The sequence below is a fragment of the Leucobacter komagatae genome (assembly GCF_006716085.1).
In the GTDB taxonomy this organism is placed as follows: domain Bacteria; phylum Actinomycetota; class Actinomycetes; order Actinomycetales; family Microbacteriaceae; genus Leucobacter; species Leucobacter komagatae.
This window is the reverse complement of the sequence record NZ_VFON01000002.1, coordinates 228161-343503: the sequence shown is the minus strand read 5'-3', so window position 1 is coordinate 343503 and position 115343 is coordinate 228161. Positions and strand designations below refer to the sequence as shown.

Here is a 115343-nt window from a genome sequence, read left to right as displayed (position 1 = left end):
TGGTGTCGGCATTCTCACGGGCGGCGTCATCGCCACCATCGTCGGGCCGCCCGGGGCCGCCGCCTGGGCGTTCCCCGTCGGACTGGTCGCAGCGGTGCTTTCGGGTGTCCTCGTGCTCGTAGGGAGGTCGCTGCGCGGCCTCTCGATGCCGTCGAACGAACAGGTGCAGACCGCGCTCTCGGCGGGGAGGGTCGGGCTTGCCCGGGTGGATGAGCTCACGCAGACCGGTACCCAGATCAACGAGCAGCCGGTGTGCGACATCGACCTGACGGTGCGTCCTGTGAGGGGCGGCGTGTACCGCACGCGGGTGCGGCGCATCGTGCAGCTCACGCAGATTCCCCGATTCCAGCCCGGGACGAGGCACGTCGTCGCGATCCTCGCCGAGGGCGAGCCTGACGTCGCGCTGACCGATGAAGACGCTACGGCTGAGATCTGGGCCGACACCGAGTTCCCGCCCGCCGCCATCGCGGGGGAGATGCGCCTGGGGTCAGCGGGCACGGGCGGCCTTCCCGGCGCGCGCAGGCCGCTCATCGGCACGGGAAAGAAGTCGCGGCCGATCCGGATCACGGTGTTTGTGCTCGCCGCGTTGCTCGCGGGCGCCGCCGTCGTGTTCCCGTACCGCGCGGGCCTCGCGGAGACCCTCACCGCGATCCCTGACGGGCGGCTGCACGCCGACCTCCGTGAGGCGCCGGCGCTTGACCGGGCGTTTACGGCGCTCGCCACCGAGATCGGGCACGATCGCGTGGTGAGCGTGACGGTCTCGGAAGACCTCGTCACCGTGAATGCGCCGCTCACTCCGGAGAGCCTCAACGTTGACCGGTGGACCTACCGAAAGGGCTCGGTCGCGCACGGCGGCCCGGGTGCCCCGCAGCCGGACACGCTCAGCGAGCAGTTCGCGCTCACGGAGATCGACGCCGGCGCGATCCTCCGCGAGATTGAACGCGCGGCCGGGGAAGTCGGGGTGAAGAACCTCGATGGTGTGATGTACAACGCAGACAGGGCGCTGGCGCAGACCGAGGAGGATCCTTGGAACACCGAACGCTCAGGCCCCGTCAGCGTCTCGTTCGTGATCAACGACGGTTACCGCAGCGCATCGTTCCGGGTTGCGGCCGACGGCAGCGGCCTTGAACGCACGGACTAGCTGTAGTGTCCAGGGTCGTTGTTTGATCTGGACTCCGTGACAGAGACGAGAACCTCCGGGCAGAGTGGAGCTGCTACCACTACAGCTCTACACCGGAGGTTCTCGTGTCCCACGCTAACGCAGCCCTGACCCCACGCCAACGACTCCGCATCGCCCGCCTCATCATCGATGAAGGATGGACAGTCGCGCACGCCGCTGACTATTTCCACGTCGCCTGGCCGACCGCTCAGAAATGGGCTCGCCGCTACGCCGAGCATGGGATCGCCGGCATGACCGACCGATCCTCTCGCCCGCACGCCCACCCGAACCAGACCCCGCGCCCGATCGTGCGGAAGATCAAGCACCTGCGGATCACGCGCCGACTCGGCCCGGTCGAGATCGGCGGTCTCCTGCAGCTTCCACCCTCCACGGTTCACGCAGTCTTGGTGCGGGAACGGTTGAACCGGCTCTCCCACATCGACCGGAAGACCGGGGAACCAGCCCGCAGGTACGAACACCCGCATCCGGGTTCCCTGATCCATGTCGATGTGAAGAAGCTCGGCAACATTCCTGACGGAGGAGGCTGGCGCACGGTCGGACGAGTCCAGGGTGGGAAGAACCGGGCTGCGACTCCCGGGAAGGAACGGAGCCGTAGGCGTGACGTGCTGATGCGGCACGCCTACGTGCACACCGTGATCGATGACCACTCCCGAGTCGCGTATGCCGAGATCCACGATGACGAGCGGGCCGAGACCGCGATCGGAGTACTCCAGCGGGCCGTGTCCTGGTTCCAAGATCGCGGGGTGCGGGTCGAGCGGGTGCTCTCGGACAACGGATCCGCGTACCGCTCTCACGCCTGGCGTGATGCCTGCAGCGGCTTGGGAATCACACCGAAGTGGACACGCCCGTACCGGCCGCAGACCAACGGGAAAATCGAGCGGTTCCATCGCACCCTCGCGGACGGGTGGGCGTACAGTCGGCACTACTCTTCAGAGCAGGCGAGACGGAAAGCACTTCCCGCGTGGCTGCACTACTACAATCAGCACAGGCCCCACTCGGCCATCGGGCAGCTCCCGCCAGTCGCACGACTATCGAGCAACCTCCCCGGGCAGTACAACTAGCGCGGGGTTCTAGGCCTCCGGGCCCGTGCATATCGAACGGGGAACCTCACCGCCAAATTCTGGGTTTCACCTGTAGCCTTGGCCCACCCAGGCGGGTTCGCGCCTTACGAGTTGAACCGTATGTTTGCAATAGTTACGCTCCGCGAGCAAGAGATACTGGAGGCTTGGCGTGACCATTTCACCAACTGACGAGATCGTTGACGAGATCAGCGTCACTGATCGTGACATACGCGTAAAGCTTCACGGTGGGCGTAGCGTTGCGCTCCCGTTCACTGCGGTAACCACGTTGGCCGCCGCGCTGCCAGCTCAACGTGCGAACTGGCGGGTGATCGGCCGAAATCAGGGAGTGCACTGGCCCGACCTTGACGAAGACATCTCGGTGGCTGGAATTCTGCGAAGCGACGCTACTGGTTAATGCGCGGTGCGGGGTAGTGCTGAACGGCGACGGCTCGGGCCTAGGCAGTGCCGAGACGCCGACTCCTTGGGGTGCCCGAGCCTTACGCTTGTGGCCCCGTGGACGTGGCGCCGAGCTTGCCGCCGACGACGCTCACGCGGAGCTCCGTGCCGCCTGGAGCGTCGGCGGGGTCGCGCAGCACGCCGCCACTCGGCAGCTGTACGATCGCGTAGCCGCGCTCGAGTGTCGCCTGCGGTGACAGGGCGGTGAGCCGGGCGCGGGTCTCGGCGAGCGCGCTCGCGCGGTCGACGATCGCGCGGTCGGCGAGCTCCGAGCCGCGCGCGACCCAGCGTACGAGCTCCTCGGCGCGGTCGTCGACGATCCTGTCGGGGCTGGCGAGCACTGGCCGCTGCCGAAGCTGCGCGATTCTGTCCGTCTCGTGAGCGAACAACTGGCTGAGCCTGCCCGACATCCGGCTGCGCGCCTGGTCGATCCCGGCGAGCTCCTCACCGACGTCGGGAACGACGCGCTTGGCGGCGTCGGTCGGCGTCGACGCGCGCAGATCGGCAACCTCGTCGAGCAGCGGGCGGTCCGCCTCGTGCCCGATGGCGCTGACGATCGGGGTGCTGGCCTCGGCTGCCGCGCGCACGACGGCCTCGTCCGAGAACGGGAGCAAGTTTTGGAAGTCGCCGCCGCCGCGCGCGACGATGATGACGTCGACCTCCGCGTCGGCGTCGAGCGCGCGGATGCCCGCGGTCACCTCGGCGGCGGCCCGGTCACCCTGCACCGCTGCGTAGTGGATCTTGAACTGCACGCCAGGCCACCGAAGCGTCGCGTTGCGCACGACATCCTTCTCCGCGTCGGAGTCGCGGCCCGTCACGAGCCCGATCTTGCCGGGCAGGAACGGCAGGCGCTGCTTACGACCCTCGTCGAAGAGTCCCTCGGACTGCAGCTGCCTCCGCAGCCGCTCGAGCCGTTCGAGCAGCTCGCCGAGGCCGACGTGCGACAGGTCGAACACCTGCATGGTGAGCGAGCCGCCCTTGACCCAGAAGTTCGGCTTCACGAGCGCGATCACCCGGTCGCCCTGCTTGAACTCTGCGGTGAGGCGCTGCGCGACTGAGCGCCAGACGGTGAAGCTCACGGTCGCATCCTGCGTGAGGTCGCGAAGCTTGCCGTAGACGTGCCCGCCGCGCACCTGCCACTGCGTGACCTCGCCCTCGACCCAGACCTGGCCGAGCCTGTCGATCCAGCCGGCGACCTTCTCGCTCATGAGGGCGACGGGCCACGGGGCCTCGCGGGTTGCGGGTGCGTCTGCTGCCATGACGTCGAGCCTAGTCGGCGACCAGCGTCCAGATCATGTGCTCAGCGTTCCAGCGTAGACTTGTGCGCATGACAGAGCAGGGTTCGGTTGTTGATCAGCGCACGGTTGGTGCACCGGTTGTGAGCCTGGCGATGCCGCGCATGCGTCGCCTTGGCGGCCGACTGAAAAACGAGCCGGTGGACGGCGACAAACGCGTGCTGCTCGCCGCCCCGCGCGGCTACTGCGCCGGCGTCGACCGCGCGGTCGTTGCCGTCGAGAAGGCGCTCGATCGCTTCGGCGCGCCCGTCTACGTTCGCAAGCAGATCGTGCACAACGTGCACGTCGTGCAGACACTCGAGAAGATGGGCGCCATCTTCGTCGAGGAGGTCGAGGAGGTGCCCGAGGGCGCGAACGTCGTGTTCTCGGCCCACGGCGTCTCTCCCGCGGTCGTGCAGGCGGCTGAAGATCGGCACCTGCACGCGATCGACGCGACCTGCCCGCTCGTGACGAAGGTGCACCGCGAGGCGGTGCGCTTCGCGAAGCAAGACATGGAGATCTTGCTCATCGGCCACACCGGCCACGAAGAGGTCGAGGGCACCGCGGGTGAGGCTCCCGATCACATCACGATCGTGAACTCGCCTGACGATGTCGATGACCTTGTGGTGCGTGATCCTGATCGCCTCGTGTGGCTCTCGCAGACGACCCTCTCGGTCGACGAGACGATGGAGACCGTGCGGCGGCTGCGCGAGCGGTTCCCGAACCTGCAGGACCCGCCGTCGGACGACATTTGCTACGCCACGCAGAACCGCCAGGTCGCGATTAAGAAGATCGCGCCCGAGGCCGACCTCGTGCTCGTCGTCGGGTCGACGAACTCGTCGAACTCGGTGCGCCTCGTCGAGGTCGCGCTCGAGTACGGCGCGAAGGCCGCCTACCTCGTTGATTTCGCCGAAGAGGTCAAGCAGGAGTGGCTCGAAGGCGTGAAAACGATCGGCATCTCGAGCGGCGCGTCGGTGCCCGAGGTGCTCGTGCAGGAGCTGCTCGACGACCTCGGCGAGGCCGGTTACTCAGACGTCAGCGCGGTCGTGACCGCCGAGGAGGATCTCGTGTTCTCGCTGCCGAAGGAGCTCCGCCAGGACGCCTCGGGTAAGCGCGACGCGCGTGCCCTCGGCGGGCGGGTTCGGTAGCGGCTGCCCGGGGCGTACCGCCTGGGGTTCACGGGCGGCCCATCCGGTGTTGACGTGCGTCCTCCGCTGACGCGTAGATCTCGCCCCAGGCGAGTACCCGAGGTTCTGCCTCGAACTCAGGCGCGCAAATATAGACGAACACCGGAAAGCTGAACTTTCGCCACGGGTCGTCTCCGGCGAATCGGTTGGCGAGCACGACGGACTCAAGCCCGAGCGGGTAACCAAACTCACTTGCCTCAACTGGCGGGGAACATGCTGCGTGTATCGCGTGACGCCCCTGGCCTAACGTGACGAGAGCTAGCGTCTCGCACTCGTAGACCCCCGCGAAGCGGGCGCTCTCCATGGATGAGAGAAAGAAGCTCGTGTTCTGGCTCATGTTGCTCTCTCCTCGTCGTTCTCCGTGGCGCTTGCGTGGTCCTGACCCTACCGGGGCGTGTTGTGGTGGGCATGGCAGTTCTTCGAGTGGTGACGTATTTAAGTCGAATCTGGTTCAAGAACGAGAACGCATCTTCCCGCAGCGGATCATGCCGGTTGTTCAGCTCGGGGCTGCAGGGTCCCCTTCATAAGTACAGTGTCGTTGAAGCTACTCATCCCAGCAAACACGCAAAGACTGGGCTGGGCAGCTGCTCGGCGTTCGCGATTGAATCCGGCGTTCTGCAGCTGATTTCATTCGGTCTCCCACTGAGCGGCTTGTTCCTGGTTTTGGGCAGGGGACGTAAAGATGCAGGCCCTGTGGCGACGGAGCTGACGATCACCGGGAACCCCGAGAAGCCCTAGCCCTTTCCCAGCCAAGCCTCGTGATGGCGGAGGAAACTTTGGGGCGACACTCAACGCAATCGCTACGGGCGCTATCGAGATCGGATGCGTGAGCCTGAACCGGTTGGCGTTGTTGGGGGTTGCTCAGCCGCTCTGTTCTTGCCATCAGTGAGCACCCACGAGGTGCTTGCCCGGCGCATGGAACGTGCAGGTTCCGGAGACGAATCTCCGCTGGACGGCGCTTGTTTCTCCGAAAGGGGCGTACTCCCACTCGGTTGCGGCAAAGGGCCCAAGCACAAGTGCCCCTTCCTTGAGTGCTGCGCTGAACGGAGACTCGACCGTCAAACGAGATGAGTGCTCAAACAGGATGACCAGGCTCCCGCTCTCAGCTATGCTCACGTCCACCACGGTGAGGAGATTGTCGTAGGGGCGCCCAAACCACCCGTCGGGCAGTTCCAACCAGATCGCCGGAGAGCCCTCGAAGAAGTCGGCGATCAACTGAAAGCTCGGGTCAACGAACGTCATGGTGCAGGGCGGTCGAGATCGACGGTTCGCATGCGCACTCCTGTCTGTCCGGTGAGATCAATCCTCGCATGGCCAGCTCACAACGCAAGGGCCCGCAGGTGCGTCACACATTGATGAGTACTGGCCTCAGCCCACGTTCGCACACGTATGCGCTTTCGGCGCTTGGTTTTGTGCCCCCTTACAGCTCAGCGGAGTAGGCGCGAGCTTTCAACCCAGGTGCGGACTTCGGCCCGGCTTGGCATCGAAATGACTCCTAGGGGAGCCAAATGGCAAGCTCCCCTCCGGCCAAAGCTATGACCCTTGTTTCAGGCGATTCGGGGCCAGAGTAGCTCCACGACTCAAGTTCTGGATCTGGTCGGGCTTCTGTGGTGGTTCCGTTGGAGAAGCTGAGATGCAAGGTTCCCTCAGCGATGAATGCCGCATCTACGACTTCATTGTGGAGACGCAGAACTGGTACTAGTTCAGAGCGATCTCCGTCCATCGAGATGACTTTCTCGCTGCATCCGGGCTCCCTAATGGTGAAGTCGGACTCAAACTGAACTGTCGCGTTGGTGGAGAACCGCAGCGTTACGAAGTAACTAGTGCTTATGATGTCAACTGTGCCCCCCACTAGGCGAAGGTTCACCTTCGACAACGACCCGTCTACCTTGGCCAGGGGCGATACTCTTCTAGGCAAGCTGGTCAACGCTCTTCCTCTCTGGACGAAGAGGTGTTCAGCGCGATTTCAACCAGCGAAGTGAATGCTTCCCCCCGCATGCGATCAAGCTGGTCGTTCAGCTCTTGGACAGCGTTATTCCCATTCATGATGACCAGATCATTGAAACTATTCATTCCAGCGAATAGGGCAAGTCCCCGCTGTGCGGCTTCTCTCCGACCATTGTGCGAAGCTGCCCCCAATATAGCTTCTCTGACCCTTGCGAAGTAGTTTGAGAGGTATGTCTCACCAAATGCTTTGAGAAAATCGCTTAGTTCTAGAAGGGAGTCTTCGGTCTCGCTCATTGGATTCCCCAACTATCTAGAACCTCCACACCCGGGACGTTCCAGGGCTTCTGAACGACGATTTGTTCGGTGCCCCACCGTAAGGGGTGACCGAAACCAGCTCCGCCTCGTTGGTGCTCGCGCAGCCAGCCACGGCGTCTTCAAGTGACGCCGCGGTGACGACTGACACGTCGACGTTGGCGCTTTGATACATCTTTTGTTTGTTCGACCAGGTGACTGCTTCGTAGCCCGCGGGAATATCTGCAATCGGGTCGGGCTCGCCCGGGAACATGATGGAGTAGGTAGAGGCCTCGAACAGGTATCCGTCTTCAACCGTGACGTTGTTGTCGGCCTCTATGAACGCGATTGGAATGAGTATCTTTCCGATGACGAGACCAGCGGAGATGCCGAGTATTGAAAGCACGGTCTTCAACGCCCGCTTCTTCTTCGATGGCGGCGGGTCTGCTGCCTCTGGTACCGGTGCCTGGGTTTGTACCTGGGGCTGCTCGTGAGCGGACGGCATGCTTTGATCGGGGGCGGGGTGCGTCATGTGTTTGTCGTTTCTGTGCTGGGAAGGGGGAGTAGGGGGCCGGTCGCGGCGTCAGTCAAGGAGGCCGGCTGCTTTGAAAAAGCCCCAAGCGAAGTAGCCTTGACCAAAGACAAAGATGGCTGACATCGTGGTAACCACGACATAGCCAAACGGAATCTCCCAAGCTGGGAATCCTTTGTCCAACAGCTTCTCGCGCTCGCGCTTCTCGCCACGAGTGACTTTCACAACTGTGATTGTCATAACAATCACGAACATTGGCATGACGAACCAGACGGGAAGGTTCTGCCTCGGGCGGCCCCGTGTTGAGATCGCGAGGGTGGTGTCCCACGGAACGCAGACGATGGCGACTACGGCTATGATCAGTATGAGGACGAACGCCGCCCACATCACGAAGTGGTTGTACTTGTCAGCCCGAATGGCTCGGGGGTCGTCGATGGCAACCATCCGCACTTGGGGCGTTTTAGGTTCAGCTGGTCCAGTAGCGCTGGGTCTCGGCTGAGGGTCGTGGTCTGGATCGCGAGAATCTGAACTCATCATTAACGTGCCCCCAAGACGCTATCGACAGCGATTTTCAAACTGTCACCGCCCCAATCAGCCATTTGGGACGCTGCCGCGACCCCGATGTGGTCGGCCAGGCTGGGCGCAACGTTCGGCGGAGCTTCATGGATTCGAAGGCCCCTCCGGCGTGAACGCCTTCCTGTAACCTTTCGCCTCAACCTGATAGAACGGCCAGGCAGCCGCCGCGCTCTGTTGTGAGAGTATCCCCAACTTGAACTCGAACACAGCTCCCCTCGTGAATGAAGCAGCAACCGCGTCTCGATTTTTCTCTGAGATTCCCCAAGTGTATGTAATTCGGTGGCAGTTTGTGGTCTCAATTACCACCGCTGGTACCGAGCCTGAGGAACCTCGAAGCCCCATCCCCCCAGTTGTCGTCCCCTCTGCGGACTTGACCACACAGGGAACCCACTGAAGGTTCTTCGTATCCACGGTCGGAGCGGCAAATACTGCTCCAAGAATGAACACGGATATCACGATTTGGGTGACAACAAGTCGCCGAAGCCATGGACGATGCCTCTTTGGCATAGGGGCGGTTGCTGTTGCGTGCTGTGCGTCGAGGGCCGCCATCAGATTCCTCTCGCATGGATGCCGGAGGAAGGACCACTCCCGGACTCAACTAGTCCTTGAAGCCCCGCCCACCTTGCGTCATAGGACAGGATAGAATCCCCAGTTGTTAGCGCTTGATTGACTGCACCGGCGACTCCGCCCGCGAGTCGGTCTGCGATCTCGCCGCCGATACGACTTGAGAGTTGTCCGCCGCCAAGCGCCATCAGTGACCCGCCGGCGCTGGTTGCGAGTCCAGTCAGCCCCGCCTGCAGAGTTCCAAGGGGGGTCGGGTCTTTCGTTTCTAGTCTGTATTGAGCGATGTTTGCTGAGGAGCCGCCTGCGCCTGCCGAGATGAGGTTTCGCGCAGCCGAGCTTCTCATGGTGGTGTATGCGAGCCCAGTCAAGTTCTGCGACCCGTTCGCCAGAGGCACCTTAAGAGTAAGAGCTCGAGCCCCGAAGGCAAGCCCTCCAGCGACCGCCCCGCTCACTCCACCGCCGACAGCGCCAACGAAAGCATCAACGCCAACCTTTCCCCAACTGACCTCACCAGTTCGAGCTTTTTGTGCAGCCACAGAGAACCCACCCGAAACCAAAGCCCCGCTAGCAGCTCCGACGAGCGCCATGCCGACGGGACCGCCCACTCCGGTGCACATGAGTGCAATACCGCCGGCAATCATGGCTCCAGCAGCCACGTACTCCCAGTTCTCCTTGAACCAGTGCCCGACCGCGCCCGCGGCCCGTGCGAGGGGGCCCTGCTGGCTGTCAGCGTAGGCCTTGAGCTCCGCATCACTGATGGGGGAGAGCCCGAGCGGGTCCACCGCGTGGAGCGGGTCGTTGCCCGCGTACGAGTACGGGTTGCCTGCCCAGCCGACACCCGCCGGCGCCTCGAGTGGGTCGACCGAGAGGAAGCCGCGTGCCGCGGGGTCGTAGGCTCGCGCGCCCAACCACTCGAGGCCGGCAACCTGAAGGGCGCCGCTCGCGGTGAGGGAGAGGCCCGCCGGGAGCGTGCCCGCGCTGAAACCCGCAAGCGTCGCCCACGGGTCGTCTGCCGCAGCCCGCGCCGTGCGCCACCCTGAGGTAGCCCACGAACCCCGGGCACCAGGTCCATCGTCGATGCCGGTAGCGGCCGCGGTGAACCCACCGGGCCCGGCGAAAACGTCGTGGCCGCCGATGCTGATCGGTGCCGGGGCGTAGCTCGCCGTATCCCAGTGGATCCGTGCCCCATCAACGTCTGCGAGTTCACCGAGCGCGTCAACCCAGAGCTCGGTGCTGCGCAGAGCGGCACCCCCACGCTCCGTGATCTCGGTGAGCCACCCCCGCGCATCCCACGCGTACGCGGTGGCGCCTTCGGGGGAGCGCTCGGTCACGCGTCGGCCAAGCCCGTCGTACTCGTACTCGGTGATAGCTCCGTCTGAGCCCTCGATCGAGAGGAGCTGCCCAGCAGCGTCGTAGGAGTACCGCAGCGACTGGTTATCGCGGGTCTCTGCGACGAGCCTTCCGGCCGGGTCGTACTCCCAGGAGGCCGCCGCAGCGCCGTCGATGCGCAGCGCAGTAATCTGGCTGGCGTCGTCGGCGGCGTACTCTGCGACCGAGTCGGGGCCATCGATACGGGTGATCCGGCCGATCTCGTCACGGTCGATGCGGGTGACGGCGATGCCGCCATCGGCGCCTACGCGCGTGTGCGCTGCGGGGAACCCGTTCGCGTACTCCCACTGCTGAATCTGCCCGACCGCGGGCCCGGCGTCGGGTCCAACCGAACGCCCACCCGCAGGCCCACCAGCAGGGTCGACTCCTGCGAACGTTCGGGCCTCGAGGAGCCTGCCGTCGGCGTCTCGCGTGAGCGAAATCTCGCCGAATGCGGAGTGCACGACGCGCGAAACGCGGCCCGCGTGGTCGCGGGTGTACTCGACTGTCGCCCCGTCGGGCGAGACAAGCGCCACCCGGGCTCCGTCGGCGTCATACTCCCACCGCGTGACGGCGGGCCGAGCGGCGGGCTCGGCCCCCGCGCCGACAGAATCCGCGCCGACAGAATCCGCGCCAACGGTGACCCGCTCGGCGAGCTGCCCGTTCCGCGTGAATCGCAGGGTGTGCGTGGTCGGCGCCTGAGGCCGGGTGTCGTCAGTGATCGTGACCGTGCGCGAGCGCGCGTCGCGGCTGGCGTGCGACAAACGGCGCCCGTCTACGCGCACCTCGGTCTCAAGCCCGGCATCGTCAAACACCCACTCGAGCGTTGTGCCGTCGGGCGCGGTTTGCGAGAGCTGCCTGCCAGCGCCGTCGTAGGTCGCGGTGGTGGTGCGCCCCAGCGGGTCCGTAGACGACGCGACCCTGTCGAGCTCGGTGTAGCTGCGGGTGGTGACCCCGCCCGCGGGGTCGATGATCCTGGTAACTCGCCCGCGCCGGTCGTACTCGTAGCGGGTGACGCCGCCGACCCCGTTGGTAGCGGTGGTGAGCTGCCCGGCAGCATCATATCCAAAGCGCCGGATCCCGGTACGCCAGTCGTGCGAGAACACGAGGCGGCCGGCGGCGTCGTACCGATACCTGCCGACGCCGATGCCGGGTACGGCCTCGCGCACGATCCTGCCCATCGCGTCGTATTCGATCTCGGTGACGTCGCCAGCGGGCGAGGTGCGCGTGACGACGCGGGAATCGGCGTCGTAGGCGAGCGAGGTGCGCCCGCCCGCGGCGTCGGTCGAGAACACCGGCCGGCCGCACGCGTCGTATTCGTAGCGGGTCACGCGCCCCGCGGGGGTCGTGACCCGTGTGACCCGGCCGGCCCGGTCGCGCTCGATGCGCGTGAGGCCGCCATCAGCGTCGAGTAGCTCGACCGGGTTCCCTGCCGCGTCGTACGTCATCAGCTCGGCTGAGCCATCCTCGCGCTCAACCCTGACGGGCCTGCCGAACTCGTCCCGCTGCACGGCCTCCTGCGCGAACGCGTTCTGCACCCGGCTCATGCCTGACCCGCGGGACTGCGTGAACGCGACGTGCACTCCGGTCGGGTCGGTCGTGCCGGTGAGCTCGCCGTTCGGCGCGTATTCCCTCGACCAGGTGCCGCCCGCGGGGTCGGTAATCTCCCGGAGGCGTGCGAGGGCGTCGTGGGCGAACACCCACTCCGCTCCGTCGGCGAGCGTGACGGACTCGACGTTTTCCAGTTCGTCGTAGGAGCGGCTGATCGTGCGACCCAGCGGGTCCGTCGTGCCGACGATGTGCCCGTGGGGGCCGTACTCAAACTCAGTGCGGGCACCCAGCGGGTCGACCTGCGCGGTCATCCGGCCGCCGGCGCCGCGCTCGAACCGCCAGGTGCCGCCGTCGGGGTCGGTGCGGGCGATAAGCAGCCCGGCCTCGTCGTAGTCGTACCGGGTCGACGCGCCAGACGGCGAGATCGTCTCGCGCACGCGGCCCGCCGCATCGCGCACAATCCGGGCGATGTCGCCGGCCGCGTTGCGAGTGCTGGTCTGCTCACCGAACTCGTCGTATCCCAGCGCCAGCGTCACGCCGACGGGGTCGGTGACGTGGGTGAGGAGCCCGGCTTCCCAGGTGAGCTCCGTGCGCCCGCCGAGCGGATCGAGTACGACCGACGGGTTCCGGTCGTACTCGGTCGCGTACTCGTATGACACCGTCGCCCCGGAAGCGGTGACCACGGTCGTGACCCTGTCGAGCTCGTCGTAGCCGTACGTGATGTCGGCGCCCTCGGGGGTGACGGTGCGTGTCTTTCGGCCGCGGTCGTCGTACGCGTGAACCGTGACTTGCCCGTCGCGTTCGGTCGCGGAGACGAGGTTTCCGGCCGGGTCGTAGGCCATCGACTGACGGTGGCCCTCGGCGTCGATGATGCCGACGACGCGGCCCTTCCTATCCGAGATCCAGGTGTTCGTATTGGTTCCGTCGACGTTCGAGACCGACGTCACCCGACCGGGCAGGTACGCGAATCGAACCGTTCGCCCGTACGGGGTGAGCTGTTCAGTGACGCGGCCCTTCGCGTCGTAGGTGTTTTCGCACTCGACCACTCCGGTCGCCGCCGTCACCCTGTCGATGAGGCCAGCGCTGTTCCACCGGTAGCGCCTCGTGCCGACGGCGTCGGAGACGCCGATGAGCCGGCGATCCGCGTCGTAAAGGTACTCGACGCGCCTGCCGTCAGACACCTGCGCATACGCGACGCGGTCGCCCGCGTACTCGATGCTGATGGCGCGCCCGTGCTCGTGGGCGAGGCGGGTAACGAGCCCGTCGGCGCAGCGATGCACGCTGACCACGGTTCCGGATCCCGTCCCGCTTCCCACCCACACGCCCGCGGTGGTGAAGGCCCACCAGCCCCCGGCGTTGTCGCGTACGACCAGGCGGTCGCCCTGCAGCGGTCCCGGCGTACCCTCGCCCGAGTGCGATTCGGCACCGAGCCAGAAGTTCTCGCCGATGCCGCGCGCCCACGCGCTGCCGCTTCGGGGGAAGTGGATCTGTCGGCCGTCGGCCGTCGTGAACGCGGCCCCCTCGTCAGTGAACTCGAGGCGCACGTCGAGCGCTGAAGACCAGCCGGGCCCGAACGCCCCCACGCGGGAGTCGAGCGAGTTGTACATGCGGGTGAACTCGAGCGCCTTCGCGGGGCCGGTAAACGGCACGTCGGTTTCGGGCTCGAGAAAGTTGCCGGTTGCCGTGTTCACGGGGTCGTCAGCGAACCCGTTGGTCGGGGGAGTTCCCATCGCCGAGAACTCGGGAATCTCAAAGTCATCGCGGAAGACGTCAATGCCGGCTGCCGCGAGCGCGGCGGAGATCGAGGCGTCTGACAGCGTCACAACCCCCGTCCCGCTTCCAGCGGACTCGAACAGCGCGGCGATGGTGCCGGCCCACTCAGCGTCCTTGCGATTCGCGGTGGTCCACCTGTCGAGCGAGGTCACCAGCTCGGCGGCGTTGAGGGTGCCCCACTTCGTGTTGCACTTCGCCGAGTAGTCATCGAGCGCGGTGGCAAAGGTCGAGATGGGGGTGGCGAGTTGATCGTCGAGTTCGTTGCTGCCCGACTGGAATGTGCGCAGCGTCGCCGGGTCTGCGGAAGAGACGCTCGAGTAGCCACCGGGCTGCGGGATGCTTCGGCCAGGGACTTCTACAGCCCCGCTCTTCAGCTGCGGTGCTGGCTTGGCCTTGGGAGGCTTCGGGTCGTCTTTCTCGACGAAGCCTAAGAACGTGCCGATCTCGTACCCGGTCCCTACGAACCAGTTTGCTTCGCGCTCAAGCCGCCGCTCTTCCCACTCGCGGGCCTTCTCGCGCCGCTCGTCTTCTTCCTTTGCGGCCTGCTCGAGCTCGGTCACAAAGCTCGCGACCTGGCGCAGGGCCTCGCTGAGCTTTGTGGCGCTCGTCTGACCGATCTCGACGTTGCGCTCAAAGACTTCCGCGAAAAAGCCCTGGAAGTCAACTTTGGCCTCGCGCGCATACGTAGCGCGCGAGTCTTGTTTCGAAGCGATTAACCGAGCGAGGGATCTCGCCGCAGACCGCAGTTCTGCCGCTGCCGGGTACGAGTAGCCTGTCGGCTTGTTGCCGTGAATCTCGGTCATGCTGAAGTGTGTTCCTCGCTGCTATGGACGCCCGTCGGCGCGCGGTTGAAGGGAGCGTGGCGCCCGGGGTCTCCCGGGCGCCACACTGGCCGAGCTAGGCGCCGCCGCCTGCGGTGAAGATGTCCTGCGAGATCTTGTCGAGCTGGGTGCGGAGCTCTTCGAGCTGCTGCTTCGCCTTGTCGAGCGCAGTCTTGGTCTCGGGCCAGGTTGAGCCGCGGAACGTCGCAGCGAGCGGGCCGTCCCACGTGTTTGGATCAGACAGGACGCGGCCCTGCGCGTCGAGCTGGGTGATCTGATCGGTGAAGCCGCCGGCGATAATCGACTGGATCTGACGGATCGCCGTCTTGGCTTCTTCGGTAGAGAGTACGCGTGACATGTGTGACGCCCTTCGGAATTGGGGGAATGAGTGGTCCCGGGGCTCCGGGTCTCATGGGACACGCTACGCGAAAGTCGCGAATATTTAAAACAAACGCTCAATCTTTTGGGGGTAAGTTTCGAATATGACAACTCGGACTTGCGCGCGGGTGGGGCCTAGAAGGTTGTACGCTGAGACCCGCAGCGCACCTGGGCCAGGGGTGCCGCGCGCCCCTCTGGTGCTGCGCGAGTGTTGAGCGAATGACCCGGTTGGGAGACTGAGAACAGATGGCAACCTTGAAGCCCGGAGCCGCGCTAGGTGCGTCGTACCGACTTGTCGAGCTGTTGGGATCCGGCGCAGCCGGTGATGTCTGGCTGGCCGAGACTGCTGGCGGCGGTGAGCAGGTCGCGGCCAAGATCCTGAAAGCCGAGCACGCGAGCGACCCGGCGCTCGTCGAGCGCTTCATTCGCGAGCGTTCGGTGCTGATCGGGCTGCGCCATCCCAACATCGTGGCGGTGCGCGATCTTGTCGTTGAGGGTGAGACCATCGCCATCGTCATGGACCTCATCCCCGGTGGTTCGCTCAGGGAGCTGCTCGAAGAGAGGCAGACGCTGAAGCCGAGCGAGGCGTTGACGCTTGTCGCGCAGGTGTTCCGCGCGCTCGGTGAGGCGCACGGCCGGTCGGTGACGCACCGCGACATTAAGCCCGACAACGTGTTGCTCACGGAGCAGTGGACGGGGCCCTCCGACGGCACCGTTCGCGTGGCCGACTTCGGCATCGCCGCCGTTGTGAGCGAGCGGAATCGGCAGACCACCGGCATTCTCGGCACCCCGCAGTACATGGCGCCCGAACTCATCAGCCACGGCCGCACGACGCCCGCGGCCGACGTGTACTCGACCGGGGTGATGCTCTACGAGCTGCTCGCGGGGCGGACGCCGTTTGCCGGGCCCGGAACCGACTTCACGATCGCGTACCGCCACGTGACGTCGCAGCCGCCCCGGCTCGATCTGCCGGCCCCGCTCGCGGACTGGGTGGCGCGCCTGCTCGCGAAGGATCCGGGGGAGCGGCCGGGGGCAGTCGAGGCCGCGGCCGAGGCCGCGCGGCTCGCCAAGCGTTTCGAATCGACAGCGCCACTTGAGCGAGCGGCCGCGCCAGCGGAGTTTGAAGAGATCGAGCGGCCGGCGACGATGCTGCGGAGCGACCTGCTACAGCCCAGCGAGGTCGGTGGCCCTGACCTCTACGCGCGGGTGCTGAGCGAGGATGCCCCCGAGCTCGGAGACGCTGGGCAGCAGACCACCGTGCGGCCGATGCCGCGCCTACAGGCGCCGGTGCGGGAGCCGGAGGCAGGCCTGGATGAGGGCGGGAAGTCTCGGCCCGCCTGGCTCAACCGGAAGAACGTGCTGCTCGGCGCCGTCGGGGTGGTCTCGCTGGGGGTGCTCGTCGGCGGCATGATGTGGGTGTTTGGCGGCGGCAAAGAAGAGGCCGCGCCGGTTGCCGACGAGGCGCTTGAGGTATCGCAGCAAGACCAGCAGCTGCCCACGGGGCTCTCGGTTGCGCGCTCGGCCACCTACGACCCCGACGAGCGGCGGGTCTCGCTTGAGGTGACCTACTCCGCGCAGAAGGCGCCGCTGTCGGGCTCGTTCCTGGAGGTCGTTCCCGCGGCCGGGGACGGCGCCGCCTGCCCTCCGGTGGTGTGGGAGGGAGCGAGCGCCGCGAAGCACCAGGCCGCGACGGGGCTCGATGCGAAGTGTGGGTGGCGGCTCGACGGGGTCGAGATTCCCGCCGACGGGCGCGTCACCGTCCAGGGGTCGCTTCCGCTCGAGGTTGCGGACGAAGCAGGGCTGCGCGAGTGGCTTGAGCTCGTGTCGACCGAGACCCAGGCAGCGCTACTTGACCCCGAGTCGCGGTCTACCGCCTACCCGGTGCAGCGGCTCGTCGATGTGTCGGTGGTCGTGCCGGCTCGCACGGTCGGGCAGTCGGCCCTGCCGATCACCCTGCTCCCGATCTGGCCCGGCGGCGTGGATGAAGTGAACCCGCTGTATCAGAGTCCATCGACGGGGGCCACGACCCGCATGCTCGCCGAGGTGGCTGGGGGCGAAGCAGGGGTTCGCTTCTCAGACAGCTGCTCTGGTGCGGTCGCCGTGTCGTCGGATGGACTAGCGGTGACAACGCTCGCCCCGACCTCGGAGTGCAGGATCAGGGCGGTCGTCGGCAACTTCACGAATCTCGAAAGCGCACCGCTGAGCATCACGACAAGGGAATGAGTCGCGCCGCCCTGTGTAAGGTTCGTATGTTCGTTTGGTTTTGTGCGTAGAATGTGCCGAGTAACTATTTGCGGTTTCTGAACCAGGGGCGGGGGGCCGGTTCATAACCGCTTGGTTGTGTACAGCAACGAAAGAGGAGCCCGCCGATGTACCCGTCCCCGCCCAAACCCCGCCGTGTCGCGCGGGCGCTATCCGTTGTGACCGCCGCGGCGATTATCGCCACCACCGGGTGCTCAGCTCTCGGTGGTGGGTCTGAAGACACGACTCGGGTGCTGCAGTCGGTCGCGGTGAAGGTTGGCGGCAACGGGGCGATCTCCGGGGTTGACAGCTCAGCGGTGTTTCTTGACGAGACGACCGGGCTCTCACGCAGCGAAACCATCGTGTACGAGACCCGCGACGTTGTCGCTGACCTCCCGGTGCGCGTCTCGACGAGCTACCGGACCGACGAGGGCGTCGGCCAGGACCTCGCCGACCTCGACGGGTACGACGGTCGCGTCGAGATCCGTGTCGAGCTCGAAAACCTGACGGTCGCGCCGATGGAGCTGCAGTACGACGCGGCAGGTCAGTCGCGAACCTCGCCGGCGCTCGTCGGCACGCCGCTCAGCATCGCCGCCTCGACCGCGCTCGCTGACGTCGCCCCAGAGAACCTGACGTTTGGCGATGGCGAAGCCTCAACGAGCGGCGTCGTGAGCGTGAACGAGACGGGCGAGACCGTCGTGCAGTGGGCGACGGTGCTCGCGCCGCCGCAGTCGCGCGCGACGACGGCGTTCACGCTCGCCGCAGACGTCACAGATTTCACCGTCCCCGCGATCGATATCGCGGTGCAGGCCGGGCTGCACACCGACCTGTCGTTCGAGGGCACCGTCGTCTCGGCGCTCGACGCGAGCGGAACGTCCGAACTTGGTATGCAGCAGCGCGCCATCAGCCTGGTGACCGAGGTCAACGGTGTGCTCAGCCGCGCTGGCGGCACGATTACCGAGGTGCGGAAAGACCTGGGGGAGACCTCGAAGACGCTGGGCGTGCGGGCAGCGAAGCGCCTCGCCGACAGCACCGAAGCGCTGGGTGCCGAGATGCAGACGCTGGGGGCGCAGCTCGGCAGCCTGCAGAAGGACCTCGGTAGCACCGTGACGAGCACGCACTCGGCGATGGACTCGCAGCTCACGCAGATCGTCGGCTCGATGAACGGCCTGCTCGGTGATACCCGTGGCACCCCGCCGCGTCTCGTCACCGGGAACGGCTGCGTGGCGAAGGTCGAGCCGGGTACTGGCAGCGGCTCCCTCTACTCCACGTTCCTCCAGCTCGCGGGCCAGCTCAACGGCTACGCTGACGCGACGGAACAGTGCAAGGGTGAAATCCTCGCCGAGATTACCGCCACCCTCGGCCCGGATGCCCCTGACGCGGCCGTCTGCGCCGCCGAGACCGACACGTCGATGACTTGCTCGCTGTTCGGGGCGAAGCAACACGTGCTCACCTCGATGGCAGACCTCGTGCAGCAAGGCGACACCATTGTTGCGAACCTCAGCACGCCCGCCCTTCTCAACGCTCAGGCCGCGCACGGGGCGCTCGCCGCTGACCTCACGCAGCTGGACACGCTGCTCGGGAAGCTCGAAAATGAAGTAGGCGATGGGGCCACGTGGAGCGCTCTGTCAACGCTTCTGGCGAACGCCGTGGCGTCGGCGAATCCGCTTGATGACGCCCACACGGCCGCGCAGGCCGCGCTCGCTGACCTGCAGAAAACGCCGGGGGCGTTGGGCTCGCTTCCCCAGACCCTCGCCGGCCGAGTGTGTGACCTTAACGATGGCTCCAACGTCATCGATCAGGCGCAGCTCGAGATGCTCCGCGGCGAGCTCGTCGGCACCCAGTGTGACGGTGTGACGCCGCAGGCCTCCACGCCCGTCGGCGGCACGCTCGAGTCGCGGCTCGACGCGCAGCGCGTGCTTTGGGAGAAGGTGGCCACGTTGACCGATCCGACGAAGCCGCAGTCGGCGCTCTCCGAGCTGAAGGCCACGCTCGCTGAGCTGCAGAAGCGAGTGGCCTTGGAACAGAGTCAGACCAGCGGGGGCACGAGCGCTGCCCAGAAGACCATTGCCGAGCTTCGGGCGCTCAATGACACGGCGCTCGGCCACAACACCGCTCTTAGCACAGCCCTCACCGACCTCGCGACACGGGAACTGGGCCTCGGCGCAGACATCGAGAACGCATTTGACACCGTGGCCAGCAATGCAGAGCAGGCGGTCTCGGCCGACGTGGACCAGCAGGTGCGAACGATCACGGAGCGCGTCGGGCGCGGGCGTGATGCGATCGAGGACTCGTATACCGAGACTGTCGACGGGCTGCGCTCGACCTCCGACACGATGTTGCGCGACGCCAAGACGCACATCGACGCGCAGAAGTCCGCGCTCGACAGCGGGTACGCCAAAACTGTGGCTGCGCTCGATGAGCGCACCGGGCAGGCCCTCGAACGGATCGACGGCTCAACGGCTGCCTCGACGCGCGACGTCGAAGCGGCGTCGAAGATGCTCTCAGACAGCCTGAACAGGGTCATCCTCGACCTCGGTGACCCCGCAGTGCGCGGCTCCGGAATTCTGGGTGCGATGTCGGCGTCCGCGGCGAAGTCGAGCACGGCCGACTTCCAGCTCGCCCTCGCGTCGCAGCAGGCCTCCGGTTTCGCCAACGTGCGAGCGGAAGACATCGCAGCGATCATGCTGCGGCAGGCCCAGTTTGAGGCGGCGCTCGAGTCCGCGGCGACGCTCCCGGCCTTCCACCTCGACGTTCCAGGCGGCGCGAGCTCGCAGACCATCTACGCATTCCACATCGGCGGAGGCACGAAGTGAGCCGGGGCACGACAGCGGAAGACCTCACTGAGATGTCAGACGACGCGGGCGAAGCCAAGCGCTTCTCGTGGCGCTCGCGCCGCGGCCTCATCGTCGCCATCTGCGTCGTCGTGGTGCTCGCGGTCGCCGCGGCCGTGGTATTCGGCGTGATCCGGGGGAACCGCACGGTGGAGCAAGACCCGGTGGCGGTGACCGTGCCCGTGCCGATCCGGGGTGTTGACGTTCCCGCGCAGACCAAGGTCGGCGTCATCGTCACGACGGGCTCCGGCAGCGCCGAGGCCTCAGACTGGGCCCAGGCTGCCGATGGGGCGGTCGTCGCACGTGAGCGGCTCGCCCTTGGAGGGAGCGAGATCGAGCTTGTCGTGGAGAACGACAAGGGCACGGCGAACGGCTCCGCGGAGGCGATGACGGCGCTCGTTGAGCAGGGCGTTGTCGGCGTCGTCTACGCGAGTAGTGGGAGCCACATTGAGGCGGGTATCGACGTCGCCTCGGAGCACGGCCTCGCCGTCGTGCTGCCCTTCGAGCAGGTGCCAGAGTCCTCGAAGGGGGTGTGGACGCTTGCGCCCGAGAGCGCCGACCTCGAAGAGCAGTTCGCACGCGTGCTCGCGAGCTACGAGCGCCCACTCCACGTGAACGCTGGCCGCGGGCTCCCCGAGGGGGTGAAGATTGCCGACGAGCTCGTCTACCGGAGCGGCTCGGGGCCCGAAGGGCTTGCCATGCAGGCCGCAGAGATGACCGGCAGCGACCCCCTCGCCCACGGCGGTTACGCGGGCGGCACCGACGACGAGGAAGATGGGGCTGAGGAGGCGAAGCCCGCCCCGCAGAAGCGCGTCGACGCTATCGTGCTGAGCGGCCCCGCGCTGCTGCAGGCCAACATCACGCAGGAGCTGCAGTCTCGAAACGTCACCGTGCCGATCCTCCTCACCCCGGCAGCGACGAGCCCGAACTTCGAAGCCATGCTCGCTCTGAACGGGGCATCGGTCTCGCCGACGCTCCGCACGATCGGGTACGACTGGGACGACGCGGTGGCGCTCGGAAACGACGGGCGCGGCCGTTCATCGTCAGCGTTCCTTGCGGCGATCCGCCTGCTCAGCGCAGACGGCAAGACCATGAACCTTACCGAGGACGCCTCGTTCGCTGAGGTGAGTGGCGCGGCCGACGGCCGAGCACACGATGCCGTCCTCGCGCTCGCGCGAGCGGCCGCTGACGCTGGCAGCACCGAACCCGCGCGGGTGAGCGCGGCGTTGGCGGGGCTCAGCCTTGTCGCCGGCGACTCGATTACCGGCCCCGAGATGGACTTCGCGAGCCCGCAAGTGGTCTCAGCCAAGGCCGTCGAACTCTACGCAACCGGGCAACAGCTCGGCCTCAGGCCGGAGTCGGAGAAGAGCACCGACGTGCTGGTCTGGTTCACCGAGCCAGCCGCCCAGTAAACAGCACGGTGTGACGCGGGGACGCTGCGTCGCACCGCCTCACTTCCCCGGACGAAAGGGAGCACTCAGAGGTGCGTATTCTGATTGATCTTGACGGAGCACGCGAGGTTGTCGACCTCGTGGCATGGCAGCAGCAGGCGACGCTCGCAGAGTTTCTCGAAAGCACGGGTCTGACCGCGATCGGGCCAGACCCGATCATGCTCGATGGGCAGGCCGTCGCACCAGACACTCTGATGGACGAGCTGACGTTTCTCGAGGGGTCGGTGCTGACGCGCGACCAGGGCGCGCCGGTCGGAGTGATCTCGGGGTGGAACGTCGCGGTCGGCGCCGGGACCGAGACCCGCCCGGCCGTGCCCGTCCCTGAGCGGCGGAAGCTCGTTGTCGGGCGCTCGCCGCAGGCCGACATCGTGCTCCCCACCGAGTCCGCATCCTGGGAACACTGCACCGTTGAACTTGAAGACGACGGGGTGCGGCTGCGCGACTCGGGCTCCACGAACGGAACCTACGTTGACGGGACTCGCGTTGATGAGGATGGGGTGCTCATCACGTCCGTGCGCACTGTCGTTGTGGGTGGCGCCGCGCTCAACATTCGACCGTCGCTCTCGGAGCCGATCGCTCCGGCTCCCGGCTCACTGCACAACCTCACGCCGGCCGCGACCGCGCCGTTCAACCGCCCGCCCCGGCCCGGCCGGCCGCAGGCGCCCGAACCGATCGAGCCACCGGCGCCAAAAGAGGTGCCGCCGGCGAGCAAGTTCAACGTCATCACCGTTGTGGCGCCGCTCATCATGGCGGTCGTGCTTGTCATCGTGCTCGGTGACATGAGGTTCGCGATGTTCGCGATGCTCAGCCCGGTCATGGCCGTGGGCATGTACTTCGAGCAGAAGCGCCGACGCAAGAAGAACCTGCAGGAAGAAGAGGAACGGTTTGCGGAGGCGCTCACCGTCTTCGCGGAGGAGGCCACGCAGGCGGCGGCGGAGGAGAGCGCGAGGCGCCAAGACACGATCCCCGACCCCGCAGCCGTTATCCGCAGGCCCGCCCTCCCGTCGACGCTCATGTGGCAGCGCCGCCCCGGCGCCCACGACTTCCTGAGCCTGCACGTCGGCGTTGGCGATGTGCTTTGGAAGCCCGCGCTCGACACCCGTGCCTCGTCTCGGCTCGACGAGCGAGTCAAGACCACGCTTGAGTCCACGCGAATGTCGGCGGCCCCCGTGCTCGCAGACCTGAACAACGCAGGCGTCATCGGCATTGTGGGCGACCGAGACGGCGCGCTTGCGCTCGCCCGAAGCCTCGTCACTCAGGCGGCGACTCACTGCGGCCCGGCCGACCTCACCATTGGCGTCTTTTGCGACGGCGGCCGAGAGCACGACTGGGATTGGGCCTCATGGCTCCCGCACACCAGGCAGGCAGGCGCTTCTGCCGGCGCGCGCTGGATGTCGAACCAGCGCGAGACGAGCACGTCGATGCTGCGCACGCTCCAGGAAAACATTGAAGGGTTACCGACGCCCACGATGCTCACGGTGCTCGACTCCGAGGTGCTCACGGAGGGGCGCGAGTCGCCCGCGCGCGAGATGCTCGGCTACGGACGAAAGACTCCCGGAAGCGTTGAGCGGGTGGGGGAGCGCGCCCGATTGGTCAGCGGCATCGTCATTGCGGCGACGGCCGATCAGCTTCCCGCGGCCTGCACCGTCGTGGTTGACGTCGCCGCCGACGCCGCTGCGACCGTCCACCACCCCGAAGAGCTCACTCAGGTTGACGACGTCATCCTTGCAGGGCTGAGCGAGGAGCAGGCCGCGGAGACTGCGCGAAACCTCGCGCGGTTCGAAGACCCCGAGCTCATTGTGCCGGGGGCCTCCCTGCCTCCGCTCGTGCGGCTCCCAGACCTGCTCGACGTCGAGACGCTGAACGCCCAAACCGTTCGTGAGCTGTGGGCGACTTCGCCCGGCCTCTCAACTCCCATCGGGCTCGGCGAGAACGGCCCGCTGAGCCTCGACATCGTGAAGGACGGCCCGCACGGCCTCGTCGGCGGCACCACCGGATCCGGCAAATCCGAGTTCCTCCGCTCCTTCGTTGCCGGGCTCGCCGCCAGGAACGATCCGACTGAGCTGAACTTCATCCTCATCGACTTCAAGGGCGGGGCGGCGTTCAAAGCATGTGAGCGGCTCCCGCACACCATCGGAACGATCAGCAACCTCGACGAGCAGCTCGCCGACAGGGCGCTGCGTGCGCTGGAGGCCGAGATGGAGCGGCGGCAGCGCCTCTTCGCCGAGGCTGGCGAGGACGTCGACAACCTCCCCGCGTATCTCGCGACGAACCCGGCAGAGCCGCTGCCCCGGCTACTGCTCGTCATCGACGAGTTCGCAATGCTCGCGAAAGACTTCCCAGACGTGCTCGCCTCGCTCGTGAGCGTGGGCGCCGTCGGGCGTACGCTCGGGGTCCACATGATCCTCGCCACGCAGCGCCCGGCCGGCGTCGTCAATGACGACATCCTCGCGAACACGAACCTGCGCGTCGCCCTGCGGGTGCAGAGCCGCGAGGATTCTGCGAATGTGATCGGGGTGCCGTCAGCGGCGAGCATTGGCCGCGCCCAGATGGGGCGCGCCTACGTGAAGCTCGGCCAAGACGACATCACCCCCGTGCAGACGGCGCTCGTCACCGGCCGCGCCCAAGAGGCGATCGCGGAGCGGGTGCAGCTGCAGGATGTCGGTCTGTTCGGGGCACTCACGCCGCGGACGGCGCCTGCTCCGTCGAAGTCGAGCGACGCGAACGACCTTGACCTGCTCATCGACGCCGTCGTCGCGGCGAACGAGCAGGCCGGGTTTGCGCCGCCGCGTCAGGTCTGGCCAGAGGCGCTGGGCGAGCGCGTCTCGCTTGCTGGGTTTGCGACCGCTCTGACCGAGTCTCCTGCCGACCCGATGGCGCGCCCCGTCCCCGAAGTTGGCGGCGTCGTTGCAGACACCGTTGTTGTCGCCCTTGCTGACGAGCCCGACCAGCAACGGCAGACCCCGCGGGGCTGGAATATGGCCGAGGGGAACCTCCTGCTCATGGGGATCCCGGGAAGCGGCACCACCACGACCCTCGCGAGTATCGCCCTCGCGCTCGCGAGCTCGACCGACCCGGCAGACCTCGACATTCTGACGCTCGACATGGGGTCGCGCGGCCTCGCCGCCGTCGACGGACTGCCGCACTCGGTGGCCTACGTTGGCGCCGGGACCGGGGCGAGTGAGCGCCAGGTGCGCTTCCTGCGGCACCTGAAGACCGAGTTCAACCGGCGCAGGGAGTCGCACGCGGCCGGGCGCCGCGCGGTCGTGCTCATCGACGGCCTCGCCGCCCTTCGCGACGAATTCCAAGACTACGAGGGGCAGGAGCTGCTCGACGACTTCTACCGCATCTACGCCGACGGGCCGGCCGTCGGCATGCACTTCGCAGTGTCGACCACGCGCTCGAAGGCCGTGCCTTCAGCGATCGACGAGGTGACGACGCAGCGGTGGGTCTACCGCCTCGCCGACGCGTACGACTACTCTGCCCTCGGCGTAAAGGGAAAGACAGTCCCCGCGGCGGTGCCCGGTCGGTGCGTCGACACGGAGACGCTGCTGCAGATGCACATCGCGACCCCCGACCGCGGGTTCGAGAGCGCCGTCGCCGAGGCCACCGCGCGATGGGGTGCGGCGACGCCGAAGCCTGACGTCATCGGCGTGCTGCCCGATCACGTGCCGGCCCAGAGCATTGCGGCGCACATGCGGCTCAGCGGCGAACCCACCCTGGTCCCCGTCGGCATCCGCGAGGATACGCTGGAGCCCGCCTTGCTCGAGCTGTACGAGGGCGAGCACGCGGTGATCGCCGGGCCCGCTCGCTCCGGGAAGTCGTCGCTGCTGCTCGCGATCGCCGAGACCGCGCTCGCGCTGCCCGAGCCGGAACGGCCCGCCGTGTGGGGCATCTACGATAGGCGCTCACCGCTCGGTGGCCTCGTCCTTGCGAGGTCGGCCGAGAGCGACGAAGAGATCCCTGCGCTGCTCGCGGCCTTGCGGCTCGAGACCGGGCCCGTGCTCCTGCTCATCGACGACGCCGAGCGCGTTGCCGATGGCGAGCAGGCGCTCGCGGGGCTCATCTCCGGGCCGCCTACACGGGTCACGGTCGTCGCCGCTGGCCGCGCCGCCGACCTGCGCAGCCTCTACGGGCACTGGACCAAGGCGCTGCAAAAGTCGCGTTGCGGTGTCGCGTTGCAGCCCGATACCGACTACGACGGCGAGCTGTTCGGCGTGAAGCTCCCGCGTACCTCGCCGGTGGCGATGAGCCCGGGCCGCGGCTACGCGGTCTCCGGTGGCGGCGTCGCGCTCATTCACGCGGCCTCGCCGGGCGGACGAGGCTAAGCGTCGGTGTCTGAGATAGCGGCGACCGAGTAGCGCAGCGCGGTGAGCACGCGGTCCCGGTGGTCGGGATCGAGGTGCTCTCGCAGCGCGCCGGCGAGCACGGCCTCCATGCGGGAGAGCAGGTTCGCGTGCTGGCCGATCGTCTCGGCGAGGGTGTAGGTGCCAACGAAGCCCGAGACGATCGTCCACGCGATCTCATCCGCGTTCGCATCTGACGTGAGCTCCCCGGCCTCGCGTGCGTCGACGAGGACCGCGGCGACCGAGGCGAGCCACTGCTCAGCGAAGCTGGTGTTTGGGGTGGGAAGCGTGCCTGGCTCAAATGTCATCCGGAACCCCGCGCGAACGATGCGGTCTTTGTGAAGGCGCTGCATCTGGCGGAGGGTCATCGAGATGAGCATCCCGAGGGGCGAATCCTCTGGCGCGCGCTCGGGGACGACCGACCAGCGGGCCTCGAACTCGTCGAGCACCGCCTGCGCGATGTCTTCCTTGGAGTCAAAGTAGTGGTACATGCCACCGGGCGTGATCTTCGCGGCGCGAGAGATCGCTGAGATTACCGCGCTGCGGTACCCGACCTCGTTGAAGACCGTTGCCGCGCCCTCGATCACCGCGGTTCGCGTCGCGCGAGCCTTGTCCGCATGCCACTGCGTTGACCTGCCGCTGATATGGCTTTTCGGTACCAAAACGTTTCCCCCAAAACTCGCATCAGAGTCTTGAGAAGCTGTTGCCGCCCCAAGACTCTCATGAACTCGTGAATCTCGCGATCACACCGAGCGTCCCTCCCTGCGCTGAACACAGGATCGCAGAGCGCCCCGTATTCAGCAGTATGAACACATCATAGCGAGTGAGCGTCCGGAATAGGTGTGCGCAACTCGGGAAGCGCGAAGACCGGCGGCTCGCGCGGGGGGCCGGAGCCTAGGGCTCGCTCACGCGCGCGAGGAGCTCCGTGAGGATAGCCTCGGCGACGGGCGCCGGGAGGTGCTCGGCGAGCGCCATAAGCGGCGCGAGTTTGCCGGGCAATGAGGATCCTGATCCGCCGGCTCCCGCGATCTTGAGGATGCGCCAGGCCATGTCTGGCGAGGGAACTCGGTAGCTGCCGCCCTCGCGCTTCGGCGCGTAGCCGAGGGCCTGCAGGCCTAGCATTTCGAGCCGCGGAGTCGCCCGCGGGCGGCCGCGCACGCTGTCGGCCGCGGTGCGGAGGCCTGCGACGAGTTCGGGCAGGGTCCGCTCAGTGACCGGGGTGATCGTCAGGTGCGCGGTGTGCGGAAGCCGCACCCCGTTCCGCTGCGTAAACCCGGGCTGGTGCTGGATGCGAAAGCCGAGGGTCGCGAGCTCGTCTGCCAGGTGGTGCGGGTCGACCCGTTCGTCCTCGGGCACCGAGTCGTCGGTCATCAGCGCGATCGACGGGCCGGAGGGGGCACCCCACACGCTGAGCCCGCGGATAATCGATGCCTCGCGCACAATGGTCTCGGCCGAGCGAACACACGACGCGGTGAGCGCCGCGTAGCCGTCGGAGCCGAGGCGCTTCGTGATTGCCCAGGCGGCGGCGAGGGGCGAAGCGGGCTTCGACCCAAGCAGCGTCGGGTTCACGACCGGGTAACCGGGCCAGCTCGTCGTCGCGAAGAACTGGGCGCGGTGACGCCTGCGGCCCCGATGCAGCAGCACGGAGACGCCCTTCGGCGCGTACCCAAACTTGTGCAGGTCGGCTGAGATGCTCGTGACGCCGGGTACGCGGAAGTCCCACGGGGCGAGCCCCGGCCACCAGGGGAGCGCGAGGCCCCCGAAACACGCGTCAACGTGGCACGAGAGTTCAAACGCCTTCGCCAGCCCGGCGACCTCGGCGATCGGGTCGATCGCGCCGTTCGGGTAGGCGGGGGCCGAGACGACCACGAGCGCGACGTCGGCGCCAAGCTTGGCCTCGAAGCCCGCGGCCCGCACCGAACCGTCAGGCTCGCAGTCCACGGGATCCCACTCGAGATCGAACATGCGGGCGGCCTTCTGAAATGCGGCGTGCACCGTCGCCGCGGTGACGAGCCGGGGCTTCTTGCCCGCACGGGCGAGCTTCGCGGCGAGCTCCGGGTGCTCCGCACGCCAGAGGTCGCGCGCCGTCTTGACCGCGAGTAGGCAGCTCTCCGTGCCGCCGCTCGTGACGCTCCCGACGACGGGGCCGGCCCCAAAGCGCGAGGTCGAGCCGTGGAGCGCGCGCCGCATGAACGCGATGAGTTCGCGCTCCATGACCGCGATCGACGGGAAGGTCGTCGGGTCCAGTGCGTTGAGCGGGCGCGTGAGCTCCGCGGCGTCGCGCGCGAGTTCGTCGAGCTCAGCGACGCCCGAGTCGTACACGTAGGAGAGCACGCGGCCGCCCTGGGTCGGGGCGTCGCGCGATCGGAGATCCGCAAGCTCGGCGAGGATCGCGGAAGCGGAGGGCCCCGTGAGCTCGGGCCCGGTGCCCTGCGCCCCGGCCGCGCCCTCGCGCGCCGTCACGACTGCGCCCCGGCCGCGCCCTCGATGTCGCGCTCGGTGAGCCGGTACCCGCGCAGTGTCGCGAGGCTCGCGAGCATGAGGAGCGCGGGGAAGAGGCTGAACGCGAGCGCGATGCCTGAGATCGCGGTCGCGGGCTGCGTCACGGTGACCGCGGCGACCGACTCGACATACCCGGTGGCCCAGAGCACGAGCGCGAGCACTGTCGAGCCGAGCGCCATGCCCGCGGTCTCGCCAGCCGTCCAGACGCCACCGAACACGCCGGCGCGCCCGTCGGGGTCGCCCGAGGTCGCGGCGTCGTGGCTCATGACGTCGGGAAGCATCGCCATCGGCATCGTCTGCATCCCGGCGTATGCCGCGCCGGCGATGCCGACGGGGGCGAGGATCCACATCCCCGGGAAGAGCAGCATCCCGACGAGCGCGACGGTCGCGACGAGGAACAGCAGGCTCGCGATTCGGAAGGTGCGGACCTTGCCAATGCGGTCCGCGATCCACCGCCATACGGGGGCGAAGAGCAGCGCGGGCGCGATGAGCGAGGCGAAGAGGATTGTGACCGCGCCCTGGTCGTGCAGCACCCAGGTCGCGACGTACTGTGCGCCGGCGAGCATCAGGCCGGTGGCCAGGCCCTGCAGCATGAACGTCGCGAGCAACGCGCGGAAGGGTTGGCTGTCGCGCAGCGCCCGCAACCCCTCGCGGTAGTGGGTCGCCGAGAACGCCCTGTGGCCCGCATCCGCCGAGATCGTCGGCGAGCCCTGCGGGGCGACCTGCGACGCGACCCAGAGGCTCAGGCCGAGCAGAGCTGCGGCCGCGATCGCCATGATGAGGTAACCGAGCAACTGGTTGTCGGGGAACAGGTCGCGAATCTCCGGGCCACCGGCGCCGAACAGCAGGATCGCGATCGTCAGGACGACGACGCGCCACGTGAGCAGCCGCGTGCGCTCCTTGTACCCCGACGTGAGTTCGGCGGGGAGCGCGATATACGGGATCTGGAACATACTGAAGAACGTCGCCGCCGCGATGAATGCGACGAGCACCCAGGTCGCCGAGACCGCCGGGGCGAGGCCGGAGGGCACGGCGAACATCAGCACGAACGCGAGGGGTAGCCCGATCGCCCCGATGAGCATCGGCCCGCGCCTTGTGCCGGTGCGGGCGAGCGATCGGTCGCTGAGTCCACCGATGATCGGGTCGATCACGACGTCCCAGATCTTCGCGAGCGTGACGATGAGGCCCGCTGCGAGGGCCGTGACACCGAGCGAATCGGTGAGGTAGTACACGAGCACGAGGCCCGGAAGGGTTGCGAACCCGCCTGTCGCGAGCGATCCGGCCGCATAGCGGGCGATCGTGCCCGCGGGCAGTTTGGCGGCGGGCGGTGTGGTTCCGGTCGCGGGTATCCCGGGCATCGGAACTGACTCAGAACTCGACGGTGAACTCATGAGCTTAGCGTAGCCGAACCCGGGCCGGCGACGCGCCGTTCTGGGCTCCTCCGGGCATGCAAAACGCCCCCGCTGCCGTGTCCGTGAAGACCCGATCGCGGGGGCGTCTCAGCCGAATCTGGTGGCTAGTTCGAGGGGAACCCCTGGAGGTAGTCAAGCATCTGCCGAGAGGCATCGGGGTCGCGCAAGACCTCCACGAGCTCTGGCGTCTGCATCATTGCGGCGGCAACGACCGCCATGACGACGATGAACGCGACGACGCCGGCAACGAGCGGCGCCCAGAAGGTGATCTTGCCCGCACGCATGCGCCGGATCGAGAATACGAGCACGAGGCCGTAGAGCACGAGCAATGCGAGGCCGACGGCCTTGCCCGTCAGGTCGGCCCAGGCCGGTGGCGTGATCTCGCTGATGCCCGGGGCGCCCTCCATGACATTGAACATGGTGCTCAGGCCCATCATCACGAACGCCGACTGCAGCGCGCCGAAGCCGCCAAACACGAGCAGCAGGATCGTGACGATCCGGTCGCCCATGTTCGTGGGTTTCACGTAACCCGGCGTGCCGGGGGCTGCGCCCTGGAACTGGCGGGCCTGCTGCGGCCCGGGCTGCTGCCCCGGAGCCTGGCTCTGTGAGGGGCCGCGGTACGGGGCCCCGGCGCCGCCCTGGGTCTGGGCGGGGGCTTGCGCGGGCGCCTGCCGCGACGGTCGTGCGATGCCGGCGCCGAGGTTGTGCGGCACACCCTGCACAGTTGGCGGGGTAGTCGAACCCTGGCCTCCGGCCTGGCCGACCACAGGCTGGCGGGTGGCAGCGGCAGCTGAACCAGCAGCCTGCTCGGCGCCCTCAGGCTTCCACTCCCAACCCTCGGGCGCGTACTCGCCGAACTCGGGCTTCGGCCGCGTGTCGCGGGCGGGCGGCGCCGGTGGTGTCGGGGGCGCCGCGGGAGCCTGAGAGGTCTCAGGCGCTTGCGGCGCTGGGGCTGCCTGCGGCTCCTGGGGTGCTACCTGCGATTCCTGGGGTGCTACGGGAGCCTGCTGGCCGTGCTCGCCCGACTCTTCGGGGGTGCCTGACACTATGCGCTCACCGACTTGCCTGCCGAGCCCAGCTGCTCGGCGGCGAGGGCGATGCGAGCGGCCATGCCGTTCTCTGCCGCCTTGCCCCATGCGCGGGGGTCGTAGGTCTTCTTGTTGCCGACCTCGCCGTCGATTTTCAGCAGACCGTCGTAGTTCTTGAACATGTAGTCGACGACGGGGCGCGTGAACGCGTACTGCGTGTCAGTGTCGATGTTCATCTTGATGACGCCGTTGCGCACCGCTTCTGCGATTTCTTCTGCCGACGAGCCCGAGCCGCCGTGGAAGACGAGGTCGAGAGGGTTCTTGCCGGTGCCGTACTTCGCCTGCAGGCCGTCCTGAATCTCGGCGAGCAGCTCCGGGCGGAGGCGTACGCCGCCCGGCTTGTAGACGCCGTGCACGTTGCCGAAGGTGAGCGCGGTGAGGTAGCGGCCGCGGTCGCCGAGGCCGAGCGCCTCAACCGTCGCGATGCCATCCTCAAGCGTGCTGTAGAGGCTGTCGTTGATCTCGTGGCTGATGCCGTCTTCCTCGCCACCGACGATGCCGATCTCGACCTCGAGGATGACGTTGATCGCCGCGAGGCGGGGGAGCAGCTCCTTGGCGATCTCAAGGTTCTCAGCGAGCGGAACCGCCGAGCCGTCCCACATGTGCGACTGGAAGTATGGCAGGCCGCCCTCCTTCACCCGCTCTTCGCTTGCGGCAACGAGCGGCAGCACGAAGCTCTCGAGGTGCTGCTTCGGGCAGTGGTCGGTGTGCAGCGCAACTGTCACGTCGTACGCCTTCGCAACCTCTTCGGCGTACTTCGCGAATGCGATCGCACCGCCCGCGCGGTTCTGCACCGTGTGCCCTGCGAGGTAGTCGGCACCGCCGAAGCTCACCTGCAGAATGCCGTCGGAGCCCGCCTCCGCGAAACCCTGGATAGCCGAGTTGATGGTCTGCGAGCTCGAGACGTTGACCGCGGGGAAGGCGAATCCGCCTGTCTTTGCGGCATCAAGCATCGCGGCGTACTGTTCCGGAGTTGCGACGGGCATATGTGCTCCTTGGCTTCTGGCGGTTGCCTACCAGGGGAGGGCAACACACGATGAGTCTTGGCGGCGCGGAAGCCGTGTCACGAGGATCGCCACCGGGCCGCACTGCGACCTCCAGTCTACGCGGTAGTCTTATGTGTATGACTGATCCTCTTTCGCTCGACGAATGGCAGCCCGACCGGAACCTCGCGATGGAGCTCGTCCGCGCGACTGAGGCCGCAGCGATGCGCTCCACCCCGTGGATTGGCCGCGGTGATAAGAACGCGGCCGACGGCGCAGCGGTCGACGCGATGCGTCGATTCCTCGCGACCGTGAACATGAACGGCACCGTCGTGATCGGTGAGGGCGAGAAGGACGACGCCCCGTGGCTGTACAACGGCGAGGTCGTCGGTAACGGGCACGGCGCGGAGTGCGACGTCGCAGTTGACCCGATCGATGGCACCCGCCTGACCGCTGAGGGCCGCCCCGGTGCGCTCTCGGTCATCGCCGTGGCTGATCGCGGCAGCATGTACGACCCGTCGGCGGTCTTCTACATGGACAAGCTCGTCGCGGGCCCCGAGGGTGTCGGCGTCGTCGACATTCGCAAGCCCATCGGCGAGAACATTCGCGCGCTCGCGAAGGTCAAGGGCGTCGACGTCTCCGACATCCGCGTCGCAGTGCTTGACCGCCCGCGCCACGATCAGCTCATCACCGACATTCGCGAAGCAGGCGCCGGCACGCGCCTCATCATGGACGGCGACGTCGCCGGCGGCGTGAACGCTGCCCGCTGGGACTCGAGCATCGACCTCTGCGTCGGCATCGGCGGCACCCCCGAGGGCATCATCACCGCGTGCGCGGTGAAGGCACTCGGTGGCGTGATCCAGGGCCGGCTGTGGCCGAAGGATGACGACGAGCGCCAGAAGGCGATCGACGCTGGCCACGATCTCGACCGCGTGCTCGAGGCGAACGACCTCGTCGCGAGCGACAACTGCTACTTCGTCGCAACCGGCATCACCGACGCCGAGTTCGTCGAGGGCGTGCAGCGCCGCGGGCCGTTCGTGCGCGCGGAAAGCATCGTCATGCGGTCACACTCGGGCACCATCCGCCACATCATCAGCGATATGGACCCGAACCGCTGGGAGTAATCCCGGCGGTGGCCGCGGCGCAGCGATAACCACCTGAAGTTCACACAGCGAGGAGTTCCACATGGGTTTCATTACACGAACGGCACGTCTCGTGGCGTGGACTGGGCTGACCGCGGCAGGAGCGGTCCACGCAGTGTGGGCCTCGGGCTCGTCGTGGCCCGAGCGCAACCACAAGCGCCTCGGCGAGGCTGTTGTCGGTAACGGCAAGCAGCAGCCTGATGCGCAGGCAACGATGGTGGTCTCTGGCATCGCCTTCGCGGGTGGGGCTGTTGCCGCCGGCGGCCTTGGCGAGGGCAAGCTCATCGTCGGGGTGCGCCGCGTCGCGGGTCTCGCGCTCATCGCGCGTGCAGCGTTTGGGGGCGCCGCGGCGCTCAAAGTGCTCGGGCTTGATGAGCCGGGCAAGCGGTTCGAGGAGCTCGACCGGCGCTACTACCGGCCGGCCTTCGGAATCCTCGGGGCCGCCCTGCTGCTCGGCGCGAAGGACTCGAAGAAGCGCGCCGCGAAGCTCGCCCTGAAGAACGCAGCGCGGTAGCGCTCCGGGCCCCGCAGCTTTCTCTGCAGCAACTTTCTCTACGCCAACTTGCTCTACGAATTGACGTAGTTGGGGTGGCTGAACTACGTCAATCCGAAGACAAAGTCTTGGGGGCATGCGGGCGCGCAGGCGGGCTTTTGCTGGGCACGGGCGCTCGTGAGCGTGCGACCTGCATGGGTATGTGATCTACCGGCCGCCGCCCCAGAGCGTGGGCTGTTCAGCTTCGCTCGAGTCGCTCCGCTCGCTCGGGGCGTCGCGTTTCGGCTCCGGCGCGGGCCCCTGTTCTGAGTCCGCGGGCTGGTCAAGCGTCGACGCGAGTTCGGGTGCCGTCAGCGGCCGCACCGCGTCCTCAAGCTGCACGGGCTCGTCGATCGCGGCGCCATTGAGTGCACTGATCTTGCGGGCAGTCGGGAGTACCTGACGTTCGAGCGAGCCGACGTACGCGTTGTACCCCTGCACCCCGCGCGAGAGCGTGCGCCCGAGCTTGTCGAGGTGGGTCGCGCTCACGCCGAGCCGCTTGTGCAGCTCGCGACCGAGCTCGAAGAGTGTGCGCGCCTCGCTCGTGAGCGACTCCTGCCGCCAGCTGAACGCGACGGACTTCAGAATCGCCCAGAGGCTGACGGGTGATGCGAGCGCGACCCGGCGCTCGAACGCGAACTCGAGCAGCACGGGGTCGGTGTCGAGCGCGGCCGACAAGAGCGACTCACTCGGCACGAACGCGATGACAAACTCGGGGGAGTCGCCGAGGGCTGACGCGTAGTCGCGACCGCTGAGCTCAATCACGTGATCGCGCAGCGCGCGGGCGTGCCTGGCGAGGAGGGTCTCCTGCCGCGCCGCCCGCTCCGCAGCATCACCACCGCGCTCTGCGCCGAGGTGCTGTGCTTCGAGGTACGCGTCGAACGGCACCTTTGCGTCGATAGCGATCGACTTGCCGCCGGGAAGCTTCACCACCATGTCGGGCCGCAACGCCCCGCGTTCGGTCTTGATGTGCTGCTGCACCTCGAAGTCGACGTGCTCGAGCATGCCCGAGGCCTCGATGATGCGGCGCAGCTGCGTCTCGCCCCAGAGCCCGCGCGTGTTGTTTGAGCGCAGGGCAGACGCGAGGCCCTCGGCGGTGCCGCGCAGCTTCTCTTCGGCGCGCGCGGCCTGCCTGAGCTGTTCGGCGAGCTCGCCGTGTTGCACGGCGCGCTGCTGCTCGATGCCGACGACGGTGCGCTCGAGTTTGCCGAGTGAGTCTCGCAGCGGCATGAGGTGTTGCAGCACGCGCTGCTCCTCGCGATCCAGTTCGATGCGGCGTTCCGTGTTCGCGTGCGCGTCGCGCAGCCGCTCGTTGAGGCCCTGCACCCGCGTCTCAGCGACCGCGAGCTGCTCACGCCAATGACGGGCACGGTATATTGCGGCGAAGTACCCGGCCGCGCCGGCAACGCCGATAGCGGCGAGTGCGAGCACGGTGAGAACCACTGGCGAAACTGTCATGAGTTCATCGTTTCATGTGCCTCTGACATTCTCGAGAGGCCGTGCTCGCTACACTCAAGCCATGGAAATTCAACGATTTCTCGCGGGACGCACTGGTAGCCACTCACTACCCGACGGTGAACCCGCCTCGTTCGTCGTGCACGACATCGGTTGGCTCAAGCTCTCCTCTGGACGGCTCGCGATTGGAGAAACGAGTAGTTTGGGCAATCCCGTCGTGGTGAACGTGCCGCCCGGGGAATATCGGGTTGAGGTCACCAGCGCAGAAGTCGACGAGTACTACGACATCAGGGAGAGCCGGTTCGCCTATGTGAGTGTGCTGCTCTCGGAGAACAAGCCCGTCTCTGTCGAGCCCGCACTGGTCGAACCGGAGACTGTGCGGTGGCGCTCCGAGCCGGCGGGCGGGGTCGCGGGTATCGCCGGGCTTCACGGCATCACGATGTCGCAGGTGTCTTGTCTCGCGCTCGCCGATGCTGCCGCGTTGCCCGAGGGGATGCCGGGCGCACCCGACACCTGGTACAGCACCGTCTTCGATACGCCGGCTGGTGGGATGTTTGAGCGGATGGACAGCGACGAGGCGCGGCCGCGCGGCACCCTCAACGCTGCGCTTCCCGAGACGAAGAACGACGACCGCCTCATCCTGGTCATCGCGCGTGAACTGCAGTACCCGATTCTGGCGACGAAGGATCAGAACGGTGAGCTCACCGGAATACACATCGACATGCTCGTCGTCGGTGAGCTTTCAGAAGCGCTTGAAGCGTTTGAAGGGCAAACGGCTGCGGCGAAGTACATACTCGAAGACGCGATGCGAGCCGAAGTGTTGGCGGAGGAGGCCGCGGAGCGACGCAACCGTGGGCTGACCGGACTCCTGCGGCGAGTGTTCGGCGATACGTAGGGCGTGCTGGCCGTCCCAGGCAGGCGAGGCCGCTGCTGCTCCGTAGCAGTTACAGCTTGAGCGGGATCGCCTTGAGCTGGTGCAGCTTCACGCCGGCGATCTTGGCAAGCGAAGGCACGTCCGTGGCCTCGTGTCGCCTCGCCGAGTCAATAATGATGGAGGCGCACGCCTCTGCGTCGGCGAGGGCTTCGTGGTGCGCAAACTCGCCGTAACCAGCGGCGGCTGCCGCGAGCGGGAGCCGGTGCGACGGGATGTCATAGGTCTTGCGCGAGACCTGCACGCTGCAGAGGTATTTGAGGCGCGGGGTGGGGAGCACGGCGTCGGCGCACGCTGCTCTGATCACGCCCATGTCGAACGAGGCGTTGTGGGCGACCGCGACGTCGTCGCCAATGAACGACAGGAGATCGTCGAACTGCTCGCCCCAGGTCGGAGCGTCGACGACCATGTCGGGCGTGATGTTGTGGATCTTCACGTTGAACGACTGGAACTGCGGGTGGCTCGCCGGCGGCTTGATGAGCCAGTACGCGCGGTCTACGACGACACCGTCTCGCACTCGCGCGAGCCCAACCGAGCATGCGGAGGCGGGGTTCCCGTTTGCGGTCTCGAAATCGATCGCGGTGAAGTCAACTGGCACCCTTTGATCCTCCCACACGGGTCTGACAGTCGCGGCGGGTGAGGGTTCCGCTTCTGATCCTCACCGTGTGACAATATTCTCCCCACCGGGGCCGCACAGGCCCCGACCATAGCGCGAATGGAGTTCGCCATGATCCCTGAGATTAACTACTGGGCGGTGCTCATCGCGACCGCGTCGACAATGGTGGTCGGCTCAGTCTGGTACACGCCGAAGGTCTTCGGCACGATCTGGATGCGGCTCGCGAACGTCACCCCGAGTGGCAATGCGAAAGATGCCGTCGGGCCAATCATCACGACGGTCATCGTGAGCTTCATCACCGCGTGGGTATTCGCGGGGGCGATTTGGATCGCGCACGCCTTCTACGGCGGATCGTTCCTCTCGTCGGCCCTCATTACCGGACTGCTGCTCTGGGCGGGATTCACGGCCGCGAGATTCGTGACCCACGACGCGTTCGAGGGGCGACCGGTGAAGCTCACGATGCTGAACATCGCCCACGAACTCGTGACCGTCGTTGTGATGGCCGTGATCCTCGGCGCGTGGCCGCCCGCAATGTAAGTGGGATCGCGGGCGCGCGCACGCGACTTGCCGGGTAGACTTGACCCCCGTGGCTCTAACTATTGGAATCGTCGGTCTCCCGAACGTCGGCAAGTCGACCCTGTTCAACGCTCTCACGCACAACGATGCTCTCGCAGCGAACTACCCGTTCGCGACGATCGAGCCCAACGTTGGCGTCGTCAACCTGCCCGACCCCCGGCTGAACAAGCTCGCGGAGATCTTCGGCAGCGAGCGGATCCTGCCCGCCCCCGTCAGCTTCGTTGACATCGCGGGCATCGTCCGTGGCGCGAGCGAGGGCGAGGGGCTCGGCAACCAGTTCCTCGCGAACATTCGTGAGTCTGACGCCATCGCACAGGTCGTGCGCGGCTTCTCCGACCCCGACGTGATCCACGTCGACGGCGACGTGAACCCGGCGAGCGACATGGAGACGATCAACACCGAGCTGATCCTCGCCGACATGCAGACCCTCGACAAGGCGCTGCCGCGCTACGAGAAGGAGCTCAAGGGCAAGAAGATCGACGCGTCGGTCGTCGACGCTGCGAAGGCCGCACTCGCCGCACTGAACGACGGCACGCCGCTGTCGCTCGCGGGTGTGGATCTCGAGCCGATCCGCGAACTCGGGCTGCTCACCGCGAAGCCCTTCCTCTACGTCTTCAACGTCGACGAGGGCGTGCTGCAGGACAAGGCGAAGCTCGCCGAGCTTGCAGACCTCGTGGCGCCCGCGAAGGCGATCTTCCTCGACGCGAAGCTCGAGAGCGAGCTCATCGAACTCGACGAGGAAGACGCGGCTGAGCTGCTCGCCTCGATCGGCCAGGAGGAGAGCGGGCTCGACCAGCTCGCCCGCATCGGCTTCGAGACCCTCGGCCTGCAGACCTACCTCACGGCGGGGCCGAAGGAGGCTCGCGCCTGGACGATTCCGAAGGGTGCGACGGCGCCGCAGGCCGCCGGCGTCATCCACGGCGACTTCGAGAAGGGCTTCATCAAGGGCGAGATCATCTCGTTCGAAGACCTCGTCGAGACCGGCTCGGTCGCTGAAGCTCGCGCGAAGGGCAAGGCCCGCATGGAGGGCAAGGAATACGTCATGCAGGACGGCGACGTCTGCGAATGGCGCTTTAACGTCTAACGTTGCGACGCGTTTCGATCTAGATCGCTGCTGTGACTTCTATCTCGGGCACCCCATCTGAGGGGACTTCGCCAGTGGACGTCGCGTTCGCCCGACTTCCTGCGATCCCTATCTCGGATATTCGTGCGCTTCTGAACGAGCCCCGCAACGGGCGACATATGCCCCTGGCGCGGGACTTTTCTGCTGCGGAAACCGCTGCTTGGGTCCTGGGGAAGGACCGGCAGTGGGAGGAGCATGGGTACGGTCCGTGGGCGGTACTCATTGGCGGTGTGTTCGCGGGATGGGGCGGATTCGAAGCCGAGGCTGACTCAGCGGACTTTGCCCTCGTGCTCTTCCCCGCGTATTGGGGCTACGGTGCCCGCGTGACCATCGCAGCGCTCGACGAGGGGTTCTGCTCCCTCGGTATTGAAACAGTGACGATCGCACTACCCCTCACGAGAAACCCCGCAAAGGCAGTCTCGAGGTACGGCTTCGAACCTGATGGCTCGGTGACCCACGGTCAAGCGGTGTTTCGACGTTTCAGGCTCACACGCGAGCGCTGGGCCCGGGCCCACAAATTCAATACGATGTGAGGGATGCCCGGGAAGACGTCGGGCTGAGCGATGGGCAAGCAGGGGCGAGCGTGAGCGCAAGACAAGACGGGTTCTGGCGGAGCTTCGCCCTGCCGTGGCGATCCGTGCTGTTCGCGGTCGCCGCGGTTGCAGCGGCCGTGCTGGTGCTCGGCGCGAGCCGGGTGTGGATCGGCCCGAACACGACGCACGCTGGCTTCCTGACGATGCTGCTGTTGCTCGGCATCGCCCGGGTCCCGAGCTGGAGCTCACGCCTCATCGCAGCGGCGTGGGCGTTCGCCGTTGCGATGCTCGGTTTCTTCGTCGGGCCGCTCGGCCTGTGGGCGACGCTCGCAGCCGTGGTCGCGGTGTCGCTCGTACAGGGCCTGCTGAAGCTCGGCGAGATCGCGATCCTCACCCGCTCGCCCGTCAACCTCCTCGCCTTCGCCGCGGTGGGGGAGGGCGGCGGCGAGCTGTGGCAGGTGCTGCTCGGGACGGTGCTCGGCACCGGGCTCGTGCTCGCGGCCGCCGCGTTCGCGCCCATCAAGACGCGCGAGGCAGACCACGCTGCGAGCGTGCGCGACCGCCTCGACTACGGCGTCGCGACGGCCGTCGGTGCCGTGCTCATCGTGCTGTTCGCCGAGGTCACGGGCTTCGACTACGCGGGCTGGATGATGCTGTCGTTCTGCGTGATTCTCGCAGTGAGCTTCGACGCGCAGTTCGCGCGGGCGGCCGACCGCGTGGCGGGATCCCTCGCCGGCGTCGCCGCCACGGTGCTGTTCGCGCTACTGCCCGCGCCCATCCCGGTCGTCGTAGCCGTGCTGTGCCTCGTCGCAAGCGTGGCATATATTCAGGCCGGGAAGTACCGGCAGTTCGTGCTGTTCCTCACGCCTGGGATCCTGCTCAGCACAAGCTCGGAGCTGCCAGTGTGGGTGCTCGGCATCTACCGGATCGAGGCGGTGCTCGTCGCCGCAGCATTCGCCGTGCTGTGCAGCCTCGGGTTGCAGCTTCTGCAGCGGCGCAGGCTTCGAGCGGTCGGGGCCGCCGCGCCACTCACAGGTCAACGAGGAGAGGTTTCGTAGTGGGAAGAAAGAAGACGCCCGAAGAACGGGCGGATGAGGACCGGCGCTACACCCTCGCGCTCGGTGCGCACACCGACGCCGAGTTTGAACCGTTCTACACTGACCCCAATCAGTCGATCCGAAACGCCGCGGCGCTGAACCCCGACGCGAGCGAGGCGGTGCTCGCGCGGTTCGCGAAGGATCGGTTCTGGAGCGTTCGGATCGCTGTCGCCGAGCACCCGAATACCGCGCGCGCCACGCTGCTGTCAATGCTCGAACCGAAGCCCCCGAAGCGCGGTGTCGTGCACCATGCGGCCCGCGAGCGGCTTGAGCGGGACGGCGTCGAGTTCGGCGAGGACGGCATGCCGGTCGACGAGAACGTCTGAGGCCCGCCGCGCTGCGCTGCGGCGCGGCGCGACTCGTGGCTCACCCCGCGCACTCGATATGGTGTGAGGTACAACACTTCATATCGCGGGGAACGAGTTGAGTGGGGGAGACGATGACGGCTGAAGGCCTTGACCGCAGCGCGACCGAAACATTCGACGAGATCGCCGCAGACCTGCAGACCCTGCGGGAGCAGGCCGGGCCTGTGTCGTACGCGGAAATTGTTCGGCGCGTGACCGAGCTGCGCCTCGCGCGGGGTGTGCACGAGGCCGCCGCCGCTCCGCCCCGCTCCACGGTGTACAACGCGTTCAGCGAGGGCAGGGCGCGACTCGATACCGAGCTCGTCCGAGACATCGTTGTTGCCCTCGGCGCCGACGAGGCCGAGGCGGATGCGTGGGTCGCTCGCTGCCGCAGAGCAAGGCGAGTCCCGGCTGGCGGTGTGCGGGAGCGCATTGACACGGGCCTCACGCAGGTGGTCGCGACGGTGCAGCGGGTGCCGCTTGGCGCGACACTGATGGTGCTCGTATTGTGTCTCGCGGGCAACCTGCTCGGCAGCGTGATCGTGCACGTTCTCGGGCTTCCGATCTTCCTCGACATGGCGGGTACTGCGATCGCTGCCATCGCGCTTGGGCCGTGGAGCGGAGTTGCGGTCGCGATTGCGACGAGTGCCTTCGGGGTTATCGTCGACCAGCACGACTACCTATTCGCCCTCGCGGGTATCGCTGGGGCCCTGATCTGGGGCTACGGGGTTCGGAAATTTCGGATGGGCGACACGTTCGTGCGCTTCTTCCTGCTCGGCCTCATTGTTGCTGCCGTGTGCTCGCTGATTGCGGTGCCGATCTTGCTCTTGCGCCACGGCGGCAGCTTCGGAGCGGGGCAGACGGGCGCAACGAACACCCTGCTGGGCTACGGACTTCCGCTCGTGTGGGCCGTGACCATTGTGAACGTCATCACCTCGCTGATCGACAAGCTCCTCACGAGCTACATTGCACTCGTATCGCTCCCGCTTGCCAGGTACTGGTTCAGCATGCCGATCGACCACGTACCGCTCGTTGGACGGATCTTCCCCGCACGGCCGGAGGGAGCGCCCGGTGACGGAGCGCCCGGTGACGGGGCCGGGGGCGGGGCCGACTCGGACTGAGCCCTGGGGCTTGCTCGCAAAGTTCTTGGCAGCTCGCTCGCAGGACCGCGCCCGCGCACATCAAGTTCTTGTAAACACAGCTTTATCGGGGCGAATAACATGTCGTCTCGAGAGAACGGTGTGGTGGGAGAGGGCGCGCCGTCGTTGGGCGGGCCCGGCTCGGGCTGAGCCCCGGCGGGCGACCCCGCTCGCTACACCAGCTGAGCCTGGCGTGCCCGCGAGACCGCCTCGTTGAGAAGCGTGAGCGCAAGCCGATGCTCTTCCGCAGGAACGGATGGGGCGGCGCCCTGAGCGCCAACGGCGACGTCGTCGATGTGGGGGAGGTACACGACCTCGTACCCCAGCGGCTCGAAGTGCGTGCGGATGGGAGCTTCAGAAGCGCGCCCACGGCAGGCCAACACGGGCCGGGCCCCTCCCGCGACGATGGCCAGCTCTTCGTGGAGCAGTTCGATCATCACCTCAAGCACGAGCGGCCCGAGAACCTCGCCAGCGCGTTCGTCGAGCCCTCGACGGGTCGTGGAGCTGAGCCCCTTGTAAAGCTCGGTGCGGTAGCTACCCGAGAGGTACTCCGGCGCGAACGGGGCGCCGTCTACTGCCGGCACAAGCGGCGAAGACACCGCGCCGCCGTCTACCTCAATCACGATGAAGTCTGCGTGCAGGGCGTCGCCTGACACAGGGGTGAGCGCCGCCGACGCGATCGTCAGATCAGCGACGGATTCCGGCGCCACTCCGAGGTCGGCCTGAAGGTCGGCGACCATTGCGTGGATACGGGCCGCGGCTGACTGCCGAGTACCGGCCGGGAGCCGGCAGATGAGCCGCTCAGCGATTGCGAGGCGGGTCGAACGAAGCTCATCGAATGCCTCCGCAGGGATACGGTTCGACGGGATATCTGAGAGTGCCTGGGTGCTCATGCGTTCTTCGGGGCTCCTTCGAAACGGCGCGTGCAGCGCGTCTTGAGCAGAATCCTCTCAGAGCAGAGGCATTCGGGCACCTGTTTCGAGCATCCTGGCGGATGTCTGGACAAAGCTGGACAGGATCGGGAGCTTCTCGGTCAGGCCGCAATCGGCTCACGGCGGCGCCGGACTATTGAGGCTCGTTGAGCTGCTTGATTGATCTGAGCTCGTCAGCCCAAAACTGCGCAACCGACTGGCGACGCTTCGAGTCATCGCGCAATACGTCGGCGAGCCCAAGGCCGCGCGATAGGTCGAGTGTCGTTTGGATCAGCCGGTGAGTGCGACTATCGCTTGTATCTGCGTTGAGCACGACAACGACTCGGTCGTAGACAGCACGGGCAAGCTTGTCGCCGTGCATCTGTAGCTGCTCACTGAACTCGGCATCGCCGATCGCCGCGGTCCACATTTGCAGCGCAGCTTTGAAGTGATCGGAGGCGTAGTAGTCAAGCACCTGCTCGGAAATGTATTCGAACCGGTCAACGCCCTCTGGCACCTCCGCGGAAATAGAGAACTCGCTCGTATTCCGGCCCTCGTACATGTACTCGAGCACACCCCGCATGAGCGCTTCCTTCGTCGGGAAGTGATGCTGGATTGCACCTCGACTGACGCCGCTATCCGCAGCTACAACCGACGTTGTCGTCGCGTTCCACCCAATCCGCGCGAGCGCGCGGAGCGTGGTCTCAAGGATGAGATCGCGGGTCTCGCGGCTACGGTCCTGCTGCGGTGCACGCGCGTTCTCAGTCAGTGTCATGCCGATCGATTCAAAGGAAGGTGGGGGCTAGGCGTTCAGCTCCCACGGTGGTGCGGTGCGCTGTAGGAAGGATTGTATCCCGGCCTGCCCCTCAGAGCTCGAGAATGCGCTCGTCGAGAGCTGCACCATCTCATCGGTCTCGCGGTCCATCCGGGCTATGAGAGAACGATTCACGAGTCGTTTCGAGGCCGCAAGTGCGGCGGGAGCGCCCCTCCTGAGATCGGCGAGAATCTCGGCAACCGCGTCGTCAACGGTTGTGCTCTCGCCGTCAACCGCGCGCGTTACGAATCCGGCGGCGGCCGCCTCGGAAGCGGACACTGCGCCACCGCGGAGTAGCCAGTCGCTCGCGAAACGGTCGCCGATGCGGCTCAGCACGGGCGCCGAGATGATTGCCGCGACGACGCCGATGCGTACCTCGCTTAGTCCGAACGTTGCGCGGGGGCCGGCGATGACGAAGTCAGAGCTGGCGACGAAGCCCATCCCGCCTGCACGTACATGGCCGTGGATCGCGGCGATGATCGGGCGCGGGCTCTCCGCCAGCAGGCGGTATACCGCGGCAGCCTGTTCGCCGCTGCGTCTGATGCGCTCGAGCGGGGACTCGCTGCCACCCGAGACGGGCCCGGTCAGGTCGGCGCCCGCGCAGAAGGTATTTCCGGTGTGCGTCAGCACGATCGAGCGCACGTCAGGGTCGACTTCTGCGGCGCGCACGCCCGCGGAAATCTCGGCCAAGAGCTCCTCGGTGATCGCATTACGTTTCTCGGGGTTGTCAAGGGTGATGGTCGCCGTCGAGCCATGCAGCTCGTATCGCGCCGAGCTCATTCGGCCACCGCCTTTCCTGTGCCCGAACCGGTAGCCTCATCGCTTGCTTCCGCGATCACTGCGAGGAGCATGCCGACGTCGACCTGGTCACCGACGCTCACGCGTAGCGCCTCGACGACCCCGGCAGCGTCCGAACTGATGGTGTGCATCATCTTCATTGCCTCCAACCAAATAATGCCCTGACCTGCTTCGACCGCTTCGCCGACCGAGGCTTCGACCCGCACGACGGTTCCTGGCATCGGGGCAAGCAGGCTGCCGGGGGCGGTTAGGGCGCTCGGATCTGTGTACCGGGGGAGCTCCTTGAGTGCTACCGTGCCGCGTGCGGACGCGACGATGAGGCTTGTGCCGCGCCTGGTCACGCTGAATCGCCGCTCGACGCCGTCGATCTCGAGCCTCACGAGGGTGGGTGTTGCCTGGACGACCGTAACCGCGGGGCCATCGGCGAGGGTTTCCGGCGAGAACTCCCAGCCTGCTCGCGTGTGTCGGTACTTCACGGGGAGTTCGACCTGACCGGCAGCGAAGCTGCGGGATCGGTAGTCCGGGTGGAAGAGCCGCCAGCCACCAACGTTTGGGCGCGGGTTGCCGCTGGCGATGCTCACCGCGAGCGCATCCTCTGCCGAAGTGATTGCGTTGGTGACGATCATTCCGTCGGGGCCCGCGGGGCAGCCGTTCTCGGCTGCGGTCGCTGTGGCGACCGCAGCCGCGACAGCTGCGATTCGCAGCTCGAAGGCTGCGACCGCGGGGGCGAACACCTCCGGATGCTCATCGAAGTATGCGGTCGTCGTGTTGCCCGCGAGAAAGCCGGGTTCACGGAGCACGTGCGTGAGTAGGGCGGCGTTCGTCACCGGACCGTCCCAACTCATGCCCTCGATTGCGGCGGCGAGGGTGCGCGCGGCCGTCGCCCTGTCGGGCCCGACACCGATGATCTTCGCGATCATCGGATCGTAAAACGTCGAGATTGTGGACCCCGCGCCCACGCCTGCGTCGAGCCTCACGGCTGTGTCGTCGCGTGGGATCGTGAACGCGGAGTGTGCGCCGGGCACGTCGAAGGTATGCACGGCGCCCGACTGGGGCGCCCAGTTCTCCTGCGGATCTTCCGCGTACAGTCGCACCTCGATGGCGTGTCCGGCCGCGCGCGGGGGTTCGCCAATGAGCGCCGCACCTGCCGCGATGTCGAGCTGGAGCCCGACAAGGTCGAGCCCGGTTGTGCACTCGGTTACCGGATGTTCAACCTGCAGGCGCGTGTTCATTTCGAGAAAGAAAAAGTCTCCGCGATCATTCGCGAGGAACTCAACAGTCCCGGCGCCGATGTAGTTGATTTGGGAGGCCGCTGCGCGCGCGGCGGCGTAGAGCCTGTCGCGCATCGCCGCACCGTGACGCTCGACGAGAGGTGCGGGTGCCTCCTCGACAACCTTTTGATGGCGGCGCTGGATCGAGCACTCGCGCTCTCCGAGTGCCCACACGGTGCCATGCCGGTCGCCGAACACCTGCACCTCGATGTGGTGGCCGTCGGGGATGTATCGCTCACAGAAGACTGTTGGGTCGCCAAACGCACTCGCTGCCTCGAGCCCGGCGGTGTGGATCGTCTCATCGAGATCCTCGAGCCGCTCGACGACGCGCATTCCGCGCCCACCGCCACCCTCTGATGCTTTCACAAGTATGGGGAGCTGATCTGCCGTAATGGCCCGCGGGTTGAGCTCGCTCAGCACGGGAACGCCCGCAGCTTCCATAAGTCGTTTGGATTCGACCTTTGAGCCCATCTGGTCAATGTTCTCCGGGTCCGGGCCGATCCACGTGAGGCCTGCGGCGATCACCTGGCGCGCGAACGCCGCGTTCTCGCTGAGAAATCCGTAGCCCGGGTGGATCGCGTCAGCGCCCGCTCGGGCAGCGGCCTCGACGATGAGGTCGCCCCGCAGGTAGGTGTCTGCCGGGGCGGTGCCCGGCAGCCGGACGGCCGCGTCCGCTTCGACGACGAACTCGGCGTTCTCGTCGGCGTCGGAGAAGACGGCGATGGTTTCGATACCGCGAGCCCTGCAGGTTGCGAACACGCGACGGGCGATCTCGCCGCGGTTTGCGACGAGCACTCTCGTAATTGGGCGAGGAAGGGGTGAAATTGTCATTTGAGTCACATCCTGAAGATTCCGAAGGTCCTGTCGGACTCGATTGGCGCGGAAGACACCGCGGAGAGTGCGAGCCCGACAACCGTTCTCGTGTCGCGGGGATCGATGATGCCGTCGTCGTACCCCAGACCCGAAAGGAACAAAGGCAGGGATTCGGCCTCGATCTGGCGCTCGATCGCCAGACGGCGCAACTCGTTTGCGTCGTCGTCGAACGGCAGCCCTCGTGCTGCGGCGGAGGCCTTCGCGACCGAGGTGACGACGTCGGCGAGCTGGGTCCCGCCCATCACCGCCGACTTCGAAGACGGCCAGGCGAACAGGAAGCGCGGGTCGAAAGCGCGACCGCACATGCCGTAGTGGCCGGCCCCGTAGGACGCCCCAATAAGCACTGAGATGTGCGGCACCGTTGAAGTGGAGACGGCGTTCACCATCATCGAACCGTGCTTGATGATGCCGCCCTCCTCATACTTCTTGCCGACCATGTAGCCCGTCGTATTGTGCAGGAAGAGCAGGGGAGTCGCCCGCTGGTTCGCGATTTGGATGAACTGGGTGACCTTCTGGGCTTCCTGGCTGAAGATCACGCCCTTGGAGTTTGCGATGATGCCGACAGGGTAACCGTGGATGCGTGCCCACCCGGTGACCATTCCCGAGCCGTAGAGCGGCTTGAACTCGTCGAAGTCTGAGCCATCGACGACGCGAGCGATCACCGCACGAGGATCGAATGGGATCTTCAAATCGGAGGGCACGATGCCGATGAGCTCCTCCTCGCCGTAAAGGGGAGGGATCGCGGCTGCGGGGGCTGGGCCCTGCTTTGTGTGGCCTAAGCGAGCAACAACTCTACGGCCGATCCTGATTCCATCCTGCTCGTCGCGCGCAAAATAGTCCGCTAACCCGCTGGTGCGTGCATGCATTTCGGCGCCACCGAGCGACTCCTCATCGCTCACTTCCCCAGTCGCGGCTTTCACGAGGGGAGGGCCGCCGAGAAACACCATCGATTGTTTCTCGATCATGATGATGTGGTCGCTCATGCCTGGAACGTACGCGCCGCCGGCCGTCGAGTTTCCGAAGACGATTGCGACAGTGGGAATCCCTGCTTTCGAGAGTTCCGCGAGCCGCCGAAAGGTCTCACCGCCCGGGATGAAGATCTCGCTTTGAGTGGGGAGGTTCGCGCCACCTGACTCGACGAGCGAGATCAGAGGCAACCGGTTCTTGAGCGCGATTTCCATGATGCGCAATTGCTTCTTGAGCGTCACTGGGTTCGAAGTGCCTCCAGCGATCGTTGGGTCGTTCGCGAGCACAACGCACTCCACACCCGACACAACTCCAATTCCACCGACCACGCTGCCGCCGACCGGGAACTCGGAGCCCCAACCGGCGAACGCGCCAAGCTCGAGAAACGCAGTGTCGCGATCGAGCAGCAGCTCGATCCGGTCTCGGGCCGTAAGCTTGCCGCGGCCCCGGTGCCGGGCGACAGCCTTTTCGCCGCCCGCGGCCGCGAGCTCGGCATACACGGTATCGAGCTCAGCGAGTTTCTCCCGCATAGAGTTGGCTGCGTCGCGGAACTCTTGCGACCCCGCATCGAAGGCCGACGTGATGACAGTCATTGTGGGTTCTCCGCGTCTCGTGATGTGAATGGTGATCGTGGGGTGGGGAAGGGCGTCGGTTGCTGGCCTCGCTCCGCCGCGAGAGCCGACGGCACGGAGACATTCCGGGCACGGAGCCACTCGCCGAGTCCCTTAGCCTGGGGGTCGAACCTCGCGCCGAATGCGACGCCCTCGCCTAGCAGGCCGTCGATGACGAAATTCACAGCGCGTAGGCCCGCAAGCTCGACCCGCGTAATGTCGTGCGCTGCCGCCTCAGGAAGCAGCTCGCGAAGCCGGTCGGCGGTGAGTTCAGAGCGGAGCCAGTCCCACCCCGCGTCACTGCGTGCCCACACGCCGATGTTCGCGGTGCCGCCCTTGTCGCCGCTGCGGGCGCCGAAGAGTTCACCGAGTGCGACAGTGGTCTCGCCGGCTCGCGCCCGCTGGGGGCACGCCCGATCACCATTGCCCCAGCCGATGCTGCGGGAATCGAGGGCTGTCTCATCAAGGGCACGGAACTCTGCTGGGGGCACGATCGCCGCGCTATCGCCGTCGTGGAAATGCACTGTGTGGGGCGGCGTCTGCTGTGGCACGAAAGCCGGCCTGAACCTGCCGTAGACGCTCGCATCACCTGGCGGGCCGTCAGTGAAGAAACCGGGGATCGATCCCAGCGCGAACTCCACGGCGATGTTCGCGAACGCGCGCCCGACCACCCGGGGGTCTGTGTCGCGCGCGATGAGGGTGAGTCGGGCCGACGCCGCCTCCTCGCTGTCAGCACCGGGGTGGTCGGTGCGCGCGAGGGTCCATTCGAGCGAGGCCGGCCGGCGGAGCTCTGACTGTTCGAGGCCGTACTCGAACTGCCGAGTGATGAGCTCTGCTTTCTCAGGGATGTGGAGCCCAACGAGCGGGAACGTGATCTGCTGCCGATACCCGCCGATCTCGGTCACTGAGACCTTGAGGTCTGGTGGGGGAGCCTCGCCGCGCGCACCCGCGATGCGCACCCTGTCGGCCCCCGCGTCTGCGAGCCGAAGCGAGTCGAGACGGAGCGTCGCGTCGGGCCCCGGATAGCGTGCACCGGCAACTTCATACAGCAGCTGCGAGAGCACCGTTTCGACGGTGACGGCACCGCCGGTGCCAGGGGGCTTGGTGATGACACTGTCGCCGTTCTGATCGATCTCCGCGATTGGAAACCCGGGCCTTCGCATGTCAGAAAGCTCGGTGAAGAATGAGAAGTTGCCGCCTGTGGCCTGCATGCCGCACTCAATGACGTGCCCGGCTGCCATAGCGCCGGCGAGCTTGTCGTAGTCAGCCCGACCCCAGCCGTGGAACCAGGCTGCGGAGCCGGTGATCACAGCCGCGTCCGTGACTCGTCCGGTGACGACTACCTGCGCGCCGCGTCGCAACGCCTCGGTGATCCCCCAGCCGCCAAGGTATGCGTTCGCGGCGAGCGGGTTGCCAAGGCCCAGTTCATCCGCGCGGTCGGTCAGATCGTCGCCGTCAACGTAGGCGATTGGGATCTCGAGATCCCTGCTAGCTGCGAGCTCGCGGAGCGCGGCGGCGAGCCCACCGGGGTTCATCCCACCGGCGTTCACGACCACACGGGTGCCAGCGGCCGCGATCTGCTCGAGCGACCCAGAGAGCTGCGTGATGAAAGTCTTCGCGTACCCCGCTGCCGGATCGTTCGCTTTCTGCCTGGCGAGGATAAGCATCGTGAGCTCTGCAAGGTAGTCACCAGTGATGACATCGACGCCGGCGGCGACCATTTCATCGAAGCCACTGAGCCGATCACCGTAGAAACCCGAGGCGTTTCCGATTCGAACGGTTCGCTCACCCTGCGTCGGCTGTGGTGCGCTCAGTGTCGGAACCAGTGTCGTTCCGTCGCGGTCTGCTCCGGGATTCATGGTCGCTGCGCCCTCCTTGGCTCGTCGAATGTGACTGTGGTGGATCACTCTTCCACAGAGTTCACCAATAAACAATCAAGCATGAATGATTTTTTTTGAAAAACCCGCTAGTGTGACTGCAAGCTCACGCGGCACCCGGCCGAGTAGAGCACTTCGCGAAGGAGCGACACACCACCATGAAGAGTGAAATTGACCAGTTCCGGGAGATGGTTCGCGCGGTCGTCAGCACCGAGATCGTGCCCCACATCGACGCATGGGAAGCCGCCGGGGTATTCCCCGCTCACGAGCTCTTCCCAAAGCTCGCGGCACACGGTCTCCTGGGGCTCGGCTTCGCGCCCGAAGATGGCGGGGAAGGGGCGCCCCTGGAGTATCAGATGGTGCTTTCTGAAGAGCTTGGGCGCGGAAACGCCGCCGGTGTTTCGATGGCAATCAACGTGCAGATGCACATGGCGACGCCCTCACTCGCGAAGTACGGCAGTGCAGAGCTCAAGGAACGGTATCTTCAGCCCGCGCTCCGTGGCGAGCACGTCGCGGCGATCGCAGTCACGGAACCCGACGCCGGCTCTGACGTTGCCGGGATCACCACGCGGGCAGTGCGGGACGGCGATGATTGGCTCATTTCGGGGTCGAAGACTTTTATCACCAACGCCACACAGGCTGACTGGTTCTGCATGCTTGTGCGTACGAGCGATGAGGGCGGCTACCGTGGGATGTCGCAAATCATCGTGCCGGCCAGTACCCCGGGCTTCGAGGTTGTACGGAAGCTCGACAAGCTTGGCAACCGCTCGAGCGACACGGCGGAGCTGCGGCTTGATAACGCGAGGGTACCTGTGACGAACACGATTGGCGAGGTCGGGCGCGGGTTCCAACAGCAGATGGGGCAGTTCATCATCGAGCGGCTCTCTGCCTGCTTCTCAATTGTTGGCAGCACGGAATGGGCGCTCGAGAAGACCCGCGAGTACCTGAAGGTTCGCGAGGTGTTCGGTGAGCCGCTCGCCAATCGCCAGTACCCAGTGTTCATGCTCACCGAGCTCTCAGCTGATGTCGAGCTACTGAAAGCCATGAACGAGAAAATGTGCCGGATGCTCAACGCCGGCGAAGACATTACGCGCGAGGCAACCGTCGGTAAACTCCACGCTGGCCGCACCTTTCGCCGGGTCGCCGACGCCGCGATGCAGTTCCACGGTGGCCTTGGCTACATGGAGGAGAGCTGGACAGCGAGGTTCTATCGCGATGCCCGGCTGAGCTCAATCGGTGGCGGTGCTGACGAGGTCATGCTCCAGGTGCTCGCCCGGATGGATGGCTACACAACGTAACACCAAGCTCCGGCCCGACTGCAGCTGGAGCGCAACAATATCCCAGTCAAAGGAGACACGGACCATGAGACCAGCTACCAACACAGTCGACCCGTTTGACCTCAACATAGCTACCCGAAACACGGTCGGCGACATGCTGACTCGTGCCGCTGATGTTTCGGCGCAGCGAACCGCTATCATCGACGGTGAGCGCCGCATCAGCTACGGGGAGTTCGAGCAGGATGCAGAGGCAATCGCCCGCGGCTTGATCGAACTCGATGGTGCGCCCGAGCAGGGCCACCCGATCGCCGTCTTCATGCCCAATTGCTACGAATTTCTCGCCACGTACTTCGGGATAGCGAAGTCTGGGAGGGTCGTTCTGCCGATCAACTACGGCCAGTCGCCGCAAGAAATTGCTTGGATTCTTGCCGATGCCGAGGCCAGGCACGCTGTCGTGCACGAGGCGCTGTTGCCAATTGTGCAGGCAGCGCTCGCCGCCGGAGCAGAACTCGACACGATCGTGGTGCATCGAGTGTCGACTGACACGATCTCAATTCCCGGTGTGCGTGTGCGAGACCTCTCAGAATTGATCGCAACTGAAGCCGCTGCCGAATTGCGACTCATCATCCATAGCGATGATGCAGTTCAATGCCTGTATACGTCGGGCACCACTGCCGCTCCGAAGAGCGCGATTGCGACGCACAACGCAGTCGTCATCGGAGTCATGACGAATGCACTCACTGTAGGAGAATCCTGGGTACGGAGACCCCCTACGGTGCTCGTGGTACTCCCGCTGTTTCATGTCACTGCGCTTAACGCCGTCACGAAGCCGGTGCTTGCCGTGGGTGGCACGGTCGTTCTTCACAACGGGTTCAATCCGTCTGCGGTGCTTGACACGATGGAACAGGAGAAAGTCACAATGTTCACGGGCCTCCCCATGATGTGGGGAGCAATGATTGCGGAGCACACGCGCCAGCCGCGTGACCTCAGCAGCATTGAAACAGCGATGTATGCGATGGCTCAGATGCCGGAGCGCGTGCTTGCGGGCATGGACCAAATGATGCCGAACGCGCTCAAACTTCTTGGTTCGGGACAGACAGAGGTGATCCCTGCCACCACTTACCAACGACCGGAGCATCGCCACACCAAAAACGCCTCGTGGGGCATGCCGGCCACCACCGTACGCACGAGGATCATGGACGAAGACGGCAACATTCTTCCGCCTGGTCAGACCGGTGAGATTGTCTACCGTGGCCCACACGTCACAGCGGGATATTGGAAACGAGCCGACGCCAATGCAGACGCCTTCCGTCACGGTTGGTTCCATAGTGGGGACATTGGCCACGTCGACGAAGAGGGTGTCGTGTGGTTTACGGACAGGTCAAAGGACATCATCAAGACCGGAGGGGAAAACGTGTCCTCTGTGAAAGTGGAACGTGCCATGTCCGACGCACCAGGAATCATCGAGTGTTGCGTCGTGGGGACTCCCCATGAGCGCTGGGGAGAGGCGGTGACCTTGGTCGCTGTGACGGATGCGTTGCCACAAACTGAGGGTGGTGGGCACGACGCCTCATCGCCCCAGCGGGATGCATTTGAAGCTGAGCTCATTGCCCATGCTAAGCAGCGTCTCGGGACGTTCGAGGTACCCAAACGATTCGTCTTCCTTGCGGAGCTGCCAAAGACGACGACGGGAAAAGTGAAGAAGAACATCGTTCGAGACATGATCGAGGGCTAGGAAAGATCTGTCCCGGGGCTCGGGTTCCGGCCGTGGCCTAGGCTGGTCGGAGCCCACCCCCGGCAAGATCGGAGCATACATGTCTGAGCAGGTCGCAACCCACGAGCCCGAAACGCCCCCGTGCCCCGAGTGCGGCGGCGAGTTCTCCTACGAACTCGGGGCCCTGCTCGCCTGCCCGATGTGCGGGCACGAGTGGGCGCCCGGCGATGACGCGGCAGACGGAGAGAGCGGAGGATCGGCCGACGCCGGCTCAGGCATCCGCGACGCCGTCGGCAACCTGCTCTCCGACGGCGACACCGTCACGCTTGTGAAGACTGTGAAGGTCTCTGGCGGTGGCGGCGGCACGATCAAGGTCGGCACCAAGGTCACGGGTATTCGCCTGGTGCCGGGCGGTGCCGGCGGGCACGACATCGACGCGAAGGTCCCCGGTTTCGGGAAGATGCAGCTGAAGTCGAGCGTCGTGAAGCGCGCCTAGAACTACCGGTCGGCCGAGCCCAACGCGATCCTGCCCCGCGGGAAGGGGCCGCTACTCGGCCGCCTGGAGTTGCGTGAGCTGCGTGAGCTGGGCGAGTTTGCCGCGCATCCGGGCGAGCGCGCGCCCACGCTCGCGCAGCACCTCGGCGGGCCAGGCCGACTTCCGCAGCGTAAACGGGTTCGACACCCACGCGGCGGCGATGAAGAGCAGCGCGTAGAGCACCGGAACGAAGACTGGCCGAATCTCGGCGAGCACGAACCAGAGGTTGTACGCGACGAGGCAGGCGACGCCGACAGCGAGAATGACCCCGCCGACGAGTTCGAGCTTGCTGCGCACCTCGTGGCCCGCGAGCTTCGACAGCCGCGCCTCGATGAGCTCGCGCTGGATGAGGGAGACGACGAGGAAGACGAGCGCGCCCATCGCCGCAACATAGCCCGCCTCGAGGAGAGCCGTCGAGATGGGTTCGCGGTGCAGCAGCCAGAACGCGAGAAACACGACAACGGCGACGCTGCCCTGCACGATGAGGGGTCGCCGCCACGGCGACCGCTGGGTGTGCGAGGCGACGCGAGCATCGCCGTAGAACAGGCTGGCGTTCTCGAGGTGCTCGTACTCCCGCTCTGACCGCGCGATGGCTTGGCGGAGGAGCTCCGCTCGACGGGCTGCGGGGCGGAAATCGAGTCGACCGAGCACGAGCGCGAGCACGACAGACACGGGGGTGATGAACAATAGCCCCCACAGCTGCTGGCCGCCCTCACTCGTCGCGGTCGGCGCGTGTGTCGAGAGCACGACCACGGCGAGTACGGTCCACGCGAGCATGAAACCGCCGATGAGCGCAGCGACATAGGGGAGGGGGCGCAGCACTGACTGGCTGTCGAGGTCGGCGTTCGGCGTGACCAGGAAGCCGAGGCCGACGAGCAGCGCGAGCAGGGAAGGCGCGACCCAGCCGACGTAGCTGCCCGAGATCGCGACGACCTCAATGGTTTCCCGCCACGCGGCGCCATAGTGGGGCTTTTGCGACTCTTCGGCGGCGAGCATTGCGGCGCGGGCGAAGAACGCAAGGAAAAACACCAGCGGCCACAAGAGCGACCCGGCGCCGAACAGCACCGCAGACGCGCCCCAGCTGTCGGACATGGCTTGGGTACTGGTGGCCGCGGCCGGTGCCTCCGCCGCGGCGGGCTCGGTTTCTGCGAGGGGTGTCTGGTCGGTGTGTGTCATAGCTCTCTGCTGCGATAGTACCGAGAGAACGCGCGGAGGGAAGCGGTCGTTCGCCGCGGGAGCGGGATCCTGCGACCTACGACGCCAGGTTGCTCTCGCGGCAGAGGCAGAACAGGTGGCCGGCTGGGTCCACGAAGACGATGAACGAGCCGCTCTGGCTCGGCTGCACGGCGTGCTTTCGCGCGCCCGCTGCGAGGGCTGACGCTGTCGCAACCTCGAGGTCGGGAACGTAGAAATCGAGGTGCGCCTGCTGCGGCACGGAACCCTCAGGCCACTCCGGGGCCACGTAGTGAGGGACCTGTTGGAACGCCAGGAAGTGGGAGCCCGCCGCGCCGCCGCGCGGATGCACCTCGACCCACTCGTCATCGTCGCCTTTGACGACGTCCCAGCCCAGCAGCGCGCCGTAGAACTCGGCGAGCGCGGCCGCGTCGGGGCAGTCGAGCGCGAACGTTGTGCGGGTGAGTGCGAGCGGTGCGTGCATGCGAAAAGTGTAGGCGCGGCACCGTGCGCTGTCCACGGCGCGCGGCGCGGCGCGCGCAAAGAATTCACGTGCGGTGTGCGCCAAACAGGGGGATACTGAGGGGGATCCCGTCACCGTCGAAGGAACCGCTCATGGCACACATGCTCGCAACCTACATTGCACTGCCCGGAACGACCGCTGAAGCGATGGAACACTGGCAGGGCGTCTTCGGGGGTGACCTCGAGATCATCCGCTACGGGGAGGCGCAGCTCAAGGACCTCCCGTTCGACCCGCCACCGAACGCGGTCGCCCACGCCTCCCTCACGCTTCCCGCCGGCATCATCACGGGCGGCGACGTGATGGATCACAGCACCGAGTACCCGCTGCGGGGCACGGCCTACTCGCTGCTCTACACGACCGACACCCCTGAGGAAGCGCAGACGTACATCGACAGGCTGATCGCGGGCGGCGGTTCGCTCGGAATGCCGTTCGAGCAGGCGCCCTGGGGCGACTGGTACGGCCAGGTGTTTGACCGGTACGGGGTCATGTGGGCGTTCTCCTGCGCCGTGATCTGATCGGAGCGCATCGCCGTGTCATTCGCTGACTCCTACCTGGGGAAGCTGCGCCAACGCGTTGGGAGCGCCGAGATGCTCGTGCCCGGTGCGCAGGTGCTGCTGCTCGTCGACGATGAGCACGCAATCTTTCAGCGTCGCGCGGATTCGGGAAAGTGGGAGATTCCCGCCGGGAGCGCCGAGCCCGGGCAGAGCTTCGCGGATACCGCTGTCGCGGAAGTCTTGGAAGAGCTTGGCCTGCGGGTCGAACCCGACGCCCTCACCGCGTTCGCTTCGTTTTCCGACCCCGTCGAGCACCGACTCGTGTACCCGAACGGCGACATCGTGCACGCGTTCGCACTCTGCTTCTTCGCGACCGAGTGGAGCGGCGAGATCGCCCCAGACCCCGGAGAGGTGCGTGAGTGGGGCGTCTTCCCGCTGGCCGCGCCACCCGAGGGGCTGCAACGTGCGACGCGACTGGTACTCGAACTGTTCCACCGCTACCGTACGACCGGGGCGTTCCAAGCCGGGTGATACCGGTAACGTGGCCCGGCTGCAGCAGTGTCGGACCCCCGTGCTACCGTCAGATTCCGCACCACAACACCAGAGGAGGCGCCGTGACCGAGCAGGTGAAGGGCCCCAAATCGTATTTCCCCTCAATCGAGGCGAAGTACGGCAAGAGCATCGACGAATGGTTCGAGCTGCTGCGCCCGCACGCGGGTGAAAAGCATATGGAACAGGTTGCCTTCCTCAAAGAACTCGGCATGGGGCACGGTCACGCGAACGCGCTCGTGCACGTGTTCCGGGCAGAGCAGGGCGGCGTGTAGTGGCGGCGAAGGAGCCAGCGATGTCGCCATCGGCAATGCCCGTCGCCGAGGTGCTCGACCGGGTCGTCGGCTCGCGCCGTGAAGAGGCCGATGAGCTTCTCGCCCTGCACCGCGAGGTGAGCGGTTCAGACCCCGTCGTCTGGGCCGGGCGCATCATCGGGTTTGGCGAGCACGAGTACACCTACGAGAGTGGCCGCGGCGGCAGGGTGCCCGAGCTCGGCTTCGCAACAGGCGCCCAGCGACACACGATCTACCTCACGCCAGACTTCGCCGACCGGTGGCCAGACCTCGTAGACGCACTTGGCCCGCACAAGGCGAGCAAGGTGTGCCTGTACCTCACGAGGCTCACGAAAATCGACATGTCCGTGCTGCGGGAGTTCCTTGAGCGCGCGCTCTTGGAGACCCGCAGCGGCGAGCAGATCCACAGCTGATTCAGAGAGGTCGGGTTTAGCCTCAGATCATGAGTAACACCGCTCCACTACCGCGAGTTCCGGGCGCCACCGTTGGCGACGAAATCACGATTTCGCCGAGCGAGCTACACAGCCTCGGGGGCGAGCTCCAGCGGTTCATGCTTGAGTATCGCTTCGCGATGCAGGAGATCGAGACGAAGCTCGCCATCCTGCGCGAGGAGTTCGTGCACATGCACGAGTACAACCCCATCGAGCACGTCTCGAGCCGCGTGAAGAGCGCCGAGAGCCTGCTCTCGAAGGTGCAGCGCAGAGGCGTCGACCCCGAGATCGAGTCGATCCGGCGCGAGATTCGAGACATCGCCGGCGTTCGGGTGACCTGCGCGTTCATCCGCGACGTGTACCGCCTCTTCGGGCTGCTGACTCAGCAGGACGACATTACGGTGCTCGAGGTCGAGGATTACATCGAGAATCCGAAGCCGAACGGCTACAAAAGCCTCCACGCGATCCTCTCGGTACCCGTCTACCTGTCGAGCGGGCGCGTTGACGTGCCCGTCGAGGTGCAGTTCCGCACCATCGCGATGGACTTCTGGGCGAGCCTCGAACACAAGATCTACTACAAGTATCAGCGGCAGGTGCCCGAGGAGATGATGGCCGAGCTGAAGCAGGCCGCCGACTCCGCGGCCGAGCTCGATACCCGGATGCAGCGGCTCCACGTGCAGATGCACGGCGAACCGGCGCCGACATCGCCAATCAACCTGCGGGAGATTCGCGAGGTTCGTGAGCGGATGCGCAGGGTCTAGCACGCGCCTGCGTGCCCAGCGGGTCGCGGGAGCCGGAAACCCCTAGGCTCGAACCGTGGAACGAAGCGAAGAGAGCGAACACCTCCCGGGCGGCTCCGGCGGAGTCTGGCGCGTGCGCGCAGCCGACGGTGAGACGCGAGTACACCGGCCAACGGGGCCGTGGACGCCGGCCGTGCACGAACTGCTACGGCATCTCGCGGAACGCGGGCTCGACGGCATCCCGGCGGTCATCGGGATCGACGACGAGGGCCGCGAGGTGCTGAGCTACCTCCCGGGCGAGACGCTCGACCCCGAGACCGAACAACCGAGTGAGGCTGCGCTCGCCGCAGCGGCCCGATGGTTGAAGCGTTTTCACGTCGCGGTCGCAGACTTCACGCCGACGTCCGATCACTGGCGGCAGGGGATGCAGCCGCTCGACCGCTCACGCGGGGAGATTATCTGCCACAACGATCCCGGTCTCTACAACTGGGTCGTCGTCGAGGGTGAGTTCGCGGGCATGATCGACTGGGACCGGGCCGGCCCCGGGCTTCCACTCGATGACCTCGCGTTTCTAGTGTGGTCGGGGGTGCCGCTACTTCGGGAGATCCCGATCGGAGAGGCCGCTTCCCGGATCCGGGCCGCGGCTGCCGCGTATGGCGGAGTCGATGGCTCCGAGCTCCTTGACGCGGTGACGCATCGAATGGGGCTCATCGCATCTCGATGGAAGGCCGGTATCGACCGCGGAGACCCCGGCACCCTCGCCCTCCGTGACTCGGGAATCATGGCGAGGCACGAGGCTCGCGTCGCCGGATTCGCTGAGCGTAGGGAAGCGTTGCGCGCGCTCCTCTGAGCCTCACGAAGCGTGAGAAACAGGGGGACTCAGCCATCGTCGTTTAGGCTGTTCTTGTGAGCAGAGACCCTTTGGAAGAACTCTTTGGACCGCTTGACTCGGATGACACCGAGACCGGCGCCCTCGAAACTTCGGCGAACCCGACGGCGGACAGCGTCGACACCTCGGCCGCCACACGAGCCTTTGAACCAGCGCCGGCCGTACGCCCCCGGGCGGACCGCGGCCCAGCACCGCGCTCCGCGGTAAACCCTGACGCGCAGACCGCGCCCTTCGCGCCCGCCCCCGTGCGCGGTCGCACGAACCGCGAGGCTCGGCAAGAGCTGCCGACTCGGCCCGTTCCGGCTGAGGGCAAGCGCTCGAACGCGGCCCTACCGTGGATTATCGTCGCTGGTGTGGCCGTGCTCGCGCTTGTCGGGGCGCTGCTCGTCGTGAACGCCCTGCGCGGCGGCGGTGAGGAGAAGCCCGCACCGACAACCGAGGCCCCCGCGCCGACGACCACGACGCCGGAAACCACCGAGACTGAGACAGCCCCGCCCACGCCGGAGGAGCCCGAGGTTGAAGAGGCGCCGAAGGTCGACGTAGGCCCGAACCCGATCTCGATGGACATCTCGTACGCGGGCATCTCCGTGCAGTCCTCGCAGAAGCTCACGAACCCGCAGTGGTTCTATCACGCTGGGCCGCCCGAGCGTGTGATGTTCGAATCAGGCCTCATGAACTCGTTCCCCGACTCGTGCTCCGCGATGCGCAGCCCGGAGGGGAAGAGCCCCTGGGGTATCGAGAAGGGCGAAGGGAACACCTGGACGGTTGTGCGCCCTGAGGGAACCTGCGAGGCCGACACCAAGCTGTACGACGAGGTCTGGGGCCTCATGCAGGCTGTGGCCGACAGCGCGAAGCCGCTCTAGCAGGTACGCCGGGGCTGGGCCCGGCCCTGATCCACCACTTTGTCTGCGTTTTGACGTAGTTGCGACCCCGTAACTACGTCAAAACGCAGACAAAGCTGTTTGTCGGGCGTTCCTGTGGGCTTTTGTGGGGCGTTCCTGTGGGCCATGGGATGGGGTGTCAGCGGTGGCTGTTGCGTGTCGTTGGGGTGTTACCCGAACAGCGCGGGCCACAGCGCGAGCGCGAGCGGGTACCCCACGAAGCTCACGATGTCGAGCAGCAGGTGCGCAACGATGAGCGGCAGCGAGCGACCCCAGCGCTGGTACGCCCATCCGAAGACGAGCCCCATCACGACATTGCCGATGAAGCCGCCGAAGCCCTGGTAGAGGTGGTAGCTGCCGCGCAGCAGTGCGCTCGTGATGACCGTCGCCCATACGCTGACTCCCAGCCGCTTGAGCCGGTCGAAGAGGTAGGCGACGACGATGAGTTCTTCGCTGATTGCGGCCCGCGCGGCCTGGAGCACGAGAATCGGCACTGTCCACCAGTACGCGTCGAGCGCCGTCGGGACGACAGTGGTGTTGATGCCGATCCACTTTGCGAAGACGTAGAAGACGAGCCCCGGGATGCCGATCGCGGCCGCGAGCAGAAACCCGTAGCCCGATTCGCGAAGCCACGGCCAACCGCCGCGGCCGCTCGCGAGCTGAGCGAAGCTCATGCCCCCGGGAGCTCCGGTGAGTGTGAGCGGGCGTGAACCGAGCCCGAGATCACCGAGGTGCGGCGCGCGCTCCCGCCAGAGCAAGAATACGACGAGTGCGACAGGGGCGAGACCGCCGACGATGCCGAGGAGCTGGTAGGCGAGGTCGAAGTACTGCTGGCCCGACATCGGCCTGTTGATCGTGGCCGTCTGATTCGCGAGGGCCGTGTCTTGGGCCATGCGCTCGACGATCGTGATGATGGCCCGGGCCCCCGCGTACCCGAACGACAGCGCGAGGACGATCGCGAGCTCCCACCGCAGCCGCGCGCGCTGCGCCCGGGGGACGGGAAGACGGTGATGTTGGGCCACCTGCCCAGGCTACCGGGGGAGCGGGAAATCCGGGCTGAGAGATTTTGCGCGAGCACGGCGGATCACGTCAGCTACCTAGGCTATATGGAGGCCAGAAGCTCAGGTATGCCGAAGAAATTGCATGATTTACACAAGTTTCCGGCACATGTTGGCGATTGCTTTGGCGGAGGCTCGCGCCACGGTTACGAGTAAGTCACGAGGGGTCACAAGATTCGCATAGGCAGATCGCGGTGGCCTAAACTGCGAAGCGGAAATACCTACATACTCTGGACCCATTTTCCGGTGTGCACCGCACGTCACTTCGGTACGGGTCGAGAGTCAATACAAGGAGGAAACCAGTGAAGCGTTCACGCATCGGGCTGGGCATTGTTGCCCTCGCCGCAGCGGGCTCCCTGGCACTTACCGGTTGCTCGACCGGCGGAGGCGACAAGGGTGGAGACAAGGGCAGCGGCAGCGCCTTTGTTACGACGAACGGCTCGGAGCCGGAAAGCGGCCTGATCCCTAGCGACACCAACGAAGTTGGCGGCGGCAAGATTCTTGACGTGATGTTCGCCGGCCTCGTGTCGTACAGCGCAGACGGCACCCCGGCAAACGAACTCGCTGAGTCGATCGAGGCAAACGCTGACTCGACCGAGTTCACCATCAAGATCAAGGGTGGCACGAAGTTCACCAACGGTGACCCCGTCACCGCTGAGTCCTTCACCAAGGCGTGGAACGATGCAGCACAGGCATCGAACGCTCGTAAGAACCAGTCGTGGTTCGCGAACATCCAGGGCTTCAACGAGACCGAGGACTCGGAGCTCACCGGCCTTGAGGTCGTCGACGACACGACCTTCGTCGTGAAGCTCAACACTCCCCAGGCTGACTTCCCGCTGCAGCTCGGCTACTCGTCGTTCTACCCGCTCCCCGCAGTGGCGTTTGACGACAAGGGTGCCGTCACCAAGGAGTTCGGTGAGGCACCTGTCGGCAACGGCATGTACAAGCTCGCTGACGAGAAGGCTTGGCAGCACGACGTGCAGATCGAGCTCGTCAAGAACGAGGACTACGCCGGCCCGCGCAAGGTTGAGAACGATGGCCTGACCATCATCTTCTACGCTTCGCAGGACGCTGCGTACGTTGACCTCCAGGACGGCAAGCTCGACGTGCTCGACGCTGTCCCCGAGTCGGCATTCGCAAGCTACGAGACCGATCTCGACGGCCGCACCGTGAACCAGCCTGCCGCTATCGTGCAGACCTTCACCATCCCCGAGACCTTCGAGCACTTCAGCGGCGAAGAGGGCAAGCTCCGCCGCCAGGCAATCTCGATGTCGTTCGACCGTGAAGAGATCACCGACGTGATCTTCGACGGCACCCGCACCCCCGCTGTTGACTTCACCTCGCCGGTGATCAACGGCTGGAGCGACGACCTCAAGAACGTCGCAAGCGTGAAGTACGACCCCGAGCAGGCGAAGAAGCTGTGGGCTGAGGCCGACGCAATCGCACCGTGGTCGGGCTCGCTCGAGATCGCGTACAACGGTGACGGTGGACACCAGGGCTGGGTTGACGCTGTCACCAACAGCGTGAAGAACACCCTCGGCATCGAGGCGTCGGGCAAGCCCTACGCAACGTTCCAGGAGATCCGCACCGAGGTCACCAGCCGCAGCATCAAGACCGCGTTCCGCACCGGTTGGCAGGCTGACTACCCGGGTCTCTACAACTTCCTCGCACCGCTCTACCAGACCGGCGCATCGTCGAACGACGGCGACTACTCGAACCCCGAGTTCGACAAGCTCCTCGCAGAGGGCCTTGCTGAGAGCGACGTCGATGCAGCGAACGCGAAGTTTGAGGCTGCACAGGAGATCCTGCTGCAGGACCTCCCCGCGATCCCGCTGTGGTACTCCAACGTTGTTGGTGGCTTCGGCACGGACGTTGACAATGTCACGTTCGGCTGGAACTCTGTACCCCTGTACAACGAGATCACCAAGAAGTAACGCACTTCAACACCGAAGCCCCGGACTGCGTGTCCGGGGCTTCGGCCCGTTCGGGCTCGGCCAGAGTTTGAATAGGAATTAATCTTGCGAACGAGAAAACACCGGAGTTTTCGTTTCGCTTCGCGCCACAACTGCGAGAGACTACGCAACATGTTTACCCACATTCAGCAGCGAGGGGGAGTGACGTGCTGAGATACATCCTTTTCCGTATCCTGCAGGTGATCCCTGTGCTCTTGGGCACCACCTTCCTCATCTACTTCATGGTGTTCGCCATGCCCGGCGACCCCATCCTCGCCATGTTCGGCGACAAGACCCCGAGCGCAGCGCAGCTTGAGCGGCTGCACGCGCAATATAACCTCGACAAGCCCTTCATCGTGCAGTACCTCCTGTACCTCAAGGGTGTGTTCGTCGGCGACTTCGGCACGAGCTTCTCGGGCCAGCCGGTGAGCGAGATCCTTGCGAGGACCTTCCCGATCACCGCGACGCTCGCGATCATGGCGATCGCCATCGAGCTCGTGCTCGCGGTCGTCATTGGCCTGTTCTCGGGCCTGCGCAAGGGCAAGCTCTTCGACAACGTCAACCTCATCATCGGCCTGATCTTCATGAGTGTGCCGATCTTCGTCGTCGCGTTCATCGCGCAGTACACCCTCGGGTTGAACCTCAAATGGTTCCCCGCGACTGTTGGCTCCGACACCTCGATCAAGGCGCTGCTGCTGCCCGCCATTGTGCTCGGCATCAGCCTGTATGCGACCTCGATGCGTCTGACCCGCTCCTCGGTGATCGACACCCTGAACCAGGACTTCGTGCGTACCGCTTACGCCAAGGGCCTGTCGCGTTCGCGCGTCGTACCCGTGCACGTGCTGCGTAACTCCCTGATCCCAACGATCACGAACAGCGCCGCCAACTTCGGCGTGCTGCTCGTCGGCGCGACAGTTACCGAGGGCATCTTCAATGTGCCCGGTGTCGGTAACACGCTCTACCAGGCCATCACTCGCGGAGAGAACGCGACCGTCGTCTCGTTTGTGACGGTGATGGTGCTTGTCTACCTGGGCGTGAACCTGATCGTCGATCTGCTCTACGCCGTGCTCGACCCGAGGATTCGCTATGCCTGAGCCTAAGAACAACGAACATAACCCCCGCCTCGAGCACTTCGTTGCTCCCGTCGACGAGACCCCCGTTGTCGCCGTCGACGCCGTGAAGGTCGACAGCAAGAAGGCGACGCTCTGGAGCGACGCTTGGCGCGACATGCGCAAGCGCCCGATGTTCTGGATCTCGGCTGCGATCATCCTGCTCGTGCTTGTCGTGTCGCTTTTCCCGACACTCTTCACTCAGATCGATCCCCGCTCCTGCAAGCTTGCGTTCTCGAACCAGGATGCGATTGCGGGCCACCCGCTCGGCTTTGACAAGCAGGGCTGCGACATCTATTCGCGCGTCATCCACGGCACCTCGACGTCGGTGTCCGTTGGCATCGCCGTGATCGTGCTCACCTTTGTGGTCGGAACGATCATGGGCGCACTCGCCGGCTTCTTCGGCGGCTGGGTCGACACCGTCCTCTCGCGCCTCGGCGACGTGTTCTTCTCGATCCCTTACATCCTCGCTGCCGTTGTCGTGATGAGCGTGCTTTCCGCGCACCGCAACATCTTCGTGATCGCGCTCGCGATCGGCGCCTTCTCGTGGCCGGTTACGGCGCGTATCTTGCGTGCCGAGATCCTGCGCGTGAAGAACAGCGACTTCGTGATGGCGTCGGAGGCACTCGGCCTCTCGCGCTTCAAGACCCTTGTGAAGCACGTGCTGCCGAACTCGATCGCTCCGGTGATCGTGGTGACCACGCTGTCGCTCTCCGCGGCGATCGTTGCTGAGGCGACCCTGTCGTTCCTGGGCGTCGGGCTGCCTCCCGGGCAGTTCCTGAGCTGGGGCAACGACATCTCGGCCGCCCAGACGCAGCTCCGCACGCGTCCGCAGAACCTTATTTACCCGTCCATCGCGCTCACCATCACGGTGCTCGGCTTCATCATGCTTGGTGAGGTCGTGCGAGACGCGCTTGATCCGAAGGCGAGGGCTCGCCGATGAGCGATCAGACGACTAATCAGCAGCAGAGTGCAGCAGCGATGAACGAGCCACTGCTCAGCGTTCGCGATCTCCGCGTTGCGTTCGGCACGAAGAAGGAGCCGAACGAGGTCATCCACGGCATCAACTTCGATGTCTTCCCGGGTGAGACCGTCGCCATTGTTGGCGAGTCGGGCTCGGGCAAGTCGACAACGATGCACGCCGTGATCAACCTCCTTCCGGGCACCGGCCGCGTCACCGATGGCTCAGTGCAGTGGAACGGGCGCGAGCTCGTTGGTATCGGGCGCCGTGACATGGAGACCATTCGCGGCCGCGAGATCGGTCTCGTGCCGCAGGATCCGATGTCGAACCTCAACCCGGTGTGGTCCGTCGGCTTCCAGGTGGAGGAGGCGATCCGTGCGAACGGACTCGCCAAGACCAAGAAGGAAGCCAAGGCCCGCGCGATCGAGGTGCTCGAACAGGCCGGTTTGCAGGACGCAGAGCGTCGCATGCGCCAGTACCCGCACCAGTTCTCTGGCGGTATGAAGCAGCGCGCCCTCATCGGCATCGGCCTCTCCGCGAGCCCGCAGCTGCTCATCGCTGACGAGCCGACGAGCGCACTCGACGTGACTGTGCAGCGCGTGGTGCTCGACCACCTCGCGAAGCTCACGAGCGAGCTGGGTACCGCCGTTGTCTTCATTACGCACGACCTCGGCCTCGCCGCCGAGCGGGCCGAGAAGCTCATCGTCATGTACAAGGGCAACATCGTCGAGTCGGGGCCGAGCAAGGAGATTCTCCAGCGCCCGCAGCACCCGTACACGAAGCGGCTCGTGGCTGCGGCGCCGAGCCTCGCATCGCGCAGGATCGGTGCGGAGGCAACCATGCCCGCCGCTCCGACAAGCACGTTTGACGTCGCTGCGCTTGCCGAGGCAGAAGGGCACGGCAGCAAGCCGGGCGAGCCCGTCATCGAGGTCGAGAACCTGCGCAAGGTCTACAAGCTGCGCAAGGGGAACTTTGGCAGCGAAGACTTTGTGGCCGTAGACGGTGCTACCTTCACGATCCGCAAGGGGGAGACCCTCGCGCTCGTGGGCGAGTCGGGCTCTGGCAAGTCGACGATCGCGAAGATGGTGCTGCAGCTCGAAGAGCCGAGCGGTGGCTCGGTGCGGATCGCTGGCAAGGAAACGGCCGGCATGAGCTCGAGCGAGCTGTTCGAGCTCCGCTCCAAGCTGCAGCCGGTCTTCCAGGACCCGTACGGCTCGCTCGACCCCCTCCGCAACATCGGCAACACGATCATGGAGCCGCTGAACATCCACAACGTGGGTGATCGCGAGAGCCGGAAGCAGCGCGTGCTTGAGCTGCTCGACCAGGTATCGCTGCCGCGAGAGCTCGCGACGCGCTACCCGAACGAGCTCTCTGGCGGTCAGCGCCAGCGCGTGGCAGTCGCGCGCGGCCTTGCGCTCAAGCCCGAGATCCTCGTCCTTGACGAGGCTGTCTCCGCGCTTGACGTGCTCGTGCAGGCGCAGATCCTTGATCTGCTTGCCGAGCTGCAGCGCGACCTGGGGCTCACCTACCTCTTCATCACGCACGACCTCGCGGTCGTGCGCCTGATCGCTGACCGCGTGTGCGTGATGCAGCAGGGCAAGATCGTTGAGCAGGCGACGACCGAGGAAGTGTTCGAGAACCCGCAGCAGGAGTACACGAAGAACCTCCTCGCCGCGATCCCGGGCGCCTCGATCGAGCTCGGCATTGTCGAAGCCGGAGACCACGTACCGCACACTCCTGTCGCTGGAAGCGGCTCTGCGCCGTTCGCCGGCGGCGGTCAGGCTGGTGCGCAGGCGTAGCCAAAACTAGGGCGCGGCGACACCGAGCGCCTTCCCTAGGTCACAATTCGTGGGCCATTGTTACAAGCGGTTTATCGCTTGGGGCAATGGCCCACTAGTGTGTGAAGTGATCTGAAACGCAATTAGTACGGGCATTGATGCTCGTATGAGTTTCCAATGGAGGAAGAATTGAAGAAGACGCTTTTTACTTCTGTCGCACTCGCGGGCGCGGCGGCGCTGCTCTTGAGCTCGTGCGCGTCTGGCGGCGACAACGCCGGCGGTAACGGTGGGGGATCGGGCGGGGGCTCGATCACCGTCGGTACGACAGATGTCGTGACGGCACTCGACCCGGCAGGCTCGTACGACAACGGCTCGTTCGCCGTCATGACGAACGTCTACCCGTTCCTGCTCAACCACGAGATTGGCTCGAGCGACGTCGCCCCCGACATCGCTGAGTCGGCCGAGTTCACGAGCCCCACCGAGTACACGGTGAAGCTCAAGGCCGGCCTGAAGTTCGCGAACGGCAACGACCTCACGAGCTCCGACGTGAAGCACTCGTTCGATCGCCAGGTCGCGATTGCCGACCCGAGCGGCCCGTCGAGCCTCCTCGCGAACCTCGACAAGGTCGAGGCCGTCGACGACACGACCGTCGTCTTCCACCTGAAGGACGGCAACGACCAGACCTTCCCGCAGGTGCTGTCGACCCCCGTCGCGCCGATCGTCGATGAGGATGTGTTCCCCGCCGACAAGCTCGCGACCGACGAGGAGATCGTCAAGGGCAAGGCGTTCGCAGGTCAGTACACGCTCGAGAACTTCAAGAAGAACGACCTCGCCTCGTACAAGGCGTACGACGGCTATCAGGGCCAGTGGGGCGCGGCGAAGACCGCCGACGTCAACGTGAAGTACTTCGCCAACGAGACGAACCTCTCGCAGGCGATGGAGACGAAGGCGATCGACGTTGCGTTCCGCAGCCTGTCGGCGACGGACACCGAGAAGCTCGGGAAGACCGACGGGCTGAAGCTCGTTGACGGCCCCGGCGGCGCAATCCGTTACATCGTCTTCAACTTCGATACGCAGCCGTTCGGCGCGAAGACCCCCGATGCTGACCCGGCGAAGGCGCTCGCTGTGCGCCAGGCGGCCGCAGACCTCATCGATCGCCAGAAGATCGCGACGCAGGTCTACAAAGACACGTTCACGCCGCTCTACAGCCCGGTTGCGCAGGGCTTCACCGGCGCAACCGACGCGTTCCAGGAGCTCTACGGTGACAAGCAGGGCGGCCCCGACGCTGCCGCGGCGAAGGCCCGCCTCGAGGCGGCAGGCATTACCGAGCCCGTCACCCTGCAGCTGCAGTACAACCCCGACCATTACGGCGACGCCTCAGCTGAGGAGTACGCGCTCGTGAAGCAGCAGCTCGAGGCTGACGGCGTCTTCAAGGTCGACCTGCAGTCGACCGAGTGGGGCCAGTACTCGGAGGACTTCCCGAAGGACGCGTACCCGATGTACCAGCTCGGCTGGTTCCCCGACTTCTCGGACGCGGATAACTTCCTCACCCCGTTCTTCGAGAACGGTGGCTTCTTCAACAACCACTACAACTCGGCCACCACGAACGAGCTCATCGCGAAGGAGCGCGTCGAAACCGACGCCGACGCTCGCACGAAGCTCATCGAGGACACGCAGGCTGAGGTCGCGAAGGATGTTCCGATGATCCCGCTGCTCCAGGGCACGCAGGTCGCGGTCACGACCGACGCGATCGACGGCGTCGTGCTCGACGGTTCGTTCAAGTTCCGCCTCGGAACGATCACGAAGAACTAAGGCACACACGGCTGTGACAGGGAGGGGGCCCACGGGTTCCCTCCCTGTCCAGTGTGAGCATCATGACATCTCTTGCTACTTCAGGGGTGGCTTCACCGCCGAAGGCACCCAAACGCCCCTCGGGCGGTGGGCTCTGGCGCTACATTCTGTGGCGGGCCGTGCTCATCATCCCGACAGTCTTCATCCTCGTCACGATGGTGTTCCTGCTGATGCGCACCATCGGCGACCCGATCACTGCCTCCGTCGGCGGCAAACTGCCGCCCGACGAGCTCGCGAAGCGCATCCACGACGCCGGCTACGACCGGCCCGTGCTCACCCAGTACTTCGAGTACCTCGGCCAGGTCTTCACCGGCAACTTTGGCACGACGATCAGCGACCACCGGCCCGTCACCGAGGTGATCGTCACGTTCGGCTCGGCGACGCTCGAGCTCGCGTTCTTCACGCTCATCGTTGCCTTCGCCGTCGGCATCCCGCTCGGCATGCTCGCCGCGTACTACCGCGACCGCGGCCCGGATGCGACGCTGCGCGTCTTCGCGATCCTCACCTACGCGACGCCCGTGTTCTTCTCGGGCCTGCTCATGAAACTCATCTTCGGCGTCTGGCTCGGCTGGCTGCCCGTGTCGGGCCGCGCCTCGATCGGCACCGAGCTGCAGATCCAAATGCTCGATAGCCCGTCGGGTTTCTACCTCATCGACGCGTTCCGCACCGGCAACATGGCGAACGTTGGCGACGTGCTTGTGCACGCGATCCTCCCCGCGCTCACGCTCGGTCTCATGACCGCTGGCGTGTTCCTCCGGCTCGTGCGCACGAACATGATCGGCACGCTCGGGCGCGAGTACATCGACTCCGGTCGCTCGCGCGGTGTGAAGGAGTTCAGGCTCGTCACGAAGCACGCGTACCGGCCCGCGCTGATCCCGATCATCACCGTGATCGGCATGCAGATCGCGATGCTGCTCGCCGGCGCCGTGCTCACCGAGACGACGTTCGAGTGGAAGGGCCTCGGCTTCCAGCTCGCCCACTACCTTGCCGCCCGCGACTTCATCGCGGTGCAGGGGATCGTGGCGCTGCTCGCCGTTATCGTCGCGCTGTCGAACTTCGTCGTCGACGTGATTGCGGCGCTCATTGACCCGAGAGTGAGGTACTGACGTGTCAGATACGACATCGATTATTCTCTCCGCGGGTGCGTCGCGCGAGCGCGGCTGGCACTCGTGGCCGCTCATCAAGCAGCTGCGCCAGTCGGTCGGGCTGCAGCGCGGCATGCTCATCGCGGGCCTCTCGCTCATCGCGCTGTTCGTCGTGCTCGCCGTGTTTGCGCCGCTGATCGCGCCGTACAGCTTCCACGCGCTGTCAGGCCCGAATGGCGACTTCGGCTCGCGCATGCCCCCGTCGGCCGAGCACCCGTTCGGCACGACGATCGCCGGCTACGACGTGCTCTCCCGCGTCATTTGGGGGTCGCGCACCGCGCTCATCACGATCGTGATCGCGGTACTTTCGTCGATCTTCGCGGGCTCCCTGCTCGGCCTCGTCTCCGGCTACATCGGCGGCGCGCTCGACCGGGTGCTCGTAATGATCACCGACGCGATCTACGCGTTCCCGTCGCTCTTGCTCGCGATCGTGATGTCGATCGTCATCTCGGGCGGCCAGTCGAGCCTGTGGGGCGGCATCTGGTCGGCCGCGCTGTCGATCACCGTCGTGTTCATCCCGCAATACTTCCGAGTCGTACGCTCGGAGGTTGTGCGGGTGAAGGCCGAGGCGTTCGTCGAGTCGGCGCGCGTCATCGGCGCGAGCCGGTCGCGCATCATGTTCAAACACGTGTTCCGCAACTCGACGCGGTCGCTGCCGCTCGTGTTCACTCTGAATGCGTCTGAGTCGATCCTGACGCTCGCGGGCCTCGGCTTCCTCGGGTTCGGCATCGAACCAAACTCGGCCGCGGAGTGGGGCTACGACCTCAACAAGGCCGTCGGCGACGTCACGAACGGCGTGTGGTGGACGAGCCTCTGGCCCGGCGTCGCGATCGTGCTCATCGTCATGGGCCTCACGCTCACGGGCGAGAGCCTGAACGACCTCGCCGACCCGCGGCTGCGGAGCCGCAGGAAGGCGAAGGCGGGCAGCGGCGTCGTCGCGAGCACCGCGATGACCACAACCGAGAAGGGGGAGCGCGATGAGTAATGTGCTCGATATTCGCGACCTCGAGGTCACGTTCGCGACCGACCACGGTGACGTCAAGGCCGTTGCGGGGGTCTCGCTCGCGGTGCAGCCGGGCCGCGTGCTCGCGGTCGTCGGCGAATCAGGATCGGGCAAGACCGTTTCTGCGCGCACCGTGCTCGGGCTGCTGCCCGAGACCGCGGTCGCCCGGGGCTCCGTGGTGCTCGCCGCCCGTGACGGGAGCGGCACGAGCGACGTGCTGCAGCTGTCTGCCGACGCGCTGCGCGCGGTGCGGGGGAGGGACGTCGCGATGGTGTTCCAGGAGCCCTCGACTGCCCTGAATCCCGTCTACCCGATCGGCTGGCAGATCGCTGAGGGGCTGCGCGCGCACGAAAAGCTCTCGAAGAAAGAGCTGCGAGCGCGGGCAATCGAAATGCTCACGCTCGTCGGGCTCCCCGACCCCGAGGAGCGCGTCGACTACTTCCCGCACCAGCTTTCGGGCGGGCAGAAGCAGCGCGTCATGATCGCGATGGCGCTCGCGCTGAAGCCCGGGCTCATCGTCGCTGACGAGCCGACGACGGCGCTCGACGTGACCGTGCAGGCCGAGATCCTCGACCTCCTGCGGAAGCTGAGGGACGACCTCGGCACCGCGATCCTGCTCATCACGCACAACATGGGCGTCGTCGCCGACCTCGCCGACGATGTCGCCGTGATGTACCAGGGCAAGGTCGTCGAGCAGGCGCCCGTCGCGGAGGTGTTCGTGAACCCCCGCGAGGACTACACGAAGCAGCTGCTCGGCGCAGTGCTCAAGCTCGGCGACGGCCGGATCCGCGCCGCGGATCGGCCCGCGGCTGACCCTGCGCCCGCCTCGGGTCTCGCGTCTGCGGGGAAGGATGCACCGACGCTCGTCGCCGCGCGCGGGCTCGAGATTCAGTACCCCGGCAGGCTCGGGCGGCCCGGCTTCAAGGCCGTGCGCGGCGTTGATTTCGAGATCAGGGCGGGCGAGGTCTACGGCCTCGTCGGCGAATCGGGATCGGGCAAGTCGACGATCGGGCGCGCGATCGCCGGCCTCACCGACGCGACCGGGGGCTCGCTCACGGTGCTCGGCCACGAGATGGTGGGCTTCAAGGAGCGGGGGTTTAAGCCGCTCCGCAAGAGCATCGGCTTCGTGTTCCAGGACCCGGCATCGAGCTTCAACCCGCTGCTCACGATCGCCGAGAACGTCGCCGAACCGCTCATCGTGCACCGCGTTTCCCGCTCGCTGCAGGAGGCGGGGCCGCGCGTCGACGCGCTGCTCGAGTCAGTGCAGCTGCCGCGCGCGTACGGCGATCGGTACCCGCACGAGCTTTCGGGCGGGCAGCGCCAGCGCGCCTCGCTCGCGCGCGGCCTCGCGCTCGACCCGAAGCTGCTCATCGCAGACGAGCCGACGAGCGCGCTCGACGTCTCGGTGCAGGCGCGAGTGCTCGAGCTGTTCACCGAGCTGCAGGCCGAGCTCGGGTTCGCGTCGCTCTTCATCACGCACGACCTCGCCGTCGTCGACGCGCTCGCCGACCGCGTCGGCGTGCTGTACCGCGGCGAGCTCGTCGAGAGCGGCTCGACCTCCGAGGTGCTCCGAGCGCCGCGGGAAGCGTACACGCAGCGACTGCTCGCGTCGCTTCCCGTGCCCGACCCGGCCGAGCAGGCGGAGCGCAGGGCGCTGGCGCGCGCGCTCCGAGAGGCTGAGGAGGGGCACTAGGCGCCGGATCCTTCGCGTGCCGCGCGGGCTGCTCCGCGCAAGGTGACAGTGTCGCCGCCCCGCTCTTTCCCGAGCGGGGCGGCGACCTACTACGCTAGAGGGGCACCCGCGCCGGGGGTTAGCGGCGCGGAGTCCAGGGGCAGCCGTCGCTCCGAGGCCCGTCACGGGCCGCTTCGCAACTCGCGCATTTCCCGCGCGGGTCGCGAGTTGCGCCGTGAACGGGTATGATAGAACGTTCGCTATTTTTTGATCGTGAGGATCCACCCCTATGGCTCTTGCCACACGCGAAGACCTTCGTAACGTCGCCATCGTCGCACACGTCGACCACGGCAAGACCACGCTCGTTGACGCCATGCTGCGTCAGACGAACTCGTTCGACGCGCACGCCGACGTCGATGACCGCGTCATGGACTCCAACGACCTCGAGCGCGAGAAGGGCATCACCATTCTCGCGAAGAACACCGCCATCAGCTACGAGGGCGAGCACGCGAAGAACGGTCCGATCACCATCAACGTGGTCGACACCCCGGGCCACGCCGACTTCGGCGGCGAGGTCGAGCGCGCACTCTCGATGGTTGACGGCGTCGTGCTGCTCGTCGACTCGTCCGAGGGCCCGCTGCCTCAGACCCGCTTCGTGCTGCGCAAGGCGCTCGAGGCGAAGCACCCCGTGATCCTCGCGGTCAACAAGACCGACCGCCCCGACGCTCGTATCCCCGAGGTCGTCGGCGAGGCGCAGGACCTGCTGCTCGGCCTGGCTTCGGACATCGCTGAAGAGCACCCCGACATCGACGTTGACGCGATCCTCGACGTGCCCGTCGTGTACCTCTCGGGCCGCGCTGGCGCATCGAGCCTGAACGAGCCCGCCAACGGCACGCTCCCCGACGGCGACACCCTTGAGGCGCTCTTCGGCGTGATCCTCGAGCAGGTTCCCGCGCCCACGTACGATGACGAGCACCCGCTGCAGGCGCACGTCACGAACCTCGACTCCTCGCCGTTCCTCGGCCGTATCGCGCTGCTGCGCGTGCACAACGGCTGGATCCACAAGGGCGAGTCCGTCGCCTGGGTCAAGAGCGACGGCACCCAGCAGAACGTGCGCATCACGGAGCTCATGCTCACCAAGGCGCTCACCCGCTACCCGGCTGAGAAGGCGGGCCCCGGCGACATCGTCGCGATCGCTGGCATCGAGGACATCACCATTGGTGAGACCATCGCCGACGCCGAAGACACCCGCCCACTGCCGCTCATCGAGATCGACGAGCCCGCAATCTCGATGACGATCGGCGCGAACACGTCGCCGCTCGTCGGCAAGGTGAAGGGCCACAAGCTCACCGCCCGCATGATCAAGGACCGCCTTGACCGCGAGCTCATCGGTAACGTCTCGCTGAAGGTTGTCGACACCGACCGTCCCGACGCGTGGGAGGTGCAGGGCCGCGGCGAGCTCGCCCTGTCCATCCTCGTCGAGAACATGCGCCGCGAGGGCTTCGAGCTCACCGTCGGCAAGCCGCAGGTGGTCACGAAGCAGATCGACGGCAAGACCCATGAGCCCTACGAGCACCTCACGATCGATACGCCCGAGGAGCACCTCGGCGCGATCACCCAGCTCCTCGCCGCTCGCAAGGGCCGCATGGAGAACATGGTGAACAACGGCACCGGCTGGGTTCGCATGGAGTTCATCGTCCCCGCGCGTGGCCTCATCGGCTTCCGCTCGGAGTTCATGACCACGACCCGCGGCACCGGCATCGCGAACGCGATCTCGCACGGATACGACGAGTGGGCAGGCCAGATCGTCACCCGTAACAACGGTTCGATCGTCGCCGACCGCTCGGGCGTTGTCACCCCGTTCTCGATGATCAACCTGCAGGAGCGCATGAGCTTCTTCGTGCAGCCCACGCAGGAGGTCTACGAGGGTATGGTCATTGGCGAGAACTCGCGTTCCGAAGACATGGACGTGAACATCACCAAGGAGAAGAAGCTCACCAACATGCGTGCGGCTTCGTCAGACTCGTTCGAGTCGATGACCCCGCCCCGCGTGCTCACGCTCGAGGAGAGCCTTGAGTTCGCCCGCGAGGACGAGTGCGTCGAGGTGACCCCCGAGGTCATCCGCATCCGCAAGGTTGAGCTTGACGCCACGTCGCGCGCTCGCTCGGCTTCGCGCCTGAAGAACCAGAAGTAAGCGCGCCTTCGCGCCTCGCGCCCGCACTCTGAGCTCAGCTCGGGGTGCGGGCGTTTCTGTATTCTCTGGCGGGGCAGCCGCGTATGATCGGGGCATGGCACTCCTTTACACTGACACCACGCTCGTTCCGTCAAAGCTCGAACTCATCGCAGAGTGGCTGCCGAAGCAGCCCTGGTTCACCGGCGACATCGCCCAGCTCACCCGTGTCTCGGGCTACCGGCTCGACGACCCGGAGGGTGAGGTCGGTATCGACGGGATCCTCGTGTCTGCGGGGGAGAAGAAGGTGTACCATGTGCCGCTCACGTACCGCAGCGCGCCGCTTGACGGTGGCGAGGCGCACCTCGTCGGCACGACCGAGCATGGCATCCTCGGCACGCGCTGGGTGACCGCCGCGGCCGGCGACCCCGTCTACCGTGCCGTGCTCGCCCAGGTGATCGCGCAGGGCGGCTCGGGGAGCGAAGAGCTCGTGCACCAGCCAGACGGCTCGACGGTGCCGCGGAAGATCGAGATGCCGATTCACGGGTCGGGGGAGCCCGGCGCGCAGGTACCCGAGCTGTGGGCCGCGGAGGTCTCGCTCGCCGACGGCGTGAGCGTCGCCTCGACGGGCTTTGCGACGCTCAGGGTCATCCACGTGCCGCAGGCAGATGCGCCGGCCGCTCGTGGCGCCGCGGGCACGCTTACGGCGACCTGGCCGGGCCAGGAGGCCCCGGTCGTGATCGCGACGCTGGACTAGGAGCTCTTGCGGGGTTCGCTGGGCTCGTGGGACTTGCTGGGCTCGCGGGGTTCGCTGGGCTTGCGGGGGTCGCTGGGCTCGGGACCGTGACGCGCCCGCGACATGCTGACTGTCGCGCTCGTTTTCGTTTTTTGGTGGCGACCCGATAGAGTATTCATTGCGCGAAAGCGTAAATCGGGATGTGGCGCAGTTTGGTAGCGCACGTCGTTCGGGACGACGGGGTCGCAGGTTCAAATCCTGTCATCCCGACGAAAGGGCCCGGAACATCGTTGAAATATCAACGAAGTTCCGGGCCTTAGTCGTTTTCTGCAAAGCTCGTGACCGGATGATCGCCGGCTGAAAGAGGAGCCGTTCAAAAGGAATGCCGACCGTTGATGACGCAGGCGCATTACTGGCCGAACGTCCCTGGGGGCCAAGCAGAGGCTTCCGCCAGTGGGCTAAAAGAAAAGAACCCCGGAGGCTTCACCGCTCACGTCGGGAGAGGCCATATCCGGGGACTACGTGTCTAGTATAAGTGCTATGACGGCAGGTGGTGATCTTCAGCTTGAAGCACTCGAGGCTGCCATCTCCCCAGACCGCCTAGGCACCTATCTCAGCGAAGCCGATGGCGATCGGTCTCTTGCCCGAGAATTTTATGTGTGGGATCGGGACGTCGCGTCTGCAATGTTTGCGGACATCGCGATTATTGAAGTCGCGCTTCGTAACGCGATCCATGGTGTGCTCACCGCACACCTGGGTGAGCGGTGGTATGAGCTCGGCGGCATACCGCTCGATTGGCGTGCCACTACGAACTTGCAGAAAGCTTGGGAACGACTACCGGCTCAAGACAGGGCGAACCCCGACCTGCCACACGTACCGGGAAAGCTGGTTGCGCGCCTCATGTTTGGGTTCTGGCGTGATTTATTCGACTCCGGTGGATACGTGGGTAAGGAACCCAGGCGAGTAAAAGTCGACTATGAGCAGAACTGGCGCGCGGTGCTGCATCGTGCATTCCCTGGCGGGCGTCGCACCGCTCAGAGCGCGGGGGAGGCTTATTCCAGGGACTGGGTACTCCGACAGATTGACATTGTGCATGCAGCTCGCAATCGTGTCGCGCACCACGAACCGCTTCTGCGAGGATTTCCCTTACCTGGGCAAGGTGCTGCACGGCTCACGGTCGAGGACGGGTATCTTGCGTGTGTCAGGCTGGCAAACATGATCGATTTCAATCTCGCGGACTGGCTCCGCAACAACTCGAATGTGCCAAACCTGTTGGCAAAGAGGCCCACTCAGTAGCCCACGCAAAGGCACATAGGGCACGCGAGAGGGGCCTGAGCCGCCGGCTCAACTTCTCATTGCGGCGATTGCCGATGAGGCTTCGGGGGAAGCCCCAGGCATGTGCCTTCTCTGTGAGTGAGTCGAGGCGTCGAACGCCGATGCGCGCCGGCAACGGGAACATGGGCGAAGCCGCTAGATGCCTCGGCTTGCGTATCGCTGGCGCGCGGCCTCTCCGCTGGTGCCGACCATTTCACCGAGTACCCTCCAAGAAACATGCTCGGCCCGCGCCCGTACGACCGCGGCGGCGAGTTCTCGCTCTGCTTCAGCGCGGCGTCAGGCTGCCATCTTCACCTCGTGAGACGGGCTGACTGGTGCGTCGCGATCCTCAGGTCGAGGCTCGTAGCTCTCGAACTGGTCGGCAAGCTCTTCGGCGTGTGCGAGAAGGTCCTCGAGGCTGCTGCGGGGCATGGTCGTCTCCTCTCGGGCGCTACAGGTACTTCGGCCTGGCGGGTTTCATCGCATGTGCGACAGCGAGGGGCTCGTGCCATTTGACGACGCCGACTTTGATCGGGGTGCCATCCTAGCCGGGGCCGGTGTACATGGTCATTCGACCGTGCTGCTCGGTGTGACGAATGGCGTTGCGCAGCGCGTGGCGGATCGCCTCTGCTGCTATCCCGTGGCAGTGCGCCGTGGGAAGCTTCAGGAGATTCCAGCCCATATACGCAACGTTTGCTTGCGAGGGCGCGAACCTGCACAGCGCTTGATCAGCCAGCCCCGATACCTTGGACAGCAGTGAGTCGGTCACCCGGCTTACCGAATCATTCACTTCATGGACGTGAACCCTGCAAGGACTTCCCATGGACTCACTTGCAGGAGGACCTCATGTCTGCCGTTTTGCGCCGCATTATCTACGTCGTTACTTACGAAGTGACCGCAATCTTGTTCGTGTCGCTCGCCCTCATGGCGCTTGGCCACAGCGGCGCAGGCTCCGGTCTTGTAGCGATCGCTTCATCAACGGTCGCGCTGCTCTGGAACTTCGTGTGGACGTCACTCTTTGAAGCCTGGGAGCGTCGTCAGGCGTCGCAGACCAGAACGGTTCGACGGCGGATCGCACACGCCATCGGCTTCGAGGGAGGGCTGGTCGTCTTCCTAATCCCGCTGCTCGCCTGGATCTTAAACGTCAGTCTGCTCGACGCGTTCATCCTCGAACTCGGCATCCTCGTGTTCTTCCTCGTCTACACGTTTGCTTTCGCCTGGCTGTTCGACATCGTCCTGCCGCCGGCGAAACATGCCGGATAGCGGGCGCTAACAGGTCCAACCCTGACCGCGACCTAGATCTGTCGTGCTGCGCTCACCTAGACTGGCCGCCACAGTGTTAGCTCAGGAGGAAGTACGTGCGGGGACGGTACATCGCAGGGGCATGCCTGGCCGCGACCCTGCTGCTCACCGGCTGTACGGCTCAGGGCGTGGAGGAGCAGCTGTGCGCGAGCGCTGATCAGGCCTGGCAAACATACGCCGCCGAGATGGAGTCATCCGGGCTGACTCGCGAGGAAGCGGGCGTCATCAGGGACGCCTTCATCGCGGAGTGGAACGAGCTCTCAGGGCTGGATCGGCCCGGGGGCCCGAAAGTGGACATCCTTCGGAACATCTCGCGGAGCTTCCTCGCCGCCTGGATCGCTGAGAACGAGCATGTCAGGCGCGACCACGTGACAAGCTTGCAGAACGGGTTCGACATCCTGGGAAAGCAGTGTGCGGCGGCGGGGTACGAGCCTTCGCTCGCGGTCGGCGAGGTCCGAGTCGGGCCGCCGGCCTAAAACCCGGCGGCCCGAAGCGAGTACCACTGCCCGGGCCACGCCCCGTCAAACGGGCGGTTGCTGCCCCTGTGCGCGTTGCTCTGCGGCGTGCTTGCGAAGCGCCGAGAGCACGGCCCCTCGAACCACGAAGAACGCGATGGCCGAGATGACCGCCGCAATCACGGCCCAGTACAGTAACGCAGTGAAGATCATGGTGTCGCTCATCATGTCGCCAGGCTAGTTGACTCATTGGCGGCGCACAATGAATACCTATGCCCGTGCGCGAAGTAGCCCAGCGATGCGTCGCTACAGTTGAACGGAACGGACGAGACACCAAACACGACACCGGGACAGGGGTACGAGTGCGAGCTCACTGGGCATCGAACGGCGAGGGGATGGAACTCCGGTTTACCGCTGCGAGCACCCGAGAGGCGCTGTCTCCCGGCCTGCTGCTCGCCTCGACAGCGCTCGCCGCCGGAAGCGCCGTGATCGCTCTCTTGGGCGGCCTCGCGCTGACCGGCGCGGTGCTCATTGGCGTGCTGCTCGGGGGCCTGTGTCTCGTGTTTGTCGGCTACCTCCGGCTTTCCGCCCAGGCGCGAGAGGTCAAGATCGCGGTCACCCCGGAAGTCCTCAGCGTGCGCGACGGGAATCGGCAGCGTACGGTGCCGCTCACTGGCGTCTCCCGGATCCAAATCGTGCACGATGGCGCGCCCGCGAGGGTCGCCGTTCGGGCGGGGGAAGATCGCTTCAATTGGTCGATTGGTCACCTGCACCGGCACAATACCGTCGAGCGCTTTGTGAGCGAGGCGCCCGACGAGGTTGACGGGTGGCTTCGGGCGTCGGGGATGCGGCGCACCGAGACCGTGAAACGCGGAGTACTGAGCACCGACTACCGAAGGTGACTTCGGTAGTCTCAAGCCATGACCGAGCCACAGCAGAACCCGCAACTGCCCTCCCCGAAGATCCTGCTTCCCGTTGGGATCATGTTTATCGTGGGGGCCGTGTTTGCGTTCCTCCTGATGGATCCGCACGTCGTCACGAGCGCCCTCGCTGGGCTCATTGGCCTCGCCGGGGTGGCAATGGCGGTGCAGAGCATCATGCGTCTCGTGAGGGGCGAGAAGTAGCAAATCTGTTGCTTCGCTTGCCGAGTGCCCACGCAAGCTTGAGTAAAAGTTAATCCAAAGTTTGTTCAAATCTGAGATTTGGGCGTACTGTGGCGAGCCTAAGCCACCTCAACGACGCGGGTCCAGCCCCGGCAGTGATCGACATCGAGTCTGAAACCGTTCGCAACGAGAACTTCCGCACCACGGTGTGGACGGGAGCCCACTCGCAGACCACGCTCATGGTGGTCCAGCCGGGCGATGACATTGGCCTGGAGATTCATAACGACCACGACCAGTTTCTGCGCATCGAAGCCGGGGTGGGTCGAGCCGAGATGGGCCCCGCCGCAGACCCGCTGCAGACCTGGGACGTGTCGCACGGCTTCGCGGTGTTCGTCCCTGCCGGGCAGTGACACAACGTCGTGAATACGGGCGATGAGCCCCTCAAGCTGTACTCGATTTACTCGCCAGCCGAGCACCCGCACGGCACGGTTCACCCGACGAAGGCAGACGCTGTCGGTTAAATATCAATTGGAATGTCACCGAGAATCGGCGTGCAGGTTCCCGGATGTCGCCATGCTGGCTTAATATTGACGACATGCTTAGTGACAGTTTCCGTCGGCTCCCCGCGCAGGTCCAGCAAGGCGTTCTCGAATACCTTGACGAGGAGATCCGTGTCGGGTTCCAAAAGAGCGAAGACGCTGCGGCCAACGAGAAGACCACGCCGGAGGGCGCGCGTCAGCTCGCTGACGGTATCGTGCTGTCGCTTGCGCTGCGCAACTCGTTCACAGGGGAATCGCTTTCGAGTCCCCGCGATCTTGGTATCGGCAAGCGCCAGTAGCGCCCTCGCCTGACGCTGTACCCCGCCCCGCCGATGTTCGGCGCCAGGGCGGGGTTTCGCTATCTCTGGCCGTTTGCGGGCCCGGCCGACGCCCGCGCTGTCCTCGCGACCTGCGCCGTGTCCCAGAGCACCGAGCCGTTTGCCTCTTCAAGGGTGTCGTGCTGCGACACCACCCGCCGCTGTGAGGGCTCCGGGTGCCAGGTCATGACGAAGAAGAGCGGCACGTTCTCGCGGTTCGCGAGCCCCTGGATCATCGCGACCGGCCTATCCTTCGGGTAGCGCATGACGGCCCACAGGTTCGTGTCGACCTGCACGTATGGCATGCGCTCGCGCTCGGTCTCTTTCTCGCGCTCGTTCCGATACACGTCTCTACCCCCATTCGAAAGTGTGTTCGATGAGTGTAGGTCGGGGCGCCGACATTCTCGGCCCGGGGCGGGACCGCGCTTGACGGGTTGGGGTCCTAGTGGGCCGCGGCCCGAACGGCCCGCCCCTCGCTGCGCCAATCGGGGAAGCCGCCGGAAAGTCTTGCGGCTGTCATTCCACTATCGCGCAGCCTGGCTACGGCCTGCGCTGCCATGACGCAGTACGGCCCGCGGCAGTAGGCGACGATGCTGAGGTCGGCTGGGAGCTCTGCGATCCGGGCCTCGAGTTCGGGGAGTGGGATGTTGATGGCGCCTGCGACGTGCCCGGCCTCGAACTCTGACGCCGGGCGCACGTCGATGAGTACGGCCTCGTCGGAGTTGCGTAGTCGATCGAGTTCGTCGAACGAGACCGCCTTCGCGCCGTCAACGCCCGAGAAGAAGTCCTCGGCGAGCGCCGTGATCTCTGTGAGGTGCTCCTCCGCGACGCCCACGAGCGCCAGGTAGGCCGAAGCGATTGACTCGTCGGCGAGTCGGTAGACCCGCGAGTTTCCGTCGGCTCGCTTGGAGACAAGGTTGGCGGAGGAGAGGATCTGCAGGTGGCGGGAGGTGTTCGCCACGGAAGAGGAAACCTCGCGGGCGAGCGACTCGACGGAGCGTTCTCCCTGCATGAGTACGTCGATCATCTCGACGCGCTTGGCGTGCCCGAGCGCGGCGCCGATCCGCGCGAACTGCGCGAAGATGCCGTCCTTGAAATCGCGTGGTTCCACTGGTGCTCCAATCGTCATGCGCTTGTGCCAACCGCGGTCTTAATTATACTATTCAATTAATTTGTTGAATAGCTGGGGTGTGTGACCTCCGGCGGAGGAGGTCCCCAATGAAAGCCCTGATGATAGTGAACGGTTCGGCCTACGGGTTGGACTCGACGTACAACGCGATTCGCCTTGCCGCCTCCATGTCGAAGCGGGATGGTGTCGAGATGACGATCTTCCTGATGGGCGACGGGGTTACGGCGGCAGTGCGCGGGCAAAAGACGCCCGACGGCTATTACAAGCTCGACCGAATGCTCGCGGGAGCCAGGCGCAGCGGGAGTGAGATCCTGTGCTGTGGCACGTGCATGGATGCTCGCGGAATCACGGATGGGATGCTGCTCGACGGGGCACAGCGATCAACGATGGACGAGCTCACCGACCGAACCCTCGAAGCAGATAAGACGCTGGTGTTCTGAGCATGGCACGCACCACCACTGACCCAGGTTCACTCACCGAAGCCGACATCGCCGGAATTCAACGGCGTACTCTTGCCGTCGTCGTCATGAGCCAGGTGCTCGGCGGCGCTGGTCTGGCCGCGGGCATCACCGTCGGGGCGCTCCTAGCGCAGGACATGCTTGGGAGCGAGGGCCTCGCGGGGCTGCCTGCGGCGCTCTTTACCCTGGGCTCGGCCCTCGCGGCGATGCTCGTGGGGCGCATCACGCAGCGCTGGGGCCGCCGGCTCGGGCTGGGGTTCGGCTTCGCCGCCGGCGGTCTCGGCGCGATCGGGGTTGTCGCCGCGGCGGCCCTAGGAAATGCGCCGCTATTGTTCGCGGCGCTGTTTGTGTACGGCTCGGGCACCGCGACCAACCTGCAGGCAAGGTATGCGGGAACCGACCTTGCGCCCTCGAACCGTCGGGCGACGGCGGTGAGTATTGCGATGGTCTCGACGACGCTCGGCGCAGTTGCCGGGCCTAACCTGGTTGAGCCCCTGGGTGGCCTCGCTGAGGGTCTTGGCCTCCCGTCGCTGTCTGGCCCGTTCTTACTCGCCGCGGTGGCCTATCTCGCGGCCTCAGCAGCCCTGCTTGCGCTGCTGAGGCCGGACCCTTACCTGCTCGCCAGGGGGATCGAGGCTGTGCGGCAGCGCGAGCAAGGAGCCGGTGGGGAAGCACCCGCCGCGACGCCGCGAGTGGGAATGGGGGCTTACGTTGGGGCGGTCGTGATGGTTGTCACACAGATCTCGATGGTCGCGATCATGACCATGACCCCCGTGCACATGCGGGCGCACCACCACGGCCTTGGCGCGGTCGGTCTGGTCATCGGACTGCACGTCGGAGCCATGTATCTCCCCTCGCTGGTCACCGGCAGGCTTGTCGATCGGTGGGGTCGCACGCAGATGGCCGTGTTGTCTGGCATCACGCTGCTCGCGGCGGGCGTGATCGCTGCGCTCGCGCCGGGCGATTCGGTTGGGCTGCTGATCGTGGCGCTCGTGCTGCTTGGGTTCGGGTGGAACTTCGGGCTCATCTCTGGCACCGCACTTGTCGTCGACGCCACGGTACCGGCGAACCGCCCGCGAACGCAGGGGGCGATCGATGTGTTCATCGCGCTCGGCGGTGCGGTTGGCGGTGCGCTCTCAGGCGTGCTCATGGCGGCGACGAGCTTCGTTACCCTGTCGATTATTGGAGGCCTCCTCTCGCTTCTCCTTGTTCCCGTGCTGCTCTGGGCAAAGCGCTGACAAGGTACGCGCGGGGCGGTAGGAGGATCCGTGCGAACAACACCATCGGGGGAGCAGTGCGCTTCGACTAGCCGTCGCGCTCGTCGGGCACCGGCTCGCCGAGCGCACGCTCCCCGGAATCTCGATCACGCCTGGCCCACGACGGGGCCGCCTCGGGGTGGTTCACGTCGAAGGCGGGGGACTCCGAACGGATGCGTGGGATCGAGACGAAGTTGTGCCGCGGCGGCGGGCACGATGTGGCCCACTCGAGTGACCGGCCAAACCCCCACGGGTCGTCTTGCGTCACGCGCTCGCCCCGCCGCGCGGTGAGGTACACGTTCAGGAAGAACGGGATCATCGAGACCCCAAGGATCATCGCTCCGATAGTCGAAAGCTGGTTGCCCCAGAGCACCCCGTCTTCCGGGAGGTAGCTGTAGTATCGGCGGGGCATCGCCATGACGCCGAGCCAGTGCTGCACGAGGAACGTCGTGTGGAAGCCGATGAACAGCACCCAGAAATGGACCTTGCCGAGGCGCTCGTCAAGCATCTTGCCGGTCCACTTCGGCCACCAGAAGTAGAAACCCGCGAACATTGCGAATACGACCGTGCCGAACACGACGTAGTGGAAGTGCGCGACAACGAAGTACGTGTCGGAGAGATGGAAGTCGAGCGCGGGCGAGGCGAGGATGACGCCGGTGAGCCCGCCGAACACGAAGGTCACGAGGAACCCGAGTGACCAGAGCATTGGGGTCTCGAATGTGATCGAGCCGCGCCACATCGTGCCGATCCAGTTGAAGATCTTCACCCCGGTTGGCACCGCGATGAGCATGCTCATGAGCGCGAAGAACGGCAGCAGCACTGACCCGCTCACGTACATGTGGTGCGCCCACACAGTGAGCGACAGCGCCGCGATCGCGATGGTCGCGTACACGAGCGTTTTGTAGCCGAAGATCGGCTTGCGGCTGAAAACGGGAAGAATCTCGGAGATGATGCCGAAGAACGGCAGCGCGATGATGTAGACCTCGGGGTGGCCGAAGAACCAGAAGAGGTGCTGCCAGAGAATCGCGCCGCCCTCGCCGGAGAAGATTTGGCCGCCGAACACCCTGTCCATCGCGAGCGCGAAGAGTGCTGCCGCGAGGACGGGGAAGGCGACGAGCACGAGCAGCGACGTGACGAGGATGTTCCAGGAGAATACCGACATGCGCCACATCGTCATGCCCGGTGCGCGCATGGTGATGATCGTCGTGATGAAGTTCACCGAGCCGAGAATCGTGCCGAAGCCCGAGATGCCGAGCCCGAGCACCCACAGGTTGCCGCCGACGCCCGGCGAGAAGGTTTCTGACGAGAGCGGAGCGTACGCGAACCAACCAAACGACGCGGCGCCCTGCGGGGTGAGGAAGCCGCCGACAGCGATGAGCGACCCGAACGTGTACAGCCAGAACGAGAACGCGTTGAGGCGGGGGAACGCGACATCGGGTGCGCCGATCTGCAGCGGCATCATGACGTTCGCGAACCCCGTGAAGAGCGGCGTCGCGAACATGAGCAGCATGATCGTGCCGTGCATGGTGAAGAGCTGGTTGTACTGCTCTTTCGTGGCAACGACCTCGAGGCCCGGGGCGAACAGTTGCGCGCGAATGATGAGTGCGAGGACGCCGCCGATCAGAAACCAGGCGACTGAGCTGACAAGGTACATGTAACCGATCACCTTGTGATCGGTTGACGTCACCCAGGAGACGATCGTGCTGCGGGTTGACATAGTAGGAGTGCTCCTTTCGAATCGAAACTGTGCGGTGCTGATAATGCGGTGCTGTTCTGGCGGCGCTCGGGGCGCGGCGCCGAGTCAGGTGTGGAGCGCCCGCACCTCTGCCGCTGCGAACTCGACGGCCTCGCCAATGCCGTAGCGGTCAAGGAGGGCCGTCGCGAGGGCCGCGGCGAAGGTGTCGCCGAGCCCCTTCGCGGCGATGTTGCGGTCGGGCTGACGGTGCACGCTGCTCCACGTGGGGGTCACGACGATTTCGCAGATGTCGGCGGGCTGGCCGGGCGCGACCTTGCGGCGATCCAGCCTGACTCCAGTGACGACCACCCATTCGGTTCGGGGACCCATGATTGATCGGGCGGCCTCTTCGATGGCGGCACGAGAGGTGAGGCCGGAGAGCGGGCGGCCGCTCAAGTGGGCGAGCTCGAATGTGTTGGGGGCGATGCCGGTGGCGAGCGGCAGTAGCTCTGCGCGGAGCTCTTCGACGAGCCCGGGGTCGGTGTAGAACCCGAGCTCGGTGTCCCCGAGCGTCGGGTCGACGAGCAGCGCTGGGCGCGAGGTCAGAGGGGGCGCGGCGAGCCAGGAGGCGACGGCGGCAGGCTGCCCGGGCGTCGCGAAGTAGCCCGTCATGACCCAGGTGAGGTCGCCGAGCGCGTCGGCCGCCTCGAGATCGCCGAGCGCGCTGGAAAGCCAGGCCGGGGGCACCCGCACGTCGTGCGCCGACGCGTAGTGGGGCATGACGCTGAGCAGGATCGTCGGGATCCGGATCGCGCGCACCCCGCGGGCGGCGAAGACTCGCTCGGCGGCATTGAGGCCAACCGAACCGTGCGCGAGTTGGGAGCCGAGCGCGAGGAGCTGCGCCGGCCTGCGTTCGAGTTCAAGCTCGCGTGCGTCGGTGACCTGCACGGCTCTGCGGGCCTCGCCGATGTGCTCGAACACCCGCGATGATCGGTGATTTTCCCCACCCGCAACATTTGTCATAGGACAAACGCTATCATGGTGGTGACAATGATTCGATCGGCGCCATCGGCGCGGAGGTAGACCCCATGACACAGGCCCCCACACTCATTCCGGCCGCCCGCCCGCTGATAGGGAGCGAGGAGCGGCTCGCGGTCGATGCCGTGCTGCGCTCAGGCAACCTGGCCCAGGGGCCGGAGGTCGCGGCCTTCGAAGCGGAGTTCTCCACCCACTTCGTGCTTGGCCGGCCGACCGTCGCGGTGAACTCGGGCACGAGTGGTCAGCACCTCGGGCTGCTCGCGAGCGGGGTGGGGCCCGGCGATGAGGTCATTGTGCCCTCGTTCACGTTCGCCGCGGTCGCAAACTCGGTCGCGCTCACCGGCGCGACGCCCGTCTTCGCCGACATCGAGCCCGACCACTTCACGCTCGACCCTGTGCGAGTTCGCGAGGCGATCACCGAGCGCACGAAGGGCATCATGCCCGTGCACCTCTACGGCCACCCGTTTCAGGTCGACGCGATCGAGCAGATCACCCGCGAGCACGGGCTCGCGATCTACGAGGATGCCGCGCAGGCGCACGGCGCGAGCTGGCTCGATAGGCCAGTCGGCACGATCGGTGAGTTTGCGATGTTTAGCCTCTACCCGACGAAGAACATGACCGCGATCGAGGGCGGCATGGTCGTGTGCCGCGCCGACGACACGGCGAGGCGCATCAGGTTGCTGCGCAACCAGGGCATGGAAACCCAGTACGCAAACGAGGTCGTGGGCTTCAACGCGCGAATGAGCGATGTGCACGCCGCGGTCGGCCGCGCGCAGCTGCGGAAGGTCGATGGGTGGACAAAGATCCGGCAGCGGAACGCCGCCTTCCTTGACCGCGAGCTTGCGCTCGTGCCGGGCGTAACGCCGCCGCGCGTCGCCCCGGAGGCCACTCACGTCTACCATCAGTACACGATCCGGGTCGCCGCAAGCGAGCGCGACCGCATTCGCCTCGCGCTTCGCGAGGAGCACGGCGTCGCGACGGGCGTGTACTACCCGATCCCGAACCACCGGTTGCCGTCACTCACGGGCTACGCGCCGGCCGGTGAGCTGCCCGAGTCCGACCGGGCCGCAGCCGAGGTGCTGTCGCTGCCGGTTCACCCGTCGCTCAGCGAAGGTGACCTGCAGCGCATCGTTGCTGGCCTAGTGGCGGTCACCGCCGCGGGCTCCTAGAACTCCCCCTCGCGGCCCGAGGGGGAGAGGTGGGTTGGGGTTTCTCGTGGGGGGTAGCCCCAATCCACCGCCCTGCGCCGCACGCGCGCTCCTAAACGGGCCACGATCTCGTAGTTAATCGTGCCGAGGCGCCCCGACCACTCCTCGACGGCGGGTTCGCCGCGGGCCGGGTCGCCGAAGAGCACGGCGCGGTCGCCGACGTGAACCCGCCCAGCAAGGTGGGTGACGTCGAGCACGCACTCGTCCATGTCGATGGCGCCGACGAGTGGGGCGCGCTCGCCCGCAACGCTCACCGTGAGTCCCGAGCCGCTCAGCGCACGGGGCATGCCGTCGGCGAAGCCGATGGGAACGACGGCGCGCAGCCTGTCTGAGCGGTGCAGCGCGACGATCTCGGCGCTCAGCGACATGGCGGGGCGGAGGCCGAAGCGGCTCGCGGCGCTGCCCTGTTCGGGGTCCAGCCCGAGAGCGGCAATGCCAACACGAACGGCGTCGTACGCGAGGTGCGGCGAAGTGAGCGCGGCCGCCGAGGCGGCGAGGTGCCTGATCGGGGCTCTGATCCCGCTCGTGCGAAGCATGCGCACGCCAGCGTCGAACCGCGCCGCCTGCGCCCGGTCGGCCGCGTCGCCGGCGTTGGCGAGGTGGCTGAACAGGCCCGACACGCGAATCGCCCCGCGACGCTCCGCCGCGGCAGCGGCCTGAAACAGTGCCGGCCACGTGTCGGGAGCGGCCCCGTTTCGGCTCAGGCCGGTGTCGAGTTTCAGGTGGACGCCGGCGGTGAGGCCGAGTGCGGAGGCTGCGTCTGCCAGCCGAAGGAGCTGGTCTGTCCGGCTCACACCAAGGGTCACGCCGAGGCTGATGGCGGCGCGTGCGTCGAGACCCTCCGGGTGGAGCCAGCAGAGGATCGGCGCGGTGAATCCGCCCTCCCTGAGCGCGGCCGCCTCATCGAGGCTCGCGACCGCGACCATGCTGGCACCCGCGGCGATCACGGCGCGCGCGACGATCTGGGCGCCGTGGCCGTACGCGTCGGCCTTGACGACGACAATCACGTCTGCGCCCGTGCGTCGACGCAGGGTCTCAATGTTGTGGCGGATCGCCGATACGGAGATCTCGGCGAACCTCACGGGCTACGCTTCCGCGGCTACGGCGTCGCCGTCGGCGGGGAAAGCGTCGGGCCAGTAGTGGCTATCGGGTACCTGTCTTGCGCCAAAGATCGCCTGGCCGACCCGCACGCAGGTAGCGCCCTCTTCGATCGCGACCTCGTAGTCGCCGCTCATGCCCATCGAGAGCCCACCGTCGCCGACGAGGGCCGGGTCGATGTCGCGCATGCGGTCTCGCAGCGTCCGAAGCAGCGTGAAGCAGGTGCGTACGCGCGGAATATCGCTCGTAAAGACCGCGAGCGTCATGAGCCCGCGCACGCGGAGCGAACCGTACTGCGGCAGCTCGCGCAGGAACGCCTCGAGTTCCTCGGGCGGCAGGCCGTACTTCTGTGGCTCTGCCGAGGTGTTCACCTGCACGTAGACGTCGAGACTGCGGCCAGCCGCCTGCAGCCTGCGGTCGAGCGCGGCTGCCGCCCGCAGCGTATCGAGGGCCTGAAACTCGCTCGCGAACTCGGCGACATCGCGAGCCTTGTTGGTTTGCAGGTGCCCGATGACCGACCACTCGACGCCGAGGTCGGCGAGGTTCGTGGCCTTGCGCTTCGCCTCCTGCACCTTGTTCTCGCCGAGCTGCGTGCAGCCTGCCGCGATCGCGAGCCGCACCCGCTCCTCGGGCACGGTCTTGCTGACGGGGAGGAGCTGGACATCGTCGGGGGAGCGGCCAACCCGCTCAGCGGCCCGCGAGATGTTCGCGCGCACATCGGCGATGTTCTGCGTGAATTCGGCGACGGAAGTCGCCGTCGGGAAGTCGTGAATGGGGAGGTCGTCTGCGCCGGGTTGATTTGTCATAGGACAAAGCGTAACATGGGCTGTGTTGAAGCCGGGCAGACGTGCCCGGCGCACCCACGAGAGAGAAGCGAGCATGACTGATCGCACCGCAGAGCACCCCGCTATCCCAGAAATCTTTGGGAGCACGGTGGAAGACATCGTCGCGAGCATCCGCTCCCTCATCGACGCCGGGGCGCTGCAGCCGGGCGACTCGCTCCCGCCAATGCGGGGCCTCGCAGACCGACTCGGGGTGAACCGCAACACGGCCTCCGCCGCGTACAAGGCGCTGGTGCAGGCCGGTCTCGCCGAGACGCGCGGGCGCGCCGGCACGTTCATCGTCGACCCGTACGAAGCGCTCGAGGAGGAGGGCTTCGCCCGCGACACCGTCTTGCGCGACGTTGGTGACGGGAACCCCGATGCCGCGCTGCTTCCGCGCCCCGAGCTCGTGCGGCTCGCTCCCGCGGAGCCGCGGCTCTACGGCGAGCCGACCATCGATCCTGCTCTCGCTGAGTGGGCGACGTCGTGGATCGCGGAGGATCAGCCGCGCCCGTTCCGCCTCACCGTCGCCGCCGGTGCTGTCGACGCGATCGAGCGGCTGCTCGCCCAAACACTGACCCCGGGCGACTCGCTCGCGGTCGAGGACCCGTGCTTCCTCACGAGCATCAGCACGATCAGGCAGAACGGCTACCGCCCGGTGCCCGTTGCGATGGACGCGGAGGGGATGCGGCCCGAGAGTCTGCGCGCGGCGCTCGAAGCGGGCGTGCGCGCCGTGATCTGCACGCCGCGCGCGCACAACCCGACCGGCGCGAGCCTCACCGCAGCTCGCGCCGCGGCGCTCCGCGACGTGCTCGCCGACTACCCGCAGGTGCTCGTGATTGAGGACGATCACTTCTCGCTGCTCGCCCGCGCACCATACGCGACGATCATCGGCGAGGGGCAGCTGCGGTGGGCGCTCGTGCGTTCGATGTCGAAGGCGCTCGGCCCAGATATGCGGATCGCGCTCGTCGCGAGCGACTCCGAGACGGCCGAACGCCTCGCCTCACGGATCAGCGGGGGCATCACCTGGGTGAGCCACCTCATCCAGCGGCTCACCATCGCGATGCTCACGGATACACAGACGCGAGACCTCATCGCGCGGGCGGGCGCCCACTACGCCGCGCAGAACGCCGAGTTCGCCGAGCGGTTGCGCGGCGTGGGGCTCACTTCTGAGAGTCGCGATGGCCTGAACACCTGGGTCGACGTTCGCGGCGACTCCGCCGACGTCCTCGTGCAGCTCATGCGTCGCGGGTGGATCGCCCGTGACGGCGCGAGCTTCGGGCTGCAGGGGGAGAACGAACACTTCCTCAGGCTCACCGTGCACGACCTTTCCGGCGACGAGATGACGAAGCTCGCCGCCGACCTCGCAGCAGCCGTGGCCGCCGTGCCGCCAGTGCCCGCTGCCCCGCACGCCCCCGCAACAGCGTAAGAGCGACACCGCTCTGCATCACAACCGAAGGGAATTCCAGCCATGACTCAGACAGTCCACGCTCCCACCGCGCCGACCGCTTCCGGGCCGCGCGTGCGCCCCGAGCTCGTCACCGAGGTTCCGGGCCCGAACAGCCTCGCGATCCACGCCCGCCGAGAGGCCGCCGTGCCGCGCGGCGTCGGGTGCGCCCTGCCCGTCTACATTGACTACGCCGACGGGGCATGGCTCACCGATGTCGATGGCAACCGGCTGCTTGACCTCGGCTCGGGCATCGGTGTCACGACCCTCGGTCACACGCAGCCGACGGTCGTTGCCGCGGCGAAGGAGCAGCTCGATCGCGTAAGCCACACGCTCTTCACTGTGACGCCGTACGAGAACTACGTGCGCCTCGCTGAGCGGCTCGGCGAGCACACTCCCGGCAGCCATGCGAAGAAGACCTTCTTCGTGAACTCGGGCGCCGAGGCAGTCGAGAACGCGGTGAAGATCGCGCGCGCTCACACCGGGCGCCGCGTCGTCGCAGCCCTCGACCACGCGTTCCACGGCCGCACCAACCTCACGATGGCGATGAACCACCGCGCGGCTCCCTACGGCACGGGATTCGGCCCGTTCGCACCCGACGTGCAGCGCGTACCGAACTCGTACCCGTTCCGCGACGGGCTCTCGGGCGCCGAGGCCGCAGCGCGCACGATCGAGTACCTCGAGCAGCGCATCGGGGTGCAAGACCTCGCGGCGGTGATCGCTGAGCCCATCCAGGGCGAGGGCGGTTTCGTCGTGCCGGCCGAGGGCTACCTCCCCGCGCTGCAGGAGTGGGCGACCGCGAACGGCGTCGTCTTCATCGCCGACGAGATCCAGGCAGGCCTCGGCCGCACCGGCACCTGGTTCGCGAGCGAGCTCTTCGGGCTCGTGCCCGACCTCGTGCTCACGGCAAAGGGCATCGCCGACGGGCTGCCACTCGCGGGCATCACTGGCCGCGCAGAGATCATGGACGCCGCACACGTCGGCGGCCTCGGCGGCACGTTCGGCGGCAACCCCGTCTCGATCGCTTCTGCCCACGCGGTCCTCGACCTCCTTGAGACCGGTGAGCCGTTCGCCGAGGCCGCTCGGATTGAGCGCGCGCTCGTGGAGAACCTCCGCGACCTCGCCTCACGGTTCCCGGAGATCGGCGACATTCGCGGGCACGGCGCGATGATCGCGTTCGAGCTCGTCGAGCCCGGAACCACGACGCCGCTCGCGGGGCTCGCGGGCGAGATCGCCGCGTACGCCGCGAGCCAGGGGCTGCTGCTGCTCACGGCAGGCAGCTACGGCAACGTCATCCGCTTCCTCCCCTCGCTCGCGGTGACGAGCGAGCAGATTGAGTATGCTGTGGAGGTGATCGGGGAGGCCCTCGCGCGCCCGCGCGCCTAGGGCGACCCGGGGCCCGTCCGACTGAGGCGGGCCTACCCGGTGGGGTGACCGAATGGCTAGGTTGCGGCTCGCAAGGCCGTGTATGCAGGTTCGACTCCTGCCCCCACCTCTCCGTCTCACTGACGGGCGACCTCGCGGCCGCGAACCATCCGGGAGGAGCCCAGATCGCCATGCACGCGCTCGCCGCAGTCGCACCGCTCGCAGCGGTGATCCTGACCCTCGTGCTCGGTCGCTCGTCGCGCACGGCCGCGATCGCCGGTATCGCGGTGCTGGTGCCGCTCATCGTGTTCGTCTTCCCGACGCCCTGGCCGGTGATCGGGCGGGCAGCCGTCGAGTGGGCGCCCGTCGTGACCGAGGTGATCCTGGTGCTGGCGGGCGGCATCCTGTTCGCCGAAGCCGGGCGGTTCACCGGGAACCAGCAGCGCATCACGGACTGGGTGACGAACTCGCTCGGCACCGGCGTCGTCCCGGTGCTCGCGATCGTGCACGGGTTCACGCCCCTCACCGAGTCGCTCACCGGCTACGGAGTGGGCGCCGCCCTCGCCGTGCCGCTCTTGCTCGGGCTGGGGCTGCCCGGGAAGCAGGCCGCGATTGTCGGGCTGCTCGGTCTGTGCGCGGTGCCGTGGGGCTCGATGGGGCCGGGCACCCTGATCGCCTCACACCTCTCGGGGGTCGACTTCGACGCGCTCGGCGTGACGACGGCGATCTTCAACGTTGTCGTGTTCGTCGCCGTCGGCGTGACAGCCGCGCTGCTCGTGGCGGCACCGGGCCACAGGGCGGGGAGCGTGCTCGCGGCCATCGGATCCGCGCTCGCACTCTCCCTCGCGGTGTTCGGCGCCAACGTGCTCATCGGAACCGCCCCCGCCGGGGCGATCGGCGGCCTCACGGTGCTCGCGCTGCACATCGGCCTGCGCGCAGTTCGCGGCGGGCGGGTGCGCATGGCGGCGAGCGTCGCGCGGGCTTTCATTCCCTACGCGATTGTGCTGTGCGGGATGCTCGCCGCCACCGCTGCGTTCGCGCTCGCAGGGTCAGGATCGGGTCCCGCGGGCTCGGCGGGTGCCGAACCAGCAGGTGCTCGCTCAGCGGGGGAAGGCGTAGCCCAGGCGATCCTGACCTCACCGGCGCTGTGGCTGTTCGTCGCGACGGGCGTGCTGCTCGCACTGCACCGTGACGCGCTTCGGGGCGCGGTGCGGTCGGCGGCGGGCACGTGGCTCAGGGTCGCTCCGGCGACCGTGCTGTTCGTCGCGCTCGGGGCGCTCATGGGGGTGAGCGGCATGACTGAGGCGCTCGCGGGGATGCTCGCGCGGCTCGGCGCGGGCTACCCGTTCTTCCTGCCGCTGTTCGCCTCGCTCATCGGGTTCATCACCGGTTCGAACTCGGGAGCGAACGCGCTCGGAGCGGGGGCACAGACCGACGTTGCGCGTGCGCTGGGCCTCGACGTGCCGCTCGCGATCGGCGCGCACAACGCCGCGGCCGCGACGGCGATGATGGCATCGCCTGCCCGCGTCGAACTCGCGACGAGCCTCGCACGGGTGCCCGACGAGCGCGGGTCGGTGCAGCGGCTGCTGTTGCTGCAACTCGGTGTCATCTCACTCGTCATGGGCGGCCTGAGCTTTCTGCTGCTGTAGCCCGACGCCCCGCTGAGCGGAGGCGCCGGGCCAATGCAGCCGCGCAGGTTAGCGCTGGAACGGCACCTCGGGGAAGTCGACGGGCACGTCGAGCGCGATGTTGATGTAGTTCGTGAACAGGTTCAGACCGACCTGGGCGATGGTCTCGACGATCTGGCCGTCGGTCCAGCCGTGCTCGCGAAGGCCCGTGATCTCTCCCCGATCGACCTTGCCACGGTTCTCGACCAGGCTGTGCGCGAACTGCAGGAGCGCCTCGGTCTTGGGGTCGGCGGCCCGCGCGCGCTGCGCGGTAGCGAGCTCCTCCGCGCTCAGGCCCGCTTGAGAGCCGAGCGCCGTGTGCGCGGCGAGGCAGTACCTGCAGTCGTTTGTGTCTGCAACGGCGACGGCGATCTGCTCGGTGAGGGCCGCGCCGAGCGCGCCCGTCGAGAACGCGCCGAACGAGCCCCACATCGACTGCAGCGCAGCGGGGGAGTTCGCGACGACGGCGAACATGTTCGGCACCGTGCCGAACGCCTTCTCAATCTTTGCGAGGTTCGCCTGGGCGGCCGGTGCCGCATCGGTGGCGGTGAGGGGTGGGACGAGTGACATGATGAGTGCTCCTTCGGTCTGGCCGCCGGTCGCGTTGACCGGCTCACCCCAGTCTGATCGCTCCTTGAAGATGTTTCGCGCCATATCAGCCCGGTGTTCTGCCCGATCGTCCATACTTAAGGGTATGAGCTCGATCGACCGCCTAGACGCGCTGCTTCGCCGCTTCGGCGTGCAGGCGCAGCAATTCTTCGACGGCAACCTCTGCGACCAGCGCCGGTTCGAGCCGATTCCCGGGCGAGGGTTCCTCCACATCCTGCGCGCCGGCGCGATGGCCGTCGACGACGGCGCCGGCAACGCGCGGTGGATCACCGAACCGACACTGCTGTTCTACCCCCGAGCGCACGACCACGCGTTCACTCCGGGGCCAGACCGGGGAGTAGACCTGGCCTGCGCGACGCTTGCGTTCGACGGTGGCGCTAGTCATCCGCTCGTCGCGGCGCTCCCCGACGTCGTGAGCGTTCCAATCAACGAGGTCGCCGGGCTCGATGCGACACTTGACCTGCTCGCGACCGAGATCGACGGGGTTGCTTGCGGCCACCGCCACATCGTCGACCGGCTGTTCGAAGTCGTACTGCTCAAGCTGCTGCGCCACCTGCTCGATCGGCCGGGGGAGCACGGGATCAACGGTGGGATGATCGGTGGCCTCGCAGACCCGCAGATCGCCCGCGCCCTCGGAGCCGTCCACGCCGAACCAGGCGAGGCATGGACCATCGAGGGGCTCGCCCGCGAGGCGGCGATGTCGCGCAGTGCGTTCGCGGCGCGTTTCCGGGCGCTCGTCGGAGTCACGCCCCACGACTACCTCACTGAATGGCGAATCACTGTCGGCAAGCAACTCCTGCGGCGCCAGCAGCCGGTCTCCGAGGTCGCCGCGACGCTCGGGTACACGGGAAGCTCGTTCGCGCGGGTATTCGCTCAGCGCGAGGGGCTGTCGCCGCGCGCTTGGGCGGCCAAGCAGCAGGTGCTCTAGCTTTCGGCTGCCGGCTGCCCGAATGTTGACGGGTCGACCGGGCGCTGCGCGCGCGGAAGCGACTCGACGACGAGGAGATACGACTCGGTGACGAGGTCACGGACGAGGGCTTCTTCGAGCGCGCCGCCGGCACGGAGCGAGATCCAGTGCCGCTTGTTCATGTGGTAGCCCGGAATGATGTCGTCGAACGCTTCGCGCAGTGTCGTCGCGTCGGCGGGCTTCGCCTTGAGCGTGACAAACGGTTCGGTCGACCCCTCGGAGAGCAGCAGGAACATCTTTCCGCGAACCTTGTAGACCGTCGCGTCGGGCCCGAACGGCTGCTCCGGTGCCGAGCCGGGCAGCTCATCGGCGCGTGCCGCGGCCCACTCCTGCAGTGTGGTGGGGGTCATGCGAGGCTCCGATCGTGGTCGCTGGCTTGTGCAAGCCTAGTGGAGCCCTCCGACAAGCTTCGCGCCGGCCTCCACCCCCTCCACCCGCCTGCACCCTATCCTCCACCCCGCCCTTTCGGCACTTCCGCCTGCAAAAGGTGGAAGGTCTGCCCGATTTGTCCTAGAACCTGCATACGAACCACCGATCCCATACGGTGTGTCGGAGTGCCGAGCCAAGCACCAGCGAGCGGAGCCACCGGCGGAGCTCCAGCCGAGCCTAGAGGAGGCAGCCCGTGCCGCGGACTATGGTTGAGGCATGGCATCGGTATCGCGTGGACGGCCCCCTGCATCGTCACGGGAGACGCTGGCTGACGCCGCGAGCGAGTTGTTTCTCGAGCAGGGATACGACACCACCACGGTCGCAGACATTACGACACGGGCGGGCGTGAGCCGATCCTCGTTCTTCAACTACTTTGACGGCAAGGCGGCGACCATTTGGTACGCGCTTGACGAGCACCTTGCCGAGTTCGCGGCGGCGGGACCCTCCGGGGAAGGCGTTGGCTCAGCCAAAGCCCTGGCTGGCAGAGTCGGTGCCGCGCCCCCTCACACCCTCGCATTGGCAATCGCGAACGCCGACGCAATGGGCGTGCGCGAGGAGCTCGGAACGGGCCGGGCGCTGCGCCAGGCATCGCTGGCGGTCGCGCTCGCCGCAGGCGCGCGCAGCCCAGGGAAGGCCTCACTTGCCGCGCAGATTGTCGCCGCGGCGCGATCCGCGGCGGTGTTTGCGGGCATCTGGCAGTGGGCCGAGCGAGGCGCCGGAACGACCGACCTTGAAGCGGAAATCCTCACTGCGCTGCGTTCGATCGAGCTTGGAGCCCCGGTGTCGCGGGACGCGCTGCGGGTCGCCGTCGTCGGCAGCGGTGCGATCGGTGCCCGCGTTATCGAGGAGCTCGCAGCCGGGAACGTGCCCGGCGCAGAACTTGCGGGCGTTGTCACGAGGAGAGCAGACGCGCTCACAGAGGCAGTCGGGGAGCTCTCCGCGGGCATCACGGACTTCGGTGATGATCTCGACGCGGCGATCCGCGAGAGTGACCTCGTCGTCGAGTGCGCGGGGATCAGTGCAGCGCAGAGCATCGGCGCTCAGGTGGTCTCGGCCGGGCGAGATCTGCTCATCGTCTCGATCGGCGCGCTCGCGAACACGGAGAGCCGCCGGGCCCTCACGAGTGGTCCCGGTGTACTCCGGCTCGCGACGGGCGCGATCGGCGGGCTCGACCTGCTCGCCGCGGCGGCGCGGCCCGGCGGCATCGAAGGCGGGATCACGAGCGCGAGCCTCACCTCAACGAAGGGTGCGGCCTCGCTCGTGCAGCCCTGGATGAGCGCCGAGCAAGTACGGCGGCTTGAGACCGCAACAGAGCCGTTCACCCTGTTCGAGGGTGCGGTTGCGGAAGCCGTTGAGCTGTACCCGGGGTCGCTGAACGTCGCGTGCGCGCTCGCCCACGCGACGGGGCTTTGGCGTGAGACGCTGGTGCGGTTGGTCGCGGATCCGCAGGCCGAGCGAACCACTCACGAGATCGCTGCGGCGGGTGCCGCGGGGGAGTACAGGTTCGTGATGACGAACGCGGTTTCCGAGGCCAACCCAACGTCGAGCGCAGTTGTCGCCGAGACTGTGCTGCGAGGGATCGGCGTGCTCGCGGGCCCTGGCGCGACGTTCGTGTAGCGGAGTCCGCGCAACCGGTGTCGGAGCTCCGCGCGGGGACTACACTAGCTTGGTGAGTAAACCGCGCCCTCTGAAATCGCTCGACCGACTGCCGCGCAGAATTCTGCAGCTCGCGGGTGGTCTTGCGCTCTTCGGCATCGGGGTCTCGCTCATCCTGAAGTCGAACCTGGGCGCCGCGTCCTGGGACGTGCTGACCCAGGGGCTCAGCCACCACCTGCCGCTGAGTTTCGGCACGATCACCATCATCATGAGTGGCATCGTGCTGCTGTGCTGGATCCCGCTGCGTCAGCGCGTCGGCTTCGGTACGGTCGCCAACGCGATCCTGATCGGGGTGTTCGCCGACGTCGGGTTGGCCCTGTTTCCCTCGCCCGAGATCTTCTGGGTCCGCATCGCGGTGATGCTGCTCGGCGTGCTGCTCGTCGGCATCGCGAGCGGGATATACATCGGCGCTGGCTTCGGTTCGGGGCCGCGCGACGGGCTGATGATCGGCCTGCACGAAGTTACTCGCCTCCCGATCTGGGTGGTGCGCACCGCACTCGAGGTCTTTGTGGTTGTTGTCGGGTGGCTACTCGGCGGCACCGTCGGCGTCGGCACGCTCGCGTTCGCGGTGTTCATCGGGCCGCTCTGCCAGGTGTTCTTGCCGCTGTTCGCGGTCAAGGCCCCAGAAGAGCCGTCCGCCGCCAAGTCTGCCCCCGCGCCAACGGCCCCGAGCGCCGCGGCACCCGAAGCCGCAGCCCCGGAGGCCGCGGGAGTCTAAACCTCCGCTGCCAGCCGCGTTCCCTGATTGATTGCGCGCTTTGCGTCGAGCTCGCCAGCCACGTCGGCGCCCCCAATGAGGCGAGCGGTCACGCCGATTGCGCTCAGCTCGTCAGCGAGCGACCTGCGCGACTCCTGACCGGCGCACACCACGATCGAGTCGACGTCGAGTACCTGTCGCTCGCCGTCGACCGAGATGTGCAAGCCCGCGTCGTCAATTCGCTCGTACTCGACACCGGCAACCATCTGCACGCCCCGACGGGCGAGCTCGGTTCGGTGGATCCACCCGGTCGTCTTACCGAGCCCCTTACCAAGCTTGCCCGCCTTTCGCTGCAGCATGACGAGTTCGCGAGCGGGCTCGAGCGGAGCAGGCTGCGTGAGGCCGCCCGGGTGCTCGTAGGCCGCGTCAACGCCCCAGTGGTGCAGAAACTCGCCGGTCGTTGCGGGCTCGCCGTGCAGGCCCGGGGAATCTGCCGGCTCGGTCAAGAACTCGGCGGTGTCGAACCCGATGCCGCCCGCTCCGATCACAGCCACCTTTCTTCCGACCTGCGCACCGTCGCGCAGCACGTCGAGGTAACCAACAACCGACGGATGATCAATCCCAGGGATGTCTGGGGTACGCGGCGTGACCCCCGCAGCGACGATCACCTCGTCGAAACCTTCGGCTGCGAGGGCGGTCGCCGTTGCCTCCGTGCCGAGCCGGAGGTCGACGCCCGTCTCACCAAGCCTGACGCGGAAGTAACGGATGGTCTCGCGGAACTCGCTCTTGCCCGGCACGCGCATTGCCACGTTGAGCTGGCCGCCGATCTCATCGGCGGTGTCATAGAGGGAGACGGAATGACCGCGCTCAGCGGCCGTGACGGCGAACGCGAGGCCGGCGGGGCCCGCCCCAACAACTGCGAGCCGCTTGGGCCGATCGGTCGGGGTGATGACGAGCTCGGTTTCGTGACCGGCCCGCGGGTTCACAAGACACGACGTCAGCTTGCCAGAGAACGTGTGGTCGAGGCAGGCCTGGTTGCAGGCGATGCACGTATTGATGCGCTCGGGGGTACCCGCCGCTGACTTCACGATGAACTCGGGGTCCGCGAGGAACGGCCGAGCCATGGAGACGAGGTCGGCATCCCCCGAGGCGAGCACGTGCTCCGCGGTCTCCGGCGTATTGATCCGGTTGGTGGCGATGAGCGGGAGCGAGACACTGCCGCGCAGCTCGCGAGTGACCCAAGAGAACGCGCCGCGCGGAACGGAGGCGGCAATCGTCGGGATCCGGGCCTCGTGCCACCCGATGCCCGTGTTGATGACGGTTGCGCCCGCGGTCTCCACGCGCCCTGCGAGTTCGATGACCTCGGCGAGCGACGAGCCCCCGGGTACGAGGTCGAGCATCGAGAGCCTGTAAATGATGATGAACTCAGGGCCGACGGCGGCGCGGACCCGGCGAACGATCTCTGTAGGGAGGCGCAGCCTGCCCTCGAGGTCGCCGCCCCAGCGGTCGGTTCGCTGGTTCGTTTCGCGCGCGATGAACTCGTTGATGAGGTAGCCCTCGGAGCCCATGATCTCGACGCCGTCGTACCCCACGGACTTGGCCAGCTCGGCTGCCCGCGCGAAGTCTTCGATGGTGCGCTCGATGTCGGCGTCGGAGAGCTCGCGAGGGGTGAGCGGTGAGATGGGCGCGCGGAGCGGGCTCGGCGCGACCAACGCGGTCTGCGCCCCGTATCTGCCGGCGTGCAGCAACTGCAGAGCGATGCGGCCCCCGGCGCCGTGCACCGCGTCCGTGATGAGCCGGTGCGGCTCGGCGTCTGCCGCGGTCGACATCGTCGCGCCGCCGTCAGTGAGGCGGCCCTCCGCGTTCGGCGAGATGCCGCCGGTCACGATGAGCGCGGCACCTCCCTCGGCCCGCTCTCGGTAGAAGGCGGCAAGCCGTTCGAACCCGCCCGGAAGCTCCTCTAGCCCGAGATGCATTGACCCCATGATCGCGCGGTTCGGCAGCGTCACGCCTGTGCCGGGCAGCGAGAGCGGGGTGAAGAGATGTGGGTACGTCGTCGTTGACATGGGAGCCTCTCGGTCGGTGTGACCCGAATCTAGTGGGCCACCGGAGCGAAGTCGAACACGGTGGCGCACCCCAACAAAACCCGGTCACCGGTTTCCACGCATCGTCATTGGGAAGCTCCCACCATCAATGACCTCGCGGGCGAGCGACGCCACAGAGTGGCTGGGCGCAAGTCGCAACGCCTCGTCAATGTGCCTCCGGGCGACGGACTCGAAACCGCGCAGCCACCACGCGAGCGCCGAGAGCGCGATCACCGCCGGCCGGTTGCCCGGCGGAGTGAGCGGCGCGAGGAAAGCGAGCCGCTCTGACGCCGCGACGAGCCGGGCAATGGCAGGCCGGTACTCTGCCGCCTCGGCGTTCCCTGCGTGAACCGCGGCTGCGGCAGCGCTTAGCTCGTCAAAAACGCACGCCCAGCCCACGTCCGTCGACAGCTCGCACACGAGCCCCGCGGCCTCCACGTGACTCAACTCGGCAGCCGTGAAGAGCGCCTCAAGACGTTTTCGCCCGAGCTCGAACCTGCGCTCCCGTGAACCGGTGACGCTCGCGTCGACGTGCTCTCGGGCACGAGAACTCGGGTGATCCCGCTTGCTCTGCTCGGCGGTGATCGCGCGCTCGACGGCCGCGCGCTCTGCCCTCGGCACGCGCCTGAACTTCCCGAGCTCGGTGAGGGTTGGGAACCGTTCGCTTGTAGCGGCCGCGCTGCGCTCGATCATGCTGATCGGGTACCCGCCCACGGGTGCTGCGGTGTCGTACAGGCTCGCCCAGCCGTCGGGCGCGACGCAGCACAGTTCGCGGGGCGTCACGCCCTCCGCGGCGAACCGTTGATCGAGCTTCAGTGCGAGCTGTCGCCACGGGAACCCGCCCGCGTCGGCGAAGCTGAGCGAGCTCGCGATGACGACCGCGGGGGAGCCTGCGAGCGTCCGTCCCATCGTGTGCTGCAGGTACGAGACGAGCTCGGTGACGTACTCGTCGAGTGGCGCCGCAGCCTCGTCGCTATCGGGCAGGTCGATGCGCAGCGCGCCGTGCGCGCGAGCGCCTGAAAACAGCACGACGAAGAGACTGTCTGGCGCGGTGAACCCGACGAGTCGGGGGAGCGCGGCGAGGAAATCGGCGGTTGTGTCACAGCGGATGAGCTCGACGGGATCAGGGGCGGCGGGCGGCTCCGAGGTCGCCTGGCCGGCCGGCTCGTGAGGCAGCGGGAGCGCGCGCAGCGCAGGGCCGCGGTTGTGGGAGGAGAACGGGACTGGGGTCGCTTGGGATCGGTGCATGGGCCAATCCTCAGCCCCAGCGGCCACGCCGGTGCCCCTATCCACAGGGGAGGAGCGGTTGGCCCCCGGAGATCCTTATTGTGGACCGCGCGGGAGCCGCGCCGCAGCCGCTACTTCTTTGCGTCGACCTGCACGAGGTCGGCCTCAAGGGCGACCCACGCGAGCATCGCGCACTTCACGCGCATCACAAACTTCGAGACGCCCTGCAGCGCGACCGCGTCGCCGAGCAGCTCCTCATCGGGTTCGCCCTCGGTCTTGCCGTGGATCATCTCGCGGAACGCCGCGATCCGCTCGCGCGCGGTCTCGGTGTCGAGCGTCTCGTCGCGAACGATCTGCGACAGGATCGACGCCGAGGCCATCGAGATTGAGCACCCCTGGCCCTCCCACGCGAGCGACGTAATCTCGCCGCTGTCAGGATCCACCGCGATCGCCAGATCGATCTCATCGCCGCAGCTCGGATTGAACTCGTGATGGGTGGCCGTCAGCGACCCCTCCTCGGCGGCGAGCTCGCCCTTACCGATGGGACGCCGCGAATGGTCGAGAATAACCTCTTGATACAGTCCGTCGAGAGCGCTCACGCGGACACCTCCAATCCAAAGTACTGTTGTGCGCCGCGGAGGGCGTCGATAAACCGATCCACCTCGTCCTCGGTGGTTGTTGCGTGCACGCTCGCCCGCGTCGACGAGGCCATGCCGAGCGCACGGTGTAGCGGCTGCGCGCAGTGGTGGCCGACGCGCACCAGCACGCCCTGCTCATCGAGGAACTGGCCGACGTCGTGGGCGTGCAGACCCTCGACCGAGACCGCGGTGAGCGCGACGCGCTGCGAGGTGTCGGCCGGGCCGAGGAGCCGTACGCCCGGGAGCTCTGAGATACCCGCCACGAGGCGCTCGACGAGCTCGTGCTCGCGCGCGGCGACCCGGTCCATGCCGAGGTCGGTGAGAAACTCGGCCGCGGCGCCCAGGCCCACCACCTGCGAGACCGGCTGCGTGCCAGCCTCGAACCGCAGGGGCGGCGGCATGAAGTCGGCGCTTTCCATCGTGACCCGCGTGATCGCAGAGCCGCCGGTGCGCGACGCGGGGAGCGCGGCAAGCAACTCGGGCTTGCCGTACAGCACGCCGATGCCGTTCGGCCCAAGCATCTTGTGGCCCGAGAACGCGGCGAAGTCGACGCCGAGCTCAGCGAAGTCCACGGGGATGTGCGGTACAGACTGGCACGCATCGACGACGGTGATCGCGCCGACCGCGTGCGCGAGCTCGACGAGCTCTGCGACCGGCGCGACAAAGCCCGTGACGTTTGAGACGTGAGCGAACGCGAAGAACTTGGTCTTCTCGGTAAGCGCCTCGCGGGCGTCGTCGAGGGTCCACGTGCCGTCCTCGCGCACCGGGATGAAGCGGAGCGTCGCGCCCGTCTTCTTCGCGAGACGCTGCCACGGGATGAGGTTCGCGTGGTGCTCCGCCTCGGTGATGAGTATCTCGTCGCCGGCCCCGAGCTCATAGCGCTCCGACCCGGCGACGCCGTTGCCAGCGTTCGCTTCGCCAACGCCGAGCGTCACCAGGTTCAGCGCGTCGGTCGCGTTCTCGGCCCACACGATCTGCTCGGGGGCCGCCGCGCCAACAAACCCGGCGATGAGCGCGCGTGCGCCCTCAAAAGCCCCGGTGGCCGCGCCGACAGCGCCGCTCGTGCCGCGGTGCACCGCGGCGTTCGAGTGTTCAAGGAAGTTCCGCTCGGCGTCGAGCACCGCGAGCGGGCGTTGCGAGGTTGCTGCCGAGTCGAGATAGGCGGGGGCGAACTGCGGGGTCGCGCCTGCCGCGGCCCGCTCATCGATCGCCGCGAAGTAGGGAAACGCGGCGCGGAGGCCTGCGACTTCACCCGTGGACAGAGAGGCATGCATGGCTTCTATTCTTCCACTTTCGGAGCTCCCGCGGCTGGGGAGAGTCGGCGTCGGCCTACGCTGCGAGCGAAGCCGGGCTGGGTGGCGCGGGCTGGGTGGACTCGGTGGGCTGGCCGAGCTGGGTGGCGCGGGGCGCGGGGCGGGCAGGCGCGGGGCGCGGACCCGGGCCCTGGGCATCCCCTCCACCCCAAATTCACCGTTGCGCGCCAAATATCCCCGGAGATTGGGGCGCAACAGATTATTTGAGGGGGTGGGGAGAGGGAGGGGAAGGAAAGGGCGCCGGGCCAGCGGGCCGCGCCCCGGGCCCGCGCCCCGGGCCCGCGCCCACCCCGCGCATCGCCTAGGATCAGAGACGTGATCGGCGTTGTGATCTATGAAGCACTGCAGCTTGCAGGGATCTTGGCCTTTGCGCTGTCGGGCGCGCTCGTCGGCGTGCGCCGAAACCTCGACATCCTCGGCGTGATCGTCGTGGGTGCCGCCACGGGAACGGGCGGCGGGATCCTGCGCGACATGCTGCTCGGAGTGCACCCACCCGTCTCGTTCCTGCACTGGCCAAACCTCGCTGTCGCGGTTGCTGGTTCGCTCGTCGTGTTCTTCGTGCACCCGGGGCTCACCCGCATCCGCTACTTCGAGGTCGTGTTCGATGCGTTCGGCCTCGGCCTGTTTTCCGCGAACGGCGCCGCTCTCGCCTACGCGAGCGGGCAGACCATCATCACGTCAGTGCTCGTCGGAACGATCGCCGCGATCGGCGGGGGCGTGATCCGTGATGTGCTCGTGAACACCGTGCCCGGCGTACTTACCCGAGAGCTGTACGCGGTCTCGGCGCTTGTCGGCGCGGGGCTCGCGGTCGGTGTCGTGGCGCTCGGCGGCGGCGTGATCGCCGGATCCCTCGTCGGGGGAACCGCCGCGATCGCGCTGCGCCTCACCTCGTTCGCGCGAGGGTGGCACCTGCCCCGGCCGAAGTTCGCGCCCGAGCCGGTGCGCGGCACCCCCGAATCACCCGAGCCCACGCCGGGGAGCGCGGGCGCATAACCGGGATCAGACGTCGCGGCCTGTCCCTGACGGGGTGAGGATCCAGTTGAGTGCCCCCGCAACCGCGATGAACACGGCCGCGTAGAGCGGCAGCACGAGCGCAGCGGAGACACCAACGTTCTCGGCGATCGATCCGCCGACGGCCGAGGAGAGCGACTGGCCGAGGATGACGCCGGAGCCGAGCATCGTCATCACGGTCGCGCTGCGCCCCTCGGGGCTGCGCGCGGTGCCGAGGCTGTAGAGGGTGACGAGCAGTGGGCCGATCCCGATACCGGTGATCGCGAGGCCGATGGCGATCTGCGTGGCCGAGGCCGCTCCCGCGAGGAACGCCTCGCCGGTGAGCACGAACAGTGCGAACACGAGCCAGCGGTAGCGGAGCGTGAACTTCGGTGAGAACAGCGACACCGAGATCGCGAGAATCGCTGAGCCGATGCCCATGATGCCGTAGAAGAGGCCCGCGGCCTCGGGCTGGCCCTGCGCCTGCATGAACGCGGTGAGGGCCGTGAGGGTGCTGCCGAACACCATGCCGACGCCCGTGATCCCGGCGACGACGACGAGCAGCGACGGGCGGGCAAGCTCAGACGCCGGCGCCAGGGTCTCGGCGCGCTCGGCAGCCGACTTCGCAGGCGCGCTCGTGTGGTGCAGCGCGAACGCGATGATGAAGAGCAGCGTGAGTGCCGCGGCGGCGAGGATCGGGGTGCGCGGCCCGAAGAAAGTCGCCAAGACGCCAACGATGACGGGGCCGAATACGAACACGACCTCGTCCGCGGCCGACTCGTACGCGAGCACCTGCGACATCACCTTCGGGCGGCGCTCGGTCGGCAAGAAGTTTTGAATGATGAGCACGAGCCGCGAACGCGACATCGGCGAGGTCTGCGGGCTCGTGGCTCCGACGGCGAAGGCAACGGCGAGCATCGCCCAGTCTGGTGCCGCCGAGTACGCGATGAACGCGAGTCCGACGAGTGCGGCACTGTGGGTCACGGCCGCAATGAGCAGGGCGATCCGCTGGCCGTAACGGTCGGCCGCCGCTCCGATGAACGGGCCGACGATCGCAGAACCAATACCCACGACGGCGGAGGAGAGGCCGCCAAGCTGCAGCGACTCGCGCGCCGACACAACGAGCGTCAGCACGCCGACGACCATCATCGCGAAGGGGAGGCGAGCGACGAGCGCGAGGGGGAAGTAAGCGACTCCAGTGCGCTCGAAGAGCGTGGGCGATGGTTTCGAATCGTGCATAGCCGACCAAGCTTACCCGAGTGCTTAGGTTGGCGCACCTGCCGAATTCGCGCCGGTCACTGCCGCCCGCGAGAAGCCCGTAGCATTGGGGCATGATCCTCCTCGCAGCAACCCCGATCGGCAACCTTGGCGACGCATCGGCGCGGCTGCGTGAGACGCTCGCGAGCGCGACCGTGATCGCTGCCGAAGACACCCGGCACACGGCGCAGCTTCTCAGGCTCCTCGAGATCGAGGCCCGCCCGGAGCTCGTCGCGCTTCACGACCACAATGAGCACGACCGGGCGGCGACACTCGTCGAACGCGCAAAGCACGAAGACATCGTGCTCGTGAGCGACGCCGGTATGCCCACGGTCTCAGACCCCGGCTTCCGCGTCGTGCAGCTCGCCGCCGAGGCAGGTGTTCAGGTGAGCGCGATCCCGGGGCCGTCGGCCGTGATCACGGCCCTCGCGGTCTCGGGTCTGCCCACCGACAGGTTTGCGTTCGAAGGCTTTCTGCCTCGGAAAGCCGGTGAGCGGAGCCGGTTGCTGCGGGAGCTTGCCGGTGAGCGGCGCACGCTCGTGTTCTTCGAAGCGCCCTCTCGCCTCGCGACGTCGCTCGCCGACCTCGCCGACGCCTTTGGAGCCGACCGCCCAGCCGCCGTCTGCCGCGAGCTGACCAAGATGTACGAGGAAGTGAAGCGCGGTGGGCTCGGCGAGCTCACCGAATGGGCGCGGGCCGGCGTGCGCGGCGAAATCGTCGTCGTCGTCGGTGGCGCCACGGCGTCAGCCGCGTCACCGGAGGCCGCGCTGGCCGAGGTGCTCGAGCGCGTGGCAGCGGGGGATCGCCTGAAGGACGTCACGCGTGAGGTCGCCGAGGCGTCGGGGCTGTCGAGCAAGGAGCTGTACGCGGCGGCGCTCGCGGCGAAGCGCGCTTAGGGCTGGGCTCGGCTCTGCCTGAGCCGGCTGCTCTGCTGGGACTGCCCTTGCGGGGCCGTCCCTCACCCCTTCCCTGGCCCGCGCACCGAACGTGATCTGCAAAAGCAATGCCGTTCTTGGGCTGTATGCCAATAGGGACCGTCGAACGCAGATCAAGTGAGGTGGCTCAGCCGGTGAGCGACCCCAATTAATGAGTCTGCCGCCCAGTGAACGGAGAGAGCTTGCGAGTCGGTATGCCCTAGCGAGTCGTCTGCTTTTGCTCATCGAACCACACGAGGATTGCCCTCATGCGCCGCTCAACCTCGACGAAGTAGTCGTTCATTTGCCGCAGGTGGGTAGCAGCGGGGGACTCCTCGTCGCCGAGCGCCTCGAGGGTCGTGAGTGCAAGTGTGGAGTACTCCTGGACGCCGGCGATGCCGTCCTCCTCCATGTTGCGCCAGGCATCGGGATGAATGACAAGACCTGTCTGGCGGCTGCCGCTCAACCCAACCCGCAGTGCGAAGCGTTTCTCAAGCAGCGCCCGCGTTGCGGTGCTCACAGCGCCTAGGCTCGCGTCGAGCTGGTCGCGGAGCTCTGCCTGGGTGAGAGGGCCGTCGGCGACGAGGAGGCAGCCGAGTACTCTGCCGTTCATACGCGGCATCCAGCGGATGCTTTCGACGAGGAACCCAAGGGCCTCGACGAACTCAGCCCGCGCTTGGTGGCTCCGATTCGCGGGATCTTCCGCTGCGGGCCGTTGTTCGTTCTGCACAGTTCTCCCTTGTGTGGTGACTATCGCTCGACTCTACCGGGGCGATCGCACCGAAACAATGCAAAAAATAAAGTTTCAGTAATTTCTGAAAATAGTGTTAATGTCGAGCAACCCCAACTCGAAGGTGAGTCAATGACGGAACACACACCCCACTCGTTTGCAGCCGACGCTGCCGCATCCGCCGCACGGTTTGCCTGGCTGAACACGCCGGGCGCTGAGGTTGAAGCCTGGATCGATGCCGAGAACGCGCGCGCTGACGCGCACCTCGACGCAATCCCCGGAATCGATGCGATCCGCGCTGACCTGACTGAGATTCTCGGCGCAGAGGACCAGTCCCTCCCGAAGGCGGCAGGTGGCCGCACCTTCCAACTTCGACGCGCACAGGGTGAGGAACAGCACTCGCTGTGGGTGAGCGACGCCACGGGAGCCCGTGTGCTCGTCTCGGCCGACGTGCTTGAGACGACGACGGACTCGATCGCAACCTTCTCCCCAAGCCCCGATGGTGCCCACGTGGTGTGGACCGTATCGACAGGTGGGGCCGATTGGCAGCTCGCCCGCATCCGTGACGTGGTTACGGGTGAAGACGCCCCTGACATGCTCACTGGGATGAAGTGGCCTGACCTCGCATGGCTTGACGACCGAACGTTTGCGTACATGTCGTGGGATATGCCTCCGGCGGGCGAGGAGCTCACCGCACTCAATTCGGGCGCCCGCATCCGAGTGCATCGGGTCGGCACGGAGCAGTCGTCCGACCCTGTCATATACGAGCCGCGCGAGACGACCTGGGTCATCCCCACAGCCTCGGCCGACGGTCACTGGCTGTTCCTCGAACAGCTCAAGGGAATTGTGCCCGCGACCATCCTCCGCCGACCGCTGCCGCTGAGCGACGCGGATGTCTGGGAAACGGTGCTTGACGAGGAAGGGCCTGACTCACTCGTCGGTGCTCACGAGGGCGCGACTCTCGTGCTGAGCTACCGCGGCCACTCCGCCGGGCGACTACTCTCGGTCGACGCGGCCGGAACCGAATCAGTGCTCTACGAGTCGCCGGAAGATGAGCCACTCTCGGATGCTCACCAGCTCGGTGCGAACTGTGTACTTATCGCTCACGCGCTCGAAGGGACAAAGTTCACGGTCGTTTCAGCGGTTGACGGCTCAGTCGCGCAGCGCGACACGCTCCCCGCGAGTAGCGTGCTGCAGCGGTCGGCCACTCTCGGCGCTGATGCGCTCGCACTGGACATCGAGGTCATCGGGGGAGCACGAACAGTCGCCCGCGTAGAACTGACCGAGTTGGCGAGCTTGGCCGCGGAAGATTCGTCGCCGCTCACCGTCGAAACGCACTGGGCGACGAGCGCCGACGGCACTCGGATCCCGATGCGCGTGGTGCGGGCCGCGGGCGTCACGCCCGCTGGCGACGCGCGGGTCTTCCTCTCGGTGTACGGCGGATATTCGGTGCCGTTCGCGACAAATGGTTTCAGCGCCTGGCACCTTGCCTGGCTGCGCGGCGGCGGCGTACTTGCCTATGCAGGCGTGCGCGGCGGCGGCGAGCTTGGCGAGAGCTGGCATCAGGCCGCGCGACGCGAGCGGAAGCAGCTCGGGATCGAGGATCTCATTGCGTGCGCAGAGTGGTTCGAAACCGCGGGCTGGGCTGGGCCGCGCAGCGTCGCAATCAACGGTATGTCCAACGGCGGGCTCATGACTTCGGCCGCGCTTGTGCAGCGGCCAGAGCTATTCGGGGCCGTCATTACGGAGGTGCCCGTCGCAGACATGCTGAACTTCCATCGCTACACGGCCGCGCACGGCTGGATCGCTGAGTTTGGCGACCCTGACGCGCCCGCTGATCGCGAGTTTCTTGCGGCGTACTCGCCGCTGCACAACGTGTTCCCGGGGCGCAGCTACGCGCCGACGCTTGTGCTCACGGCTGACCAGGATGACCGGGTGCCTCCGGGCCCACACGCCTACCCGCTTGCTGCCGCGTTACGAGAGACGGTCGGGGGCGAGTCGACGACATTCCTCCGCGTCACGCGCAACGCGGGCCACGCGACGGGCCGCTCGCTCGCTGACACGGTCGCTGAGCGCTCCGCAGCCCTGGGGTTTGCCGCATGGGGCATCGCACATTCTTCACCCACTAACACCGAAGGAAATGGAGTCGCATAGTGAAGTATGCAACAAAGCGCAGGAGCAGAGTCGCTCTTGCGGCCGGGGGAGCCGCCCTCGCTCTCTCGCTGCTCGTCGGCTGCTCAGTCCCCGGAGCCGGTAGCGGCGACGGGTCGTCAAGTTTCAAGATCTCGATGTATGACCCGGTGAACCTGACGCCCGCAAACACCTGGGATTACAACCTCTCAAAGATGCTGTTCACGACGCCGATGGATCTCGATGCTGAGACCGGCGAACCGGTTCCCGCAGCCGCCAAGTCCGTGGAGTCAGACGATCAACTCACCTGGACGATCACGCTCCAGGACGGCTGGAAGTTCCATAACGGCGAGCCCGTCACCTCCGCGAGCTTCATCCGGGCGTGGAACGCCGCTGCGCTCGGCAAGAACGCTTGGTTGCAAAACGGAAGCTTCAACAAGATCGCGGGATACGCTGATCTCAACCCAGCGGAGGGTGAGGCGACGACCACGGAGCTGTCTGGCCTCACTGAGGTGAGCGAAACCGAGTTCACGGTAACGCTCACAGAGCCTTTCGGCCTCTTCCCGTACCTGCTCACCTCGAATGCGTTCGCGCCGATGCCTGAAGCTGCCTTTGAGGACATCGATGGCTTCGGCAAGAAGCCGATCGGAAACGGCCCCTACTCAATCGACAACGCCTATGAGCCCAACCAGCCTGTCGACGTGACTCGGTTCGACGAGTACCAGGGCAAGGCCGGCAACGCAGAGAAGATCACGTTCGTTCCGTATCAGAGCCAGGACACCGCGTTCAATGACCTCTTGGCTGGGAATCTTGACATCGTCTACCCGGTTCCGCCGGACCGTCTCGCAGAGGTCGACGGCCTTGTCGACGGACGCACTGCCGTCTCGAAGATCCCGAACCTCAACTACCTCGGTTTGCCACTCTGGGATGAGCGCTTCGCCGATGTCAAGGTTCGCCAGGCGCTCTCGCTCGCGATTGACCGTGATGCTTTCACCGAGAAGATCCTGAATGGTGCGGGCGCGCCTGCGAGTTCGATCGCACCCGACACCGTCGTCGGGGCGCAGGAGGGCGTTTGCGACGCCTGCACGTACGACCCCGAGCGGGCCAAGCAGCTACTCGAAGAAGCGGGCGGCTGGTCTGGCGAGATGGTGCTCTACGGCGACCAGTACGCCGGCCGTGACCAGGAGCTGCAGGCGATGGCGAACCAGTTCAAGAAGGTTCTCGGAATCGATGACGTCACTTTTGAGTTGAGCAGCTACGCGAAGCACGCCGAGATCGTTGACGCCAAGCAGGCGCAGGGTCCCTTCCAGCTGTATATGGGCGCCTACTACCCGCACGTCTCCGACTTCCTTGGCCCGCTCGTTACAACCGACGGCTATGGCAACAAGACGGGCTACTCCAACCCAAAGGTTGACGAACTTGTCGCGCAGGCGAACGCTCTCCCCGTCGAAGAAGGCTTGCCCCTCTTCGAGGAAGCCGAACGCCTCCTCTGGGAAGACCAGCCGATCATCCCGCTCTACTACGGCTACTACACGGCAGCCTGGTCCGAGAACGTGAAGTCCGTACCCGTTGGCTTCAGTGGCCTCGGCGACCTGCGCGACGTGCAGGTGAACTAGCTCACCACGCGGATACCGGGGTGGCGCGTCGCGTCGCGCCACCCCGCCCGCGCGAGAGGAACCGATGGCCGGTTACATCTTCAAACGCCTGCTTCAGGTGATTCCCGTATTCCTGGGGACAACCTTCCTGATCTTCGTCGTCGTGTATGCCCTTCCGGGCGACCCGATTGCCGCGCTCGGCGGTGGCAAACAGCACCTGTCACCGTCTGTGTACAACGAGCTTCGCCAGCGCTACAACCTTGACGACCCCCTGCTCGTTCAATACGGCAAGTACATGCTGAACCTGTTCCAAGGTAACTTCGGCACGGACTTCCAAGGGCACGAGGTCTCCGCGATCATCGCGCGAAACTGGCCGACGAGCATCATGCTCGGCGCGACAGCTTGGGCGATGCAGGTGATCGTCGGAATCCCGCTCGGGGTTTGGGCCGCGCTCAACCGCGGTCGGTTCCCTGACCACCTGGTTGGCATCGTGACCACGCTTGCGTTCGCGGTTCCCGTGTTCGTCGTCGCGTACGTCTCTCAGATCGTCTTCGGCGTGCAGCTCAAGTGGTTCCCCGTCGCTGGCGTCTCCGCGGGGTGGCCAGTCGCATTCATCGTGCCTGCTGCCGCGCTCGCGATCATGGGGCTCGCAGCAACTGCGCGCCTCACACGGTCAAGCCTGATCGAGAATCTGCAGTCGGACTACGTTCGCACCGCGATCGCAAAAGGTATGCCACGCCGCAGGGTTGTCACGAACCACGCGCTGCGCAATTCCCTGATCCCAGTCGTGACGTTTCTCGGCATCGAATTCGGTGCCCTGATGGGCGGCGCAATCATTATCGAGGGCATCTTCAACCTGCCGGGGCTCGGCAACCAGATCTTCCTCGCCATCGGCCAGCAGAACGGCCCAACGGTTGTCGGCATCTCGACGCTGCTCGTCATCGTGTTCCTCGTCGTGAACCTGCTCGTCGACGTGCTCTACGCCTACCTAGATCCGAGGATTCGCCATGCCTAACCCAGCTACTGCGCCCCGCACGGAGGCAATCGTCACCGCGACCAGGCGTAAGCCACCCGCGATCCTCGCTCTGCTGCGGCGACCGGGGTTCGTGATTCCCGCGGCGATCGTGATCCTATTTCTCTTTATCTCGATCGTGCCGCAGCCGTTCGCGGCGCTGTTCGGCAACGGCGACCCGCGAGACTGTGACCTCGCGTTCTCGGGAATGCCACCTACGTCGGGGCACCCGTTCGGGTTCGATGTGCAGGGGTGCGACCTGTACGCGAACGTGATCTATGGGGCACGGCCGTCGATTACGATCGCGATTGCTGTCACACTCACGACGATGGCTATCGCAGTTGTGTTGGGCCTGCTCTCCGGCTTCTACGGCGGCTGGTTCGATACCGTGCTCGGGCGCATCACTGACGTGTTCTACGGCTTCCCGTTCATGGTTGCCGCGATCGTGATCCTCACGGCAATCGGGGTTCGCAACATCCTCACGGTATGCATTACGCTCGCGATCTTCTCGTGGCCAACGCAGACGCGCGTCATGCGCTCGACGGTGATGAGTGTGAAGAACATGGAGTATGTGCGAGCGGCGCGGGCGCTCGGCGCCTCGAATGGGCGGATCATGCGCAGGCATATCCTCCCGAACGCGATCCAGCCCGTCATTGTGCTGTCGAGCTTGAGCGTCGGCGGGATCATCGCCGGTGAAGCCGGCCTCACGTACCTCGGCGTCGGCCTCCAAGCCCCCGCGATCTCTTGGGGCCTGCAATTGAACACGGCGCAGAGCTACTTCAACTCGCACCCGCACCTCCTGTTATTCCCGTCACTGTTTCTCTGCGTCACGGTGCTCGCCTTTGTTGTTCTCGGCGATACGGTGCGCGACTTGCTCGACCCAAAGGTGCGCTCATGACAACGCAACTTCTCTCGGTAGATGGGCTGAACGTCAGCTTCGGCCGCGACCAGCAGACCCCCATCCCAGCGGTGCGCGATGTCACGTTTAGCGTCGCGAAGGGTGAGTGCGTCGTCGTGCTCGGCGAATCCGGATCTGGCAAGTCCGTGACGGCGCAGTCGATTCTCGGCCTCCACGATCCCCGCACGACCGCGGTGACCGCTAACCGGCTCCACCTGGGAAACGAAGACCTGCTGTCGGGCGACCTCAACCGCGTTCGTGGTAGTCGCATTTCAATGGTGTTTCAAGACGCGCTGTCGGCGCTCAACCCAGTGCACCGCGTGGGTGCCCAGATCGCGGAGGCCCTCCGCGTACATCGCGGGATGGGCCGCAAAGAAGCGGGCAACACCGCCGTTGAGCTCATGCGTGCCATGCAGATTCCCGACCCAGAGCAGAGGGCGAAGAACTACCCGCACCAGCTCTCCGGAGGCATGCGGCAGCGCATCATGATCGCGATGGCCCTCGCGCTCGAGCCTGAACTCCTCATCGCGGACGAGCCAACGACCGCGCTCGACGTGACCGTGCAACTGCAGATTCTGCAGCTGCTCCGACGCATGTGTGCCGAGCGCGACATGGCTCTACTCATGATCACGCACGACGTGGGAGTCGCCGCGGAGATGGCCGACAGGATCGTCGTGATGTACGCGGGGAAGATCGTCGAGGTCGGGTCGGTGCACGAGGTGCTTGGCAACCCCAAGCATCCCTACACCCGTGGTCTCCTTGGCTCGGTCCCGCGCATCGACCTCACCGCGCTTCCAACGCCGATTCCGGGCGGCCTACCCGACCCCCGACGGCTGCCTAGCGGGTGCGTGTTCGCGCCGCGCTGTCCGATCGCGACATCGCTGTGTGAGGCGGATCCGCCGCCCATGCAGCACGGCGCTACTGGGCGCGAGCTTGCGTGCCACCTCGAACACGTTGACGAAACTGACGGAGCTAGCTCATGACGAACGCACTGTTTACGGGTTCCGGCCTTGCGAAGCATTTTGCGGTGAAACGGTCGGGTGGCCGTGGAAAGGCGACGGTGTACGCGGTTAATGGCGTTGATCTGGCGATCGCGCCGGGCGAATGCCTCGCGTTGGTGGGTGAATCCGGCTGCGGTAAGAGTACGCTCGCCTCACTCGTGAGTCTGCTTGAAGAACCGAGCGCGGGCGACGTGCGTTTCGAAGGCGCCCCAATCGGCACTGATCGCGGTTCCAGGCTGAGGTTTCGGCGTGACGTGCAAATCGTGCTGCAAGACCCGTTTGCTTCGCTGAACCCTCGGATGACGATCGAGGACATTCTCTGCGAGCCCTTTGAAATCCACGGGGATCTCGCGCCGCGTGCAGAGTGGCGAGGGAGAGTGACCTCGCTGCTCGAACTCGTCGGCCTCGGTGCCGAGCACCTCGAGAGGTACCCGCACGAGTTCTCTGGCGGGCAACGACAGCGCATTAGTATCGCGCGGGCTCTCGCTGTCGAGCCTCGGATGCTTGTGCTCGACGAGCCGCTCTCGGCGCTCGACGTATCGGTGCAGGCGCAGATCGTGACGCTGCTCAAGGATCTGCAAGCCAGGCTCGGGCTCAGCTACCTGTTCATCAGCCACGATCTCGCTGTCGTGCGCAGTATGGCCGACCGGGTAGCAGTGATGTATCTCGGAAGGATCGTAGAGGAGGGGCCAACGGAGCGCGTGTACGCAGCCCCGAGCCACCCGTACACGCGCGCCCTCCTGTCGTCGTCCCCGATCCCTGACCCTGCCGCGCGGGAAACGCGGCAGCGCATCCAGTTGACTGGGGAGGTGCCGAGCCCCATTGACCCGCCGTCGGGCTGTCCGTTCCGCACACGCTGCTGGCGGGCCGTTGAAGCCTGTTCGACTGGGCGGCCCGAGCTCGAGTCGCGGCCAGCGCCGCATGGTGACCACCGTGTCGCCTGCTTCCGCCCGGGGACGGAGGAACCGGGGGCGTAGCGGACTCCCAGGCCCGCGCAGGGTATGTGATCTGCAAAGGCAATGCCGCTTCGGGGCTGTTTTGCAATAGGGAACGTCGAACGCAGATCTAGTGAGCTGCCCAGCCAAGGGCGGGCCGAAGATGCCCCGCGGAAGCGCCCCGAGACCCGGCCGCGGGGCCCGGATGCGGCCCGCTCCCAGCCTCAGACTCACACGATGGCCCAGACTTGAAGTACATTTGACCCGTCTGATCCCATCGACGAGAACAGGATCCCCGTGAAACTCTCCCGCCTTCTTCTGCCGACGGCCATTGTCGGCGCGCTGCTGCTCACCGGTTGCACGACCGGCAGCACGACCACTATCACCAAAGATGCGACAGGCGAGAGCTGCGCACCCGCCGGTGCCGCGAGCAAGTCGATCAAGGTGACGGGTGACGTCGGTGGCGAGATCAAACTGACCTCGAAGACCCCGATTGAGATCGGCGATAAGACCGAGCGCACCGTGCTGAAGGAAGGCAAGGGGGAGGTCTTCGCTGAGGGCCAGGTCGCGACCGCGAACTACACGATCTTCAGTGGCAAGACCGGCGAGGTTGTGAACATCGCACCCGATATGAAGTTCCCGAACGACCCAGCGCAGTTCGTCGACGCCGAGTGGGCCTACGACGCCGTGCGCTGTGGCGCAGTCGGGCAGCGTACCGCTATCGTGACCTCCGTCGGTAAGGCTCTCGGCGACGTCGACCCGGCGGAGCGCGGGTTCACCGATCTGAAGAAGACCGACGCGTTCGTGTTCGTGTTCGACTTCACCGAGGCAGACGAAGTTGCCGAGCCGTGCGAGAAGCTCGAGCCGCGCGACGAGAAGTTCCCTGAGGTTGACCTGGGCGACGGCAAGTCCGAGCCCACGATCACGATCCCGAAGTGCATGGAGCCGCCCGCCGAGCTCGAAGTCAAGGTGCTCGAGGAAGGCGACGGCCCGGTAGTTGCGGGCGACGAGAAGATCATGACGAACTACGTCGGCGTGAAGTGGAACGGCGGGGAGCGGTTCGACGGCAACTGGAGCGAGACCGGTATCGAGTTCTCGACGGCCGAGGGCGCGCTAATCCAGGGCTTCACTCAGGCGATGGTCGGTCAGAAGATCGGCTCGACGGTGCTGGTCACCATCCCGCCCGAGCTCGGCTACGGCGGCAGCGCGGGCCACGAACTCCAGAACGACACGTTGACCTTCGTGCTGCAGCTCGTCTCGAAGGTCGAATAGTCTAGCCCGGCCCCGGACAGCGGGGCTCGGGTCGCACCGCACAGCGCGCCTCAGGCAGAATAGTCTGCATGAGGCGCGTTGTGATTTTGGGGTCCACCGGTTCGATCGGCGAGCAGGCGCTCGACGTGATCAGGCGCCACCCCGACAGGTTCGAGGTCGTTGCGCTCGGAACCGGGCGTAACGCCGAACGGCTCGCTGAGCAGGCAGCCGAGTTCGGCGTCGAATACACGGGGCTCGGGGTTGACGCGGCTGTGCAGCTCGCGCGCGATGTCGACGCAGACGTCGTGCTCAACGGCATCACCGGCTCCGTTGGCCTCGCGCCGACGATCGCGGCGCTCGAGGCTGGGCGCACGCTCGCCCTCGCGAACAAGGAGTCGCTCATCGTCGGCGGCGACCTTGTGAAGCGGCTCGCGAAGCCCGGGCAGATCGTGCCCGTTG

General features: G+C 66.4%; 106 protein-coding genes and 2 tRNA genes (2 of these 108 running past the window's edge). 65 read left to right on the top strand and 43 right to left on the bottom strand.

Annotated features, from left to right (window positions below):
• The 3 genes from FB468_RS16465 to FB468_RS16450 all read left to right on the top strand — a co-directional run.
• Nucleotides 1–1141, top strand: partial view of a hypothetical protein gene (locus FB468_RS16465; protein WP_141888880.1) — the 3' portion only. 23 nt of this gene lie to the left of the window's left edge; 1141 of the gene's 1164 nt are visible here — the last part of the coding sequence; the start codon falls outside the window, past its left edge; its stop codon occupies nucleotides 1139–1141.
• Nucleotides 1142–1245: 104 nt separating this feature from the next.
• A complete protein-coding gene (locus FB468_RS16460) occupies nucleotides 1246–2241 on the top strand; it encodes an IS481 family transposase (protein ID WP_141888879.1) in 996 nt (331 codons plus the stop codon).
• Between the two features lie 169 nt (nucleotides 2242–2410).
• On the top strand, nucleotides 2411–2656 hold the full coding sequence (locus tag FB468_RS16450; RefSeq protein WP_141888877.1) for a DUF2442 domain-containing protein: 246 nt from the start codon (nucleotides 2411–2413) through the stop codon (nucleotides 2654–2656).
• A gap of 82 nt (nucleotides 2657–2738) precedes the next feature.
• Here FB468_RS16450 and xseA read toward each other — a convergent pair whose 3' ends face one another.
• The gene (gene xseA / locus FB468_RS16445) at nucleotides 2739–3956 is read right to left on the bottom strand and encodes an exodeoxyribonuclease VII large subunit (RefSeq protein WP_141888876.1); all 1218 of its coding nucleotides are present in this window, start codon (nucleotides 3954–3956) and stop codon (nucleotides 2739–2741) included.
• Between the two features lie 131 nt (nucleotides 3957–4087).
• Here xseA and FB468_RS16440 point away from each other — a divergent pair, with 131 nt between their 5' ends.
• A complete protein-coding gene (locus FB468_RS16440) occupies nucleotides 4088–5119 on the top strand; it encodes a 4-hydroxy-3-methylbut-2-enyl diphosphate reductase (protein ID WP_141888994.1) in 1032 nt (343 codons plus the stop codon).
• Between the two features lie 28 nt (nucleotides 5120–5147).
• On the opposite strand, the gene FB468_RS16435 is transcribed toward FB468_RS16440, so the two are convergent.
• The 9 genes from FB468_RS16435 to FB468_RS16395 all read right to left on the bottom strand — a co-directional run bounded on the left by FB468_RS16435 (nucleotide 5148) and on the right by FB468_RS16395 (nucleotide 14939).
• Complete coding sequence (locus FB468_RS16435) at nucleotides 5148–5495, bottom strand: hypothetical protein (protein ID WP_141888875.1); 348 nt, start codon at nucleotides 5493–5495, stop codon at nucleotides 5148–5150.
• Between the two features lie 545 nt (nucleotides 5496–6040).
• Nucleotides 6041–6400: a hypothetical protein gene (locus FB468_RS16430; protein ID WP_141888874.1), complete on the bottom strand. Its 360-nt coding sequence runs from the start codon at nucleotides 6398–6400 to the stop codon at nucleotides 6041–6043.
• A 253-nt stretch (nucleotides 6401–6653) separates the two neighbouring features.
• Nucleotides 6654–7085, bottom strand: coding sequence for a DUF6188 family protein (locus tag FB468_RS16425; protein ID WP_141888873.1), 432 nt, complete (start codon nucleotides 7083–7085; stop codon nucleotides 6654–6656).
• Nucleotides 7082–7399, bottom strand: coding sequence for a DUF6966 domain-containing protein (locus FB468_RS16420; protein ID WP_141888872.1), 318 nt, complete (start codon nucleotides 7397–7399; stop codon nucleotides 7082–7084). Before FB468_RS16420 ends, FB468_RS16425 begins: the two co-directional genes overlap by 4 nt.
• A 16-nt stretch (nucleotides 7400–7415) precedes the next feature.
• A complete protein-coding gene (locus FB468_RS16415) occupies nucleotides 7416–7811 on the bottom strand; it encodes a hypothetical protein (protein ID WP_141888871.1) in 396 nt (131 codons plus the stop codon).
• A 168-nt stretch (nucleotides 7812–7979) separates the two neighbouring features.
• Complete coding sequence (locus FB468_RS16410) at nucleotides 7980–8378, bottom strand: hypothetical protein (protein WP_141888870.1); 399 nt, start codon at nucleotides 8376–8378, stop codon at nucleotides 7980–7982.
• A gap of 210 nt (nucleotides 8379–8588) precedes the next feature.
• Entirely contained in the window at nucleotides 8589–9053 is a 465-nt protein-coding gene (locus FB468_RS16405) for a hypothetical protein (protein ID WP_141888869.1), read from the bottom strand.
• On the bottom strand, nucleotides 9053–14563 hold the full coding sequence (locus FB468_RS16400) for a DUF6531 domain-containing protein (protein WP_141888868.1): 5511 nt from the start codon (nucleotides 14561–14563) through the stop codon (nucleotides 9053–9055). The genes FB468_RS16405 and FB468_RS16400 overlap by 1 nt, the downstream gene beginning before the upstream one ends.
• Nucleotides 14564–14657: 94 nt before the next feature.
• Nucleotides 14658–14939, bottom strand: coding sequence for a pyrophosphorylase (locus FB468_RS16395; RefSeq protein ID WP_141888867.1), 282 nt, complete (start codon nucleotides 14937–14939; stop codon nucleotides 14658–14660).
• 266 nt (nucleotides 14940–15205) lie between these two features.
• Between FB468_RS16395 and FB468_RS16390 the strand changes: the two genes are divergently transcribed.
• The 4 genes from FB468_RS16390 to FB468_RS16375 all read left to right on the top strand — a co-directional run bounded on the left by FB468_RS16390 (nucleotide 15206) and on the right by FB468_RS16375 (nucleotide 25813).
• Nucleotides 15206–17182 (top strand): serine/threonine-protein kinase, encoded by a 1977-nt coding sequence (locus FB468_RS16390; protein WP_141888866.1) that lies wholly within the window; start codon nucleotides 15206–15208, stop codon nucleotides 17180–17182.
• 146 nt (nucleotides 17183–17328) lie between these two features.
• A complete protein-coding gene (locus tag FB468_RS16385) occupies nucleotides 17329–20016 on the top strand; it encodes a hypothetical protein (RefSeq protein ID WP_141888865.1) in 2688 nt (895 codons plus the stop codon).
• Entirely contained in the window at nucleotides 20013–21446 is a 1434-nt protein-coding gene (locus FB468_RS16380) for an ABC transporter substrate-binding protein (RefSeq protein WP_141888864.1), read from the top strand. The genes FB468_RS16385 and FB468_RS16380 overlap by 4 nt, the downstream gene beginning before the upstream one ends.
• Before the next feature lie 71 nt (nucleotides 21447–21517).
• Nucleotides 21518–25813, top strand: a complete 4296-nt coding sequence (locus tag FB468_RS16375) for a type VII secretion EssC family protein (RefSeq protein WP_141888863.1) — start codon at nucleotides 21518–21520, stop codon at nucleotides 25811–25813.
• On the opposite strand, the gene FB468_RS16370 is transcribed toward FB468_RS16375, so the two are convergent.
• From FB468_RS16370 to fbaA, 5 genes are all read right to left on the bottom strand, one after another.
• Nucleotides 25810–26418, bottom strand: a complete 609-nt coding sequence (locus FB468_RS16370; protein ID WP_170219801.1) for a TetR/AcrR family transcriptional regulator — start codon at nucleotides 26416–26418, stop codon at nucleotides 25810–25812. The genes FB468_RS16375 and FB468_RS16370 overlap by 4 nt on opposite strands.
• Before the next feature lie 307 nt (nucleotides 26419–26725).
• Complete coding sequence (locus tag FB468_RS16365; RefSeq protein ID WP_211359203.1) at nucleotides 26726–28294, bottom strand: pyridoxal phosphate-dependent decarboxylase family protein; 1569 nt, start codon at nucleotides 28292–28294, stop codon at nucleotides 26726–26728.
• A complete protein-coding gene (locus tag FB468_RS16360) occupies nucleotides 28291–29724 on the bottom strand; it encodes an MFS transporter (RefSeq protein WP_425460827.1) in 1434 nt (477 codons plus the stop codon). Before FB468_RS16360 ends, FB468_RS16365 begins: the two co-directional genes overlap by 4 nt.
• 125 nt (nucleotides 29725–29849) lie before the next feature.
• The gene (locus FB468_RS16355; RefSeq protein ID WP_141888861.1) at nucleotides 29850–30791 is read right to left on the bottom strand and encodes a DUF6264 family protein; all 942 of its coding nucleotides are present in this window, start codon (nucleotides 30789–30791) and stop codon (nucleotides 29850–29852) included.
• Nucleotides 30791–31819: a class II fructose-bisphosphate aldolase gene (fbaA, locus tag FB468_RS16350; protein ID WP_141888860.1), complete on the bottom strand. Its 1029-nt coding sequence runs from the start codon at nucleotides 31817–31819 to the stop codon at nucleotides 30791–30793. Before fbaA ends, FB468_RS16355 begins: the two co-directional genes overlap by 1 nt.
• 137 nt (nucleotides 31820–31956) lie before the next feature.
• On the opposite strand from fbaA, the gene glpX reads away from it, so the two are divergent.
• Both glpX and FB468_RS16340 read left to right on the top strand, forming a co-directional pair.
• Nucleotides 31957–32940, top strand: coding sequence for a class II fructose-bisphosphatase (gene glpX, locus FB468_RS16345; protein WP_141888859.1), 984 nt, complete (start codon nucleotides 31957–31959; stop codon nucleotides 32938–32940).
• Between the two features lie 61 nt (nucleotides 32941–33001).
• Nucleotides 33002–33472, top strand: a complete 471-nt coding sequence (locus tag FB468_RS16340) for a DUF3995 domain-containing protein (protein WP_141888858.1) — start codon at nucleotides 33002–33004, stop codon at nucleotides 33470–33472.
• Between the two features lie 186 nt (nucleotides 33473–33658).
• On the opposite strand, the gene FB468_RS16335 is transcribed toward FB468_RS16340, so the two are convergent.
• Nucleotides 33659–34948, bottom strand: a complete 1290-nt coding sequence (locus FB468_RS16335) for a DNA recombination protein RmuC (RefSeq protein WP_141888857.1) — start codon at nucleotides 34946–34948, stop codon at nucleotides 33659–33661.
• Nucleotides 34949–35009: 61 nt separating this feature from the next.
• Between FB468_RS16335 and FB468_RS16330 the strand changes: the two genes are divergently transcribed.
• Nucleotides 35010–35840, top strand: a complete 831-nt coding sequence (locus tag FB468_RS16330; RefSeq protein WP_170219800.1) for a DUF4241 domain-containing protein — start codon at nucleotides 35010–35012, stop codon at nucleotides 35838–35840.
• A gap of 49 nt (nucleotides 35841–35889) precedes the next feature.
• On the opposite strand, the gene FB468_RS16325 is transcribed toward FB468_RS16330, so the two are convergent.
• Nucleotides 35890–36474, bottom strand: coding sequence for a 3'-5' exonuclease (locus FB468_RS16325; RefSeq protein ID WP_141888855.1), 585 nt, complete (start codon nucleotides 36472–36474; stop codon nucleotides 35890–35892).
• Between the two features lie 129 nt (nucleotides 36475–36603).
• Between FB468_RS16325 and FB468_RS16320 the strand changes: the two genes are divergently transcribed.
• The 6 genes from FB468_RS16320 (at nucleotide 36604) to FB468_RS16295 (ending at nucleotide 41286) form a co-directional block, all read left to right on the top strand.
• A complete protein-coding gene (locus FB468_RS16320; protein WP_141888854.1) occupies nucleotides 36604–37029 on the top strand; it encodes a DUF1761 domain-containing protein in 426 nt (141 codons plus the stop codon).
• 49 nt (nucleotides 37030–37078) lie between these two features.
• The gene (ychF, locus tag FB468_RS16315) at nucleotides 37079–38152 is read left to right on the top strand and encodes a redox-regulated ATPase YchF (protein ID WP_141888853.1); all 1074 of its coding nucleotides are present in this window, start codon (nucleotides 37079–37081) and stop codon (nucleotides 38150–38152) included.
• 32 nt (nucleotides 38153–38184) lie between these two features.
• Nucleotides 38185–38724, top strand: coding sequence for a GNAT family N-acetyltransferase (locus tag FB468_RS16310; protein WP_342777263.1), 540 nt, complete (start codon nucleotides 38185–38187; stop codon nucleotides 38722–38724).
• A gap of 50 nt (nucleotides 38725–38774) precedes the next feature.
• Nucleotides 38775–39782, top strand: a complete 1008-nt coding sequence (locus tag FB468_RS16305; protein ID WP_141888851.1) for an FUSC family protein — start codon at nucleotides 38775–38777, stop codon at nucleotides 39780–39782.
• Entirely contained in the window at nucleotides 39782–40147 is a 366-nt protein-coding gene (locus FB468_RS16300; RefSeq protein ID WP_141888850.1) for a hypothetical protein, read from the top strand. The genes FB468_RS16305 and FB468_RS16300 overlap by 1 nt, the downstream gene beginning before the upstream one ends.
• A gap of 113 nt (nucleotides 40148–40260) precedes the next feature.
• Complete coding sequence (locus tag FB468_RS16295) at nucleotides 40261–41286, top strand: hypothetical protein (RefSeq protein ID WP_141888849.1); 1026 nt, start codon at nucleotides 40261–40263, stop codon at nucleotides 41284–41286.
• A gap of 191 nt (nucleotides 41287–41477) precedes the next feature.
• Here the strand turns inward: FB468_RS16295 and FB468_RS16290 are convergent, their stop codons facing one another.
• The 6 genes from FB468_RS16290 to FB468_RS16265 all read right to left on the bottom strand — a co-directional run bounded on the left by FB468_RS16290 (nucleotide 41478) and on the right by FB468_RS16265 (nucleotide 49407).
• Complete coding sequence (locus FB468_RS16290; RefSeq protein ID WP_141888848.1) at nucleotides 41478–42197, bottom strand: hypothetical protein; 720 nt, start codon at nucleotides 42195–42197, stop codon at nucleotides 41478–41480.
• A 172-nt stretch (nucleotides 42198–42369) separates the two neighbouring features.
• A complete protein-coding gene (locus FB468_RS16285; protein ID WP_141888847.1) occupies nucleotides 42370–42990 on the bottom strand; it encodes a TetR/AcrR family transcriptional regulator in 621 nt (206 codons plus the stop codon).
• Between the two features lie 27 nt (nucleotides 42991–43017).
• Nucleotides 43018–43809 (bottom strand): enoyl-CoA hydratase-related protein, encoded by a 792-nt coding sequence (locus FB468_RS16280; RefSeq protein ID WP_141888846.1) that lies wholly within the window; start codon nucleotides 43807–43809, stop codon nucleotides 43018–43020.
• Nucleotides 43806–45929, bottom strand: a complete 2124-nt coding sequence (locus FB468_RS16275; protein ID WP_141888845.1) for an ATP-binding protein — start codon at nucleotides 45927–45929, stop codon at nucleotides 43806–43808. The genes FB468_RS16280 and FB468_RS16275 overlap by 4 nt, the downstream gene beginning before the upstream one ends.
• 5 nt (nucleotides 45930–45934) lie before the next feature.
• Entirely contained in the window at nucleotides 45935–47530 is a 1596-nt protein-coding gene (locus FB468_RS16270) for an acyl-CoA carboxylase subunit beta (protein ID WP_141888844.1), read from the bottom strand.
• A complete protein-coding gene (locus FB468_RS16265) occupies nucleotides 47527–49407 on the bottom strand; it encodes an acyclic terpene utilization AtuA family protein (RefSeq protein ID WP_141888843.1) in 1881 nt (626 codons plus the stop codon). The genes FB468_RS16270 and FB468_RS16265 overlap by 4 nt, the downstream gene beginning before the upstream one ends.
• A 176-nt stretch (nucleotides 49408–49583) precedes the next feature.
• On the opposite strand from FB468_RS16265, the gene FB468_RS16260 reads away from it, so the two are divergent.
• The 3 genes from FB468_RS16260 to FB468_RS16250 all read left to right on the top strand — a co-directional run bounded on the left by FB468_RS16260 (nucleotide 49584) and on the right by FB468_RS16250 (nucleotide 52912).
• Entirely contained in the window at nucleotides 49584–50723 is a 1140-nt protein-coding gene (locus tag FB468_RS16260) for an acyl-CoA dehydrogenase family protein (protein WP_141888842.1), read from the top strand.
• Between the two features lie 133 nt (nucleotides 50724–50856).
• On the top strand, nucleotides 50857–52437 hold the full coding sequence (locus FB468_RS16255) for a class I adenylate-forming enzyme family protein (RefSeq protein ID WP_170219799.1): 1581 nt from the start codon (nucleotides 50857–50859) through the stop codon (nucleotides 52435–52437).
• A gap of 79 nt (nucleotides 52438–52516) precedes the next feature.
• Entirely contained in the window at nucleotides 52517–52912 is a 396-nt protein-coding gene (locus FB468_RS16250; RefSeq protein WP_141888840.1) for an alkylphosphonate utilization protein, read from the top strand.
• 51 nt (nucleotides 52913–52963) lie between these two features.
• On the opposite strand, the gene FB468_RS16245 is transcribed toward FB468_RS16250, so the two are convergent.
• The gene (locus tag FB468_RS16245) at nucleotides 52964–54127 is read right to left on the bottom strand and encodes a hypothetical protein (protein WP_141888838.1); all 1164 of its coding nucleotides are present in this window, start codon (nucleotides 54125–54127) and stop codon (nucleotides 52964–52966) included.
• A gap of 76 nt (nucleotides 54128–54203) precedes the next feature.
• On the bottom strand, nucleotides 54204–54608 hold the full coding sequence (locus FB468_RS16240) for a VOC family protein (RefSeq protein WP_141888836.1): 405 nt from the start codon (nucleotides 54606–54608) through the stop codon (nucleotides 54204–54206).
• 131 nt (nucleotides 54609–54739) lie between these two features.
• Between FB468_RS16240 and FB468_RS16235 the strand changes: the two genes are divergently transcribed.
• From FB468_RS16235 to FB468_RS17195, 7 genes are all read left to right on the top strand, one after another.
• Nucleotides 54740–55162, top strand: a complete 423-nt coding sequence (locus tag FB468_RS16235; protein ID WP_141888834.1) for a VOC family protein — start codon at nucleotides 54740–54742, stop codon at nucleotides 55160–55162.
• 15 nt (nucleotides 55163–55177) lie between these two features.
• Nucleotides 55178–55672 carry an NUDIX domain-containing protein gene (locus FB468_RS16230; protein WP_141888832.1) on the top strand — a complete coding sequence of 165 codons (495 nt, stop codon included), beginning with the start codon at nucleotides 55178–55180 and terminating at the stop codon, nucleotides 55670–55672.
• An 83-nt stretch (nucleotides 55673–55755) separates the two neighbouring features.
• Nucleotides 55756–55965, top strand: coding sequence for a DUF4287 domain-containing protein (locus FB468_RS16225; protein WP_141888830.1), 210 nt, complete (start codon nucleotides 55756–55758; stop codon nucleotides 55963–55965).
• A gap of 20 nt (nucleotides 55966–55985) precedes the next feature.
• The gene (locus FB468_RS16220) at nucleotides 55986–56396 is read left to right on the top strand and encodes a DUF1801 domain-containing protein (RefSeq protein ID WP_246056014.1); all 411 of its coding nucleotides are present in this window, start codon (nucleotides 55986–55988) and stop codon (nucleotides 56394–56396) included.
• 29 nt (nucleotides 56397–56425) lie between these two features.
• On the top strand, nucleotides 56426–57175 hold the full coding sequence (locus tag FB468_RS16215; protein WP_141888826.1) for a GTP pyrophosphokinase: 750 nt from the start codon (nucleotides 56426–56428) through the stop codon (nucleotides 57173–57175).
• Nucleotides 57176–57230: 55 nt separating this feature from the next.
• Nucleotides 57231–58004 carry a phosphotransferase gene (locus tag FB468_RS16210; RefSeq protein WP_141888824.1) on the top strand — a complete coding sequence of 258 codons (774 nt, stop codon included), beginning with the start codon at nucleotides 57231–57233 and terminating at the stop codon, nucleotides 58002–58004.
• 56 nt (nucleotides 58005–58060) lie between these two features.
• A complete protein-coding gene (locus tag FB468_RS17195; protein ID WP_170219798.1) occupies nucleotides 58061–58906 on the top strand; it encodes a hypothetical protein in 846 nt (281 codons plus the stop codon).
• Between the two features lie 188 nt (nucleotides 58907–59094).
• Here the strand turns inward: FB468_RS17195 and FB468_RS16200 are convergent, their stop codons facing one another.
• Complete coding sequence (locus FB468_RS16200; protein ID WP_141888818.1) at nucleotides 59095–59946, bottom strand: CPBP family intramembrane glutamic endopeptidase; 852 nt, start codon at nucleotides 59944–59946, stop codon at nucleotides 59095–59097.
• Nucleotides 59947–60284: 338 nt separating this feature from the next.
• Between FB468_RS16200 and FB468_RS16195 the strand changes: the two genes are divergently transcribed.
• The 12 genes from FB468_RS16195 to FB468_RS16140 all read left to right on the top strand — a co-directional run bounded on the left by FB468_RS16195 (nucleotide 60285) and on the right by FB468_RS16140 (nucleotide 75655).
• Nucleotides 60285–61916 carry a peptide ABC transporter substrate-binding protein gene (locus FB468_RS16195; RefSeq protein ID WP_141888817.1) on the top strand — a complete coding sequence of 544 codons (1632 nt, stop codon included), beginning with the start codon at nucleotides 60285–60287 and terminating at the stop codon, nucleotides 61914–61916.
• Between the two features lie 185 nt (nucleotides 61917–62101).
• Complete coding sequence (locus tag FB468_RS16190; RefSeq protein WP_141888814.1) at nucleotides 62102–63028, top strand: ABC transporter permease; 927 nt, start codon at nucleotides 62102–62104, stop codon at nucleotides 63026–63028.
• On the top strand, nucleotides 63021–63986 hold the full coding sequence (locus FB468_RS16185; RefSeq protein ID WP_141888812.1) for an ABC transporter permease: 966 nt from the start codon (nucleotides 63021–63023) through the stop codon (nucleotides 63984–63986). Before FB468_RS16190 ends, FB468_RS16185 begins: the two co-directional genes overlap by 8 nt.
• Entirely contained in the window at nucleotides 63983–65803 is a 1821-nt protein-coding gene (locus FB468_RS16180) for a dipeptide ABC transporter ATP-binding protein (RefSeq protein WP_141888810.1), read from the top strand. The genes FB468_RS16185 and FB468_RS16180 overlap by 4 nt, the downstream gene beginning before the upstream one ends.
• A 156-nt stretch (nucleotides 65804–65959) precedes the next feature.
• Entirely contained in the window at nucleotides 65960–67594 is a 1635-nt protein-coding gene (locus FB468_RS16175) for an ABC transporter substrate-binding protein (protein WP_141888808.1), read from the top strand.
• Nucleotides 67595–67656: 62 nt separating this feature from the next.
• A complete protein-coding gene (locus FB468_RS16170) occupies nucleotides 67657–68739 on the top strand; it encodes an ABC transporter permease (protein WP_141888797.1) in 1083 nt (360 codons plus the stop codon).
• Between the two features lie 22 nt (nucleotides 68740–68761).
• Nucleotides 68762–69763, top strand: coding sequence for an ABC transporter permease (locus tag FB468_RS16165; RefSeq protein ID WP_425460828.1), 1002 nt, complete (start codon nucleotides 68762–68764; stop codon nucleotides 69761–69763).
• Nucleotides 69756–71474 (top strand): dipeptide ABC transporter ATP-binding protein, encoded by a 1719-nt coding sequence (locus FB468_RS16160; RefSeq protein ID WP_141888795.1) that lies wholly within the window; start codon nucleotides 69756–69758, stop codon nucleotides 71472–71474. The genes FB468_RS16165 and FB468_RS16160 overlap by 8 nt, the downstream gene beginning before the upstream one ends.
• Before the next feature lie 268 nt (nucleotides 71475–71742).
• Nucleotides 71743–73647 (top strand): translational GTPase TypA, encoded by a 1905-nt coding sequence (gene typA, locus FB468_RS16155; RefSeq protein WP_141888793.1) that lies wholly within the window; start codon nucleotides 71743–71745, stop codon nucleotides 73645–73647.
• 94 nt (nucleotides 73648–73741) lie between these two features.
• The gene (locus FB468_RS16150; RefSeq protein ID WP_141888790.1) at nucleotides 73742–74380 is read left to right on the top strand and encodes a maltokinase N-terminal cap-like domain-containing protein; all 639 of its coding nucleotides are present in this window, start codon (nucleotides 73742–73744) and stop codon (nucleotides 74378–74380) included.
• 175 nt (nucleotides 74381–74555) lie between these two features.
• Nucleotides 74556–74629, top strand: a tRNA-Pro gene (locus FB468_RS16145).
• 270 nt (nucleotides 74630–74899) lie between these two features.
• Nucleotides 74900–75655, top strand: a complete 756-nt coding sequence (locus FB468_RS16140; RefSeq protein WP_141888788.1) for an Abi family protein — start codon at nucleotides 74900–74902, stop codon at nucleotides 75653–75655.
• 315 nt (nucleotides 75656–75970) lie between these two features.
• Here FB468_RS16140 and FB468_RS17605 read toward each other — a convergent pair whose 3' ends face one another.
• Both FB468_RS17605 and FB468_RS17310 read right to left on the bottom strand, forming a co-directional pair.
• Nucleotides 75971–76105, bottom strand: coding sequence for a hypothetical protein (locus FB468_RS17605; protein WP_281290294.1), 135 nt, complete (start codon nucleotides 76103–76105; stop codon nucleotides 75971–75973).
• A 112-nt stretch (nucleotides 76106–76217) separates the two neighbouring features.
• Nucleotides 76218–76355, bottom strand: coding sequence for a hypothetical protein (locus FB468_RS17310; protein ID WP_211359202.1), 138 nt, complete (start codon nucleotides 76353–76355; stop codon nucleotides 76218–76220).
• Nucleotides 76356–76519: 164 nt separating this feature from the next.
• On the opposite strand from FB468_RS17310, the gene FB468_RS16125 reads away from it, so the two are divergent.
• Together FB468_RS16125 and FB468_RS16120 are read left to right on the top strand one after the other, a co-directional pair.
• Nucleotides 76520–76936 (top strand): PACE efflux transporter, encoded by a 417-nt coding sequence (locus FB468_RS16125; RefSeq protein ID WP_141888787.1) that lies wholly within the window; start codon nucleotides 76520–76522, stop codon nucleotides 76934–76936.
• A gap of 95 nt (nucleotides 76937–77031) precedes the next feature.
• Nucleotides 77032–77451 carry a hypothetical protein gene (locus FB468_RS16120; RefSeq protein ID WP_141888785.1) on the top strand — a complete coding sequence of 140 codons (420 nt, stop codon included), beginning with the start codon at nucleotides 77032–77034 and terminating at the stop codon, nucleotides 77449–77451.
• A gap of 45 nt (nucleotides 77452–77496) precedes the next feature.
• Here the strand turns inward: FB468_RS16120 and FB468_RS17190 are convergent, their stop codons facing one another.
• Complete coding sequence (locus FB468_RS17190; protein WP_170219797.1) at nucleotides 77497–77658, bottom strand: hypothetical protein; 162 nt, start codon at nucleotides 77656–77658, stop codon at nucleotides 77497–77499.
• Between the two features lie 167 nt (nucleotides 77659–77825).
• Here FB468_RS17190 and FB468_RS16115 point away from each other — a divergent pair, with 167 nt between their 5' ends.
• From FB468_RS16115 to FB468_RS16100, 4 genes are all read left to right on the top strand, one after another.
• A complete protein-coding gene (locus tag FB468_RS16115) occupies nucleotides 77826–78332 on the top strand; it encodes a hypothetical protein (RefSeq protein WP_141888783.1) in 507 nt (168 codons plus the stop codon).
• Nucleotides 78333–78350: 18 nt separating this feature from the next.
• Nucleotides 78351–78554, top strand: coding sequence for a hypothetical protein (locus FB468_RS16110; protein WP_141888781.1), 204 nt, complete (start codon nucleotides 78351–78353; stop codon nucleotides 78552–78554).
• An 89-nt stretch (nucleotides 78555–78643) separates the two neighbouring features.
• Complete coding sequence (locus FB468_RS16105) at nucleotides 78644–78943, top strand: cupin domain-containing protein (RefSeq protein WP_246056012.1); 300 nt, start codon at nucleotides 78644–78646, stop codon at nucleotides 78941–78943.
• Nucleotides 78944–79128: 185 nt separating this feature from the next.
• Entirely contained in the window at nucleotides 79129–79371 is a 243-nt protein-coding gene (locus FB468_RS16100) for a hypothetical protein (protein WP_141888779.1), read from the top strand.
• A 59-nt stretch (nucleotides 79372–79430) separates the two neighbouring features.
• On the opposite strand, the gene FB468_RS16095 is transcribed toward FB468_RS16100, so the two are convergent.
• Both FB468_RS16095 and FB468_RS16090 read right to left on the bottom strand, forming a co-directional pair.
• Nucleotides 79431–79736, bottom strand: coding sequence for a hypothetical protein (locus FB468_RS16095; RefSeq protein WP_141888777.1), 306 nt, complete (start codon nucleotides 79734–79736; stop codon nucleotides 79431–79433).
• A 95-nt stretch (nucleotides 79737–79831) separates the two neighbouring features.
• Nucleotides 79832–80500, bottom strand: a complete 669-nt coding sequence (locus tag FB468_RS16090; RefSeq protein ID WP_211359201.1) for an ArsR/SmtB family transcription factor — start codon at nucleotides 80498–80500, stop codon at nucleotides 79832–79834.
• Nucleotides 80501–80607: 107 nt separating this feature from the next.
• Here FB468_RS16090 and FB468_RS16085 point away from each other — a divergent pair, with 107 nt between their 5' ends.
• Both FB468_RS16085 and FB468_RS16080 read left to right on the top strand, forming a co-directional pair.
• Nucleotides 80608–80958 carry a DsrE/DsrF/TusD sulfur relay family protein gene (locus FB468_RS16085; RefSeq protein WP_141888773.1) on the top strand — a complete coding sequence of 117 codons (351 nt, stop codon included), beginning with the start codon at nucleotides 80608–80610 and terminating at the stop codon, nucleotides 80956–80958.
• 2 nt (nucleotides 80959–80960) lie between these two features.
• Nucleotides 80961–82214, top strand: a complete 1254-nt coding sequence (locus FB468_RS16080) for an MFS transporter (RefSeq protein WP_141888770.1) — start codon at nucleotides 80961–80963, stop codon at nucleotides 82212–82214.
• Between the two features lie 67 nt (nucleotides 82215–82281).
• Here the strand turns inward: FB468_RS16080 and ctaD are convergent, their stop codons facing one another.
• Nucleotides 82282–83949 carry an aa3-type cytochrome oxidase subunit I gene (ctaD, locus tag FB468_RS16075; RefSeq protein ID WP_141888768.1) on the bottom strand — a complete coding sequence of 556 codons (1668 nt, stop codon included), beginning with the start codon at nucleotides 83947–83949 and terminating at the stop codon, nucleotides 82282–82284.
• A gap of 84 nt (nucleotides 83950–84033) precedes the next feature.
• Nucleotides 84034–84930 carry a bifunctional hydroxymethylpyrimidine kinase/phosphomethylpyrimidine kinase gene (locus tag FB468_RS16070; RefSeq protein WP_141888766.1) on the bottom strand — a complete coding sequence of 299 codons (897 nt, stop codon included), beginning with the start codon at nucleotides 84928–84930 and terminating at the stop codon, nucleotides 84034–84036.
• A 65-nt stretch (nucleotides 84931–84995) separates the two neighbouring features.
• Between FB468_RS16070 and FB468_RS16065 the strand changes: the two genes are divergently transcribed.
• Complete coding sequence (locus FB468_RS16065; protein WP_141888765.1) at nucleotides 84996–86114, top strand: DegT/DnrJ/EryC1/StrS family aminotransferase; 1119 nt, start codon at nucleotides 84996–84998, stop codon at nucleotides 86112–86114.
• On the opposite strand, the gene FB468_RS16060 is transcribed toward FB468_RS16065, so the two are convergent.
• Nucleotides 86111–87235, bottom strand: a complete 1125-nt coding sequence (locus FB468_RS16060; protein WP_141888763.1) for an alanine racemase — start codon at nucleotides 87233–87235, stop codon at nucleotides 86111–86113. The two genes, FB468_RS16065 and FB468_RS16060, sit on opposite strands and share 4 nt — an antisense overlap.
• 3 nt (nucleotides 87236–87238) lie before the next feature.
• Nucleotides 87239–88057: a YggS family pyridoxal phosphate-dependent enzyme gene (locus FB468_RS16055; RefSeq protein WP_141888761.1), complete on the bottom strand. Its 819-nt coding sequence runs from the start codon at nucleotides 88055–88057 to the stop codon at nucleotides 87239–87241.
• A gap of 73 nt (nucleotides 88058–88130) precedes the next feature.
• Between FB468_RS16055 and FB468_RS16050 the strand changes: the two genes are divergently transcribed.
• From FB468_RS16050 to FB468_RS16035, 4 genes are all read left to right on the top strand, one after another.
• On the top strand, nucleotides 88131–89501 hold the full coding sequence (locus tag FB468_RS16050) for an aminotransferase class I/II-fold pyridoxal phosphate-dependent enzyme (RefSeq protein WP_141888759.1): 1371 nt from the start codon (nucleotides 88131–88133) through the stop codon (nucleotides 89499–89501).
• Between the two features lie 42 nt (nucleotides 89502–89543).
• Complete coding sequence (gene gabT / locus FB468_RS16045; RefSeq protein ID WP_141888757.1) at nucleotides 89544–90905, top strand: 4-aminobutyrate--2-oxoglutarate transaminase; 1362 nt, start codon at nucleotides 89544–89546, stop codon at nucleotides 90903–90905.
• 38 nt (nucleotides 90906–90943) lie between these two features.
• Nucleotides 90944–91014 (top strand) — tRNA-Cys (locus FB468_RS16040).
• 61 nt (nucleotides 91015–91075) lie between these two features.
• Nucleotides 91076–92533, top strand: a complete 1458-nt coding sequence (locus FB468_RS16035; protein WP_141888754.1) for an L-lactate permease — start codon at nucleotides 91076–91078, stop codon at nucleotides 92531–92533.
• 48 nt (nucleotides 92534–92581) lie between these two features.
• On the opposite strand, the gene FB468_RS16030 is transcribed toward FB468_RS16035, so the two are convergent.
• A complete protein-coding gene (locus tag FB468_RS16030; RefSeq protein ID WP_211359200.1) occupies nucleotides 92582–93235 on the bottom strand; it encodes a carboxymuconolactone decarboxylase family protein in 654 nt (217 codons plus the stop codon).
• A 10-nt stretch (nucleotides 93236–93245) separates the two neighbouring features.
• On the opposite strand from FB468_RS16030, the gene FB468_RS16025 reads away from it, so the two are divergent.
• Nucleotides 93246–94088, top strand: coding sequence for a helix-turn-helix transcriptional regulator (locus FB468_RS16025; RefSeq protein WP_141888752.1), 843 nt, complete (start codon nucleotides 93246–93248; stop codon nucleotides 94086–94088).
• On the opposite strand, the gene FB468_RS16020 is transcribed toward FB468_RS16025, so the two are convergent.
• The gene (locus FB468_RS16020) at nucleotides 94085–94477 is read right to left on the bottom strand and encodes an MmcQ/YjbR family DNA-binding protein (RefSeq protein ID WP_141888750.1); all 393 of its coding nucleotides are present in this window, start codon (nucleotides 94475–94477) and stop codon (nucleotides 94085–94087) included. The two genes, FB468_RS16025 and FB468_RS16020, sit on opposite strands and share 4 nt — an antisense overlap.
• Before the next feature lie 295 nt (nucleotides 94478–94772).
• Here FB468_RS16020 and FB468_RS16015 point away from each other — a divergent pair, with 295 nt between their 5' ends.
• On the top strand, nucleotides 94773–96173 hold the full coding sequence (locus FB468_RS16015) for an aspartate dehydrogenase domain-containing protein (RefSeq protein ID WP_141888748.1): 1401 nt from the start codon (nucleotides 94773–94775) through the stop codon (nucleotides 96171–96173).
• A 52-nt stretch (nucleotides 96174–96225) separates the two neighbouring features.
• The gene (gene yczE / locus FB468_RS16010; RefSeq protein WP_246056010.1) at nucleotides 96226–96930 is read left to right on the top strand and encodes a membrane protein YczE; all 705 of its coding nucleotides are present in this window, start codon (nucleotides 96226–96228) and stop codon (nucleotides 96928–96930) included.
• Here yczE and FB468_RS16005 read toward each other — a convergent pair.
• The 4 genes from FB468_RS16005 to FB468_RS15990 all read right to left on the bottom strand — a co-directional run bounded on the left by FB468_RS16005 (nucleotide 96927) and on the right by FB468_RS15990 (nucleotide 102132).
• Nucleotides 96927–98975, bottom strand: coding sequence for an NADPH-dependent 2,4-dienoyl-CoA reductase (locus FB468_RS16005; RefSeq protein ID WP_141888746.1), 2049 nt, complete (start codon nucleotides 98973–98975; stop codon nucleotides 96927–96929). The genes yczE and FB468_RS16005 overlap by 4 nt on opposite strands.
• An 84-nt stretch (nucleotides 98976–99059) precedes the next feature.
• Nucleotides 99060–100241 carry a DUF4192 family protein gene (locus tag FB468_RS16000; protein WP_141888744.1) on the bottom strand — a complete coding sequence of 394 codons (1182 nt, stop codon included), beginning with the start codon at nucleotides 100239–100241 and terminating at the stop codon, nucleotides 99060–99062.
• Between the two features lie 110 nt (nucleotides 100242–100351).
• A complete protein-coding gene (sufU, locus tag FB468_RS15995) occupies nucleotides 100352–100819 on the bottom strand; it encodes a Fe-S cluster assembly sulfur transfer protein SufU (protein ID WP_141888742.1) in 468 nt (155 codons plus the stop codon).
• Nucleotides 100816–102132: an aminotransferase class V-fold PLP-dependent enzyme gene (locus FB468_RS15990; protein WP_141888740.1), complete on the bottom strand. Its 1317-nt coding sequence runs from the start codon at nucleotides 102130–102132 to the stop codon at nucleotides 100816–100818. Before FB468_RS15990 ends, sufU begins: the two co-directional genes overlap by 4 nt.
• A gap of 354 nt (nucleotides 102133–102486) precedes the next feature.
• Here FB468_RS15990 and FB468_RS15985 point away from each other — a divergent pair, with 354 nt between their 5' ends.
• On the top strand, nucleotides 102487–103164 hold the full coding sequence (locus FB468_RS15985; RefSeq protein WP_211359199.1) for a trimeric intracellular cation channel family protein: 678 nt from the start codon (nucleotides 102487–102489) through the stop codon (nucleotides 103162–103164).
• 6 nt (nucleotides 103165–103170) lie between these two features.
• Here FB468_RS15985 and FB468_RS15980 read toward each other — a convergent pair whose 3' ends face one another.
• Complete coding sequence (locus tag FB468_RS15980; RefSeq protein ID WP_141888738.1) at nucleotides 103171–104400, bottom strand: MFS transporter; 1230 nt, start codon at nucleotides 104398–104400, stop codon at nucleotides 103171–103173.
• Nucleotides 104401–104492: 92 nt separating this feature from the next.
• Between FB468_RS15980 and rsmI the strand changes: the two genes are divergently transcribed.
• Nucleotides 104493–105314 (top strand): 16S rRNA (cytidine(1402)-2'-O)-methyltransferase, encoded by an 822-nt coding sequence (gene rsmI / locus FB468_RS15975; RefSeq protein ID WP_141888736.1) that lies wholly within the window; start codon nucleotides 104493–104495, stop codon nucleotides 105312–105314.
• A gap of 238 nt (nucleotides 105315–105552) precedes the next feature.
• On the opposite strand, the gene FB468_RS15970 is transcribed toward rsmI, so the two are convergent.
• Nucleotides 105553–106062: a GbsR/MarR family transcriptional regulator gene (locus FB468_RS15970; protein WP_141888734.1), complete on the bottom strand. Its 510-nt coding sequence runs from the start codon at nucleotides 106060–106062 to the stop codon at nucleotides 105553–105555.
• A 132-nt stretch (nucleotides 106063–106194) separates the two neighbouring features.
• Here FB468_RS15970 and FB468_RS15965 point away from each other — a divergent pair, with 132 nt between their 5' ends.
• The 8 genes from FB468_RS15965 to dxr all read left to right on the top strand — a co-directional run.
• Nucleotides 106195–108216 carry a prolyl oligopeptidase family serine peptidase gene (locus tag FB468_RS15965; protein WP_141888732.1) on the top strand — a complete coding sequence of 674 codons (2022 nt, stop codon included), beginning with the start codon at nucleotides 106195–106197 and terminating at the stop codon, nucleotides 108214–108216.
• Nucleotides 108216–109808, top strand: a complete 1593-nt coding sequence (locus FB468_RS15960) for a peptide ABC transporter substrate-binding protein (RefSeq protein WP_141888729.1) — start codon at nucleotides 108216–108218, stop codon at nucleotides 109806–109808. The genes FB468_RS15965 and FB468_RS15960 overlap by 1 nt, the downstream gene beginning before the upstream one ends.
• A 64-nt stretch (nucleotides 109809–109872) precedes the next feature.
• Nucleotides 109873–110802, top strand: a complete 930-nt coding sequence (locus tag FB468_RS15955; RefSeq protein WP_141888727.1) for an ABC transporter permease — start codon at nucleotides 109873–109875, stop codon at nucleotides 110800–110802.
• Nucleotides 110795–111697, top strand: coding sequence for an ABC transporter permease (locus FB468_RS15950; RefSeq protein WP_141888725.1), 903 nt, complete (start codon nucleotides 110795–110797; stop codon nucleotides 111695–111697). The genes FB468_RS15955 and FB468_RS15950 overlap by 8 nt, the downstream gene beginning before the upstream one ends.
• On the top strand, nucleotides 111694–112680 hold the full coding sequence (locus tag FB468_RS15945; RefSeq protein WP_141888723.1) for an ABC transporter ATP-binding protein: 987 nt from the start codon (nucleotides 111694–111696) through the stop codon (nucleotides 112678–112680). Before FB468_RS15950 ends, FB468_RS15945 begins: the two co-directional genes overlap by 4 nt.
• Nucleotides 112677–113675, top strand: coding sequence for an ABC transporter ATP-binding protein (locus FB468_RS15940; protein WP_141888721.1), 999 nt, complete (start codon nucleotides 112677–112679; stop codon nucleotides 113673–113675). The genes FB468_RS15945 and FB468_RS15940 overlap by 4 nt, the downstream gene beginning before the upstream one ends.
• Before the next feature lie 255 nt (nucleotides 113676–113930).
• Complete coding sequence (locus FB468_RS15935; RefSeq protein ID WP_141888719.1) at nucleotides 113931–114905, top strand: FKBP-type peptidyl-prolyl cis-trans isomerase; 975 nt, start codon at nucleotides 113931–113933, stop codon at nucleotides 114903–114905.
• A gap of 68 nt (nucleotides 114906–114973) precedes the next feature.
• A protein-coding gene (gene dxr / locus FB468_RS15930) for a 1-deoxy-D-xylulose-5-phosphate reductoisomerase (protein ID WP_141888717.1) crosses the window boundary here: on the top strand, nucleotides 114974–115343 show its 5' end (the start). Its footprint extends 710 nt past the window's final position; only the first 370 of its 1080 coding nucleotides appear in the window; the start codon lies at nucleotides 114974–114976; the stop codon falls past the right edge of the window.

Coding starts and splice junctions, on each gene's coding strand:
- xseA (WP_141888876.1), bottom strand. CDS start 3,956: ATGGCAGCAGACGCACCCGCAACCCGCGAGGCCCCGTGGCCCGTCGCC.
- FB468_RS16440 (WP_141888994.1), top strand. CDS start 4,088: ATGCCGCGCATGCGTCGCCTTGGCGGCCGACTGAAAAACGAGCCGGTG.
- FB468_RS16435 (WP_141888875.1), bottom strand. CDS start 5,495: ATGAGCCAGAACACGAGCTTCTTTCTCTCATCCATGGAGAGCGCCCGC.
- FB468_RS16430 (WP_141888874.1), bottom strand. CDS start 6,400: ATGACGTTCGTTGACCCGAGCTTTCAGTTGATCGCCGACTTCTTCGAG.
- FB468_RS16420 (WP_141888872.1), bottom strand. CDS start 7,399: ATGAGCGAGACCGAAGACTCCCTTCTAGAACTAAGCGATTTTCTCAAA.
- FB468_RS16405 (WP_141888869.1), bottom strand. CDS start 9,053: ATGGCGGCCCTCGACGCACAGCACGCAACAGCAACCGCCCCTATGCCA.
- FB468_RS16400 (WP_141888868.1), bottom strand. CDS start 14,563: ATGACCGAGATTCACGGCAACAAGCCGACAGGCTACTCGTACCCGGCA.
- FB468_RS16395 (WP_141888867.1), bottom strand. CDS start 14,939: ATGTCACGCGTACTCTCTACCGAAGAAGCCAAGACGGCGATCCGTCAG.
- FB468_RS16390 (WP_141888866.1), top strand. CDS start 15,206: ATGGCAACCTTGAAGCCCGGAGCCGCGCTAGGTGCGTCGTACCGACTT.
- FB468_RS16385 (WP_141888865.1), top strand. CDS start 17,329: ATGTACCCGTCCCCGCCCAAACCCCGCCGTGTCGCGCGGGCGCTATCC.
- FB468_RS16360 (WP_425460827.1), bottom strand. CDS start 29,724: ATGAGTTCACCGTCGAGTTCTGAGTCAGTTCCGATGCCCGGGATACCC.
- fbaA (WP_141888860.1), bottom strand. CDS start 31,819: ATGCCCGTCGCAACTCCGGAACAGTACGCCGCGATGCTTGATGCCGCA.
- glpX (WP_141888859.1), top strand. CDS start 31,957: ATGACTGATCCTCTTTCGCTCGACGAATGGCAGCCCGACCGGAACCTC.
- FB468_RS16340 (WP_141888858.1), top strand. CDS start 33,002: ATGGGTTTCATTACACGAACGGCACGTCTCGTGGCGTGGACTGGGCTG.
- FB468_RS16335 (WP_141888857.1), bottom strand. CDS start 34,948: ATGACAGTTTCGCCAGTGGTTCTCACCGTGCTCGCACTCGCCGCTATC.
- FB468_RS16330 (WP_170219800.1), top strand. CDS start 35,010: ATGGAAATTCAACGATTTCTCGCGGGACGCACTGGTAGCCACTCACTA.
- FB468_RS16320 (WP_141888854.1), top strand. CDS start 36,604: ATGATCCCTGAGATTAACTACTGGGCGGTGCTCATCGCGACCGCGTCG.
- FB468_RS16295 (WP_141888849.1), top strand. CDS start 40,261: ATGACGGCTGAAGGCCTTGACCGCAGCGCGACCGAAACATTCGACGAG.
- FB468_RS16290 (WP_141888848.1), bottom strand. CDS start 42,197: ATGAGCACCCAGGCACTCTCAGATATCCCGTCGAACCGTATCCCTGCG.
- FB468_RS16285 (WP_141888847.1), bottom strand. CDS start 42,990: ATGACACTGACTGAGAACGCGCGTGCACCGCAGCAGGACCGTAGCCGC.
- FB468_RS16280 (WP_141888846.1), bottom strand. CDS start 43,809: ATGAGCTCGGCGCGATACGAGCTGCATGGCTCGACGGCGACCATCACC.
- FB468_RS16275 (WP_141888845.1), bottom strand. CDS start 45,929: ATGACAATTTCACCCCTTCCTCGCCCAATTACGAGAGTGCTCGTCGCA.
- FB468_RS16270 (WP_141888844.1), bottom strand. CDS start 47,530: ATGACTGTCATCACGTCGGCCTTCGATGCGGGGTCGCAAGAGTTCCGC.
- FB468_RS16265 (WP_141888843.1), bottom strand. CDS start 49,407: ATGAATCCCGGAGCAGACCGCGACGGAACGACACTGGTTCCGACACTG.
- FB468_RS16260 (WP_141888842.1), top strand. CDS start 49,584: ATGAAGAGTGAAATTGACCAGTTCCGGGAGATGGTTCGCGCGGTCGTC.
- FB468_RS16255 (WP_170219799.1), top strand. CDS start 50,857: ATGCTGACTCGTGCCGCTGATGTTTCGGCGCAGCGAACCGCTATCATC.
- FB468_RS16250 (WP_141888840.1), top strand. CDS start 52,517: ATGTCTGAGCAGGTCGCAACCCACGAGCCCGAAACGCCCCCGTGCCCC.
- FB468_RS16245 (WP_141888838.1), bottom strand. CDS start 54,127: ATGACACACACCGACCAGACACCCCTCGCAGAAACCGAGCCCGCCGCG.
- FB468_RS16240 (WP_141888836.1), bottom strand. CDS start 54,608: ATGCACGCACCGCTCGCACTCACCCGCACAACGTTCGCGCTCGACTGC.
- FB468_RS16235 (WP_141888834.1), top strand. CDS start 54,740: ATGGCACACATGCTCGCAACCTACATTGCACTGCCCGGAACGACCGCT.
- FB468_RS16220 (WP_246056014.1), top strand. CDS start 55,986: ATGTCGCCATCGGCAATGCCCGTCGCCGAGGTGCTCGACCGGGTCGTC.
- FB468_RS16215 (WP_141888826.1), top strand. CDS start 56,426: ATGAGTAACACCGCTCCACTACCGCGAGTTCCGGGCGCCACCGTTGGC.
- FB468_RS16185 (WP_141888812.1), top strand. CDS start 63,021: ATGCCTGAGCCTAAGAACAACGAACATAACCCCCGCCTCGAGCACTTC.
- FB468_RS16180 (WP_141888810.1), top strand. CDS start 63,983: ATGAGCGATCAGACGACTAATCAGCAGCAGAGTGCAGCAGCGATGAAC.
- FB468_RS16175 (WP_141888808.1), top strand. CDS start 65,960: ATGGAGGAAGAATTGAAGAAGACGCTTTTTACTTCTGTCGCACTCGCG.
- FB468_RS16170 (WP_141888797.1), top strand. CDS start 67,657: ATGACATCTCTTGCTACTTCAGGGGTGGCTTCACCGCCGAAGGCACCC.
- FB468_RS16160 (WP_141888795.1), top strand. CDS start 69,756: ATGAGTAATGTGCTCGATATTCGCGACCTCGAGGTCACGTTCGCGACC.
- typA (WP_141888793.1), top strand. CDS start 71,743: ATGGCTCTTGCCACACGCGAAGACCTTCGTAACGTCGCCATCGTCGCA.
- FB468_RS16150 (WP_141888790.1), top strand. CDS start 73,742: ATGGCACTCCTTTACACTGACACCACGCTCGTTCCGTCAAAGCTCGAA.
- FB468_RS16140 (WP_141888788.1), top strand. CDS start 74,900: ATGACGGCAGGTGGTGATCTTCAGCTTGAAGCACTCGAGGCTGCCATC.
- FB468_RS17605 (WP_281290294.1), bottom strand. CDS start 76,105: ATGCCCCGCAGCAGCCTCGAGGACCTTCTCGCACACGCCGAAGAGCTT.
- FB468_RS17310 (WP_211359202.1), bottom strand. CDS start 76,355: ATGGGCTGGAATCTCCTGAAGCTTCCCACGGCGCACTGCCACGGGATA.
- FB468_RS16125 (WP_141888787.1), top strand. CDS start 76,520: ATGTCTGCCGTTTTGCGCCGCATTATCTACGTCGTTACTTACGAAGTG.
- FB468_RS17190 (WP_170219797.1), bottom strand. CDS start 77,658: ATGATGAGCGACACCATGATCTTCACTGCGTTACTGTACTGGGCCGTG.
- FB468_RS16115 (WP_141888783.1), top strand. CDS start 77,826: ATGGAACTCCGGTTTACCGCTGCGAGCACCCGAGAGGCGCTGTCTCCC.
- FB468_RS16110 (WP_141888781.1), top strand. CDS start 78,351: ATGACCGAGCCACAGCAGAACCCGCAACTGCCCTCCCCGAAGATCCTG.
- FB468_RS16100 (WP_141888779.1), top strand. CDS start 79,129: ATGCTTAGTGACAGTTTCCGTCGGCTCCCCGCGCAGGTCCAGCAAGGC.
- FB468_RS16085 (WP_141888773.1), top strand. CDS start 80,608: ATGAAAGCCCTGATGATAGTGAACGGTTCGGCCTACGGGTTGGACTCG.
- FB468_RS16080 (WP_141888770.1), top strand. CDS start 80,961: ATGGCACGCACCACCACTGACCCAGGTTCACTCACCGAAGCCGACATC.
- ctaD (WP_141888768.1), bottom strand. CDS start 83,949: ATGTCAACCCGCAGCACGATCGTCTCCTGGGTGACGTCAACCGATCAC.
- FB468_RS16070 (WP_141888766.1), bottom strand. CDS start 84,930: ATGACAAATGTTGCGGGTGGGGAAAATCACCGATCATCGCGGGTGTTC.
- FB468_RS16065 (WP_141888765.1), top strand. CDS start 84,996: ATGACACAGGCCCCCACACTCATTCCGGCCGCCCGCCCGCTGATAGGG.
- FB468_RS16055 (WP_141888761.1), bottom strand. CDS start 88,057: ATGACAAATCAACCCGGCGCAGACGACCTCCCCATTCACGACTTCCCG.
- FB468_RS16050 (WP_141888759.1), top strand. CDS start 88,131: ATGACTGATCGCACCGCAGAGCACCCCGCTATCCCAGAAATCTTTGGG.
- gabT (WP_141888757.1), top strand. CDS start 89,544: ATGACTCAGACAGTCCACGCTCCCACCGCGCCGACCGCTTCCGGGCCG.
- FB468_RS16035 (WP_141888754.1), top strand. CDS start 91,076: ATGCACGCGCTCGCCGCAGTCGCACCGCTCGCAGCGGTGATCCTGACC.
- FB468_RS16030 (WP_211359200.1), bottom strand. CDS start 93,235: ATGGACGATCGGGCAGAACACCGGGCTGATATGGCGCGAAACATCTTC.
- FB468_RS16025 (WP_141888752.1), top strand. CDS start 93,246: ATGAGCTCGATCGACCGCCTAGACGCGCTGCTTCGCCGCTTCGGCGTG.
- FB468_RS16020 (WP_141888750.1), bottom strand. CDS start 94,477: ATGACCCCCACCACACTGCAGGAGTGGGCCGCGGCACGCGCCGATGAG.
- FB468_RS16015 (WP_141888748.1), top strand. CDS start 94,773: ATGGCATCGGTATCGCGTGGACGGCCCCCTGCATCGTCACGGGAGACG.
- FB468_RS16005 (WP_141888746.1), bottom strand. CDS start 98,975: ATGTCAACGACGACGTACCCACATCTCTTCACCCCGCTCTCGCTGCCC.
- FB468_RS16000 (WP_141888744.1), bottom strand. CDS start 100,241: ATGCACCGATCCCAAGCGACCCCAGTCCCGTTCTCCTCCCACAACCGC.
- FB468_RS15990 (WP_141888740.1), bottom strand. CDS start 102,132: ATGCATGCCTCTCTGTCCACGGGTGAAGTCGCAGGCCTCCGCGCCGCG.
- FB468_RS15980 (WP_141888738.1), bottom strand. CDS start 104,400: ATGCACGATTCGAAACCATCGCCCACGCTCTTCGAGCGCACTGGAGTC.
- rsmI (WP_141888736.1), top strand. CDS start 104,493: ATGATCCTCCTCGCAGCAACCCCGATCGGCAACCTTGGCGACGCATCG.
- FB468_RS15965 (WP_141888732.1), top strand. CDS start 106,195: ATGACGGAACACACACCCCACTCGTTTGCAGCCGACGCTGCCGCATCC.
- FB468_RS15955 (WP_141888727.1), top strand. CDS start 109,873: ATGGCCGGTTACATCTTCAAACGCCTGCTTCAGGTGATTCCCGTATTC.
- FB468_RS15950 (WP_141888725.1), top strand. CDS start 110,795: ATGCCTAACCCAGCTACTGCGCCCCGCACGGAGGCAATCGTCACCGCG.
- FB468_RS15945 (WP_141888723.1), top strand. CDS start 111,694: ATGACAACGCAACTTCTCTCGGTAGATGGGCTGAACGTCAGCTTCGGC.
- FB468_RS15940 (WP_141888721.1), top strand. CDS start 112,677: ATGACGAACGCACTGTTTACGGGTTCCGGCCTTGCGAAGCATTTTGCG.